Genomic DNA, 113,735 nt, shown 5'->3' with positions numbered 1-113,735 from the left:
GCCGCCGACCCGCACGAGATGCTCATCCGCGCCATGATCGGCCAGCAGATCTCGGTGGCAGCGGCGCGCACACACCTGACCCGGCTCGTCGATGCGCTGGGCGAGCGCACGGAGCTCGGCGGCCAGACGCGGGTGCTCTTTCCCACGATGGCGACGCTTGCCGAGCGCGGCCACGAGGTCTTGCGCGGCCCAGCCGCCCGGATCCGAGCCATCACGGGCGCGGCGGCCGCCCTCGCCTCCGGCGCGGTGCGGCTGACCCCCGCCGACGACGGCGCGGAACAGCGGGCCGCGCTGCTCGCGCTGCCGGGCATCGGCCCCTGGACGGCCGACTATGTGCGCATGCGGGTCACCGGCGATCCCGACGTGCTGCTGCCCGGCGACGTCGCGCTGCGCGCCGGCGCCGCGGTCGCGGGGGTGCCCGCCGATCCGCTCGGGCTCGTGGCGTGGGGCGCTCGCACGGCGCCCTGGCGCTCGTACCTCTCCATGCACCTCTGGCGGCTTGCGGCCGCCGCAAGCCCGACCGCCGCGGCGCGTGCCACGCCCGATCCGACCCTCCCGAAGGAGACCGCTCATGTCTGACGCCCTGATCGAGACGATCGACACCCCCGACGGCACGTTCACGGTCCTCGCCGACACGGACGGCGCCGTGCTGGCCTCGGGTTGGACCGCGGACGACGCTGCCGTACTCGGCCGCATCCACCCGTCGTTGCGGCCCGAAACGGTTCGCCGGTCCACCACGGCGGCGGTCGACGCCGTGCGCGCCTACTATGCGGGCGAGCTCACCGCCGTCGTCGATGTGCCGGTACGGCAACTCGGCACCGAGCTGCAGGGTCGCGGCTGGGAGGCGCTGCGACGCATCCGGCCGGGCGCGCCGCTCAGCTACACCGCCTTCGCGGCCGCGCTGGGGGCCCCGAGCGCCGTACGCGCGGCCGCCTCCATCTGTGCCCGCAATGCGCCGGCACTGTTCGTGCCGTGCCACCGCGTGCTGCGCGGCGACGGGTCGCTGGGCGGATTCGCGTGGGGTGTGGACGTGAAGCGCCGCCTGCTCGCGCGCGAAGCCGCGGTGTGATGCCCGGGCGTCAGCGGCCCACCGCGTAGCCGTAACCGCCGCGCGGGTTGGCCGCGGCGCCCAGCCGTGCGGTGTTCGGGTCCCGCGTGACCGCGGAGAGGCGCCCCTGGGTCCACGGGCCGGAGACGGTCACGCGGTGCCCGCGCGCCTCGAGAGCCGCGATCGCGTCGTCGCCCAGGCGATCCTCGACAACGGCACCCGCGGGTTCCCAGGTGCGCGGCCAGAACGATCCGTGGAACGACGTCGAGTGGATCGCCGGGGCGTCGATCGCCTGCTGCGGCGTGTACCGGCCCACGATCGTGCGCAGGAGGTAGAGCAGTTGCCACTGGTCCTGCTGATCGCCGCCCGGCGAGCCGAGAGCGGTGACCGCCGCTCCGTCGCGCAGCACGAGCGTGGGCGTGAGGGTGGTGCGCGGTCGGGCGCCCGGCCGGAGCGTGGACGGCAGGCCCTCCTCGAGCCACGTCATCTGCAGGCGTGTGCCCAGGCAGAACCCGAGTTCCGGGATCACGGGCGAGGACTGCAGCCATCCCCCGGAGGGCGTGGCGGAGACGATGTTGCCCCAGCGGTCCACGACGTCGATGTGGCACGTGTCGCCGCGCGTCTCGCCCGTGGGCGACACGTGCGGCTCACCGGCGCGCTCCTGCGCCATCGTCGGTTCCCCGAACGCCCCCTCGGCGCGGCCGGTCGGGGGCGTGTAGCTCTCGCGCAGCGGCGGGAGGACGGGGGCCTCGCCCAGACCGGGACGCACCTCGGCCGAGGCGGTCTCGCCGATGAGCGCGCGGCGCTGCGCGGCGTACTCCTTCGACAGCAGCGTGGTCAGGCGCTCCTCGTCGATGCCGTCGCCGAAGTGGGCGTCGCGGTCGGCGAAGGCGAGCTTGATCGCCTCGAGGATCGTGTGCGCACCGTCGGGGTGCGACGGGTCGAGCAGTTCGTCGTCGAGGGGCTCGAGGATGTTGAGGATCTGCAGCAGTGCCGGGCCCTGGGTCCACGGTCCCGCCTTGGCGATGGTGTGCCCGCGGAACGTGCCGGTCACCGCCTCCTCGTACGACGCGGAGAAGGCCGCCATGTCGGCCGCGGTGAGGACGCCGGCGTGGTCGGTGCCGGGGGAGTGGCGGTGCGGCGTGCGGACGAACTCGTCGATCGCCTGCGCGACGAAGCCCTCCTTCCACTCACGCCGCGCGGCGTCGATGCGCGCCTCGCGCGTCGACGCGCTCTCGCCCGCGGTGACGAGGCGCTCCAGCACCCGTGCCCACGCCTCGTTGCGCACGATCGCGCCCGGTGTGGGCGCGGTCCCGCCCGGCAGCCACAGCTCGCCCGACGTGGGCCAGTGGTCGCGGAACAGCTCAGCGACGGTGCCGATCGCCGCCGCGGCGCCCTTCGCGATGGCGTGGCCGCCGCGCGCGTATCCGATCGCGAAGGCGAGCACGTCGGCCGGCTCCCAGGTGCCGTGGTCGCGCAGCAGGAGCAGCCAGGCGTCCACGGCGCCGGGCACGGCCGCCGCGAGGGCCCCCGCGCCGGGCACCAGTTCGAGGCCCTCCGCGAGGAAGTGCTCGCGCGTGGCGCCGGCGGGAGCGGGGCCCTGCCCCATGAGCACGACGGGGCGGTGTGGCTCCGCGGCCGTCGCGAACATCGCCACCAGGTCGCCACCGGGGCCGTTCAGGTGCGGCTCGACCACGTGCAGCACGAATGCGCCGGCCACGGCGGCGTCGAAGGCGTTGCCACCGCGCTCGAGCACGGCCATCGCCGCCGAGCTGGCGAGGTAGTGCGTCGATCCCACCATGCCGAAGCCGCCCTCCAGGTCGGGGCGGGTGGTGAACGGCGACGGCGCGGTGTAGGTCACTTCGACTCCCTCCGGTCGCCCGATGCGACCCCTGGATCCACCCTACGGGCGTGCCGGGCCGCCCCTTTCCGCCCCCATCGATCGACCGGCGATGCGGGATCGGTCTTGCAGCGGCCGATCGCGCCGTCATAGTCTGAAGGGCTGTCGCATTCGCGACCCGGGCGCCGCCGCATCGCGGCGGCCCGTCTCGCGCCCCGGCGCCCTCTCACCTCGAGGATCATGTCTTCCGCCACGCCTTCCCCCGAGCGCTTGCCCACGCCGCGCGCCCTGGCGCGCCTGCTCACCTTCGCGCGGCCGGTGCTGCCGCGCCTCGGCCTCGGCGCGCTGAGCGCCCTCGGGGCCGCACTCGCGGCCCTCATGATCCCGATCGTGTTGGAGTGGGTCGTCGCCGGGCCGATCGCGTCACGCGAGACGAGCGCGGTCGTGTTCGGCGCGGCGCTCGTGCTGGGGCTCGGGCTCACGGAGGCCGCGCTCGTCTACCTGCGGCGCTGGCTCGTCGTCGGCCCCGCCACCACCGTGGAGTACTCCATCCGTCGCGCCTTCTACGACCGGCTGCAGCGCCTCCCGGTGGAGTTCCACGACCGCTGGCAGGGCGGGCAGCTGCTCAGCCGCATGATGCAGGACCTCGGCCTCATCCGCCGGTGGACCGCGTTCGGCCTCATCATGCTCGTCGTCAACCTGCTGACGATCGTCATCGGCTATGTGCTGCTGTTCCAGTGGCACTGGATGCTCGGAGCGGTCTTCGTCGTCTCGGCCATCCCGATGTGGATCCAGGGCTTCCTGTTCGAGCGCACCTACGGTTCGCTCTCCCGCCAGAGCCAGGACCAGCAGGGCGACCTCGCCACGAGCGTCGAGGAGAGCGTGCACGGCATCCGGGTGCTGAAGGCGTTCGGGCGCGGCGCGCACGCGCTGCGCCGCTTCACGCGCCAGGCCGAGAGCCTGCGCGAGACGGAGATGCGCAAGGCGCGCTCGATCGGCGTGATCGACTTCTGGCTCGTGCTCATGCCCGAGCTGTCGTTCGCGGCCAGCCTGCTGATCGGCATCTGGCTCGCCGCCGACGGACAGGTGGGCGTCCCCGAGCTGGTGGCGTTCTTCGCGATGGCCGCGACGCTGCGCTGGCCGCTGGAGTCGATCGGATTCCTGTTCTCGTTCCTGCTTGACGCGCGCACCGCCACCGATCGCATCTTCGAGGTCTTCGACGCCCGCAACACGATCACCGATCCCGAGCGCCCGGCGACGGTCGAGGCCCCGCGCGGGGCACTGGCCTTCGAGGACGTGCACTTCCGGTACCAGGACGCCGGCGAGGCGGAGCCGGATCTGCTCAACGGCATCGACCTGGCCCTCGAGCCGGGCGAGACCATGGCGCTGGTCGGTCTGACGGGGTCGGGCAAGACGACGCTCACGACGCTGCCCACGCGGCTGTACGACGTCACGGGCGGTCGGGTGACGCTCGACGGTGTGGACGTGCGCGACCTGCGCCTGGAGGAGCTGCGCCGGCTCATCGCCACGGCGTTCGAGGACGCCACGCTCTTCTCCGCGACGGTGCGCGAGAACGTGCTGCTCGGGCGTGACGACCTCGACCCGTCGTCGCCGGAGGCCGAGGCGGTGCTGCGCGAGGCGCTGCGGGTGGCGCAGGCGGGCTTCGTCGACGACCTGCCGGAGGGCGTCGAGACGCAGATCGGTGAGGAGGGGATGAGTCTCTCGGGCGGCCAGCGGCAGCGGCTCGCGCTCGCGCGCGCCGTCGCGGCGCGCCCCGCGGTGCTCGTGATGGACGACCCGCTGTCGGCGCTCGACGTCGAGACGGAGGAGCGGGTGCAGTCCGAGCTGCGCACCGTGCTGAGCACGACCACCGCGCTCATCGTGGCGCACCGGCCGTCCACGGTCGCGCTCGCCGATCGTGTGGCCCTGCTGGAGGGCGGGCGCATCGCCGCGGTCGGCACGCACTCCGAGCTCATGGTGCGCAGCGCGCACTACCGCGCGGTGATCTCGAGCTTCGAGCGCGAGGAGCAGCAGGAGCGGGAGCTCATGATGTCGCCGAACCCGACCGCCGAGCTCGACCTCATGGCGGTGCAGGAGGCGCTGGCCGAGCGAGAAGCGGGCGCGCCGGAGAAGGGAGCTCAGCGATGAGCAGCACGGTGCACGGGGTCAGCGGCGAGGACCGCACCGACTACACGCGCGAGGAGTCGCGGGCGATCCGTCAGCGCTCCCTGCGGCTGCTGGCGTCGCTGCTCGCGCCGCTGAAGTGGCGCGTCGTGGGCGTGGCGGTCGTCGTGATCGCGCAGACCGGCCTGCGCGTGCTCGGGCCGGCGCTGCTGGGCCTCGGCCTCAACACCGCACTGCCCGCCGTCACGGGCGAGGGGGAGTGGGCGGCGGCCTGGACGATCGTCGGGCTCTATGTCGTCACGGCCGTGGCCGGCGCGGCGCTGCTGATGTGGTACGACATCCTCACCGCCCGCGTCACGCAGAGCGTGCTGCTCGATCTGCGCACCCGCATGTTCCGGCACACGCAGCGGCTCAGCCTCGAGTTCCACGAGACCTACACGTCGGGCCGGATCATCTCGCGCCAGACGAGCGACCTCGACACGATCCGGGAGCTGCTGGGGGGTGGCCTCACCGACCTCATCAACGGCGTGCTCTACGGCCTGTTCACGTTCATCGCGCTGAGCATCTTCGACTGGCAGTCGGGCGTCATCCTGCTGGTGGCGTGCGTCCCGCTGGCCTTCCTGATGCGCTGGTTCTACCTGCGCTCGCAGGAGGCGTACCGCTCCTCGCGCGTGGCGAGCGCCAAGCTCATCGTGAAGTTCGTCGAGACGATGACGGGCATCCGTGCCGGCAAGGCGTTCCGCGCCGAGGATCGCAACGAGGTCGAGTTCGGCCGGCTGGCCGGCGACTACCGCGATGTGAACATGCGCTCCATCCGCCTCTTCGGGATCTTCGAGCCCGGCCTCATGGCGATCTCGGCGTTCGCCATCGGCCTCGTCGTGCTGTGGGGCGGCGTGCGGATCACGTGGGAGCAGTTCACGGTCGGCGCGCTGCTGACGGTGGTTCTCTACACCCGGAACTTCTTCCTGCCGCTGCAGGGCGTGGCCATCTTCCTGAACTCGTTCCAGTCGGCGGCGGCCGCGCTCGAGAAGGTGTCGGGCGTGCTCGAGGTGGAGCCCACCGTGCCCGACCCGGAGAGCCCGCGCCCGCTCGAGAGCGCGCGCGGACACCTGCGGCTCGACGGGGTGACCTTCGGGTACTCCAGCGGTCGCACCATCCTGCCGGAGTTCACCCTCGACATCCCCGCGGGTCAGACGGTCGCCCTCGTGGGCACGACGGGCGCGGGCAAGTCGACGCTGGCCAAGCTCGTCTCGCGCTTCTACGACCCCCGCGAGGGCCGCGTCACGCTCGACGGCATCGACCTGCGCGAGCTGGACCAGCGCGACCTGCGCCGCGCCGTCGTGATGGTCACGCAGGAGGCCTACCTCTTCAGCGGCACGGTCGCCGACAACATCGCCCTCGGCCGGCCCGAGGCGTCGCTCGACGAGATCGTCGCCGCGGCGAAGGCCGTCGGCGCCGACGACTTCATCCGTTCGCTGCCGGACGGCTATCACACCGACGTCAACAAGCGGGGCGGTCGCGTGTCGGCCGGGCAGCGTCAGCTGATCTCGTTCGCGCGCGCGTTCCTCGCCGATCCGGCGGTGCTGATCCTGGACGAGGCGACCGCCTCGCTCGACATCCCGTCGGAGCGGATGATCCAGGATGCGCTGCAGACGCTGCTGGCGGACCGCACGGCGATCATCATCGCGCACCGCCTGTCGACGGTCGCGATCGCCGACCGCGTGCTCGTGATGGAGCACGGCCGGATCATCGAGGACGACACCCCGGACGCCCTCATCGCCGGCACGGGGAAGTTCGCGCAGCTGCACGCGGCCTGGAAGCAGTCGCTCGTCTAGCCGCGCGGCGGGCAGGCGTTGTCGTCCGGCGCCCGCCCGCGGGCGACCCCGCGCCGGCTTCTGCGCAGGCGGCGACCGGCGAGGTGCTCAGGGAAGAAAGCGGCGACGGAGTCTCGTTGGGGGAGGGGGATACGAGACCCCGCCGCCTGCTCGTGCCAGGGCACGCGCCGATGCGTGGCCTGAAGCGGGGGAAGAGGTGTCGGCGCGATCAGATGCGGATCTCAGCGACCACTTCACCGTACTCCGTCTCCCCGACAGGTGAGAACCCGACACGGAGGAAGAAGGCCTCGGGGCCGCCCTCGCCGGGCTCATAGATGACGTTGATGTGGTCGAGTCCGCGGGCGCGCGCCTCCCCGACGAGCGCCTCGACGGCGAAACGCCCGATGCCGCGCCCCTGATCATCGGCGTCGACGTTGATGCGCCACAGCACCGAGTCGAAGTGGTCGACCGGGGACTCGGCGTCGAAGCTGGCGCTGATGAAGCCCACCACCTCGTCGCCGTCGAGCACCACGCGCTGCCACGTGGTGCGGGGATCGAGCACCGTCCCGGCGATGCCGTACGAGACCGGCGCGAGGAACTGTTCCTGCCCCGGACGCAGCGACAGGTTGTTGACCGCCACGATCGTCGCGGCGGAGAGCTCCTCAAGACGCAGGTCCGACATAACCACAGGGTAGGGCACGGGGCAGCCGTGCGGGCGATGAGTTCCTGGGAGCCCGACGCCGCGCGCCGCGCGCGCTCAGTTCTGCACGGTGACCGGCGTGCCGACCTGGGCGAAGCGGTACATGTGCTCGGCCGCGCCGACCGTCATGTTCACGCAGCCGTGGCTCATGCGCGCACCCGGGCCGAAGTTGCTGTGCCAGTAGGTGCCGTGGAAGCCCTGGTCGCCGTTGAAGTACGTCACCCAGGGCACGTTGCCGGTGCAGTAGTCGAAGCGGCCGCCGGGCACGAAGTTGCCCTGCGCGTCGCACGAACCCATGTGCTGGATCGTCAGCTGTCCGTAGACGGTGAAGGTGCCGTTCTGGGTCTCGTACGGACCACCCGTGCCCAGCGCGATGGGGTACGAGGCCACGAGCTGCTCGTTCTCGTACATGTACGTCATGCCGTCGCTCTTGTCGACGACGACGCGGCGGAACAGCTCCTGGGTCTCGAAGGGGACGACCTCGCCCTGCAGCTCGAAGCTCAGGTCGCCCTGCGCGAGCGACTCCGCGATCTGCGCGGGCAGACCGTCCGTGCTCGTGATGCCGAAGCCGTCCTGACCCTTCTGGATCTCGTGCAGGTGCTCGCCGGCCGCGTTGGTGACGACCTTCGCGTCGACGACGTCGCGGTTCACGCGGGCCGGCAGGTCCGCGATGGCCGCCTCGATCGCGGCGGTGTCGGCGGTGAGCGTGAAGCTTCCCGTCTCCGGGTCGGCCTGCGGGGTGACCCAGCCGGCGATGGTCGCCAGCGGCAGCTCCTCCGCGCGGGTGTCCTCGAGGTAGAAGCCGGCGGTGGCCGCCTGCTCGTTCAGGGACGCGGCGAACTCCTCCGCAGCCTCCGTGGTCACCGGGGCGGACACCTCCGTCGTCGCGACCGAGACGGCGATCTCCCGCTCGCCGGCCGCGAGGGCCGCGGAAAGGTCCTCCGCGAGCGCGTCGAGATCGGGCCCCGACCCGGGCTCGGCGGGCACGGCGACGAAGGTCTCGCCGTCGAAGGTCACGTCCGCGTTCACCGGGTCGGCGAAGAGGCCGGGCGCGACACCGCGGAGCGCGTCCGCCGCGCGCTCGGCGTCGATGACGACCGGGGCGTCGATCGGCTCGGGGCTCCACGCCCCGACGTTCCACAGCGGGTGCGCCGCGGACGCCTCCTCGGCGGCGGCCTTCGCGTCGACCGACGCGCCGACTTCGGCGCCGGTGAGGGTGACGCCGTCGACGGTGATCTCCGCCTCCGCGACGCGCTGGGCGATGGCGTCGGACGCCGTCCCCACGGTGTGGAAGCCGACGGGGGTGCCGGCGACGACCACGCCCGGTGCGATGAGGATCGCGCAGGCGAAGGCCGCCGCGGCCACCACGGCGCCGGCGGGGATGCCGATGCCCAGCCACAGGCCCTTCCTGCTGCGACGACGTTCCGGATCCGCGTCGAGCCCGCTGCCCGCGACACCCTCGATCGGGTGCTCGCCCTCGAGCGGCTGCTCGCCGTCGATCGGCTTGGTCGCCAGGTCGGTCATGTGTCCCCCTCGTGGTCCGCCGCCGCGCGTGGCGCGCGAAAGTGCACCGGTCGGTCAATCGTAGGGTGGCGCGCCGGGGCCGCGGCAGGGGGAAGCGATCACGAAATCGCCTCGATTCGGGTCGATCCCGCAGGGGTGCCCCGATCTGCCCGGGGCGGCATGGTCAGATCCGCTGCCACTCCGGCTTGTTCGCGTAGGTATAGCGGTAGTAGTCGGCGTAGCGCAGCCGCGCCGCCGCGGCCTCGTCGACCACGACGGTTGCGCGGGGGTGGAGCTGAATGGCCGACCCGGGCAGCGACGCGGTGAGCGGGCCCTCGACCGCGCCGGCCACCGCCTCGGCCTTGCCCTCGCCGAACGCCAGCAGCACGAGCTGACGCGCCTCGAGGATCGTCCCGAGCCCCTGCGTGATGCAGTGCATCGGCACGTCGTCGATCGAGTCGAAGAACCGGGCGTTGTCCTCACGCGTCTGCCGGGTGAGCGTCTTCACCCGGGTGCGCGACGCGAAGGAGGACCCGGGCTCGTTGAAGCCGATGTGCCCGTCGGTGCCGATGCCGAGCACCTGCAGCTCGATGCCGCCCGCCGCGGCGATCGCCGCCTCGTACCGCTCGCCCGCGGTCTCGATGCCCTCCAGCGCACCGCTCGGCACGTGCACGCGGTCGGGGTCAAGGCCGAGCGGCTCGACCACCTCGCGGGCGATGACCGAGCGGTAGCTCTCGGGGTGGGCGGGGTCGAGCCCGACGTACTCGTCCAGGGCGAACCCGCGCACGCGCGACACGTCGGCCCCCGCGAGCGACTCGCGCAGCGATTCGTAGACCGGCAGGGGCGTGGACCCCGTGGCCAGGCCGAGTACGGTGTCCGGCCGGGCGTGCACCCGCCGCGCGATCGCCTCGGCCACGATCCGGCCCGCCTCCTCCTTGTCGGAGACGATCACGACCTCTGCCATCGCACCCCTTCCGTCGAGGCGGCCTCCGCCGCCCGGTCGATCCTCTCACGGAGCGGAGCCGCGCTCAGCGCCACGCGATCCCCGCGGCGCGGTGGAAGCCGATGCCCGCCTCTGCCCACAGCGGCGCCATGCGCGCCACCCGCTCGCGGAACGCCTCCCAGGAGCGCTGCGGGGTGCTGCCCAGCCGCGGGGACCACCCCGCCTCCGCCGCGGAACACACCCGCGGGAACATCAGCAGGTCGATGTCGGCGAGGTCGCGCACGGTCTCGGTCCACATCGGGGCCTCGATTCCGAGGATCGCGGACTCGGGCACCTCCGCCACCACGTCGGCGGGATCCCAGCGGTACGAGCGTTCCACGCTCGTCGGCCCGTCGGCCCACGTCAGGCCGACCGGGGTCTCGTCGTCGTATTTCATGTCGAGATAGATCGCGTTCGCGGGGGAGAGGATGATCCGCCCGCCGCGCGAGACGAAGGCGCGGGCGCTGTCGTCGTGCCCCTCGGTGGGCGTCACGTAGCCCCAGTACTGACCGACCGTGCCGGGCGGCAGGTCGGCCTCGCCCGCCTCGTGCCAGGCGATGGGGGTCTTGCCGGTCTCCGTGACGATCCGCGCGGCCAGCGAGACCATCGCGTGGTACTCCCCCGGCGGCGTTCCCAATGCCTCGTCCCCGCCGAAATGCAGGTAAGGGCCGGGGGTCATCGCGGCGATCTCGCCGAGGACGTCGCGCAGGAAGGGCTCGAGCCCCGGTGCATCGGCACGCAGCGACGAGAAGCCGACCGCCATCCCGACATACGGTGCTCCCCGCCGCGGGAGCTCGCCCTGCCCGGGAAAGAGGTCGTGCACCTCGCGCATGAGGTCGGTGACGACGGGGTCCGCGACGAGCTCGGGATGGCTCAGGCCGAGGGCGTGCGTGTGACCCGGCAGGTCGACCTCCGGCACGACGATCATGTGGCGCTCGGCGGCGTAGTCGACGATCCGCCGGTAGTCGGCCGGCGAGTAGCGGCCGCCCGCGTCGCCCAGGCTCGACAGCGCCGAGCCCTCCGCGGCGAGCTCGGGGTGCGAGGCCAGCTCGAGCCGCCACCCCTGATCGTCGGTCAGGTGCAGGTGCAGTGCGTTGAGCTTGAGTGCGCTGGCTCGATCGATGACGGCCTCGACGGTCTCCACGCCGTGGAAGTGGCGGGCCACGTCGAGCATCACGCCCCGGTAGGGGAAGCGCGGCGCGTCGGAGATCTCCACCGCGGGCAGGAGCGGCCCCTCCGCGTCGGCGTCGATGAGCTGCGCGAGGGTCTGCTCGGCATAGAAGAAGCCGGCGTCGTCGCCGGCCGCGATCGCGACACCGTCCGCATCCACACGCAGGCGATAGCCCTCCGCGCCGATCGTGGGGTCGTCCGCGCGGTGCGCCGCGGCGGCGAGGAGCCCGGCGAGCGAGCGGCGATCGCCCGGGTCGGCCGGCGGCGCGGGGCGCAGCGGCGGGCCGCCGAGCTCGCGAACGGCGGCGGGCCAAGGGATAAGGGCCAGGGGCATGGCTGGGAACGTAGCACGCGCGACGTGCGGCCGACCGCCGCCGTTCACCCGTTGGTTACGGATTTGTAAACTTTCCGTCCAAACCGGGTCGCGGGGGTTGTGCGCGCGCGGTTCGTAAGGTCTGGTAACAAACATGAACGAACCAGGCGTGGCGGCGATCGCCGCACGGCCGACACCCGCCGGGCGGGCCGGCCGCAGCAAGGTGCTCCCGGAGCACGCCCGCGCCCACAATCGCTCTCTCGTGCTGTCGACGATCTTCCACGGTGGGGCGATGAGCCGCGCCGACGTCGCCCGATCGACGGGGCTCACGCGCGTCACCGTGTCGGAGCTCGTGGCCGATCTGCTCGAGGCCGGGCTGGTGCGCGAGCACGGCACGCGGCCCGGCGGGCGCCCCGGCAAGCCCGCGATCCTCGTCGACGTCGACCGCGAGGGGTTGCAGTGCATCGCCCTCGACCTGTCGGAGGCCGACGAGTACCGCGGCGCGGTGATCGACCTCGCGGGCACCGTAATCGCCCGCCGCGCCGTGCCCCGTCCCGCCGACCGCGACGGGGAGGCGGCGCGTGCCGCGGTGACGGCCCTCGCCTCCGAGCTGCGTCACGCCGCGACGGGGAGGGTGCTCGGGGCCGGCGTCGGCACGCCCGGCATCGTCTCGCCCGACGGCGTCGTGCTGACGGCGCCGAACCTCGGGTGGACGCGCATGCCCCTCGAGCGGCTGCTGCGAGAGGACCTCGGCGTGCCGGTGCACATCGCGAACGACGCCGACGCGGCCACGCTCGCGGAGCACACGCTCGGCGGCGCGGGCGACGACTTCATGCTCGTCACGGTGGGCCGTGGTGTGGGTGCCGGCGTGTTCATCCGCGGATCGCTCGCACGCGGCAGCCGCTTCTCGCCCGGCGAGATCGGACACGTCACGGTCGGTACCGACGGCGGTCCCGAGTGCGGCTGCGGCCGCCGCGGCTGCCTCGAGTCCTGGCTGTCGATCACCTCGCTCGACGCGAGGATCGCGGCCGGCGCCCCGCGCGACGAGGTGCTGCGCGACGCGGGGGAGCGGCTCGGCATCGCCCTCGCCCCCGTGGTCGGCGCGCTCGACCTCTCCGAGATCGTGTTGGCCGGGCCCGCAGATCATCTCGAGGGCGTGCTGCGCGAGACCGCCGTGGCCACGCTCCGCGCCCGCGCCTTCCTGCACGACGACGTGCAGGTCCGGATGTCCGCGCAGGGGGACGACATCGTGCTTCGGGGCGCGGTCGTCCTCGTCCTGCGCGGCGAGCTGGGGGTCTCTTAGAGACCTCACGGGGCGAAGACGCCCCGATGCAACAGACGCATCACCCCATCCACCAACGAGTAAGGAACGTCACATGAACAAGAAGGCACTGGCGGGCATCGGCCTGCTGGGCGCTGGTTCCGTCGTGCTCGCCGGCTGTGCCGGAGGAGGCGGCGGCGGCGGTGAGCCGGCCGCCAGCGGCGAGATCACGGTCTGGATCGTGGGCACCGACACGCCCCAGACCGCCCGCGACTACCTCATCGAGACCTTCGAATCGGAGAACGAGGGCTGGACCCTCAACCTCGAGGAGAAGCAGTGGGCCGACGTGGGCGAGACCTATGTGGCCGCCCTGCAGTCCAACGACACCCCCGACGTCGTGGAGGTCGGCAACACGCAGGCGATCGGATTCATCGACCAGGGCCTGTTCGCCGACCTCAGCGACATCGAGGGCGACCTGGGTGAGCTCAATCAGGGCCTCGTCGAGGCGGGCACCTACGAGGACACGTTCTACGCGGCCCCGTACTACGCGGGCGGCCGCGTGGTGATGTACTCGCCGATGGTCGTCGACGGCGCGAACCTGCCCACCACGCTCGAGGAGTACGTGGAGCAGGGCATCTCGTACCGCACGGACACGGTCTCGGGCATCTACGCGCCCGGACGCGACTGGTACAACATGCTCCCGTACATCTGGTCGCACGGCGGCGAGATCGCCGTGCAGGACGGCGACACCTGGGACGCGCAGTTCTCGAGCCCGGAGTCGCAGGAGGGCCTGAAGCTGCTGCAGCGGGTCTACCTCGAGGCCAACAACGCGCCGGCCGACGCGCTCGAGACCGACGCGAACGTGCCGTTCTGCGCCGGCGAGACCGCGTTCCTGTCGGCTCCCGCGTGGATGCAGTGGTCGATCCTCGCGGAGGCCGATGCCGAGGTGCCGGGCTGCCCCGACACGTACGGAAAGGACCTCGGGGCGTTCGCTCTGCCCGGCCTGGAGGAGGGGACGACGGCGCCGATCTTCGCCGGCGGTTCGAACCTCGGCGTGGCGGCCCTCTCGGAGAACCAGGAGATGGCGAAGGAGGCCGTGAAGATCATGCTCTCCGAGGGGTACCAGGACCTCCTGGCCGAGGGCGGTCTCACCCCGGCGCTGCTGTCGTCCAGCGACAAGCTGCCCGACACACCCGTCGCGCAGGCGCAGGCACAGGCGCTGGAGAACTCGCGCGGCGTGCCGACCTCGCCCAACTGGGCCGAGGTCGAGTCGAGCCTCGTCATCCAGGACGCCCTCACGCGGATCGCGCAGGGCGAGGACACCGCCGCCGTCGCCGACGAGCTCGACGCGCAGATCGAGAACATCCTCAACGGCTGACGACCCGGGCCCGGCGATGCGCATCGGCCGGGCCCCGGCCGGGCGGGCGACCCGAACGCCCGCCCGGCCGCCCTCCCTTCCCCGCCCGACCGCCACCGCATCCGCTCGACGACTCGAGGGCCCTTCATGACCACGATCTCCGCCGCGCGCCCCTCCTGGGAGGAGCGCGAGAGGCGCCGCCGTCGCCGCGACGCGATCTCGTCGTGGACGCTGCTGACGCCGTCCATCCTGCTCATCGGCCTGATGTCGGGCTATCCGCTCGTGACGATGATCTGGCAGTCGTTCACCGACTATCAGGTGCGTCACAAGATCCAGGGCACGCTGCCCGACTTCGTCTGGTTCGAGAACTACCTCGACGTCATCACCGACGATCAGTTCGTCGCCGTGCTGCTGCGCACGCTCGGCCTGATGGTCGTCACCACCGCCGGGATCATGATCGGCGGGGTCCTCGTGGCCCTGCTCATGACCAAGCTGCGCACGGGCATGCGCCTGCTCGTGTCGGTCGGTCTGCTGCTGGCCTGGGCCATCCCGCCCCTGACCGCGAGCATCATCTGGGGCTTCATCTTCGACACCCAGTACGGCGTCGTGAACTGGGCCCTCAACGAGATCACCCAGAGCAACGCCTTCCACAACCACCCGTGGCTGCTCAGCCCGCTGTCGTTCCTCATGATCATCACGCTCATCGTCGTGTGGGGCGGCATCCCGTTCGTCGCCTTCACGAGCTACGCCGCCCTCGGGCAGATCCCGCGCGAGACGATCGAGGCCGCGGAGATCGACGGCGCCGGCGGGTGGCGCCGCTGGTGGGGCGTGATCTTCCCCGCCGTTCGCCCCGTGCTCGGCGGCCTGCTCATCCTGCAGATCATCTGGAACATGAAGCTGTTCACGCAGGTGTATGCGCTGCAGAGCCGCGGCGGCATCGCCAGCGAGACGAACGTGCTGCCCGTCTACCTCTTCCGGCAGGGCATCGGCGAGTTCGGCGCGACCAGCGCCATCGGCATGCTCTTCGTCCTCATCATGCTCGCCATCAGCTGGTACAACATCCGGATGCTCCTGAAGGAGGACGAGTCGTGAGCACCCTCCTCGTTCCCAAGGCTCCCGCCGCGGTCACCGACCCCGAGACCGCCGTCGCGATCCGTGTGCCCCGCGCCGCGCGCCGTCGCCAGGCGCCGGTCGGCACGGCGCGCACGCCCCTGGCGCGCGTCTGGTTCAACCTCATCGCGCTCGTCGTGTTCGCGTGCTCGACGTTCCCCGTGTACTGGATGATCAACCTGTCGTTCACCCCGGGTGACCAGATCGTCGCGCGCGACCAGTCGCTCGTGCCCCGTGAGCCGACGCTCCTGAACTACATCACCGCGTGGACGCGCCCCGCCAACCAGGGCCAGACCGATTTCCCCCACGCGCTGCGCGTGAGCCTGACGGTCGTCGTCATCGTCGTGGCGGCCGCGCTGCTCGTGGCGTTCCTGGCGTCGATTGCGCTGGCGCGCTTCCGGTTCCGCGGGCGCAAGACGTTCATCGTCGCGATCCTCGTCGTGCAGATGATCCCCGGCGAGGGGATGATGTTCACCGTCTACAACCTCATCGACGACATGCACCTGATGAACAGCCTCATGGGGCTGAGCCTGGTGCACACCGCCGCGGTCATCCCGTTCACGATCTGGACCCTGCGCGGCTTCGTCGCCGGCGTGCCCGCCGAGCTGGAGGAGGCGGCGCAGATCGACGGCTGCTCCAAGCCCGGTGCGTTCTGGCGCGTCACCTTCCCGCTGCTCGCGCCTGGACTGGTCTCCACCGGCATCTTCGCGTTCATGCAGTCGTGGAACGAGTTCCTCATGGCCCTGCTGCTCATGAAGGGCCACAACCTGACCTTGCCGGCGTGGCTGAACTCGTTCCAGTCGGCGACCGAGGCCACGAACTACGGCGCCGTGATGGCGGCCTCGACCCTGATCTGCATCCCCGTGGTCATCTTCTTCCTCATCGTGCAGGGGCGGATGACGGGCGGTCTCGTGGCGGGCGCGGTGAAGGGATGACCGCGCGGGTCGGCGTGGACGTGGGCGGCACGAAGGTCGAGGCCGTCGCCGTCGGGGGAGACGGGGCGGTGCTCGCCCGCGTGCGGCGCGACACCATCCGCGGCGAGGAGGGTGTGCTGGCGTCGGTGCTGGCGGCGATCGGATCGCTCGCCGAGGGGCGCTCCGTCACCGGCATCGGGATCGGCACGCCGGGGCAAGTGCAGGGCGGCATCGTCCGCAACGCCGTGAACCTCGGAGTGACATCCCTCGACCTCGCCGCCGCCGTGTCGGCGCGATCCGGGGCGCCGGTGCGGGTGGAGAACGACGTGAACGCGGCAGCGTTGGGCGTGCACGCCATGCGCGGCGGCGAGGCGCCCCTCGCCTACCTCAACCTCGGCACGGGGATCGCGGCCGGCATCGTCATCGGAGGCACGCCGCTGCGCGGGGCGGACGGCACGGCGGGGGAGATCGGTCACGTGCCGGTCGACCCGCGGGGGCGGGAGTGTCCCTGCGGGCAGCGGGGCTGCATCGAGACGCTCGCGGCCGGCTGGGCGATCGCCGCCCGCTGGGGACGCCACACGGACCACCCGGTGCGCGAGGTGTTCGCCGCCGCGGCCGCGGGCGACGCGCGGGCCGTCGAGATCCGCGACGACCTCGTGCGCGGCGCGGCCGCGGCCGTCCGCGTGCTGGCGCTCGCCGTGGATCCGGCGGTCGTCGTCCTGGGCGGCGGGGTCTCGCGCGTGGGCGAACCGCTGCTCTCCGCGGTTCGTGCGGAGTTGCGGGGGAGCGCGGCGGCCTCGCCCTTCCTGTCGTCGCTGCGCCTCGAGGACCGCGTCGAGCTGCTGCCGCCCGACGCCAACCCCGGGGCGCTGGGGGCCGCGCTGCTCGCCGGCTGATGCCGGCGAGGCACGATCAGCGGGGCCCGAAGACCTTGCCGGGGTTGAGAATGCCCTGCGGGTCGAACACGCGGGCGATCCGCCGCTGCAGTTCCCACTGGTCCTCGCCGAGCTCGTCGGCCAGCCAGCGGGACTTCAGCACGCCGATGCCGTGCTCTCCCGTGAGGGTGCCGCCGAGGCGCAGCGCGGCGCGGAAGAGCTCGTCGGCTGCCCGCCAGATGAGGTCGGGCACCTCGCTGCCGGAGAAGACGAAGTTGGGGTGCAGGTTGCCGTCCCCGGCGTGCGCCACCGTGGGGATCGTGATGCCGTAAGCGTGCTCGATCCGTGCGATCTCGTCGAACATCTCCGGCAGCCGGCTGCGCGGCACCGAGACGTCCTCGATGAGGGTGGTGCCCATCGCGGCCAGTGACGGGTGGAAGGCCCGGCGGATCGCCAGGAGCCGCTCGCCCTCGGCGCGGTCGTGCGTGATGGCGACGGTGCCGCCGACCCGGCGCAGCACGTCGGCGATGGCGTCGGCCTCGGGCCGCGCGGCGGGGCCGTCGGTCTGCACCGTGAGCTGCGACGCGCCGGGCGTCGGCCGCGGCAGCCTCAGGTGCGCGTGAATGGCCTCCAGCGACGCGGCGTCGAGCAGCTCCATGATCGCGGGCTGGATGCCTGCCGCCGTCACGGCGGCGGATCCCGCGGCGGCCGAGCGCACGTCGGGGAAGGTCGCCGCGACGGTGCAGACATCGCCGGGCACGAGGCGGCGCAGCTTGAGCGTGGCGCGCACGATCACACCGAGGGTGCCCTCCGAGCCGATCATGAGCGACGTGAGGTCGAGCCCCGTCACGCCCTTCACGCTGCGGTGCCCCATCGACACGAGCCGCCCGTCGGCGAGGACCACGTCGAGGCCGAGCACGGCATCTCGGACCACGCCGTACTTCGCGCACAGCAGCCCGCCCGCACCCGTGGCGATGTTGCCCCCCACCGTCGCGATGTCGCGACTGGCGGGGTCCGGCGCCCACCACAGCCCCTGCTCCGCCAGGGTGGCGTTCAGTTCCGCGTTGAGGATCCCCGGCTCGACGACGGCGAGGAGATCGTCGGGCCGCACCTCGAGCACCCGCGTCATCCGCCGCACCGACAGCGCGATCTCGCCGGCGCCGGCGTTGGCGGCCCCCGCAAGGCCGGTGCGCGCCCCCTGCGTGACGACGGGGGTGCCGGTCGCCGAGGCGATGCGCAGCGTGGTCTGCACGTGCTCCGGCGCCTCCGCGTGGACGACGGCGAGGGGCCGAGCCGGAGCCGCATGCCCGGAGCGGTCGGCGCGCGCCGCGTCTCGCGCCGCGTCGGTCGTGTCGACGAGGTCGCCGAGCTCCGCCCGCAGCAGCGCGACGACATCGCTCATGCCAGGGAGCGGCGGCCGTGCAGCAGCCCGATCGTGACGGCGACGACGCCGAAGCCGAGTCCGACCCAGCCGAGGCCCAGGTCCCATAGCGCCATCGTGGCCGAGACGAACACGAGCAGCTCCACGAGCGCGCGCACGAACGGGTGGACCGCGAAGACCGCGCGCGGCGAGACGAACAGGGCCCAGGAGAGCACGGCGAGGGCCGGCGCGAGCAGCCCGAAGAGGATGTTCCAGGGGAACGGCCATGCCAGGAAGCCCCACACGAGCAGGATCGCGAACGCGGCGATCTCGGTGAGCAGGCGCAGCACGTCGAGCGCGGTGATGCGCGGAGCGGTGGCGCCGCTGCCGGGGGACGGAGCGGGGGCGGACATGCCTTCCAGTCTACGGCGCGGTCCCGGGCGGGGTCGGGGAGGGGAGGCCGCACAGCCTCGTGACCGTTGTCGCTTCGCCGCCGATGGGCCTGCGGCTCGCGCCGCCGTGCGAGACGACCTCGACCCGCGGCGCCGTCGCCTACCCTGGAAGTGTGACGCGCTCTCCCGAACCGGCGGACTCCACCCGCAAGAAGGACGGGCGGGCGACGCGCTACGCCTCCCTCGACGAGGCCTTCCAGAGGCACGGGACGCCGTCGGCAAACCGGGACTTCATCCGCCGCATCGTCGAGGGCATCGACGCGGCCGGATTCGTCGGCTACGCCACGCACTTCCGCGTCGAGCGGCGCGGCGGTTCGCCCGCGCTCGAGGTGCACCCGGGCTACACGAACGGGTTTCGCACCGAGCAGGAGATCGTGCGGCGCCTCGGCGAGGTCGAGCGCTGGCCGAGCCGCCGGTTCCATGGCGCATGGGGCGTGACGCACCCGGTCGCCGCGCCGGCGGCACCCGAACGCCCGGCCCGCGCGCCGCGGACATCATCATCCCGCGCCGCGTCCGCGCCGGAGGAACCGCCGAAGGTCTGCCCGACCTGCTTCATGGTGCTGCCCATGAGCGGCGTCTGCCAGAACTGCGACGCCTGACGCCGATCAGATCTGCTCGACTCCGGGGTCGGTGACATCCACCTCGTCGGAGCTGACGCGGGAGACCAGGTCGTCCAACGCGGAGTCATCCACCTCGAGACCGGCGTCGCTGAGACGGCGCTCGAGCGTGCTGCGCACGTCGCCGTGGTGAAGGGTGTCGACGAGCATGTCGGCGCGGGTCTGCGCGACGATGCCGGCGATCCGCTCGTCGTCGTTCGTGTTGTGGGTGTCTTCGAGGGGGGCGTCCTGCGTGCCGGGCGTGGTCACCCGGGCGGTCTCGTCTCGCGTCTCGTCACCAGCCATCGGCGTGCTCATCCTCCTCGAACTCGTCCAGCATCGCCCGAAGCAGGGGGTCGTCCAGTGGGGCGACGGGCGGGATCGTTCCGTTCGACATGCGGCCACTCCTCTCGTCCCCTCGGCGGGCACCGCCCGCGCCGAGGTGCCGCCAGCTTCGGCGGACTTTTCCATCGTCTCCGCCGCGCGCGTTCGGCACACGGGGGTTGACTTTTCGCCACCGAAAGGCCTTCCGCCCCCGCGCCGCGCGAGTATCCCGGGGCGCCGAAACTGTCAAGCCCTTTGAGAGGTGGGGGCCCTGCGGCGATCGTGAAGTGGGAGGTCGACATGAATACGGTTCATCAGCTGGATCTCGTCCCGCTGGGCGAAGATGCCTGGCGGCTCTGCGACCGCAGTGTGGAGTCGTGCGACGCGACGAGCGTCGTGGCGTACGTGGAGCGACGGGGTGACGGCTACGAGGTGGTGTGGGTCTCGACGCATCGCGGCGTCGAGCGGTTCACGACGATGGGGGACGTGCTCGAGCGCGCCAACGAGGTGCTCTCGTCCGTGACACCGCCGGGCGCCACGCGCCCGATCCCCATTCCTCACTTCGCACCGCGGCCGCAGGCGCTCGCGGGGTGATGCACGGGGGCGGCGGCCCGGGAAGCTCGAAGGGGAGCCTCCCGGGCCGCCGGTCTGTGTCGCGGCGGACGCGCACGGCTTGACATCTGGCCGAACAAATGTTCGACTATCGGCATGCGGTGGAGCGCGCAGCAGGTGAACGCATCTGCGGACCCGGCCCTCGTCGGCTTGCAGGGACTCGTCCGCTCGGTGCAGACCCCCGACTTCGCCGGCATCACCTTCCATGAGGTGGCGGCGAAGTCGGCTCTCAACCGCGTGCCCTCCCAGAGCCCCATGCCGTTCTCCTGGACGGTGAATCCCTACCGCGGATGCTCGCACGCGTGCGTGTACTGCTTCGCCCGGCGCACGCACTCCTACCTCGAGCTGGATTCCGGCGCGGACTTCGACAGCCAGGTCGTCGTGAAGGTGAACGTGGCCGAGGTGCTCTCCGCCGAGGTCTCGCGCCGATCCTGGAAGCGGGAGCTCGTGGCGCTCGGCACGAACACCGACCCCTATCAGCGCGCCGAGGGGCGCTATGCGCTGATGCCGGGGATCATCGCCGCGCTCGCCGAGAGCGGCACACCCCTGTCGATCCTCACGAAGGGCACGCTGCTTCGGCGCGACCTGCCCTTGCTCGCCCGCGCGGCCGAGCAGGTGCCCGTAGACCTGGCGATGTCGGTCGCGATCTTCGACGATGAGCTGCAGAAGACCATCGAGCCGGGCACGCCGTCGGCGGCGGCGCGACTGGCGACGGTGCGCGCGGCAGCCGAGCTGGGCTTCCGCGTCACGGTTTTCGCGATGCCGATCCTGCCCTGGCTCACCGACTCGGTCGAGCATCTCGACGGCGCGCTCGCGCAGATCGCCGCCTCCGGCGCGCATCGCGTCGTGTACGGCGCGCTGCACCTCCGGCCCGGGGCGAGGGAGTGGTTCTTCGCCTGGCTCGCGCGCGAGCACCCGAAGCTCGTCCCCGTGTACCGGCGGCTCTACGGCGGTTCGTCGTACGCGTCGAAGGATTACCGCGCGTGGCTCGCGCGGCGCGTCCGCCCGCTCATCCGGCGGCATGGTCTCGACGCGCGTGAGGACGATGACGCTCCCGACGCCTGGCGCGGCGCGAAGGTGGCTGCCGTCCCGGCCGCGACGCTGGACCTGCCGACGACCGCCGCGCCGACGCTGTTCTGACGCGCGGCAGGAGAGCCGGCGGGCCGTGTGCATCGGGCGAGGCAGGAGGGGTGGCGGAGGATAGGGGATTCGAACCCCTGAGGGCTTGCACCCAACACGCTTTCCAAGCGTGCGCCATAGGCCACTAGGCGAATCCTCCGTGGGCCCCCGAGAGGGCCTCGGAACATCCTACCCGGCCCGACCGGCGCGGCCGAACCGCATCACCTCGGCCACAGCGCGCGGGCTCAGGAACGACCGCGGCGCCGCGGTCGCGACCGCCCGTGCCAGGGGGAAGGGAAGGAGCGCGCCCCGGACGGCGCGCAGCGAGTCGGCGAGGTCGGGCGCATGGCGCCGCCGGGCCGGCCCATAGCTCGCCGCCTCGATGCCGGCGACGAGGGGCTCGAGCAGCTCCGGAGACAGGCCGGGGCGACGCGCCACGCGGGCGGCGAGCGCGCGGGGTGTCTCGTGGGCGTGCACCTGCTCGCCCGCGTCCACCAGGATGTCGGTCAGCTCGCGCCACGCGGCGGGTGCGTCGCCGCGCACGGCCGCTCGCAAGCGGCGCCGCCGGATCGTGATGCGAGCGACGGCGGGCAGCGACAGCAGCGCCAGGAGGCCGACTCCCCAGCCGAGGGGGACGAGCCAGGCGGCGCCCTCGTCGGCCCGGTCGTCCTCCGCTCCGCTCGGCAGCTCCTCCGGTGGCAGCGTGCGCTCCGCGCTCGCCGTCGGCGTCGGCACGGGGGGCGCCGCCGGCGTGGGCTGCGCGCCCGAACCGCCGCCGGCGATCGCCTCCGGCAGCAGGGAGGTGGCGGTGCCCAGGCCGGGGGTGGGTTCGAACGGCATCCAGCCGATGCCGCGGAAGTACACCTCGGGCCAGGCGTGCAACTGCGAGGCCCGCACGGTGTACACGGCGTCCTGCCCCAGCCACTCGCCGGTCCGCACACCGGGGAGGTAGCCGACGACGACGCGCGAGGGCATGCCGAGCGTGCGCGCCATGACCGCGAAGGTCGAGGCGAAGTGCACGCAGTACCCCTCCCGCTCTTCGAGGAACGCCGCCATGGCCTCGAGGTCGGTGCCGTCGAAGCCGTCGTCCACGGGCGCGTCGAGCGAGTACTCGAACTCCCCGGCCCGGAACCAGCTCTGCAGGGCCACGAGACGGTCGTAGTCGTTCGTCTCGCCCGCCACGACGCGGTTGGCGGCCTCGGCCACCGGATCGACGAGCGGCGCGGCAGGCAGGGCGGTCGTCTCCCGAGACAGGCCCTCCGCGGACGGCGACGGGATCGCTGCGGTGGCCGCCTGGGCCCTCTCGCGGGTCGGCTGGGGCACGAGCGCGGTCGCCGTGTAGCTCTCGCCTCCGGCCTCGCCGCCCGTCAGCGTTCCGTTCTCGTCCGTCAATCGCCACTCGCGAGAGACGCCATCCAGCGCCGCGAGCGGGTAGGGCACGGGCAGGAGCGAACCCTCGAGGTTGAGGATCTCCACGTCGACCGACACCAGCTCGCTGCCCTCGGGGGCGTCCGCCTCGAGGGCCGACGGAACGACGTCCTCCACGGGTTGCGACGGGCCGTCGTCCGGCTCCCACTCGGCGCCCGTGAACGACGACAGTGTCGCCACCCGCAGGTAGGGCGGGGCCTCCCCCGCGTTGACGACGTAGCGCAGCACGTCAGTGTCGCCGACGCGTCGCAGGTCGTCGCCGAGGTCGAGCGAGGCGTCGATCCGCGTCGGCGCGCCGGGGCCGCGCAGCGAACCCGTCGGTTCCGGCAACAGGGGCGCCACGACGAGCGAGGCCGCCAGAGCGGCGGCGGCGAGAGCGGCGGCGGTCACCGGTCGCGCGTCCGTGGGTGTCCGCCGGCGCCGATCGAGATACAGCAGGACGAGGGTGGCGGCGAGGAACAGCAGCAGCGGGGGCAGCCCGGTCGGGATGCCGGTGATCGCGGGCGGCAGGATCCACACCGCCACGGCGGCCACGATGGCGGCCACGGGAAGGCGCAGCGTCACCGCGAACACATCGAGCACGAGGACGAGCAGGCCCGCGGCCGCGATCAGCACGAAGGTCAAGGGTGCGTCGGGGTCGACGGGAGCCGCGCTCTCGGTGATCTGCGTCGTCGCCGACGACAGCAGTGGCGGCATCCCCGCAAGCAGTCGCGGCGTGGGGACGACGCCCAGCAGCGACGAGGGACCGGGCAGCAGCCCGGCGAGGGAGAGCAGGCTGTGGGCGCCGGTCGTCGCGGCGACCCAGGCGGCGGCCTGGGCGAGCGGCGCAAAGAGCGCGAGCGGTACCACCGCGCGCACGATCGCCCCGGTGGCCCACACGGCGAGCATGCACAGCACGGCGCCGGCCAACCATGCCGGCACGATGACGTCCGCGAGCGGCAGAATCGCGGCCAGCGCCAGCAGCAGCGTGGCCACCGAGGTCGCCAGGCCCCGGTCTCGGCGGCGACGCGCCGGCCGCGCAGGAAGCGGCGGCGCGGGCGAGGTCGCGATCAGCTCATCGATCGCCATGAGCGCCTCCCGGCCCCGCCCCGACCCGATCGAACGCCGTCAGCCACGCCGCCGCGACGTCCTCGCCGAGGCGCGCCACGGCCCAGCCGCCGTCACTCAGGCGCTCAAGGGAGCTGCGAAGGGGCGACGGCGTGAGCAGGACCGGAAGCCAGGAGTGACGTGCCAGCGGGTCGAGGGCTGGGGCGAGACGGTCGTCGACCGTGCCGCAGACGACGACGAGTGGTCCCGTCGAGGCGGGCAGTGTGAACCCGGCGCCCTCACCGCTGCGCCCCAGATCGGACCGATCCGGGACGACCGTCGCGAACGCGCGCTCGAGCGACTCGAGCGCGGATCCGTCGGGCGCGGCGACATCGGCCAGCGCCCGCCCGGCGTGATCGGTCACGGTCACCGCGAAGCCGTCGGATGCCAGCCGCCACGCGGCCGAGACGCACGCCGTCACCGCCGCCTCGAACCCGGCGTCCTCGCCCGCGCGCGCCTCCGCCGGCCACCGGGGCGACGCGAGGTCGAGCACGACGGTCGCCGCGGGAACGGTCTGCTCCTCCTCGTCGCGGACCATGAACGATCCGCGGTGCGCGGAGGCTCGCCAGTGGATGCGTCGCATCGAGTCGCCCGGGGCGTACGGGCGAGGGATGAGGTTGTCGCTGCCACGCCCGCGGCGCTCCTCGGACTCGCCGCCGTCCCCCACATCGCCGTGGGCGCGGGGCAGCGGCGCGAGCCAGCGCGCGCGGGGCACGACGAGGACGGGCGTCGGCTCTCCGAGCAGGGCCGTGCGCCGCCAGAGGCCGAAGGGATCGGTCGCCGCCAGCTCGAGCGGTCCCACCGGATGGCGTCCGCGCCGCATCCCCGTCACGGTGTACGAGACGCGCACCTCCGACCCGTCGCCGCGCGGCACGGTGCCCGAGGCGTCGCCCGACAGGCCGGGCGGCAGCGCGTCGCGCCACTGCCCTCGCGGCGGCCGCCGCGGCGGCTCCGCCGACAGCCGCAGCTCGATCGTCGTCTCCGACCCGACCTCCACCGACTCCTCCGAGAGGCGGCGCGCGACCTCCACGCCCGGTCGTGCGTGGCGGGCGGCGAACCAGCACACCGCCAGCAGCGACAGCAGGGCCACCCCCACGTACTGCGCCGCGGCGGCCCCGGTCGCCGCGGCGAGGGGGAGGCAGGCGACGCCGAGCGCCAGGACGGCCCATCCGCGCGCGGTCAGCGGCGGTCCCTGCCGGCTCCCGCGACGACTCGACATGGCTCAGCCCGCCACGGGCACCGGCACGCTCGAGGCGATCCGTTCCAGGATCGCCGGCACCGCGTCCGCCGCTCGGCGTGACTGCGTCGCCGAGCGTGAGGGGATCAGGCGGTGCGACATCACGGGGCCGAGCAGCGCGACGACATCGTCCGGCAGCACGTAGCCCCGGCCCTCGAGGGCCGCGTTGACCTTCGCGGCGCGCACCAGCTGCAGGGTGGCGCGGGGGCTCGCGCCGAGGCGCAGCTCCGGGTGGGAGCGCGTCGCCTGGGCGAGCGCCACGGCGTAGTCCTCGACCGCCGGCGCCACGTGCACGGATCGCGCCCACGCGATGAGCGCGCGCACCTGATCGGTCGTCACGACGGGCCGAAGCTCATCGAGCGGGTTCGCGGCGTCCCGCTGGCGCAGCATGAGCGCCTCCGCGCGCGCGTCCGGGTACCCCATCGAGATGCGCATCATGAAGCGGTCCCGCTGCGCCTCGGGCAGCGCATAGGTGCCCTCCATCTCGAGCGGGTTCTGCGTCGCGACGACGAGGAACGGATCGGGGAGCCCGTGCGTCGCGCCGTCGACCGTCACCTGGCGCTCCTCCATCGCCTCCAGGAGGGCGGACTGCGTCTTGGGGGAGGACCGGTTGATCTCGTCCGCGATGACGATGTTGGCGAACACGGCGCCCGCCTTGAACTCGAACTCCCGCACGACCGGGTCGAACACCGATACGCCCGTCACGTCGCTGGGCAGCAGGTCGGGGGTGAACTGCACGCGGCGCACGTCGGCGGCGATCGACGCGGCCAGCGCCCGCGCGAGCATCGTCTTGCCCACGCCCGGCACGTCCTCGATGAGCAGGTGACCCTCCGCCAGCAGGACGATCAGCGCCGCGCGCACCGCCTCGGGCTTGCCATCGATGACCCGCTCGATCGACGCGGCGATCCGGTCGGTCGCGTCGCGGAAGGCCGCAGCGCCATCATCGGCGCCGTCCCTGGCCGCGGGGCGGACGGTCGTGGACTCGGACATGCGTCCTCCCTCACGGGTTCGGGGAGCCACTCTGTGGGGCACAGCCTAATGTCCTCCTGGGCGGACGGCGGCGGTTCCCCGGGCACCTCACGGCCCGGCCGCGGATCGCGCCTCGCGCACGTCGGGTAGACTGGGTGACAGCTCTCCGCGTGACGGCATCCAGGCCAACTCCCCCAGGACGGAAACGTAGCAAGGGTAACCGGGCTCTGCCGGGTACGCGGAGAGTCTTTTTTGTGCCCGAGCCGCTCGTCAGCCCGGCAGGGACTCCAGGAACGCCCGCGGATCCGGCACGTCGGCCGGCGCCTGGATCGCGATCGCGTCGGCGCCGGCGTCGGCCAGCTCGCCGATCCGGTCGGCGATGCGCTGATCCAGACCACCGCCACGCGGGTCGATCTCGGTGAACACGCGCACGCTCGCCCGACCCGGGCGGCCCGCCGCGGCCCAGCCCTCGTCGATCACGGCACGCGCGGCACGCACCGCAGCCGCGTCGTTGAAGGCGTCGAGCAGCACGCTGTCGCCGATCTCGCCCGCGAGGCGAAGCGTCCTCGGCCGGGCCGCGCCGACGGTGATCTCGGGAGCGGTGGCGGGCGGCCAACCGAGCGCGACGTCCGAGAGGGACACATAGCGGCCGGAGACATCGAGCGTCTCGCCGCCCAGCAGCGCGCGCACGGCCGTCACGTATTCGCGCAGCAGCGTGAGCGGTGAGGCCACGCGCGCGCCCACCTGACCCATCCACTCGAGCACGCCGTGCCCGAAGCCCGCCACGACGCGCCCCGGCGCGAGCCGCTCGAGCGTGGCCACCTCCATCGCCGCCAGCGCGGGGTTGCGCAGGGGCACGGGCAACAGGCCGATGCCCACGCGCAGTCGCTCCGTGGAGACGAGCGCCGCGGTCGCCGTCGTCAACCCGCCCTCGAGGAAGCAGTCCTCCCATACCCACAGCTCGGCGGTGCCCGCCTCGTCGGCCGCGCGCGCGATGGCGCGCAGCTGCTCGGGCGGGGACTGGGGTCGGAACACGATGCCCACGGTGGGCGGCGCTGCCTCTGTCATATCCGTCATCGTGCCAGCATCCGCCGACATCGAGCGGCGCCGGCCCGTGCCGCGCCCCGGCGCGATCGGTACGATCCCCCCATGGTCTACAACGCCGAGCTCGCCGACCGAGTGCGCGCCATCATCGAGGCCGCGGGCGACGTGGACGAGAAGCGGATGATGGGCTCGCTCGCCTTTATGGTGAACGGGCGGATGGCGGTCGGCGTCTCGGGGGACGAGGTGTTCTTCCCCGTCGGCGGCGGCGAGGCGCTCGAGGTCGCACTGCAGCAGGGCGCGCACCGGCTCAATCTGCGCGGCGGGCGCGAGGTGCCCTTCGCCGCCCTGACCGACCCCGACGACGACACGCTCGCCGACTGGATCGCCGAGGCGGTCGAGCGCGCCATGAGGGACTGACGGCGCGGGCCGCGTGAGCGTCAGCGGCCGCCCGCACGTGGCGCGAGGCGCGCGATGAGCGCGTCGGTGACCCAGCCGAGGAGCAGGGCGACGGCGATCGAGACGAGGACGGCGGTCACGGTGCCGCCGGGCAGCAGCGTCGCGATGGTCGCGCCGACGAGCGCCTGGTAGGCGGCCCACAGCGTGGCCGAGATCGCCGCGACGGGCAGGTAGCGCGTGGCCCGGATGCCCGTGGCGCCGGCGGTGACGTTGACGACCAGCCGTGCGAACGGGATGAACCTCACCGTGAAGACCGCAACGGCCACATGGCTTCGCAACCGCGTCTTCGCCCACTCGTGGACGCGCTGGAAACGAGGGTGGTCAGCGAAGAACCGCCAGCGCTCCGGGTGCAGCAGCCGGCCGAGGAGGTAGCAGCAGGCGTCACCGCAGAAGGCGGCGGTCGCCGCGACCGCGATCACCGCCCACAGCGGGGGCACCCCGCTGCCGGCCGCGATCGACCCGAGCACGGTCACCGCGATCTCGCCGGGGATCACGACGAGGAACGAGTCGGCGAAGACCAGCCCGAACAGCGCCGCCAGCGCCCAGGGATCGGCGCCGATCGCGGCCAGCCAGTCATCGGTCACGCGCCCACTCTGTCGGCGTCAGGTGAACGGCAGGGATACGACGGGTTCCGCATGCCGCCGCCGGGTCTCGCTCAGCACCGGCGCCGAGGGTGAGGCGGCCGGCGTGCGCCGTATCCCGTCCTTTCCACGCCCGCGAGCGGGCGCACAGCCGTATCCCGGCCGCCCCGACGCGCATAGGGTGGATGACGTGGCGAGGAGCATCTACATCACCTCGGCGGAGGGGCACGCGGGCAAGTCGACGATCGCGCTCGGGACGCTGGACGCGCTCAGCCGCGTCGCGCCGAAGGTCGGCGTCTTCCGCACCATCGCCCGCTCCACGCGCGAGCGCGACTACGTGCTCGAGATGCTGCTCGACCACGACGGGGTGGATCTCGAATACGACGAGTGCGTGGGAGTCACGTACGAGGACGTGCGCAGCGACCCGGACCGCGCGCTCGCCACGATCGTGGAGCGTTTCCGCGCGGTGGAGGACAAGTGCGACGCGGTGGTCGTGCTGGGCAGCGACTACACCGACGTGGGAACGCCGGCGGAGCTGGGCTACAACGCGCGCATCGCCGCCAACCTCGGCACCCCGGTGCTGCTGGTGCTCAGCGGCCGCGACGCGCACGGCACGCCCGAGAGCCTGGGCTTCACCGAGGCGCGCGCGCCCGAGCGGATCGGCGACGACGCCGCGGTGGCTCTCGGGGAGCTGGCCAACGGCAAGGCCGAGCTGGCCGCGACGATCGTGAACCGGGCCGACGGCGAGCGCGCGGCTCAGATCGTGGCCGCCGTGCGGCGGCACACGCCCGGCGCCCCCGTGTGGGCCATCCCGGAGGACCGCCTGCTCGTCGCACCGACGATGGGCGACGTGCTGCGCGCCGTCGACGGCGAACTCGTGAAGGGTGACGAGGCGCTGCTGGCCCGCGAGGCGCTGGGCGTGGTCGTCGCGGCGATGTCGATGACGAACATGCTGCCGCGGCTCACCGAGGGCGCCGTCGTGATCATCCCTGCCGACCGCACCGACGCGCTGCTGGCGGCGCTCACCGCCAACAACTCCGCGAACTTCCCGTCGCTCGCGGGGATCGTGCTGAACGGCCCGTTCGAGATCCCCGACGCCATGCAGCACCTCGTCGAGGGATTGGGCTCGTCGATCCCGATCATCCGCTGCCAGGGCGACACCTACTCGACGGCGGTGCGGATCATGCACACGCGCGGCAGGCTGGCCGCCTCGTCGGCGCAGCGCTACAACCGCGCGCTGTCGCTGTTCGAGCGCAATGTCGACACCGCCGAGCTGACGCACGTGCTGGGCGTGGCGCGCACCGACGTGGTCACCCCGCTGATGTTCGAGTACGACCTCCTCGAGCGCGCGCGCCGGGACATCAAGCACATCGTGCTGCCCGAGGGCGACGACGACCGCATCCTGCGCGCTGCGGCCGTGCTGCTGGAGCGCGGGGTGGCGAAGCTGACGATCCTCGGCGAGCCCTTCGAGGTGCGGGCGCGGGCGATCGAGCTCGGCCTCGACATCTCCGCGGCCGAGGTGTTGAGCCCCTTCGACCCCGTCTATGTCGACAAGTTCGCGGCCGAGTACGCGCGTCTGCGGTCCCACAAGGGCATGACGTACGAGCGCGCGGCCGACACGGTCACGGACGTGTCGTACTTCGGCACCATGATGGTGCACATGGGCTACGCCGACGGCATGGTCTCGGGTGCCGCGCACACCACCGCCCACACCATCCGGCCGTCGTTCGAGATCATCAAGACGAAGCCGGGCGTCTCCGTCGTCTCGAGCGTCTTCCTCATGGCGCTCGCCGACCGCGTGCTCGTGTACGGCGACTGCGCCGTCATCCCCGATCCGACGAGCGAGCAGCTCGCCGACATCGCCGTCTCGTCGGCCGCGACGGCGCACCAGTTCGGCATCGAGCCGCGCGTGGCCATGCTGTCCTACTCGACCGGGGAGTCCGGATCGGGGGCCGACGTCGACAAGGTGCGCGAGGCCACGAGGCTGGCGCGGGAGCGGGCACCCGAGCTTCCGATCGAGGGGCCCATCCAGTACGACGCAGCCAGCGACGCGGCCGTCGCGAAGGCGAAGCTTCCGGAGTCGACGGTCGCGGGCCGCGCGACGGTGTTCATCTTCCCCGACCTCAACACGGGCAACAACACGTACAAGGCGGTGCAGCGCTCGGCCGGGGCGGTCGCGATCGGGCCCGTGCTGCAGGGCCTCAACAAGCCCGTCAACGACCTGTCGCGCGGCGCCCTCGTGGGCGACATCGTCAATACCGTCGCCCTCACCGCGGTCCAGGCGCAGGCGGCCGCCGAGGCCGCGGGCGACGGGAGCTGACGTGACGGTCGTCCTCGTCGTCAACAGCGGCTCGTCGTCGTTCAAGTACCAGCTGCTGGACGTGCGGCCGGACGGTGCGGGCCGTCGGCTCGCGGCGGGGCTGGTGGAGCGGATCGGCGAGGGGGCCGGGCGCGCGACGCACCGGGTCTTCTTCCCGGTCGAGCCGGGAGTGCCCTCCGTCGCCGCCCACGACATCGAGTCCGAGCGCGAGCTCGAGATCCCCGACCACACCGCGGGCTTCCGCGTGATGCTCGACGCCTTCGAGGAGCACGGCCCGTCCCTCACCGCGCACGCGCCCGTCGCCGTGGGGCACCGCGTGGTGCACGGCGGCGCGCGCTTCTTCGAGGCGACGATCGTGACCGACCTCGTCGAGATCAACATCGACGACCTCTCGGTGCTCGCCCCGCTGCACAACCCCGGGGCGCTGCAGGGCATCCGCGCCGCGCGCCGCGCCTTCCGCGACATCCCGCACGTCGCGGTCTTCGACACCGCGTTCCATCAGACGCTGCCGCCCGCGGCGTACACCTACGCGATCGACCGCGAACTGGCAGCGCGCCACCGCATCCGCCGCTACGGGTTCCACGGCACCAGCCACCAGTACGTCAGCGCCAAGGTCGCCGAACACCTCGGCCGCGACATCGGCGAGCTGCGGCAGATCGTGTTCCACCTCGGCAACGGAGCCTCGGTGACGGCGATCGACGGCGGCCGATCGGTGGAGACGTCGATGGGCTTCACCCCGCTCGAGGGCCTCGTGATGGGCACGCGATCGGGAGACCTCGATCCCGCCGTGCTGCTGCAGCTGCAGCGGCGCGCGGGCATGGACGTCGACGCCCTCGACGACCTTCTCAACAAGCGCAGCGGCGTGCGCGGCCTCGCGGGCGTCTCGGACATGCGGGATCTGGCGCAGCGCCGAGCGGCGGGCGACGAGGACGCGCGGCTCGCGTTCGACGTGTACGTGCACCGGTTGCGCGCCTATGCGGGCTCGTACCTCGCCCAGCTGGGGGGCGCCGACGCCATCTCGTTCACCGCCGGGGTCGGCGAGAACAACGCCGAGGTGCGCGAGGCCGCGCTCGCGACGCTCGGCTTCGCCGGGGTGCGGGTGGATCCCGCGCGCAACCGCGCCGTGCGCCGCGGGCAGGTGTCACGCATCTCGTCCGACGATTCCGCCGTGACCGTGCTCGTGGTGCCCACGGACGAGGAGCTCGAGATCGCGCGACAGACGCTCGCCGTGTGCGGTCCGGATTCAGCCGACCCGACTACGCTGTCGGCGTGAGCGCGATGCCCGACCTGACGGCGTACGACGCCGTGCTCTTCGACCTCGACGGAGTGATCACCCCGACCGCCGAGGTGCACATGCACGCCTGGCGGGCGATGTTCGAGGAGCTGTTCGCCCAGTGGGGCGTCGAACCGCCCTATACCGACGCCGACTACTTCGACCACCTCGACGGCAAGAAGCGGTACGACGGCGTCGCGTCCGTGCTGCGCAGTCGCGACGTCGAGCTGCCGTGGGGCGATCCCTCCGACCCCGCGGAGGCCGACACGGTGTGCGGCGTGGGCAACCGCAAGAACGCCGTCTTCGCCCGCGTGCTGGCCGAGGAGGGCATCCGTCCCTATCCCGGCTCCGTCGCGTTGCTCGACCTGCTCGCCGCCGCGGGCACGCCCGTCGCGATCGTCTCGAGCTCCAAGAACGCGCGCGACGTGCTCGAGGCCGCCGGCGTGATCGATCGCTTCCCCGTGATCATGGACGGCATGATCGCCGAGCGAGAGCACCTGCCGTCGAAGCCGGCGCCCGACGTCTTCCTCGAGGGGGCGCGGATGCTCGGCGTCGAGCCGGCGCGCGCCGCCGCGGTCGAGGACGCCATCTCGGGCGTCGAGTCGGCCACCGCCGGCGGATTCGGGCTCGTCGTCGGCGTGGACCGCGGGGCCGGCGCCGACGCGCTTCGCGCCGCCGGAGCCCACCTGGTCGTCGCCGACCTCGCCGAGCTGGCGACGCCGTCGCGCTGAAACCGCGTCCCTTCAGACCTCCCGCACCTCGACACCCTATTCGGAGCAGGATCACACACATGATCGACCGCGACCGCTTCCCCGTCGACCCCTGGCGCCTCGTGGAGACCCGTTTCTCCGGCGAGGACACGGGCCTGACCGAGACCGTCTTCGCGGTCGGGAACGGCTACATCGGCCTGCGCGGCAACCACCCCGAGGGTCGCCACGGTGCCGAGCACGGCACCTTCATCAACGGCTTCCACGAGACGTGGCCGATCCGTCACGCCGAGCAGGCGTACGGCTTCGCGGAGGTCGGGCAGACCATCGTCAACGTGCCCGACGCCAAGGTGATGCGGGTGTACGTGGACGACGAGCCGCTGGCCCTCGACATCGCCGACGTGCGCGAGTACGAGCGTTCCCTCGACTTCCGCGACGGCGCCTGCCGCCGACACATCACGTGGGTCACGCCCTCCGGCAAACAGGTCGTGATCGACAGTGAGCGGATCGTGTCGTTCGACGAGCGGCATCTCGTCGCGCAGCGCCTCACCGTGACGGTTCTCAACGCGGACGCGCCCGTGACGATCAGCTGCCAGCTCATCAACCGGCAGGACGGGGAGGACGTCTACGGCGGCACCGCTCCCGTCGCGACGACGGGGGGCAGGGGCTTCGACCCGCGCAAGGCCGAGCAGATCAACGACCGCGTGCTGCTGCCGCAGGAGTACTGGCAGGACGGCGAGCGCTCGGCGCTGTCCTACCGCGTCGCCAACTCGGGCATGACGCTGGGGCTCGTGGCCGACCACACCATCGAGACCGAGAACGCCTACACGCGCCGCGGCCAGGTCGAGCCGGACATCGCCAAGACGGTGTACCGCGTCGACGCCAAGGCGGGCGTGCCGATCACCGTGACGAAGCTCGCCGCATATCACACCTCGCGGGGCGTGCCCCCGCGCGAGCTCATCGACCGCTGCCGGCGCACCCTGGACCGGGTGGGGCACCAGGGCTACGCCGAGGTGCAGCGCAAGCAGCGCGCGTTCATGGACGCGTTCTGGGAGCGCTCGGACGTGCGCGTGGCCGGCCACGACCACCTGCAGCAGGCCATCCGGTGGTGCCTGTTCCAGGTGGCGCAGGCCGCGGCCCGCGCCGACGGGTGGGGCGTGCCGGCCAAGGGGCTCACGGGGTCCGGATACAGCGGCCACTACTTCTGGGACACCGAGATCTACGTGCTCCCCTTCCTCACGTACACGACGCCGCTGTGGGCGCGCAACGCGCTGCGGATGCGCACGATGATGCTGCCGGCCGCGCGGAAGCGCGCGGCGCAGCTGAACGAGGCGGGAGCGCTGTTCCCCTGGCGCACGATCAACGGCGAGGAGGCGTCGGCCTACTATGCCGCCGGCACCGCGCAGTACCACATCAACGCCGACGTCAGTTACGCGTTCGCCAAGTACGTGCGCGCGACGGAGGACCTGGAGTTCATGGCCAGGGAGGGCGTGGACGTGCTGGTCGAGACCGCGCGCCTGTGGGCGACCCTCGGATTCTGGCGCGTCTCCGAGGGCGACGAGACCTTCCACATCCACGGCGTCACGGGACCGGACGAGTACACCACCGTCGTCAACGACAACCTCTACACGAACGTCATGGCGCGGTTCAATCTGCGCGCCGCCGCCCGGGTGGTGCGCGATCTGGCCGCCATGGCGCCCGACGCGTACCGCGGCCTCGTGGATCGGGTGAACCTGGATCCGGGGGAGCCGGAGGCCTGGGAGCGCGCCGCCGACGCGATGGTGATCCCCTTCAACGAGGCGTTCGGCATCCACCCGCAGGACTCGCTGTTCCTGCAGCGTGAGGTGTGGGACCTCGAGCACACGCCCGCGTCGCAGCGGCCGCTGCTGCTGCACTTCCACCCGCTGGTGATCTACCGCTTCCAGGTGCTGAAGCAGGCCGATGTGGTGCTGGCGCTGTTCCTGCAGGGCAACCACTTCTCGCCCGAGCAGAAGCTCGCGGACTTCGAGTACTACGACCCGCTGACGACCGGCGACTCGACGCTGTCCGCGGTCGTGCAGTCGATCCTCGCCGCCGAGGTCGGGTACCGAGATCTCGCCTACGAGTACTTTGAGCACGCGCTCTTCGTCGATCTCGCCGACCTGCACCACAACGCCTCGGACGGCGTGCACGTGGCGTCGGCAGGCGGTGTCTGGACGGCGCTCGTGAGCGGGTTCGGCGGCATGCGCGACCACTACGGCGAGCTGAGTTTCGACCCCCGGCTGCCCGCGGATTGGCCGGAGCTGTCGTTCCCCCTGACCTGGAAGGGATCGCGGTTGCGGGTGGCGGTGCGTCAGGACAGTCTGCGCGCCGAGGTGGAGACCGGCGAGCCCGTCACCTTCAGCGTGCGGGGCAGTCGGTACACGGTCGCGGTGGGCGAGAGCGTCGATGTGCCGCTCGACGACCAGGGGCCCGTGCGGCCCGGCCGGCCCACGCTCAAGAAGTTCTCGGAGCTGCGTCGCGAGGACGGCACGACGCTCGACCCGGTGCTGCCGGCGGGCCACGACGAGACCGTCCCCGTGGTGACCAGCGCGATCCCGATCATCCACGATCCGTCCAACGGCCAGCCGGCCTGACCACGCGCCGACGCAGGCGCCCCTCCCGCCGCCGAGCAGCGCGCCGCGCGTGCTCGGCGGCGGTGCCGGACGCCGTCGACATCCCTCGCGGTGGGGCCGGGCCGATGTCGGCGGCACACCGTAGGCTGGACGGGTGACCACCGCCCTGTACCGCCGCTATCGGCCCGAGACCTTCGCGGAGATGATCGGGCAGTCGCAGGTCACCGAGCCGCTCATGACGGCGCTGCGCGGCGACCGCGTCGGCCACGCCTACCTGTTCTCCGGGCCGCGCGGCTGCGGCAAGACGACCTCGGCGCGCATCCTGGCGCGGTGCCTGAACTGCGCCGAGGGACCCACCGACACCCCCTGCGGCACGTGCGAGAGCTGCGTCGAGCTGTCGCGAGCGGGCGGCGGCTCGCTCGACGTGATCGAGATCGACGCCGCCAGCCACAACGGCGTCGACGACGCGCGCGACCTGCGCGAGCGCGCCATCTTTGCGCCGTCGCGCGACCGCTTCAAGATCTTCATCCTCGATGAGGCCCACATGGTCACGCCGCAGGGCTTCAACGCCCTGCTGAAGCTCGTGGAGGAGCCGCCGGAGCACGTGAAGTTCATCTTCGCGACGACCGAGCCCGACAAGGTGATCGGCACGATCCGCTCGCGCACGCACCACTACCCGTTCCGCCTCGTGCCGCCCGGCCCCATGCTGGAGTACGTCGAGAAGCTGTGCGCCCAGGAGGGCGTGCAGGTGGAGCCGGGAGTGCTGCCGCTCGTCGTCCGTGCCGGCGGCGGCTCGCCGCGCGACACCCTGTCGATCCTCGACCAGCTGATCGCCGGCTCGGAGGAGGGCCGCGTCGGGTACGAGCGCGCGGTGGCGCTGCTCGGCTACACGCACGGCGAGCTGCTGGACGGCGTCATCGACGCCTTCGCGGCCGGCGACGCCGCCGGTGCCTTCGCCGCCGTGGACCGCGTGGTGCAGACGGGACAGGACCCGCGCCGTTTCGTCGACGACCTGCTGGAGCGGTTGCGCGACCTCATCGTGATCGCCGCCACCGGCCCTGCCGCGTCGGCCGTGCTGCGCGGCGTACCCGCCGACGAGCTCGAGCGCATGGCGAAGCAGGCCGAGGTCTTCGGAGCCGATCGGCTCTCGCGGACGGCCGACATCGTGAGCGCCGCCCTCGACGACATGACGGGCGCCACATCGCCGCGCCTGCATCTGGAGCTGCTCGTCGCTCGCGTGTTGACCGCCGCCCGCGGGGGAGCGGCGCATCAGACCGCGCCCGCCGCCGCGCCCGCGACGCGAGAGGCGGCGCCCGGCGGCGGCGCGGGCGGGAGCGCTGCCGACGCCGCATCGCCCGCCGCGGCCGCAGCGGGCCCGGCGACGCCGACCGCCTCGCCCGCCGCACCGCCCGTGACGCCGCCGGCCGTCGCGCCGCCCGCCGTGCCCGCCGTCGCGGCTCCGGTGGCGGAGCGGCCCGCCGTCGCGCCCCCGGTCGCCATGCCCCGCCCCCAGCCCGAGCGGGAGGCGCGCCCGGCAGGGCCGGACCGCCCCGCCGGGCCCGCCGCCGATCCCGCGCTGGACGAGGTCCCGGGCGCCGGCTGGGCGACCGTCGCGCCGGGCTCCGCCGCGCCTTCGGCGCCCGCCTCGCCCGCCCCGAAGGCGTCCGCGCCCGTCCTCGCCGGGTCCGCCCCGTCGGAGCCCGACCCGGAGCCCGCCGACCCGTCGCCGGGGCCGCGGGCCCGGCCCCCCGCCGCGCCGGCGCCCGCGACGCCGGAGCCGACCCCGCCCGCCGTCGACCCGGCGGCCCCCGCGACGGACTCACCCGAGCCCGCTCCGCTCACGCTCGACATGATCCGCGGGGCCTGGCCGCGCATCCTGGAGCGCCTGCGCGAGGTCGCGCCCGAAAGCGCCCGACTCGTCGCCGTCTCGAGGGTCGCCGAGGTGCAGCCGGGCGACGTGCTCATGATGTCGTTCCCGAGCCCGGCCGCCATGAACGGCTTCCGCGGTGCGGCGAGCGACGACCTGCGCTCCGCGATCCTCGGCATCCTGGGTGTGCGGGTGAAGTACCGCGCCCGCGTGGACGCCCCGCCGTCCGACGACGTGCCGCCGCCGCCGGACGACGACCCCGATCCGGGCCCGGAGCACGAGCCGGGCCACCCCGGACCGCCGCGGCAGTCGGCCTACTCGGCTCCGACGGTCGCGGAATGGGCGGTCGCTCCGATCCCCGGATCGGTCGCCCCCATGGCCCCGCCGTCGCTGGCGGTCGACGACGATCCGGAAGAGGCCGCGGCGTCGGCGGTCACCCGTGTCGCGACGCTCGAACGGGAAGGCGTCACGCTGCCGGACGAGGACGGTCCGAGCGAGGCCGCGCCCGCCCCCCTGCCCGAGCGCCCCACGGTGCAGCGGCGCCAGGTGCTCGTGCCCGACGGCGTCGAGCGTCGCGGCGAGGCCGTGGTGCGCCAGATCCTGGGTGCCCGTTTCCTGCACGAAGAGCCCTACGAGCCGCCGACGCGGTTCGCCTGACCCGGACGGACCCCCTGCATGTACGACGGCATCGTCCAGGAGCTGATCGACGAACTCGGCCGGCTTCCCGGCATCGGCCCGAAGTCGGCCCAGCGCATCGCATTCCACATCCTGCAGACCCCCACGTTCGACGTGTCGCGCCTGTCGGAGCTGCTGCGCGAGGTGCGCGAGCGGGTGCGGTTCTGCGAGATCTGCGGCAACGTCTCCGAGCAGGAGCGCTGCGCCATCTGTCGCGACCCGCGCCGCAACCCGCAGCTCATCTGCGTGGTCGAGGACGCCAAGGACGTCTCGGCCATCGAGCGCACCCGCGAGTTCCGCGGCCTGTACCACGTGCTCGGGGGCGCCATCAGCCCCATCGCGGGCATCGGCCCCGACGACCTGCGCATTCCGCAGCTGATGCAGCGGCTCGCCGACGGCACGGTGCAGGAGGTCATCATCGCGACCAACCCCAACCTCGAGGGCGAGGCGACCGCCGCCTACCTCAGCCGCCTGCTCACGTCGATGCAGATCACCGTGTCGCGCCTGGCGTCCGGGCTGCCGGTGGGCGGCGACCTCGAGTACGCCGATGAGGTGACGCTGGGCCGCGCCTTCGAGGGGCGTCGCCGCCTCTGACGTCGCGCACCAGCTTGGCGGCGATCCGTGGTGCGATGACCGAAACCCGCCGTCGCGTGTCGGCGGTCCGTGACACGATCGGGGACGTGTCATCCTCCGGTCCCATCACCGCAAAGGGCTGGGCGCTGTACGCGGTGCTCTCCCTGCTGTGGGGCATCCCGTACCTGTTCATCGCCGAGGCGGTCCAGTCGCTGTCGCCGCCTGCGGTCGTCGCGATCCGCACGCTCGGCGCCGCCGTGCTGCTGCTGCCGTTCGCGCTGCGCCAGAAGGCCTTGCGCCCCGCGCTGAAGAAGTGGCCGTGGGTGCTCGCCTTCGCGGCCGTGGAGATGGGCGGCCCCTTCGTGCTGCTGGCACACGCGGAGCGCACCCTTGCGTCCGGCCTGACGGGCCTGCTCGTGGCGACCGTGCCGCTGTTCGCGACGATCATCGCCGTCGCACGCGGCGACCGCGGCGCGCTCGCCCCGTCGCGCGCCGTGGGCCTCGCGCTCGGGTTCGGCGGCGTCGCGATCGTCGCGATCGGCAGTGGCGGGCTGAACGGCGACATCAGCCCGGTCGCGATCGGCGAGGTCCTCCTGGTCGCGGTGCTCTACGCGATCGCGCCGTTCATCGTGGCGCGGCACCTGGGTGATGTGCCGGCGCTCGGCGTGAGCACGCTCGCCCTCGGGGTCGTCGGCGTCGCGTACACGCCCGTGGCGCTGGCCACGCCCGCCGCCCCGCCGACAACCCGCAGCCTGGTCGCGGTGGCGCTGCTGACGGTGCTGTGCACGGCGCTCGCCTTCATCGCCTTCTTCGCGCTGGTCGCCGAGGTGGGCCCCGTGCGCGCGCCGCTCATGACCTACGTGCACCCCGTCGTCGCCGTCGCGCTCGGGGTGATCGTGCGCGGAGAACCGGTCACGCCGGGGCTGGTCATCGGGTTCCCCGTCGTGCTCGTGGGGTGCCTGCTCGCGGCCGGTGTGTTCGCGCGAACGGCCCGGCCGACCGAGACGCTGCCCGTGCACCCCTAGGATGGACGATCAGGCGCACCCGTCCGCGCCGGATCACCGGGAGTTACACGTGGCCCTGATCGTGCAGAAGTTCGGCGGCTCGTCCGTCGCCGACGCCGAGAGCATCAAGCGCGTCGCCAAGCGCATCGTCGACACGCGCCGCGCCGGTCACGACGTCGTCGTCGCCGTGAGCGCGATGGGCGACACGACCGACGAGCTGCTGGACCTGGCCAACCAGGTGGCGCCGGTGCCGGCGCCCCGCGAGCTCGACATGCTGCTGTCCAGCGGCGAACGCATCTCGATGGCGCTCCTGGCGATGGCGATCCACTCCATGGGCTACGAGGCGCGCTCGTTCACGGGCAGCCAGGCCGGCATGATCACGACCGCAGATCACGGCGCGGCCCGGATCGTCGACGTGACGCCCGTGCGCCTGCGCGCCGCGCTCGACGACGGAGCGATCGTCATCGTCGCCGGCTTCCAGGGCTTCAACCGCGACACGAGGGACATCACGACGCTCGGCCGCGGCGGATCCGACACCACGGCCGTCGCCCTCGCCGCCGCGCTCGGCGCGGACGTCTGCGAGATCTACAGCGACGTGGACGGCATCTTCACCGCCGACCCGCGCGTGGTCCCGTTGGCGCGCAAGCTCGACCGCGTCTCGGCGGAGGAGATGCTGGAGCTTGCGGCGAACGGTGCCAAGGTGCTCTACATCCGCGCCGTCGAGTACGCGCGCCGCCACGGCGTGCTCATCCACGCCCGGTCCACCTTCACCTCGAACGACGGCACGTACGTGCTGGGCGAGGGGATGACCGATCCTCGCCTCACCGAAGGAGCAGACATGTCCGACGCCATCGGAATGGAAGAGCCCGTCGTCACGGGCATCGCCACCGACCGCAGCCAGGCGAAGGTCGCCGTCGTGGGCGTTCCCGACGTGCCGGGCTCCGCGGCCGCGATCTTCACGCTCGTGGCCAAGACCGGCGCCAACATCGACATGATCGTGCAGAACGCGCAGTCGGCGCAGGCCGGGCGCACCGACATCTCGTTCACGCTGCCCAAGCAGCAGGCGGTGGACGTCGTCAAGGCCCTCGCCGCCGAGCGCGAGGCGATCGGCTACGAGAGCATCGTGCACGACGATCAGGTCGGCAAGCTCTCGGTCGTCGGCGCCGGCATGCGGGCGCACTCGGGGGTGTCGGTGACGCTGTTCGAGGCGCTCAGCAAGCACGGGATCAACATCGACATGATCTCGACGAGCGAGATCCGTATCTCGGTGGTCGTCGGCGAGAACGACCTGGATGAGGCCGCACGCGCCGTGCACGCCGCGTACGGGCTCGACGGCGACATCGAGGCCACGGTCTACGCCGGCACCGGTCGCTGATCCCTCCCGCCCCGCCTCCCGCGGGGCTGGGCGGGCGGTGCAGGCGGTAGAATCGATCAACTCACCCGCCGTTTCACCGCTAGGGACCGCCATGACCCGCATCTCCGACTCTGGACTCTCCGTCGCCGTTGTCGGCGCCACCGGACAGGTGGGCGGCGTCATGCGTGAGATCCTGACCGAGCGCGCGTTCCCGATCCGCGAGCTGCGCTTCTTCGCGTCGCCGCGTTCGGCGGGCACCCCGCTGGAGTGGGGCGGCCACACCATCACGGTCGAGGACATCCACACCGACGACCTCGCCGGCATCGACATCGCGCTGTTCTCCGCCGGGGGAGCGGCCTCGAAGGAGCACGCGCCCCGGTTCGCGGCGGCGGGCGCCATCGTCATCGACAACTCGAGCGCGTGGCGCATGGACCCGGAGGTGCCGCTCGTCGTCGCCGAGGTGAACCCGCACGCCGCCGCCGACGCGCCGAAGGGCATCATCGCCAACCCGAACTGCACGACGATGGCCGCCATGCCCGTGCTGAAGCCCCTCGACGCCGAGGCGGGCCTGGAGCGGCTCATCGTGTCGACCTACCAGGCCGTGTCGGGGTCCGGGCTCGCCGGCGCCCAGGAGCTGCTGGGCCAGGTGGAGGGCGTGCTCGCGCAGGGCGACACGCTGCGCCTCGTCCGCGACGGGTCGGCCCTCGATTTCCCCGCGCCGCAGAAGTACGTCGCGCCCATCGCGTTCGACGTGCTTCCCCTGGCCGGCAACGTCGTCGACGACGGGCTGAACGAGACCGACGAGGAGAAGAAGCTCCGCAACGAGAGCCGCAAGATCCTCGAGCTTCCCGACCTGCGCGTGGCGGGAACGTGCGTGCGCGTGCCCGTGTTCACGGGTCACTCGCTGAGCATCAACGCCGAGTTCGCCCGCGAGATCACCCCCGAGCGGGCGCGCGAGATCCTCGCCGACGCCCCGGGCGTCGCGCTCGAGGAGGTTCCCACGCCGCTGCAGGCCGCGGGCAAGGACCCGAGCTTCGTCGGGCGCATCCGCGCCGACCAGTCGGCTCCCGAGGGCCGAGGACTGGTGCTGTTCGTGTCCAACGACAATCTGCGCAAGGGCGCCGCGCTCAACGCGGTGCAGATCGCGGAGCTCGTCGCGGCACGGCTCGGCGTCGCGGCGGCCTGACCCCGCCCGATCCCCCTTTCCTCGCGAAGAAAGCGACTTCTTTCGCCCCCGGTGTGGTCGGGGCGCTCTTGGGGCCGCCGTAGGATTGTCGGGTGAGTGAAACTGTCGATGTCGTGCTCATCGGCGGCGGCGTCATGTCCGCCACTCTGGGCACTCTCCTGAAGGAACTGCAGCCGGACTGGAAGATCGTGGCGTTCGAGCGCCTCGGCGAGGTCGCTCAGGAGAGCTCCAACCCCTGGAACAACGCCGGCACGGGGCACGCCGCCCTGTGCGAGCTGAACTACATGCCCAACGCGGACGATCCCGCGAAGGCGATCGGCATCAATGAGCAGTTCCAGCTCAGCCGGCAGCTGTGGGCCTCGCTCGTGGAGCGCGGCATCCTCGACGCGCCGTCGACCTTCATCAACGCCACGCCGCACATGACGTTCGTGCAGGGCGAGAAGGACGTCGCATACCTGAAGCGGCGCTACGAGACGCTCAAGGACCAGCCGCTTTTCGCCGGCATCGAGTACAGCGAGGACTCGCGCGTCATCCACAAGTGGGCGCCGCTGCTGATGGAGAAGCGCCGCAAGGGCGTGCCGTTCGCCGCCACGCGCGTGCCGTCGGGAACCGACGTGGACTTCGGTGCGGTCACCCGGCAGCTGTTCGACCACCTCGTGGAGCGCGGGCTGGACCTGCGTCTCGACAGCGAGGTGAGGAAGCTCCGTCGGCAGAAGGACGGCACGTGGGAGGTGCGCTACCGGCACCGCGTCGGCCACACCCCGGGCTCCGTCAAGGCGCGCTTCGTGTTCGTCGGCGCCGGCGGCTGGGCTATCAAGGTGCTGCAGTCCGCGCGCATCCCCGAGATCAAGGGGTACGGGGTCTTCCCCATCGGCGGGCAGTTCCTCAAGACGACCAATCCCGAGCTCGTCGCCAAGCATCGCGCGAAGGTGTACTCGCAGGCCGCCGTCGGCGCCCCGCCCATGTCGGTGCCGCACCTCGACGCGCGCATGGTGGACGGCGAGGGCTCGCTGCTGTTCGGCCCGTTCGCCACGTTCAGCCCGAAGTTCCTCAAGACCGGCAGTGTGCTCGACATCGTGCAGCAGGTGCGCCTGGGCAACATCGGCTCCATGCTCAAGGTCGCCGTCACCAACCTGGACCTCGTGAAGTACCTCGTCACGGAGCTGCTGAAGACCCGCTCGCGCAAGATCGACAGCCTGCGCGAGTTCGTTCCGGACGCCGACGGTGACGACTGGGAGCTGATTCAGGCCGGGCAGCGCGCCCAGGTCATGAAGGGCGGCAAGCTGCAGTTCGGCACCGAGGTCGTCGCCTCCGCCGACGGCTCGATCGCCGGACTGCTCGGCGCCTCGCCGGGTGCGTCGACGGCCGCGCCGATCATGCTCGACGTGCTGCAGCGCTGCTTCCCCGACAGCTTCGAGGCGTGGAAGCCGCGCCTGCAGGAGCTCATCCCCACCTTCGGCACCGCCCTCAACGGCGACGCCCAGGCCGCGACGGCGTCGATGTCGGCGACGGCGGAGAAGCTCGGTCTTCCCGCCTGAGCCCGTTCGACGACGGCCGCCGCCCCGGAGGGACGGCGGCCGTCGTCGTCTCACGCCGCGCGCCGTGCGGCCTGCGCGCGCGGATCGGGAACGGGGGCGGCGGCGAGCAGGCGCCGCGTGTACTCCTGCTCAGGGGCCGAGAGCACGGCGCGCCTCTCACCGCGCTCCACGACACGGCCGCGGTGCATCACCGCGATCTCGTCGGCCAGCGCGTCGACCACCGCCAGGTCGTGACTGATGAAGAGGCAGGCGAACGACAGCTCTCGCTGGAGTTCGCGCAGCAGTTCGAGCACGGTCGCCTGCACCGAGACGTCCAGTGCGCTCGTCGGCTCGTCGGCGATCAGCAGACGGGGATCCAGGGCGATGGCGCGCGCGATCGACACGCGCTGCCGCTGACCGCCCGACAGCTCATGGGGGAAGCGCCCCCGCCAGTCGCCCGGCAGGCGTACGGCGTCGAGCAGCTCCCGCACCCGCCCATCGAGCGCGGGACCGCGCAGACCGCCGTGCACGCGCAGCGGCTCGGCGATCGTGTCGCCGACGCTCCAGCGCGGGTTCAGTGCGCCGCCAGGATTCTGGAACACGAAACCCACGCGGCGGCGCACCACTCGGAGCTCGCGGCGAGAAGCGGTGGTCGTGTCGACGCCGTCGACGACGATGCGTCCCGCGGCGGGTGTGACGAGCCCCACCGCGGCGCGGCCGATCGTCGACTTGCCCGATCCCGATTCGCCGACCAGCGCCAGCATCCGCCCCGCCGAGACGTCCAGGTCCACGCCGTCGACCGCGCGGATGACGTGCCCGCGTCGGCGGTAGACGATGTCGAGACCGCGGATCTCCAGCACGGTCTCGGTCGCGGGCGGCTCCGGCCGCGCCTGGGCGGTGAGGCGCGGCACCGCCGCGAGGAGCTGGCGCGTGTACGCCGCCTCCGGACGGTCGAAGAGGTCGTTCACCGCCTGATCCTCTTGCACCGCGCCGTCGCGCATGACGACCACGCGGTCGGCGATGTCGGCGACGACGCCCATGTCGTGCGTGATGAACAGCACGCCCATGCCCGTGCGATCGCGCAGCGACCGCAGGACGCCCAGGATGTCGCGCTGCACCGTGACGTCGAGCGCGGTGGTCGGCTCGTCGGCGATCAGCAGCTTGGGGTCGCAGGCCAGGGCCATCGCGATGACGACCCGCTGAGCCTGGCCGCCGGAGAGCTGGTGGGGGTACGCGCCCACGCGACGCTCGGGCTCGGGCAGGTCGACGAGTCGCAGCAGCTCGATGGCGCGTTCGCGGCGCTCGGCCTCCGACATCGCGGGGCGGTGCCGGCGCAGCACCTCGCGGATCTGGTAGCCCACGGTGAAGACGGGGTCGAGGGCCCCGAAGGGGTCCTGGAACACCATCGCGGCCTTCTCGCCGCGCACCGCGACGAGGTCGCGCTCATCGGCTCCGCGCACCTCGCGGCCGTCGAGCAGGATGGACCCGGTCGCGACGGCGTTCGGCGGCAGCAGGCCGAGCACGCTCATCGCGGTGACGGACTTGCCGGAGCCCGATTCGCCCACCACCGCGACGATCTCGCCCGGGTGCACCGCCAGGGAGACGCCCTTCACCGCCGGGATCACCCGCCGATCAGACGTGTGGAAGTCGACGTGCAGGTCCTCGATCTGCAGCACGGGGCTCATGTGTCCTCCTCGTCGTCGACCGTGTCGCGATAGGCGCGCCAGTCGTCGAGCATCTTGCGGTGGTACTTCTCCAGCCAGCGCATGTAGCGGTCGGCATTGCGCAGCCGGGTACGGGGCCCCGGACGCCGACCCGCGTCCAGCGCGAGGCCGTCGCGCAGGATCTGCATCGTGCGATGCAGATAGGAGCGCTCCCCGGCGAGGAACGACCCCCAGACGTCGTCGTCGGCGCGGAAGTAGTGTCGGCGATCGCCCGTGACCGTGTGCTTCTGCAGGAAGCCGGCGCCCGTCAGCGACCGCGTGGCCGTCGACACCGCTCCCGAGCTGGCGTTGAGCAGCCGCGCGATGTCGGCCGCCGAGAGGTACGGTGCGTCGCAGATCAGCAGCAATCCGAGCACGCGCCCCTCGACGCGCGACGCCGCGGTCTGCTCCCAGACCGTCGCGAAGCTCTCGACCCACTCGCGTGCGTCCGGGTCCAGCTCCGGGGCCTGGCGGCCGGCGTCGTTGCTCATGGTGTCATTCTGCCGGGACGGCGAGGAACGGCACGTGGGGCCGGCTGACGTCGAAGCGCTCGAACGGCCACGCCGTCATCGCCCCCATGCGGACGCGCTCGATGGAGCCGTCGGCATCCCGGGTGACGACGACCGGCTCGCCGGCCTCCGCGAAGCTCGGCTCCTCGGCGATGACCAGGCGACCATCGCGCGGGACGAGGCGTGTGGCACCCGAGAACGCGTCGGGTGCGCGCAGGCTCAGCGCATGCAGCGAGCCGCCGAGATCCACCACCTCGTAGGCTCCCCACGCTCCGGCGAACCGCCCCGTGAACCGCAGCTCGTCCGGCGTCGCCTCGCCGGCGTCGGCGGCACGGGTGGCGAGCGTGATGAGCTGCAGGATGCCGGTCGCGAGGGGCCCCGCGGGGCCGTCGAGGTCGTTCGTGAGCACCGAGACGACGAGGCCGTCCACGGGGTCGATCCAGGTGCGCGTGATGTGACCCGGATAGCCGCCGGAGTGACCGACGACCTCGCGATCGGCGATCGTGGCGAGATCGAGGCCGAGGCCGTACCGTGCCTCGGGCTGATCGCGCACGGTGAAGCGTGACTCCTCGCGCTGCATCAGCCGCTTCGATGCGTCGCTCAGCAGCGTCTCGTCGCCGAGCACGTGGGCGGACCCGTACCGCACGAGGTCGCGGGCGGTGGCGTACCAGCCCGTCGCCGACGCGAGGGCCCGCGTGTCGACGTGGGGAATGACGGCGCGCGGCTGCCCGGCGACGAGGCGGGCCGTGTGCCCGGCGGCGTAGTCGCCGGCGCGGGCGGGGTCGTACTCGCTGCCGGTGTCGGCGAGCCCCAGCGGCTCGACGATGAGGCGGCGGGTGGTCGCGTCGTAGCTCTCGCCCGTGACGGCCTCGATGATCAGGCCGAGCAGCCCGTACCCGATGTTCGAGTACTTGAAGTGCGTGTTCGGGGCGAAGACGCGCCCCTCCTCGCGGAGGACGCGCAGCAGGCCGGCGCGGTCGGGGAAGGGGAAGGCATGCTGCCAAAAGTCGCCGTCGGAGGAATCACGGATCGTCCCGGCCTGGTGACCGAGCAGCTCCCGCACGGTCGCGGCCCCGATCGGGACGTCGGCGAGCTCCGTGACGTGCGCGGAGGCGCGGTCGTCGAGGCGCAGCTCGCCCTGTTCGACGAGCTGCATGATCGCCACGGCCGTGAAGGTCTTCGAGTGCGACGCGATGCGGAAGAGGTGGTCGATGCGGAGCTCCTCGCCCGTCTCACTGTCGGCGAGGCCCCACGCGTGTTCGAAGAGCAGCTCGCCCCGGTAGCCGACCGCGAGCTGCACGCCGGTCGCGCCCCGGCTCAGCGCCTGCCCCTCGACCCATTGGACGATCGGGTCACGCAGCGTCGCGAGCAGGTCACGGCGAGAGGTCGGGGCGGAGGTCATGAGCGTCCCTTCGGGTCGAGCGCGTCGCGCAGGATGTCGCCCAGGGTGATGAGCGACACCACGGTGATGGTGAGGAAAAGCGCGGGGAAGAACAGCATGTGCGGCGCCGTCTGGAAGAAGTTCTGCGCGCTCGCCAGCTGCAGTCCCCACGAGATCGAGGGTTGCACGAGACCGACGCCGAGGTAGGTCAGCGTGGACTCCGCCACGATCACCGATCCCACCATGGTCGTCGCGATGGCGAGCACGGGGCCCAGCGCGTTGGGAAGCACGTGCGTGAGCACGATGCGACCGTGCGTCAGGCCCATGGCGGTGGCCGCCTGCACGAACTCGCTGTCGCGGACCGCCCGGACCGAGCCGCGGACGATCCGCGCCATGGTGGGCCACGAGAAGGCGGCCAGCACGAGCGACAGCACGAGCGGCGAACGATCGGGCACGCTGTTGAGCACGACGATGGCCGCAAGCAGGAACGGAAAGCCGAGGAACACATCCGTCAGTCGTGCGATGAGCGCGTCGGCCCAGCCGCCGAAGTAGCCGGCGATCGTGCCCAGCACGAGGGCGATCGAGAGACATGCCACGGTCGTCATCAGCCCGATGAACAGCGATGTGCCCGTGCCGAACAGCACGCCGGCCAGCACGTCACAGCCCTGTACGTCGGTGCCGAACGGGTGCCCCGCGCCGGGGGCCTGGCGCCCCGCGGCGAGATCGCACGCGCGCGGGTCGGGGTTGCCGAACAGCGCCGCGAGCGGACCGGGGGCGAGGGAGACGAGCGCGAGCAGTCCGAGCATGACGACCGACGACCAGAACAGGGGCCGCCGCCGCAGCGTCGCCCACACGCCCCGGCGCGTGGCGCGCTCGACGGGGAGCTCCATGCCCTGGGCGGCAACGAACTGAGTCATGGGAGGCGCCTCACTCTCGACGGATGCGCGGGTCGAGGAGCGAGGCGATCAGGTCGACGACCACGCTCGTGACGAGGAAGATCAGGATCAGCATCGTCGAGATGCCGACGATGGTCGGCCCCTCGTGCGTGCGGATGGCGTTGAAGAGGAGCTGTCCGATCCCCGGCAGGTTGAAGATCCCCTCGATGACGACCGTGCCGCCGAGGAGGTACCCGAGGTCGATCGCGAGGAACGTCAGCACCGGCCCCGCGGCGTTGCGCATGACGTGCACGCCGACGATGTCGCGGCGGCGCATGCCCTTCGCCACGAGGGTGCGCACGAAGTCGCTGCGCATCGTGTCGATCACGTTGCCCCGCATCAAGCGCGACACGCTCGCGAGACCGAACAGGGCGATGATCAGCGACGGCAGCAGGTAGGCCAGGGGCCAGCCCGCCCCGGTGCCCGCAATGGGAAGCACGCCCCACCACAGACCGAAGATGAGCTGCAGCGAGACGCCCAGGACGAAGACCGGGATGCTCGTGGCGAGAATCGTGCCGGCGAGCACGGCACGGTCGAACAGTCGGCCCTGCCGCAGACCGGCGAACAGACCCAGCGCGACGCCGATGACCACCTCGATCGCCCAGGCGGTGAGCGCGAGGGTGATGGTCACGGGCCACCGCGCGCCCATTCGCTCCGCCACCGCCCGGCCGTCGAACGTGGTGCCGAGGTCGCCGGTCAGCACCCCGCCGATGTAGTGCAGGTACTGCACGATCAGGGGTTCGTCGAGCATGTACTGCTCGCGGAGCTGGGCGACGACGTTGTCGGGAAGCGGGCGGTTGGAGCCGCCGAGCGACGCGATCGGATCGCCGGGCAACGCGAACACGCACGCGTAGATGATGAAGGTGACGCCGAAGAACACGAGGACGAGCTCGGCGCCGCGACGGAGGAGGTACCGGGTCACGCGACGGACTCCCGGCGGCGCGCGACGGCGCTGTGCGCGGCAGCGAGCATCGTTCCCAGCTGCACGCCGACGAGCCTCTCGATCGGGATGACGCGCAGATCGCGCTGTTCCGCGTGCGCGGCGGCGTACCACGCATCCAAATGCGGCTCCAGCTCGGCGAGCGCCGCCCTCACGGCGGGGCGGGCGGTGCCCGCGGCGATCTCGGCGCGGAGCGTGCGGGCCAGCATCGAGCCGAAGCGGAGCTGGAACATGCGCACGTGGTCCTCGTTGGAGAAGACCTCGGCCACGGTCGCCTCGCGCTGGCTGGCGGGAAGGCCCGCCCGGTGGCGCGGCTCATCGCCCGCGCCGGCCAGGAAGCGGGCGAACTGGACGGCGGCGCGGCGCAGCTGCGAGTCGATGACGAGATGAGGCTCGGCCGTCTCGACGGCGGCGAGGAGCACCGCTCCCACCTCGTCGAGCGCATCGGCCTTGCGCCGCAGCGCGTCGGCGTACGAGATGCCGGCGGGGGTGGTGTCGTCGGCGGCCGGGTGCGACCAGTACGGCAGCTCGGCGACGAAGGCGCTCGCTCCCAGATCCCGCGCGTGGTCGGCCGTGCCTGCGGCCGTCACGTGCGGAGCCGGGTCGATGCCCTCGGACAGGAGCACGTCGATCATGTCCCGCGCCGTGAGCGCGGGAAAGACGGCGTCGGCGAGCGGGTCGATCCCCGCGAACTCGGGCTCACCCAGATCGAGGGGAAGGCCGAGGTGCGCCGGAATCGCGTGCAAGGCGGGGAAGGCCTCGGCGAGGTCGGGGGAGGCGTAGTAATACACCCCACCGAGCTCGGCGTTGTGCAGGCCGACGACGAGGGCCGGCCGCGTCGCATCCATGAGCGACATGAGCGCGGCGGTCTCGGGGATGGGGCTGTCCCACACGATTCCGCGGTGGTCGAGCGGGAACGACCACTCCACCTGCTCGAGCGGTGCGGGGCGGTAGAAGTCGCGCCCGTACGAGACTCGATCGCCGGGCGCGGTGAACCACCCCTCGTTCAGGCGGGTGCCATCCGGGTCGATGCAGGGCACGACGTGCCAGCGGGCGTCGATCCGGGCTGCGGGGCCCCGCCCTTCGGCGAGGTCCCGCAGCAGCTCGAGCGCGGTGTGGAATCCGATCGGCTCGTTCGGATGCACCCCGCCGATCACGAGGATCGCCGGGCCCTCGCCGACGGCGTAGTCCACGATCTCCTCACCGAGTCGGCTCGTGCCGATGACGGTGCGGGTGATCCTGTCCGCGTGACCGGCCGCGAGGCGATCGGCCGTGCCGCGGATCTCGTCGACCCCCGGAAAGGCGTGCAGCGGCTCCAGGGCGTCGATGCGGGCCAGGATCTGCTCGAGCAGGGCGTCGGTCACTCGGAGATCACGACCTCGTGCAGGATCGGGCTGCCGGCGGCGGCGGGCAGCTCGGCCACGCGCTCGGAGGTGACGTACGGGTAGGCCTCGCTGAACAGCGGCGGCACCGGGAAGTTCTCCTGGATGATCTGCTGCACCTCGGCGTACGCACTGCCGTCGGTCGACGGGTCGGCATCGGCCGCCTGGAGCCCGGCGGCCACCTCGTCGGAGTACCATGCGACGCAGTTGTCGCAGCCGCCGGTCTCGAGGTAGAGCTCGCGCATGGTCGCCTGCTGGCTGGGGTACAGGGCGCCCCAGCGCGAGAAGAACGCGCCCGAGATGTCGCCGGCGGTGCGGCGCTCCGCGAACTCCGCCCAGTCGGCCGTGGGGGAGGCGACCGCGTCGATGCCGAGGTTCTGGCGCAGGTTGTTCGCGATGGCGTTGTACAGCTCGTCGAGCCCGCTGCCGCCGGGGTAGACGATCTCCAGCGCTCCCTCGAAACCGCCGGCCTCCTCGAGCAGCGCGGCGGCCGCCTCGGGGTCGTACTCGCAGAATTCGCCGCAGATGCCCTCGGGCGTGCCGGCCTCGACGATCGGCGTCCACGCCGTCGCCGGCGTGTAGATGCCCGCGTAGAGCTGCTCGTTGATGGTCTCGCGGTCGATCGCCATCGACAGCGCCTGACGCACCCGCACGTCGGCGAACCGGTCCTCCCACAGCGACAGGCCGAGGAAGGAAATGCCGGGAGCGTCGAAGGCCAGGAAGCGGTCGCCGAAGTCGGCTTCGGCCTGGGCCAGGCGGCTCGCCGGAACGAAGACGATGTCGAGGTTGCCGGCCTGCACGTCGGTGTACGCCGTGGTGGTGTCGACGTACGGCACGAAGTCGATCGCGTCGACCGTGGGCTCCTCACCGGCGAAGTCGTCGTAGGCGGTGACGGTCACGGTCTCGCCCTCGACGTAGTCGGCGGACATCTCGAACGCTCCGTTGCCGATCGGGTGAGCGTTGTACGCGTCCATGTCGTCGAAGGCGCTCTGCGGCATCGGGAAGGTCGCGGTCTGGCCCTGGCTCAGCTGCACGGGGAACTGCGAGTCGGGCACCTTGAGCGTGACCTCGAAGGTCAGCTCGTCGATCACCCGCAGGCCCGACATCGTCTCGGCGGTCGGCTCGGGCGCGTTCACCTCGTCGAAGCCCTGGATGCCGACGAGCTGACCGGAGTTCTCGGCCGCGTTGGGCCCGTAGGCCACCCAGTTCCAGGAGTCGACGTAGTCCTGAGCGGTGACCGGCGTGCCGTCGTGGAACGTCCACCCGTCGCGCAGGGTGATGGTCCACGTCTGCTGGTCGTCGCTCTCGACGGATTCGGCCTGCACGTAGTCCAGGCTGCCGTCGTCGTGGATGAACGTGAGCGGGGACCACACCACACCCGCGAACTCGAACGCGATCGTCTGGCGGCCCGGGATGAGGATGCCCGGATCGGTGACGGCGATGCTCACGCTGGCGTCACCGGCCGAGGCCGCGCCGCCGGAGGACGCGTCGCCTCCGCCGGAGCATCCGGCCAGGACGGTGATGCCGAGGGCGGCGAGTGCGGTGCCGGACAGGACGCGGCGGCGCAGGCGGGACATGGTCATGTGATCTCCTTGGGACGGGGGAGGAGCGTTGCTCGACATAACCGCATGGCGACCGGAACAGACAAGACCCAAAGCTCAGAAATTTCACGGATTAATGAAAGTTTGATCTTCCTGAAACATTTGGGGCGGCCCGGCGCGGCGCCGCTCCGCTAGCGTCAGCACATGCGAGACAACCCCCGCTACGCGTTGACCGACGCGCACGAGATCGCCGAGCTCGTGCGCGCCAACCCGTGGTGCCGCGTCGTGAGCCACGTGCCGGGGGCGGGGCTCGTCGCCTCGCACTACCCGATGCTGGTGGACGAGGACGACGACGGCCTCACGCTGCTCAGCCATGTCGGACGCCCGGACGAGCGCCTTCACCGGCTCGGCACGAGCGAGCTCCTCGTGATCGTCGAGGGCCCCCACGGCTACATCTCGCCCAGCTGGTACGGCACCTCTCCCGTGGTGCCCACCTGGAACTTCACCGCCGCCCACCTCACGGGCACGCCGGAGATCCTCGGCGACGATGAGAACCTGCGTGTGCTCGCGCGCCTCGTCGAGCACTTCGAGCGGCCGCTGCCCGAGCCGCAGCTCCTCGAGGGACTCAACGCCGAGTATGCGGAACGCATCGTCTCGGGCACGGTCGGGTTCCGCATGAGGGTGGAGCGGATCGTCGCGAAGCGCAAGCTGAGCCAGGACAAGCCGCGCGAGGTGCGCGAGCGGATCATCCGTGCCCTGCGGGAGCCCGGTCCGTATCGGCAGCCGCAGCTGGCCTCCGATATGGAGGCGCACGCCCTGCGAGACGGGGCGGACGCATGAGTGACATCCTGCTCGCGAACGCCCGGCTGAGCGACCACGACGGACTCGTCGACATCGCGGTCGCCGACGGCACGATCTCGGCCGTCCATCCGGCGGGAGTCGGCCCTCGCGCGGGGCAGCGGCTCGACCTGGACGGCCGGTGGGTGCTCCCGGGGCTCTGGGACGCGCACATCCACGCGACGCAGTGGGTGACCGCCGGCCGCCGGCTCGACCTGGCGGCGGCGAAGAGCGCCTCAGAGGCCCTCCACATCGCCGCGGGCAGGCTCGCCGGTCGCGACCCGGCACGGGCGCTCATCGGCTACGGCTTCCGCGACGCGCTGTGGCCGGACGCGCCGACCCTGGAGGCCATCGATCGCGTCGCCGGCGAGCGGGTCGTCGTGCTCGTCAGCGGTGACCTGCACTGCGGCTGGGTCAGCAGCGCCGCGGCGCGCGTGCTCGGGGTCGACGTCGATCCGAGCGGCGTCGTGCGCGAGGCCGCGTGGTTCGCCGTGCACGCGCGCCTGGACGACCTCGACCCGCTGACGTCCGACGACTTCCGGCGCGCGACCGCGGCGGCGGCGCGCCGGGGTGTGGTCGGGGTGGTGGACTTCGAGAACGATGACAACATCGCGGCCTGGCCCGCGCGCGTCGCAGCCGGTGTGACGTCGCTGCGCGTCGTCGCGGGAGTCTGGCCCGACCGGGTGGAGGCGGCGATCGCCGCCGGTCTGCGCACGGGCGATCCGCTCGACCCCGCCGGCCTGGTCCGGGTGGGGCCGCTGAAGGTAGTGGTGGACGGGTCCCTCAACACGCGCACGGCATGGTGCTGGGACCCCTACCCGGGCTACGCCGCCGGCGCACACGGTGCATGCGGCGAGGTGACCGTTCCCCCGGAGCAGCTCGTCGCGCTGCTGGGCAGGGCCAAGAGCGCCGGGATCGGCGCCGCCGTCCACGCGATCGGCGACCGGGCGAACACCGCGGTCCTCGATGCGTTCGAGGAGGTCGGGATGACGGGCACGGTGGAGCACGCGCAGCTGGTGCGCGAGGAGGAGTTCGCCCGGTTCGCCGCGCTGGGCCTGGTCGCCAGCGTCCAGCCCGAGCACGCCATGGACGATCGGGATGTCGCGGACCGCCATTGGGCCGGACGCACCGGCCGCGCATTCGCGTTCGGTTCGCTGCTGCGTGCGGGCGCCGAGCTGCGCCTCGGGTCCGACGCCCCGGTGGCGCCGCTCGATCCCTGGCAGGCCATCGCGTCGGCGGTCGGGCGGGCGCGCGACGGCCGCGAGCCCTGGCACCCTGAACAGCGCATCCCGATCGATGCCGCGCTGCGCGCGAGCGTCCGGTCCGAGATCGCGGTCGGCCAGCCCGCCGACATCGCCGTCGTGGAGGCCGACCCCCTCGGGGCGCGACCCGAAGTGCTGCGCACCATGCCGGTCGCCGCGACCCTGCTGGCGGGCCGCCCGACCCACCTCGCCCTCTGAGGCGTGCGGGCGCCTCCTCCGCGGGCCCGGGGGCGGGTCTCAGGCCTCCCGCGGCGGCTCGTCGCGCAGCCGGGGGAGCGGCTGGGTCTCGATCGCCGCGTGCTCGGCGGCCTCGCGGCGTTCGGCGAGCGGGAACGCGACCTTGAACGTCGCGCCGCCGCCCGGCGTGTCCTCCACGGCGACGGAGCCGTGGTGCGCCTCCACGATCGACGCGACGATGGCCAGCCCCAGCCCGCTCCCCCCGGTTTCGCGGGCCCGCGAGGTGTCGGCACGCCAGAAGCGCTCGAAGATCTGCTCTCGGATCGCCTCCGGCACGCCCTCGCCGTGGTCCACCACCGCGATCCACCCCATGTCGGCGTCGGGGTCGACCCCCACCTCGAGCTCGATCGGGGTGCCCTCCGGGCTGTAGCGCCGCGCGTTGCCGAGGAGATTCGTCACCACCTGGCGCACCTTGTTCTCCTCGCCGAGCACGAGGGGCGGGATCGCCACGGCCCGCGCCCGCGGCTCGGAGAAGTCGATGGGCGCCACGTCGTCCCCCGTCTCCGCCGCGGCCCTGCGGCGACGGAGCCGGTCGAGGGTGGCGGCCGTGACGCGCTCGATCGCCGACGTGGCCGGGTGGCGCCGCCGCTCGGGGCCCGGCGCCGGATCCCCGTCCTCCGACGTCTCGCGCGCGGTGGGGATCGGGCCGGTCAGGGCCACGAGGGTGCGGTCGATGACGGTGACCGGCCGAGAGGGATCGGCCGCGCGCGTGTCGAGCGCGAGGTCCCGTGCCACGCGGCGCAGGTCGATGGGGGCGATGTCGAGCTCGCGGCGCTCGTCCAGGCGCGCGAGGGCCAGCAGGTCCTCGACGAGCACGCCCATGCGCGTGGCCTCCTTCTCGATGCGCTCCATCGCGCGCGCGGTGTCCTCGGGGGTCTGTATCGCGCCCATCCGGTACAACTCGGCGTAGCCGCGCACGCTCACGAGGGGGGTGCGCAGCTCGTGGCTGGCATCGCCGATGAATCGGCGCATCTGGCGCACGGTGGCGTCGCGCTGCGAGATGGACGCATCCACGCGGTCGAGCATCGTGTTGATGGCCGATTTCAGGCGGCCGATCTCCGTCGTCGGCTCGATGTCGGTCATGCGCTGGTGGAAGTCTCCGCCGGCGATCGCCATGGCGGTGGACTCGACCTGGCGGAAGCGGCGGAAGGTGAGCGTGACGAGCCAGCGTGTGCCGAAAGCGCCGGCGACGATCGTCATGAGCGCCACGAACGTGAACACCGCGAAGTAGGTGCGCACGACGCTGATCACCTCGGCGTGTGGCAGGGCGATGATCTGACTGTAGAAGGCGTTCTTGCCGGCAGGCTCAACGATGCCCACCGATGCGCGGAACTCGGAACCGTCCGCGCCCTTCAGACCGAACACCTCGGAGGTCAGCGGCTGTGCCTCGTCCAGGGTGAGGGTCGACGGGAAGCGTGGTGGCACCGCCTCGTCGCTCAGGCCGCCCGCCGACGCGATGAAGCGCCCGTCCGGGCCGTAGAGGGCGACGAAGTACTCGGTGCGCAGATCGCCGAGGTCCTCGGAGCTCTCCGCGGCGTCGAGCACGCGCTCCGCCATCGTGTCGCTCTGCACCAGCTGCACCGCCGACTCGTCGACGCTCGACAGTAGCGCGCTGTAGAGCACGAACGACGTGCCGACGCCCGCGACGAACAGGCCGATCGCGAGCACGGCCACCGTCACGCCGGTGACCTTCGCGCGCAGGCTGATCCGCCGCCACCAGCGGGTGAGGGCGTCGGGTTCCTTGGCCAGGATCGTGCCTTACGAGGCCTTGTCGACCTTGAGCATGTAGCCGAAGCCGCGCTTGGTCTGGATGAGCGGCTCTGCCGCGTGCGGGTCGATCTTGCGGCGGAGGTAGGAGATGTAGCTCTCGACGATGCCGGCATCGCCGTTGAAGTCGTACTCCCAGACGTGGTCGAGGATCTGCGCCTTCGACAGCACCCGATTGGGGTTGAGCATGAGGTATCGCAGCAGCTTGAACTCGGTGGGGCTCAGCTCGATCTGCGTGTCGCCCACGTACACGTCGTGGGTGTCCTGATCCATCGTCAGTTCGCCGGCGTGGATGACCTGCTCCTCCTCCTCGCTCTGCATGGTGCGGCGGAGGATCGCCTGGATGCGCGCGACGATCTCGTCGAGGCTGAACGGCTTCGTCACGTAGTCGTCGCCGCCCGCATTGAGGCCCTTGATCTTGTCCTCGGTCTCGTCCTTCGCGGTGAGGAACAGGATCGGCGCGGTGTAGCCGGCGTCGCGCAGGCGCTTGGTGACGCTGAACCCGTTCATGTCGGGGAGCATCACGTCGAGCACGATCAGGTCCGGCTCCTCCTCGAGGACGGCGGAGATGGTCTGCGCGCCGTTGATCACGGTCTTCACCTGGAATCCCGCGAATCGCAGGCTCTGCGACAGGAGATCCCGGATGTTCGGCTCGTCATCGACAACGAGGATGCGCGGTGCGGTCATGGCCCCATTATGTCGGCCGGAGCGATGATCGGGCTGGAAATCGCGACGGATCGGCGGAAAGCGAACATGCCGAGGCCTTCGTCCCGTCCGACGCGGGAGGGCGCGCGGTCCCAGATCAGGGCGCGAACCCCGAGATCCAGCCGGACCTCTCGGCGCCGCTTGCGTCGATGAGGGTCCAGGCCCAGTGCTCCCCGGTGCGTCGAGCGTCGGCCCGGGACATCAGCCAGTGCACGACCTCGGTCACCGGGGGCGACCCCGGTTCGGCGTCGACGAAGACACGGAACGCGTTCTCCTGGGGCAGGTAGGCGGCGTCGGCGACGCCCGGGCGGGTGGCGAGCTCCACGAGGAGGCCGAGCTTCTCGTCCCCGTGCAAGGCGGGGGTTCCGAAGCGAGCCCCGGGTGCCGTGAGCTCCGCCCGCCGTCCCGCCGCCACGGCGGCGCGGTGCAGTGCCGGGAACACGGCCGTGTCGTCGGCCGCCACCGTGACCGTGCAGCGGATGCCGTCGCACCCCTCCCCGTCGACGGTGAGCGACACGTCGGCCGTGCCGGCCCTCGCGATCTCGAGCGCGTCGGCGACCGCCTCGGCGACGACGACCGGGGCGGCATCCGCCGCGGCGCCCACCTCGACGCGCGGCGGCGCACCGTCGTCCCCAGCGCGGAACGCGATGCGGAGGGTCGCGCCCTCACGCGCTTCGAGCACGCCCGGCGCCGTGAGCGAGCGGAAGGCGTCGAGCGCGAGCGCGTGCGCCCGCTCCGAGGAGAGCCCCGGATCGACGGTCACCTCGGCATCGAGCACCACCGGCTCCACCACGCGCTCGCCGAAGTTCGGCAGCGGGGGCTCGGCGATCGATTCGGCGGCACGCAATGACACGCCGGTGACGCCCGGTGTCGCGCGGACGACCGCAGCCGCGCGCTCGAGTTCGGCGGGAACCGTCGGTGCCGAGGCGCAACCGATCGTGGTGGCGAGCGCGGCGAGGACGAGACCGGCGACGCTCGCGCGAAGCGGGTGACGCATGCCCGTGAGAGTACGTGCCGATCCTGAGATCCGCCGACAGGCGCCTAGGCGGCGACGAGATCGCCGACGTCGAGGATGGTGTAGCTGTAGCCCTGCTCGGCGAGGAACCGCTGGCGATTCTGGGCGAAGTCCTGGTCGACCGTGTCGCGGGCGATGAGCGTGTAGAAGCTCGCCGTCTGACCGTCGCTCTTGGGCCGCAGCAGGCGGCCGAGGCGCTGAGCCTCCTCCTGGCGCGATCCGAACGATCCGGACACCTGGATCGCCACCGACGCATCCGGCAGATCCACCGAGAAGTTCGCCACCTTCGACACCACGAGCACCGGCACCGTACCGTCTCGGAAGGCCTGGAACAGTTGCTCGCGCTCGTCGACGGGGGTGGAACCGGTGATCTTGGGAGCGTCGAGCGCCTGTGAGAGCTCGTCGAGCTGGTCGAGGTACTGCCCGATGACGAGCACCTGCTCGCCCGGGTGGCGCGCGATGATGTCGCGAACCACGTCGATCTTCGCGGGCGCCGTCGCCGCGAGGCGGTAGCGCTCCTCGTCGGCGCTCGCCGCGTACTCGAGCCGCTCATCCGCCGGCAGGTCGACGCGGACCTCGTAGCAGGCCGCGGGCGCGATGAACCCCTGCGCCTCGATCTCCTTCCAGGGCGCGTCGAACCGCTTGGGCCCGATGAGGCTGAACACGTCGCCCTCGCGCCCGTCCTCGCGCACAAGAGTGGCGGTCAGTCCCAGGCGGCGTCGTGCCTGCAGGTCGGCGGTGAGCTTGAACACGGGCGCCGGCAGCAGGTGGACCTCGTCGTACACGATGAGGCCCCAGTCGAGCGCGTCGAGCACGTCGAGGTGTGCGTACTGGCCCTTCCGCTTCGACGTGAGGATCTGATACGTCGCGATCGTGACCGGCTTGATCTCCTTGACCTGCCCCGAGTACTCGCCGATCTCCTCCGGAGTGAGGGTGGTGCGCTTGAGCAGCTCGTCGCGCCACTGACGCGCCGAGACGGTGTTGGTCACGAGGATGAGGGTGGTCGTCTTCGTCGCGGCCATGGCGCCGGCGCCCACGAGCGTCTTGCCCGCGCCGCAGGGGAGGACCACGACGCCCGACCCGTCGGCGCTGAAGGTCTCGACCGCCTGCTGCTGGTAGGGCCGCAGGTTCCACCCGTCCTCGTCGAGGGCGATCGCGTGGGGGGTGCCGGGCGTGTAGCCGGCCAGGTCCTCGGCGGGCCAGCCGATCTTCAGCAGCTCCTGCTTGATGTGACCCCGCGCCCACGCGTCGACGACATACGTGTCGGGCGCGGGCTGGCCGATGAGCAGCGGCTGGATGCGCTTGTTGCGCGAGACTTCGGCGAGCACGGCCCGGTCGGTGGACTTGAGCAGCAGCTCGCCCTCGTCGCCGCGCTCGATCGTGAGACGGCCGTAGCGGTTCACCGTCTCGCGGATGTCGGTGGAAACCGACGGCGGCACGGGGAAGCGGCTCCACCGATCCAGCGTCTGCAGCATGTCGTCGGCGGTGTGGCCCGCGGCGCGCGCGTTCCACAGCCCGAGGCGCGTGATCCGGTACGTGTGGATGTGCTCGGGGGCGCGCTCGAGCTCCGCGAAGACGGCGAGATCGTGCCGCGCCGACTCGGCATCGGGGTGCGCGGCCTCGAGCAGGACCGTGCGGTCGCTCTGGACGATCAGGGGGCCATCAGACATAGCGAATCAGTCTACCGCCGCGGGGTGAACGTGGCACCGGTCGTTACGCCCGGCGTAGCGAGGCGATCGACCGGATCGGCAGGGTGCGCTCGACGTCGGCGCCCCGGTCCAGGCCGCGCAGGCGACCCCCGCCGAGGCCGGTCGCCTCGAGGGTGAACTCCCGCTGGGAGCCGTCCGGCAGCGCCACCGTGACGACGAGGGTCGCCTTCTCGCGCACGGCGGCGTCGAGCTCGCGCTCGCGCCAGGCCGCGTCGGCATCGCCGGATTCCGACTCGCGCAGGCGGGCGAGGAGCGCGGCGTAGCGGTCGGCGTCGGGCGTTTCGGCGGCCGCCAGACGGTGCCGCCGCAGCGCGACCGCCTCGCCCTCCTCATCGATCACCACGACGGGATACCGCGCATCGGCGAGCGCCCAGTACACCGCCGCCCGGTCGGCGCGCGTGCGCAGCAGTCGGCCGTCCGGCACGAGCCCGAGGGGTCGCAGCGCCTGATCGACCGCGATCGTGTCGAGCAGCTGGTGATCGCGGCTCGAGACCACCGTGTGTCCGGTTTCGGGATCCAGCGAGATGCGCACGAGCCCGTGGCGCTCCGCCGTCCGCTCGATCAGGTACGCCAGCGGCTGCGGCAGGCCGGTCAACGACAGCTCCGACAGGAAGGTGCGCAGGCCGTCGGCGGTCTCGCCCGCCGACAGCGCCTGACCGATCGACGCCTCCGTGAAGCGGTACGTCGATGCCTGTGCGTGCGACTCCCGCACCGCCATGCCGCGCAGCCGCACGTCGAGCTCGGGCGCGAGCGGGCCCGGTGAGATCGCGGTCAGGTCATTCTGCAGGAAGACACGGTCGACCTCCTGCGGCAGCAGCGCCAGCAGCGGCGCCGGCTCGGGGGACTCGCCGCGACGGGGGAGCGCGGCCCATTCCGGCTCGCCGCCGTCCTCCGCGACGAGGCCGACGAGGCGCCACAGCTCCGCCCAGCGCGCCGCATGCTCGGGCCACTCGGGGTCGAGCGGGTACGCCTGCGGCCACAGGGCCGGATCGATCCAGCCGCCGCCGTCACGCAGTCCGGCCGGCAGCGCGCTACGCAGCGCCGAGACCAGGGCAGACCAGCGCTCGCCGGTGGAGCGGCGGATCCACTCCGCGCCCGCGGACGTCACCAGCCAGCGGCGATCCTGGCCGCGCAGCAGCCCGGCCAGCTCGGCGGCCCGGACGAGAGCGTCGGCCTCGTCACCGTCGCGCGCCAGCTCCTCCTGAACCAGGCGCTTGCGCTCTGTGGCCGCCAGGCCCGTCGCCACGCGCCCCAGCGGCACCCGCAGGGCGTCGATCAGAAGGTCCGCCAGTGCGGTCGTGGCCGTGAAGGCGCGCTCGGCGGCATGGGCGGCCGCGTCGGACGACGCCGGCCGGGGAGCCCGCGCCGGGGTCGGCGTGATCTCGTGCGGCAGTGCCTCGGCCACCGGGGCGAACGGGCGGCCCTGGGCATCGGTGAGCCCCAGCTGCTCCGGCCCCGAGCCCGTCCGCAGCGCGTGCAGGTCGTCGCGGGGAAGCGCGCGCAGTGCCGCCGCGATCGAGGCCGGGTCGAGCAGCGCCTCGGCCGCGTCGAACCAGCTGCGCCACGGCACGTGCGCCGAGATCCTCCGCGCGCTCAGCAGCCGGGCGATCTCGCCGTCCTCTCTGGCGGCGAGACGCTCCGCGAGCGTGCGCGCTTCGGCTACCACGCGATCCGGGGCCTCAGGACGGGCGGTCCGACGCCCGTCCCCTTCGGATCATCGACATGATCAGCAGCGCGAAGATGAGCACGAACCCCACCGGCAAGCCGAACATCGGGATGGTCGCGATGATCGGCCATGCGCCCCGGCCGAAGTCCTCCGCTTGCAAGCCCGCCGCGTCGGCGATCAGGAGCGCGAAGAAGCAGCCGACCGACAGCACGATCACGCCGAGCGACATGAACGTGAGGATCCGATCGATGCGGCGGACCGGGGTCTCGTCGGCGGGCTGCTTGCTGCTCATCCCGACCAGGATACGCGTCGCCGCCGGATGGGTAGGCTGGAAACGAGGCGCGGCGACGCGCCCCATCCGCATCCGTCCGCACGATCGCTCAGCAAGAGGTGTCCCATGCCCACCGGCAAGGTCAGGTTCTACGACGAGGAGAAGGGCTTCGGCTTCATCGCCTCGGACGACGGCCAGGACGTCTTCCTGCACGCCACGGCGTTGCCCGCGGGCACGACGCCGAAACAGGGCGCGCGCGTGGAGTTCGGCATCGCCGACGGCCGCAAGGGGCCGCAGGCGCTCTCGGTGCGCGTGCTGGAGGCGCCGCCGACGCGCGTGAGGCCGAACCGCAAGAAGGCGGAGGACATGGCGATCATCATCGAGGACCTCGTGAAGATGCTCGACGGTGTCGGCGAGGACCTGCGCCGCGGTCACTACCCCTCGAACAGCCACGCGCGCAAGGCCGCCGCCGTGCTGCGAAGGGTCGCCGATGAGCTCGATGTCTGACACCCCCGACGAGGCGCCGGAGCCGCAGGGCGACGCGCCGCAGGATGCGGCCGCCACCGCTGCGTCCGCCGACGAGGCGGTCGGGGCGCCGGTGACGACCGAGCCGGAGGTCGTCGCGGGGGAGGCCGCGGAAGAACCGGTGCACGGGGCGCCGGCCGAGGCCCCCATGCCTGGGCCGGAACTCGCCGCGCCGGAGGCGTCCGACCCCGAGGTCGGGACCGCCGCCGCGCCGGTCGTGCCCGACGCGCGGCTGCTCGAGGCGCACGATCTCGCCCTCGAGGCCCTGCGCGAATTCACACCGGACCCGTCCATCGGCGCGCCGGCGGGGCACCGCGTCGAGGCGGATGGCGTGGTCTCGCTGCTGTTCGAGAACACGCTGCCCGGCTACCCCGGCTGGTACTGGACGGTCTCGCTCGCCGTGGTCGAGGGCGCCGAGCCGACGGTGCTCGAGGCCGAGCTGCTGCCGGGGGAGGGTGCGCTGTTGGCGCCCGAATGGGTGCCCTGGTCCGTGCGCCTCAAGGAGTACCAGGCGGCACAGGCCGCGGCCGAGGCGGCCGCGGAGGATGACGCCGCCGAGCGCGACCAGGGCGACGACGACGCGGACGACGAAGAGGACGACGCGGCGTCGGACCTGGACGACGACTTCGACGAGGACGACCTCGACGAGGACGACCTCGAGGAGGACGACGAGCTCGATGCCGACGCGTCGCCGATCCTGCACGCCGGCGACGTCGACGGCGTCGACATCGACGAGCTCGACGAGGACGACGACGAGGACGACGAGCTGTCGGACGACGAAGACCTTTCGGACGACGAAGACCTGTCGGACGACGACGCGGACGACGAAGAGGACTGACGGCAGCGCGAGGCGCGGCGTCGCGCGTGCCTCTCTCGGCGCCCGATCGGGCCGGCGGACGGGGTCCGCGCCGGGTCAGCGGTTCGCGAGTACGTAGTCGAGCGAGCGGATCAGCTGGCGCACGTCGTCCGGCTCGACCGAGACGAAGGTCGCGATGCGCAGCTGGTTGCGCCCCAGCTTGCGGTACGGCTCGGTGTCGACGATGCCGTTGGCGCGCAGCGTCTGGGCGACGGCGGCGGCGTCGACCGACTCGTCGAAGTCGATCGTGACGACGACGGGCGAGCGGTGCGCCGGGTCGGCGACGAACGGCGTGGCGATCGACGAGGCCTCGGCCCAGTCGTAGAGCGCCTGCGACGACGCGCGGGTGCGGGCATCCGCCCATTCCAGCCCGCCGTTGTCGAGGATCCAGCCCAGCTGGGAGTCGAGCAGGTGCAGCGTCGCGAGGGCGGGGGTGTTGTACGTCTGGTTCTTCCGCGAGTTGTCCAGCGCGGTCGCCAGGCTCAGGGACTCCGGGATGTACCGGCCGCTTGTGGCGACGCGCCCGATGCGCTCGATCGCGGCCGGCGAGACGGCCGCGAGCCACAGGCCCCCGTCCGATCCGAGGTTCTTCTGGGGGGCGAAGTAGTAGACGTCCGCCTGTGCGGCGTCGAAGTCGATGCCGCCGGCGGCGCTGGTCGCGTCGATCACCGTGAGCGCGCCGTCGTCGCCGGTCACGCGCGAGACGGGGGCCGTCGCGCCGGTGGACGTCTCGTTGTGCGGCCACGCATACACGTCAACGCCGGCCACCGGCTGCGGCAGCGCGATCGATCCGGGCTCGGCGCGGCGCACGTCGGGCGCCTCCAGCCAGGGGGCGCCGGCGGCCGACGCGAACTTGCCGCCGAACTCACCGAAGGTCAGGTTCTGGCTGCGCTTCTCGATCAGCCCGAAGGCGGCGGCGTCCCAGAACGCCGTGGACCCGCCGTTGCCGAGGATCACCTCGTACCCGTCGGGCAGACGGAACAGGGCGGACAGGCGCTCGCGCACGCTGCCGACGAGGTTCTTCACGGGCGCCTGGCGGTGCGAGGTGCCGAGCAGCGATCGCCCGACGGCGGCCAGGGCCGTCACCTGCTCGTCCCGCACCTTCGAGGGGCCGCAGCCGAATCGTCCGTCGGCGGGCAGGAGATCGGCGGGGATCGTGAGCGTCATGCGTCCATGGTAGGACCGGTGCCGGCGTGCTCCTCGCCGGCCGCCGCCGATCCCGGAGAACGCTCACTCGGCGCCGAATAGGATTGCCGGAGGAACCCGACGGAGGCCCCGATGACCGACCTGATCGACACGACGGAGATGTACCTTCGCACCATCCTCGAGCTCGAGGAGGAGAACATCGTGCCGCTGCGCGCGCGCATCTCCGAGCGGCTCGGGCACTCGGGTCCGACGGTCTCGCAGACGGTCGGCCGCATGGAGCGCGACGGACTCGTGCACGTGGGCGAGGACCGTCGCCTTGAGCTGTCTGAGGTCGGCCGGCAGAAGGCCGTGGACGTGATGCGCAAGCACCGCCTGGCCGAGCGGCTGCTCTCGGACGTCATCGGCCTCGACTGGGCCTATGTCCACGAGGAGGCGTGCCGCTGGGAGCACGTGATGAGCGAGCAGGTGGAGCGCCGCCTCATCGAGCTGCTGGGCAGCCCCACGGAGTCGCCCTACGGCAACCCGATCCCCGGGCTCGACCTCATCGGCGGCGAGCCCAGCCGCGACTTCGACGAGGGCGTCATCGGGCTGGTGAAGGCGCTCGACGCGCAGGGCGGCCCGATCCAGGGCACGGTGCGGCGCCTGGCCGAGCCGGCGCAGGTCGACCCCGAACTGCTGCAGCAGCTGCGCGTGGCCGGCGTCGTGCCGGGCGCCTCGGGCGACTTCCGCTACAGCGAGGGCTACGTGCTCGTGCACATGGACGGCAGCGACGAGGCGCTCGAACTGCCGGTCGAGATCGCGTCGCACGTCTTCCTCGTCGCGGCCCGCTGAGTCCTTCTGCGAGCGCGGTGACGCTCTCAGGAACGGGGCGTGACATTTTCGTTATCTTCCCGTAGGGTGGGGAAATCCCGAGGCCGCAAGGTCCACGAACCCGTTCTGCAAGCAATCGCCTCTCCGGCTCGTCCTTCTTGCAGGATTCACTGTCCGACGACAAGTGCTGACGAGCCGGCGCTACCCGAGCGCGAGGCGACGGAGGAACACGTCTTGACTCAGAACCCGATGTCCGCAGGCTCGCCCGAGGCCACGGACCCCACCCGGACCGGCGCCCCCGCGCCGGCGAAGATCAGCCGCCGCGACATCCGCATCGCCGAGCGCGCCCTGCGCGCCGAGAGCGCGCCGAAGATCCGGCCGCTGCGCGCGGCGGGCACGATGACCGCGGTTCTCGCGCTCATCGCCGGCGTCGCCATCCCCGCCTACGCCGCCACGCAGGGCGGCGGCGAGGCGACCGCGGAGCAGGTGACCGCCCACGACATCGCCGAGGCCGACGCGCAGTCGCTCACCGTCGGTGGCGGCGCCACCGCCTCGCAGCTCAGCGCCTCGAGCTACTCGGGGACCACGGCGAGCGAGATCGAGAAGGAGAAGGCCGCCGCCGCGGCGGCCAAGCGCGCCAAGGAGATGGCGGCCGAGGCCGCGGCGGCGGCAGCGTCGTCCTCCGCGGCGTCGGTCTACAGCGGAAACGCGACCCCCTCCGCGCCGAGCGAGGGTGTCGTCTTCCCGCTCCCCGCCGGCGCCTGGACCTCGGGTCGTGGGCTCGGCGACTCCGGCTACCACAAGGGCTGGGACCTGCTCGCCTCGACCGGCACCCCGATCTTCGCCGCCGCGGATGGCGTGGTCTCGCAGTCCGGCTGGTTCGGCGGCTACGGCAACGCCGTGACGATCGAGAGCAACGTGGGCGGCAGCGCCACGACCACCCGGTACGCGCACATGTCCTCCATCGCGGCCGCCGCGGGGCAGACGGTCACGGCCGGGCAGGTCATCGGCTACGTCGGTTCGACGGGCAGCTCCACCGCGCCGCACCTGCACTTCGAGGTGTACGTCAACGGCGGCCTCGTGAGCCCCCAGGCCTGGCTGCCCTACTGATTCACGCTTTCGAGGGCCCCGTCGGCAGCCGCCGCGGGGCCCTCGTCGCGTCTGCGCCGCCGACGGACGGGTCCGCGGGGCGCCCGCGGCGACACGCCCGGGAATTCTCCTCCGCGGGATGGCCCCGCATCGCCGCCGCAGGGCTACTCTGATCCCGTCGCCGCGTGAAGCGGAGGGAGAAGCCGATGTCGCGAATACCTCGCATCCGCACCATGGATGCGCTCGGGCGTTACGTGCTTCGGCATCGTGTGCACACGGTGCGCGGGTCGTCCGCGTGCGAAAGGCGCTGTCTGTGAGACAGCGCCTTTTTTCGTGCCTGCGCACCCCCGCACCGCGCTCCACCGCAGAGCGTGGCGTCACGGGATCGAGAGCCCGGAAGCCGTCCGGGACCCATCGAAAGGACAGGGCATGCGCACTCTGGTGTTGAACGCGGGCTATGAGCCCCTCGCGGTCGTCTCGTTCAAGCGCGCGCTCGTGCTCGTGATGAACGAGAAGGCGAGCATCGTCGAGCGGATCGAGGACGAACCGGTCTGGGGCACCCACGGGTCGTACGAGCGTCCCGCCGTCATCGTGCTCACCCGCTACGTGCGCGTGCCCGGCGGCCGCCGCGTGCCGGTGACGCGCCGCGGGGTGCTGCGCCGCGACAACCACCGCTGCGGTTACTGCGGCAAGCCGGCCTCGACGATCGACCACATCCTGCCGCGCTCGCGCGGCGGTGCAGACAGCTGGGAGAACCTCGTGGCCGCGTGCCTGCGGTGCAACAACATCAAGAGCGACCGCACCCCCCAGGAGATGGGGTGGGAGCTGCGCATCACGCCCCGCCCCCCGCGCGGCGGGGCGTGGACCGTGCGCGGCGTGGAGCGCGGCGACCCGCGCTGGGAGCCGTACCTCGCACTCGCCGCCTGACCCGCGCGGGGAGCGGCGGACGAGGGCCTCGCCGGGCCCTGCGGGAGTGAGCGCGCGCTCCGAGTCTCAGCGGGCGCGCAGTGCGCGCCACGCCTGCGCCAGCCGCGACACACCCTCCCGAAGCTCGTGGACCTCCGGCTCCGAGAACGACAGTCGCGCGTGCCCGCGGAACGGTCGTTCGCCCGTCGCCGAGAACCACTCCCCGCGCTGATACGTGACGCCGGCATCCTGCGCCGCCTCGAACAGCTGCGCGAAGTCGAGGTCGCCGCGCAGGCGCGCCCAGGCGAAGAAGCCGCCCTGCGGTGCGTCCACGTCGACATCGTCGCCGAACTCGGTGCGCAGTGCCTCGACGAGCGCGCCCGCCTTCTCGGCGTAGCCCTCACCCGCCGTGCGCAGGGCGGGACCGAACCGGGCGTCGGAGAGGATGCGGGTGACGATCTCCTGCAGCACGGCGCTGCTCTGGCCGTCGAGCCGATTGCGGAGCCGCACGTAGTGCTCCGCGAGAGCGGGGGGCACGACGAGCCACCCCAACCGCAGCCCGGGTCCGAGCGTCTTTGAGAACGTGCCCACCGAGACGACCTGGGGCGACTCCCGCAGCCGTGCACGCCGCGGTACGACGGTGCCGGGGAAGGCGATCTCGCGATACGGGTCGTCTGCGATGATCGTGAACCCGTACTTCTCGGCCAGGTCGACGAGCGCGTCCGCCTTCTGTGCGGACAGCGTGCCTCCGGACGGGTTATGGAAGGTCGGGACGGTGAAGAGCGCCTTCGGGCGCAGACCGGCGCGCAGGCGTGCGGCGAGGGCGTCGACATCGAGGCCGTCGGCGCCGACGGGCACCCCGACCACCGAGGCGCCGACGAGGTCGAGCACGCGGAGGAAGAGGGGATAAACCGGATCGTCGACGACGATGACGTCGCCGCGATCCAGCGTGCCGAGCGCGACGAGCGCCAAACCGTGTGCACCGCCGTTGGTCACCAGCACGCGCTCCGCCTCGACGCCTTCGCGCTCCGCGATCGCCGCGCGCAGCGCCGGCAGGCCGGGGGCCGGCGAGTAGCGCAGCGCGCGCGGGAAGTCGTCACCGGAGAAGAAAGCGGCCGACGCGTCGCGGTACAGCTCGGTGGGGAGCAGCCCCGTCGCGGGGTTGCCGCCGCCGAGGTCGATCGCGCCGGGCGCCAGGCGGATCAGGGTCGCGTCGCCGAATCCCTGTCGAGGGGGAAGGCTCGCCAGCAGCGAGCTGGCGCCGAGCGCGGTGAACATGTCGGAGTCCTTCGTCGTCATGGGCGGTATGCCTCCAGTCTGGGGTCGATGTCGCCGACGAGGTCGCGCGCGGCGAGATCCGCCAGCAGGAGCGCGAGCGTGACGCCGCTGTGGCTGAGCACCACGTACACCCCCGGCGCCACCCAGCCCAGCACCGGATAGCCGTCGGCGGACCGGGGCCGATCGGCGACGTGCACCGACACCGGTTCCGCGTCGCGCACCTCCCCGCCGACGCGGGTGGCCAGCTCGCGGCGCATCTCGGTCCAGATGGTCGCGGCGTCGTCGGCCGACGATGGGCGGGAGCGCAGTCGCTGCTCGACCGCCAGGCTCTGGGCGACCACGAGATCCGGTCTCTCGGGGTGGTCGGGCCGCAGCAGCAGGCCGCGGTCGACGACGACCCGGCCCACCGCTGCGGAGGGGGCGCGCAGGCGCACCGCGAAGCCGCGCGGGCCCCTGGCCGATCCGATGCGGCTGTTCGGCGAGGTCAGTGAGCCGACCAGGGCCGCGGTGCCCGTGCCCGCGGCGATGACCACGGTGTCGGCCACCACCCCCGTGCCCTCGAGGGAGATGCCGGTGCGTGCGCGGCCGAGCCCGAGCACCCGGCCCGTGACCACCGCGCCGGTCGCGCCGACGCGGGCGCGGTGAACGGCGAGGAACCGGTCCACGTCGACGTAGCCGTCCCGCTCGTCCGGTACGCCGTCGACGATGGACCCGGTGGGCACGAACCACGACGCGCCGTGCCGGGCGTGCCACGCGCGGCCCTCGGCGTTGAGCGCTCGGTACGGCTCGGGCATCTTGCCGTGCGCGTTGACCCAGGCGAAGCTCGCGCGCGACGCCGCCGACAGCCCCTCCGACTCGCTGACCTGCGTCACCCGCGCCCCTCGATCCACGAGTGCCGCGGCGATCGCCGATCCGATGACCCCGGCCCCGACGACCGCGACGCGTCCCAGCCGCTCGTGATCCGTCATCCGTCGATGATCCGTCGTGCGAGGCGGTTGCCGACCAGCTGCACGAGCTGCACCAGGGCGATCAGGACGGCGATGACCACGACGATCACGCCGTAGTCGAAGCGCTGGTAGCCGTAGGTGAGAGCGAGATTGCCCAGACCGCCGCCGCCGACGGCGCCCGCCACCGCCGTCGCGTCGATGATCGCGACGAAGATGAATGTCAGCGAGAGCACGAGGGGGCCGAGTGCCTCCCGCGCGACGAAGCCGAACAGGATGTGGAGGGGGCGCGCCCCGACCGCCTTGGCGGCCTCGACGACGCCCGGGTCGACCGCCACGAGGTTCGACTCCGCGACGCGCGCGATGCCGACCGACGCGGCCACCGTGAGGGGCGGGATCGCGGCGGCCGGGCCGATGCTCGTGCCGATCAGCTCGCGCGTGAGCGGAGTCAACGCGATCAGCAGGATGATGAAGGGGATCGGTCGCAGCGTGTTGACGATGAGGTTCAGCGCCGTGTGGGCGACCCTGCTGTGCAGCAGCTGGCCGGGACGCGTGGCGTACAGGAAGATGCCGAGGATCAGTCCGATGATCGCGGCGAGGAAGAACGACGCCGCCACCATGAACAGGGTCTCGAACAGGGCCCGGGCGACCTTCGGCCCGACGACATCGAGATCGATCCACGCGGTCACCATGCGATTACCTCCGTGTGCTCCCCCAGCTGAGCGATGAACCGGTCGACGGCGGCGTCGTCGCCGTGCAGGGCGAGACTCAGCTGCCCGTAGGGCAGCGATCGCACGCGCGCGACCCCGCCCTGAATGATCGCGAAGTCGACCCCGTTCTCGCGGGCGAGCCTCGACAGCAGGGGGCTCTCCGCGGTCGCGGCATCGACGGTCACCGAGATCCGGCGCCCGGTGAACCGCTCCCGCAGCGCATCCTTCTCGCGCTCGGTCAGCGTGGTGCCCGTGTATGAGCCGACGAGCCCCGCCGTGACCGGGTGGCGGGGGCGGGCCAGGATCTGGTGGATGTCGCCCGACTCGACGACGCGCCCCTCGCTGAGGATCGACACACGGTCGGCGAGCGCGCTGACCACATCCATCTCGTGCGTGACGACGACGATCGTGATGCCGAACTCGCGGTTGACCGACCTCAGCAGATCGACGATGCCCGTCGTCGTCTGCGGATCGAGGGCGCTCGTCGCCTCGTCGGAGAGCAGGATGGACGGTCGGGCGGCGATCGCCCGTGCGATGCCGACGCGCTGCTTCTGCCCGCCCGACAGCTGCCGCGGACGAGCGAACGCCTTGCCCTGCAGGCCCACGAAGTCGATGAGCTCGCCGACGCGCCGCGCGATCGCGTCGTCCTTCCACCCGGCGATCTTGAGCGGGGTGGCGATGTTGCCGAACACCGTGCGCGAGTTCCACAGGCTGAACTGCTGGAACACCATCCCGATGCCGTGCCGCAGCGCCCGCAACTCGGAGGGCGCGAGGGCGTGGACGTCGACACCGTCGACGAGGACACGGCCGGCGGTCGGCTTCTCGAGCCCGTTGATCATCCGCAACAGCGTCGACTTGCCCGCGCCCGAGCGCCCGATCAGACCGTAGATCTCCCCGGCCTCGATCGACAGGTCGACGCCGTCGATCGCCGGCGGAGCCGTGGACCTGCCCTTCGAGGGGTACTGCTTGGTGACCGCGGCGAGCCGGATGCGTTCGCTCATGCCTCCGCCTCGCCGACGTGGTCGCGGGTCGCGGGCATCACTGCGCGGTGAGCTCGGAGAGCGCCGCGCGAAGGTCGTCGACCGGAAGCTCCACGATCGTCGCTTCGCCGCGCTTCTCCTCCTCCAAGGCCGCCACGACGCGGTCGTCGCGGTACGTCTTCTCCAGGAGCTCCCACGCGGGGTCGTCGGCGCGGTCGGAGGTGGTGGCGACGACGATGACGTACGGGCTCGACGTGGGGGCCGAGGCGTCCTCGAGCTGAATCGCATCGTCGCTGGTGATGCCGAGAGCCGGGTCGAAGTCGTCCGTCGCGATGACGACCGCATCGATCGTGGGATCGGAGTAGGCGGTCTGCACCGACTCGTGGGCGATGCGGACGAGCTCGATGGAGCGCTCGTTGGCGACGATGTCCTCCTCGACGGGGAACACGCCGGCCTCGGGATCGACCTCGATGAGCCCCGCCGTCTGCAAGATGAACAACGCCCGCGAGAAGTTCGCCGGGTCGTCGGGCACCGCGATGCGCGCGCCCTCAGGGATGTCGGACGCGGACGCGTGGGTTGCGGAGAACAGCCCCCAGGCGCTGATCACCGTGGAGAACACGGGGGTGATGTCGGTGCCGTTCTGCTTGTTGAACTGGCTCAGCCACGCCACGTGTTGGAAGGAGTTGCCGTCGACCTCGCCCTCGACCAGCGCCGTGTTGGGCAGGTAGGGGTCGTCGAAGTTGACGAACGTGAGGTCGAGGCCGTTCTCGCGGCCCACCTCGACGATCGCGTCCTGGAAGTCGCTCTGCGCGGTGTCGGCGATCGTCAGCTCGATGAGCTCGGCGTCGCCCTCTCCCTCGGCGGCCGGCGCCGCGGTCTGCAGCAGCAGCGGGACGGCGATGGCTGCCGCGATCGCGACGACGGCCACGGCGCCGATGACGAGAGAGACGGTGCGGCGCCGCTTGCGCTGCGCAAGTCGCTGTTCGATCTCGCTCTGGCTGGACTGCGAGGGGATGTCGTCGTGGGCCATGGCGTCTCCTGAGGTGCGCGTGCGGTGGGGGCGTCGGGCGGCGTGCCGGCACCGGCCGATGTCCCTGAACGCTAGGCGCGGCGGCCCGGTCCCGCACCTCGTTCGTAAGAGAGCGCAACAGTCGGCCCCGGTGTCCGCTTTGATCGGAAGACGCGGGAGCGGGTGCGATGGCCCTGGCGATACCCGGCGCGGATTCGCGCGGGTGATGGAACGGTGCCCCTGACTGGACTCGAACCAGCGACGCACGGTTTAGGAAACCGACGCTCTATCCACTGAGCTACAGGGGCGTGGATGACCAGCCTAACGCGGAGGAACGGGGGCTTCCCCGAGCGGACGCGGCGAGGGGCGAGCGGAATGGATCCGCTCGCCCCTCACACGCCGTTGTGCCGGTTCAGTTGGCGGCCTCGTACGCCTCCAGCACCGAGGCCGGCACGCGCCCCCGCTCGGAGACGGTGTAGCCGTTGGCCTTCGCCCACTCGCGAACCGGGCCGTAGTCCTTCTGGCCGCCGCGGCGGCGCTGCTGCCGCGGGCTGGCGGATGCGCCGCCCCCGGCGCGGCGACCGGCGGAAATGTAGGGCGCGAGCGCGTCGCGCAGCTTGGCGGCATTCGCCTCGGTCAGGTCGATTTCGTAGCTCTTCCCGTCGACGGCGAAAAGCACGGTCTCGCCTTCCCCGGGTTCGAGAACGGTTCCGTCGATATCGTCGACGAGTTGGTGCACGATTTTACGAGCCATGGGGTCGAGGATAACACTCGGCGCGTCTATTCTGCACAATTCGGAATTGCCCCGACGTGCCGAAATGCAATTCCCCGAGCGGAAATGCGCGGCCCGCGGCGCGGGAATTCCCGGGGCGAGTGCGAATCGACGGCGGTGCCGTCAGGGCAGCAGTCCCGCCCGACGTGCTCGGGCGACGGCGGCATGGCGGGTGGACGCGTCCAGCTTGGACATCGCCGAACCGAGGTAGGCCTTCACGGTGCCCTCGCGCAGGCCGAGCCGCTCCGCGATCTCGGCGTTGGTCGCTCCGAGCGCAACGCACGCCAGCACGTCCGTCTCCCGTCGCGACAGCCGCACCCCCGGCGGCGCGGCGGTGCGGGCGGCGGGCGGAGTCTCGCCCGAAAGCCCGGCCAGGCGGCGCTCGACGTCCTCCAATCGCGCGCGCAGGTCGGGATCGGGCACGGCCGCCGCGATGCGACGCAGTTCGGCGTAGCTCTCGCGTAGCTCCTCGCGCTGCGCGGAGCTGAGCGCGGACGTCGGAGCGGGCGAGGGGGTCTGGGCGATCCTGCGATCGACCTCGTCGCGGATGCGCAGCTCGGTGGCGAGCTCTTCCGCCACGCGCACGGCGGGGGCGGTGGCGACGCCCCCGATGCTCCACCGCCCCCAGGCGCCGCCGTACAGCACGCCGCGGGCGCGACCGCTCACGATCACCGGTACGGCCAGCAGCGTGCCGATCCCCTCGCCGAGGATCCATCGGTCGTAATCGTGGGTGATCTGCGTCGCCGTTCCGTAGTCGCCCGTCATGCGCGGCCGCAGCTCACGCATCGCCCGGCCGCCCAGGCCGCGCTCGATGCGCACGGCGAGCCCGTCGAGGGCCTTCGTCTGGGCGCCGACGACGGTGTCGACGGCGGCGGTGTCGTGCTCGAGGAGACCGCCGAAGGCGATCGGGAAGCGGGTGCGGCGCGCGAGGTCGCGCACCGCCTTGTCCAGCAGGGGGTCGCGCGGGGATGGTGCCTCGGTTCTCACGATGACCTCCGCTTCGGCGGCTTCGTCGCCGCGTCGTCTTCCGGTACGCGGCTCCTACCGACTTTCGGGGGTGACGGCCGGTGCCGCCGCGTTCGTAGCGTCGAAGCTACCATCGGCGACGCCTGCGGCGCGCCGGTCGGCGGCGCACCGACGCGCCGCCGTCACCCGACCATGTGGCAAGGAGGCCTCATGACCGAACCATCGACCGGTGCGAGGAGCACCATCGATTACATCGCGGAGGAGAACTCCCCGCGGTTCCGCGAGCTGAGGCGCGCCCACCGCGGCTTCGTCTTCCCGCTCGCGGCGTTCTTTCTGGTCTGGTACTTCGTGTACGTCCTGCTCGCCGGCTGGGCGCCCGACTTCATGGCGATCAAGGTGTTCGGCCAGGTGAACGTGGGTCTGCTGATCGGCCTGGGGCAGTTCGTCACGACCTTCGCGATCACCATGGCCTACGTCTCGTTCGCGAACCGTCGGCTCGATCCGCAGTCGGCCGCCATCCGTGAGGACCTCGAGAAGCAGGAGGGGCGCGCATGAACGCCGTCCATGCGGCCGTCGAGACGACGCAGGCCGAGAACAACCCGATTCTGAACATCACGATCTTCGGCCTGTTCGTCGCCGTGACGTTGGTGATCGTCATCCGCGCGTCACGGAACAACAAGACGGCGGCCGATTTCTACGCCGGCGGGCGCGCATTCTCCGGCCCGCAGAACGGTTTCGCGATCGCGGGAGATTACCTCTCCGCGGCCTCGTTCCTCGGAATCGTGGGCGCCATCGCCGTGAACGGATACGACGGATTCCTCTATTCGATCGGATTCCTCGTGGCGTGGCTGGTCGCGCTGCTGCTCGTGGCCGAGCTGATGCGCAACACGGGCAAGTTCACGATGGCCGATGTGCTCTCGTTCCGGCTCAAGCAGCGCCCCGTGCGCATGGCCGCCGCGATCTCGACGCTGACCGTGTGCTTCTTCTACCTGCTCGCGCAGATGGCGGGCGCCGGGGGCCTCGTGTCGCTGCTGCTCGGGATCGACGACGAGATCGGTACGGCCGTCGTCGTGACGGTGGTGGGCGTGCTCATGGTCGGCTACGTGCTGATCGGCGGCATGAAGGGAACCACCTGGGTGCAGATCGTCAAGGCGTTCCTGCTCATCGGCGGGGCCATCCTCATGGCGATCTGGGTGCTCGTGATCCATGGGTTCAACTTCAACGACCTGCTCGCGGCGGCGGTGGCGGCCTCGCCCGACGGTGAGGCGACGTTGAACCCGGGCCTGCAGTACACCAACCCGGTCGACTTCCTCTCGCTCGGGCTGGCGCTGGTGCTCGGAACGGCGGGCCTGCCGCACGTGCTGATGCGGTTCTACACGGTGCCGACCGCGAAGGAGGCGCGTCGCTCGGTCGTGTGGGCCATCTGGCTGATCGGCCTGTTCTACCTGCTCACGCTCGTGCTCGGCTACGGCGCGGGCGCGCTCGTGGGCGAGGAGACGATCCTGGGAGCGCCCGGCGGCGTCAACTCCGCCGCGCCGCTGCTGGCGCAGGCGCTCGGCGGTGCCGTGCTGATGGGCATCATCTCGGCCGTCGCCTTCGCCACGATCCTGGCGGTGGTGGCCGGACTCACCATCACGGCGGCGGCGTCGTTCTCGCACGACATCTACAACGGCGTCGTGAAGCGCGGCACGGCAACGGAGGGGCAGGAGCGCAAGGTCGCGAACATCACGATCCTCGTCATCGGCGTGCTCGCCATCCTCGGCGGCATCGCGGTGCTCGGGCAGAACGTGGCGTTCCTGGTGGCGCTGGCCTTCGCGATCGCCGCCTCGGCGAACCTGCCGACCATCCTGTACTCGCTGTTCTGGCGCGGCTTCACCACCCGTGGCGCCGTGTGGAGCATGTACGGCGGACTGGGCACGGCGATCGTCCTCATCGTGCTGTCGCCGGTGTTCTGGGGCACGCCCACGAGCGTGTTCGGGGAGACCGGCGTCGCGATCTGGCCGCTGAGCAACCCGGGCATCGTGTCGATCCCCGTCGGGTTCCTGCTCGGCTGGATCGGCTCGCTCACGTCGAAGGGATCGGAGGATCCGCGCGTGGCGGCCGAGATGGAGGTCCGCTCGCTTACCGGGCACGGCGCCGAGAAGGCGGTGCAGCACTAGGCGGCGCCCGACCGACGCCACGAGGGACCCCGCAGGCCGAGGCGGCCTGCGGGGTCCGCTCGTATGCGGGCGCGTGGAACGGGCGGCCGGAGCCGGGGCATCACGGCGACGCGGTCACCACACGCCGCTCGTACCGCGTCGGTGGCTGCCGAGCAGGTGGGTGTCGACGATCCCGACCGCCTCCATCAGCGCGAACATCGTCGTGGGGCCCACGAAGCGGAATCCGCGGCGCTTCAGCTCGCGCGAGAGCGCCACGGACTCCGGCGACGACGAGGGGATGTCGGCGTAGCTGGCGGGCGCCGGCGTCTCGGCCGGCCGGTAGCTCCAGATCAGCTCGGCCAGCCCGCCGTCGTCCCGCAGCGCGACCGTGGCCCGCGCGTTGCCGACGGTCGCGAGGATCTTCGCACGATTGCGGATGATGCGGGCATCGGCCAGCAGCCGCTCCACGTCGTCCTCCCCGAACGCCGCCACGGCGTCGGGGTCGAACTGTCGGAACACCTCGCGAAAGGCCTCGCGCTTGCGCAGGATGGTCGCCCACGACAGGCCGGACTGGAACGCCTCGAGGCTGAGCCGCTCGAACAGCCCGCGTTCGTCGCGCACCGGCATGCCCCACTCTGTGTCGTAGTAGGCGCGCAGCAGCGGGTCGCGAGACGCCCACACGGGGCGAGCCAGCCCGTCGTCGCCGATCACCAGATCCGTCACGGTCGTGCCCCCTCCGCTTCGCGCCGCGAGGCGTCGCGCTCCAGCTCGACAAGGAATCGCTTGTGCTCGGGGAAGCCCCCGTACTCGCCGAGCCGGCCGTCCGCCCGGACGACGCGGTGCACCGGCACCACGAGCGCGAACGGCGTGTCGCGGCACGCGGTGCCGACGGCGCGGTGGGCCCGGGGCCTTCCCGCCATGGCCGCGACCTCGCCGTACGAGGCGGTCTCGCCGTACGGGATCTCGCGCACGGCCGTCAGCGCTTCGCGCGCGAAACCCGACACGAGCCGCCAATCCAGCGGCACGTCGAACGTGCGCAGCCGGCCGTCGAAGTATGCGGCCAGCTGCGGGGCCAGATCCGCGACGACACCCTCATCCGGCTCGGGCGAGATGCGGTGCTGGTGCGCCAGCGCGCCCAACGCGTGCCCGGGGTCGTCGGCGACACGCACCGCGATGAGACCCTCGGCGGACGCGACCGCGACAACGACGCCCAGCGGGCAGTCGACGGTGCCGAAACGGAACTCCATGCGTCCATCCTGGCGGCCCCCGCCGACACCGCCCAGCCGTGGGCGAGGAGGGGGAGGAGGAATCGGCGCGCCCGGCCTGTGAGCGGGTGCGGCGGCGGTGCGACCGCCGACCAGGGCGCCGCGGCACGCCGCATGAACACGCGTGGAGCGCCAATACCGCGAAACTCCGCGGATCGCAACGTCGATCCGGTGTCCGGTGCGTAGCCTGACTGCGTGTTCCGAGCCAGAACGAGCGCCGCGGCGACCCGCGCCACCGCGGACGTCACCCCAGCGGATCTCGGCGTCGCCGAGCCCGGGGTGCAGGTCGTGCACGCGGCCGACGCCGAGCGCGAGCGGCTGCGCCTGGCCGCCGCCGACCTGGGCGGCCCCTCGCCGCTGCTGCGATACCGCGAGGCCGCCGATTCGGGGATCGACATCACGAAGGCCCACCCCGGCAGCCTGCCGCAGTTCATCACCGGCAAGTCCACGCTGCTGTCGAACCTCTTTCGTGACGAGGTCGCGCTGCGCACCGCACGGCTCGCCGCCGAGCGCATCACGGCGAAGAACATCGAACTGCGCACCGTGCGGGCCATCGACGCGGTGCGCCTGGCCGTGGGGCTGGCGTCGTGGCGCTTGGGCGCCGAGACGTTCACGGCGCCGGTGCTGCTGCGCCCGCTGGCGATCCGCCGCCACCACGCGGACTTCGAGCTGAAGCTGCACGGTTCGTTCACCGTCAACCCGGAGCTCGTGCGCGCGCTGCGCTCGCAGTTCGGCATCGAGCTGGACGGTGCCGCACTCGCGGCGCTGGCGCACTCCGAGGGCGTGTTCAAGCCGCAGCCGGTGATCGACCGGCTGCGGTCGGCCACCTCGCACATCGAGACCTTCACGGTGCGCCCGCGTCTGGTCGTGTCGACCTTCGCCGACGTGGGCGGCGCGATGGCGCGCGACCTCACCACACTGGCGCACCCCGTGCTCGACGCGCTCTCGGGCCATTCCGACGCGCTCGCGGCGTTCCGCGAACAGCGCGACGTGCCGCACGTGCCGAACCCGGACGAGCGCGCCCCGGCCTCCGACACCCTCCTGCTGGACGCCGACGCCGAGCAGGAGCGCGTGCTCGCGCGCATTGCGGCGGGTCAGTCGATCGTCGTCCACACGCTGCCGGGAACCGGCGGCACGCAGACCGTCATCAACGCCGTCGGCGCTCTCGTCCGCGCCGGCCGGCGCGTGCTCGTCGTGAGCCCGCGCCGCTCCACGCTCGACGGCGTGCGTCACCGCCTGGCCGGGGTGGGGCTCGACGGGCTCGCGGTCTCGCCGTCATCGCTTCGGCGCGACCTCATCCGCGCCATCGGCCGCAACGAGAAGGCCGAACAGCCCACCGTCGCCGACATCGACGACGCGCTCGTGCGCCTGCGCACGGTGCTGCGCGACTACCGGCGCGCCCTCGTGCGGCCGCACCCGACGCTCGGCGTGTCGGCCCTCGACGCCACGCGCACCCTGACGAAGCTCGCGTCGCTGCCGCACCCGCCCTCGACAAGCGCGCGCCTCGGTCTGCGCGCCCTCGAGCGGCTCTCGGGCGACCGCTCGGACGCGGCGCGCACCCTCGCGCTCGCCGCGCGACTCGGCGAGTTCCGCGTCGGACCCGACGACTCGCCGTGGTACGGGGTGACGTTCGCCTCGACGCAGGAGGCGAAGGACGCGCACGCGCTCGCCGGACGGCTGCAGAGCGTCGACGTGCCGCAGCTGCTCGAGCGCGGCTACGAGCTCATCTCGCAGACGCGCATGCGTCCGTTCACGACGATCGACGAGCTGGGGGAGTACCTGCGGCTGCTGCACGGCATCCGTGACTCCCTCGACCGGTTCAGCCCCACGGTGTTCGAGCGCCCGCTCGGCGAGCTCATCAAGGCGCACGGGCCGCGGCGCGACTCGGCGACGATGGCCGCCGCCACCCGCCGTCGCCTCAAGAAGCTCGCGCGCGAGTACGTGCGCCCGGGCGGTCACGTGGTCGACATGCACGCGGCGCTCGTGCGCATCCAGCACCAGCGCACGCAGTGGCAGCACCTCGTCGACGTGGGCACCGTGCCCGAGATCCCCATCGGCCTTTCCGACGTGCACGAGGCGTGGAAGCGCGTCGTGGCGGATCTGGAGGAACTCGACCGCGCGCTCGGGCGGGGAACGCGGCTCGCGGCGATGCCCGTGCAGCGACTCGTGCGCACCCTCGGTGGGCTCGCCGCGGAGTCGCAGGTGTTCGACAACATCGTGGAGCGCGCCGAACTGCGCACGCGGCTCGCGGCTCTGGGGCTGGAGCCCCTGCTGACCGAGCTGTCGGTGCGGCACGTCGATGAGGCGCGCGTGGGCGAGGAGCTCGAGTTCGCCTGGTGGCAGTCCGCGCTCGAACACATGCTGCAGGGTGATCGGGCCCTGCTCGGCGCGAACACCTCGGTCGTGGACCGCCTGGAGCGCGACTTCCGGCTCGTGGACGAGGCGCACGCGGCGGCGTCGGGACCCCTGCTCGCCTGGCAGCTCGCCGCCCAGTGGCGGATCGGGATCGTCGACGAGCCGGAGGAGTCCGCAGCGCTGCGCCGCGCCCTGATGCGCGGCGAGGTCGACGCGCCGAGCGTGCTGCGCCAGGCGCCGACACTCATGCGCGTGCTGGCGCCCGTCTGGCTCGCCTCGCCGTACGAGGTGCCCCTCATCCCCGACACCGAGGCCTTCGACGCCGTGATCGTCGCCGACGCCGCGGCCGTCAGCGTGACGGAGGCCGCTCCCGCCATCCGCAGGGCACGCCAGGTGGTGGCGTTCGGCGACCCGGTGACCCAGCGGCCGACGCCCTTCGTCGTGCAGACCGGTGCCGAGCCGGAGGACGGCTCGGTGTTCGACGGCACCAGCCTCTTCGAGAGCCTCGCCGAGATCGTGCCCCTCGAGACCCTGACGCGCAGCTACCGCGCGGGCGGCGAAGACCTGGCGGCGCTGGTGAACGACGCGTTCTACGGCGGCGAGATCGTCTCGCTGCCGTGGGCCGGCTCCTACCTCGGCCGCGGCAGCCTGACCGTCGACTACGTGGAGGGCGGCAACGGCACGCCCGACCCCGTCACGGGCACGGTGGAGAGCCCCGACCCCGAGGTCAACCGCGTCGTCTCGCTCGTCGTAGAGCACGCCGTGAACCGCCCGAACGAGTCGCTCATGGTGGTGAGCGTCAGTCGCCGCCACGCCGACCGTGTGCGCGCGGCGATCAACGAGGCCTTCGCGGGCCGCAGCGACGTGGCCGACTTCGTCTCGCGCGACACGGCGGAGCCGCTCGCCGTGCTCACGCTCGAGGAGGCCGCCGCCGAGAGCCGCGACCGCGTCATCCTCACGCTCGGGTACGGCCTCACCAAGCACGGGCGCGTGCTCAGCGACTTCGGAGACCTGTCGACGCCCGACGGAGAGCGCCTGCTGACGATCGGCATGACGCGCGCCCGCCGCTCGATGGTGATCGTGTCGTCGATCCGGCCCTCGTCGTTCGACGACGGGCGACTGCAGCACGGCGCCGCGACCTTCATGGGCATTCTGAGCGGGATCGCGACGCGGGGTCGCGAGGCGCGGCTCGAGGACCTGGCCGACCCGCTCACCCTGGCGCTGGCGCGCGAGCTGCGCCGCCTCGGCGTCGCGGTCGACGTGGATTACCGCGGGCTGCTGCCGCTCGTCGCGCAGCACGGCGGCAAGGCCGTGGTCGTCGAGTCCGATCCCGAGTCGCGCGGCGAGTCGCTGCGGGAGTCCCTGCGCCTGCGACCGCACGTGCTGCGGCGCCTCGGTTGGCATTACGTGCGGGTGCACGCGTTCGACCTCTACAGCGATCCGGCCGCCGTCGCGGCGCGTATTGCCACCGTGCTCGGGGTGTCGCAGGACACCCCGAGGGCCGAGGCCGACACCCAGCCGCTGACCCTATCCTGACCCGGTGAGCGGATCGGACGCCGCCGATCGGCGGCAGCGCGTGGAGCGCGTGCGCGGCGCGCGGCGTGCGCGGCTGACCCGCGTCGAGGGCACCCTGTCGGATTCCGACGCCGAGTCGACGCTGCGCGGTGGGGAGCAGGGCCCGCTGTCGGCGGGGGAGCGCGGCCCGAACGACGACCGCCTGCGCCGCGACCGGCCGCCCCACTGGTGAGTCGCCGGGCGAGAGGGTCCCGTCGCGCCGCCGCCCCGGCCCTGCCGGCCCGCGCTCAGGCCTGCTGCTTCGCCAGCAGATCCCGGATCTGGATGAGCAGCTCCTCCTGCGTGGGGGCGGGCGCCTCCTCCACGACGCCGGCGCGAGCGGCCCGACGCTCGGCGAGCTTGTTCATCGGCATGACGAGCACGAGGTACACCACGAGCGCGATCGCCAGGAAGTTGATCACGGCGGAGATGATGCCGCCGATGCCGAAGTTCACCTCGTCGAACAGCCCGGGGAACGTGATGACCCAGCTCTCCAGGTTGCCGCTCGGCACGAAGGCGCCGATGAGCGGATTGATGAGGTGATCGACGAGCGCGGTCACGATGGCGCCGAACGCGCCGCCGATCACCACGGCGACCGCCAGCTCGACCACGTTGCCGCGCATGATGAAGTTCTTGAACCCCTGCAGCATGTCTTGCCTCCCCTCCCGGCGCTCTCGTCCGGGTCGGTGAGCGCCGGTCAGGATGCTGCCGGCGCCGGAGCGGACGCTCCGGAAGACGATGATGCCGGGGACGAGCCGCTCGCGCCAGACGCCGCGCGCGAGTCGGTGCGGTAGAAGCCGGATCCGTTGAACGTGACACCGATCGATCCGTACTGCTTGCGCAGCGGACCGCCGCACTCGGGGCACTCGGTCAGCGAAGGATCACTGAACGACTGGACGGCGTCGAAGGCGTGCCCGCAGGACTTGCAGGCGTAGGCGTACGTGGGCATGCGTCCTCGCAGAGATGACCGGATCAGCGACGCTCGCGCGGGAATGCGAGCGTCCGGGTGGGGGTCACGACGCCGGAGACCGGCTGGTCGTGCACTTCGCGGGGGACCCGCTCCACCAACTCAGAATCATAGATCACCGCGTAGACGGGCGGCCGGTTCTCCATCGAGCCGAGCGTCTTGTCGTAGTAGCCGCGCCCCCACCCCAGGCGCCACCGCCCACGTCGATCGCGGCGGCGGGGATGATCATCAGGTCGACGTCGTTCACGGCGATGGACCCCAGCACCTCGCCGACGGGTTCGGGCACGCCGAGGGCGCCCACCACCTCGCCGCCGTCCGGCGAGGCGACGGCCCAGTCCAGCAGGCCGTCCTCGCGTGTGACGGGAAGGAGCACCCTCAGTCCGTGCTCAAGCGCGGCGGCGAGGAAGCCTCGCGTGCCGGGCTCGGTGGGGGAGGAGAGGTAGCACGCGATCGACGTGGCGCCCTGCTCGGCGACGAGCGCGTCCAGCTGCTGCGCGATCCCGGCCGCCGCCGCATCGCGCTGCGCCTCGGACAGCAGCTGCCGCCGCTCGCGGAACTCGGCGCGTAGCGCGCGCTTCTCGTGCTCGACGGGGTCCGTCATGCCGCGAGTCTACGACGCGGCGTCGGCCGCGATTCCCCGGCATGCCGCCGAGCCGGTGAGCCCGCCCTCTTCTCTCGGGGACGATCCCCTAGGGTTATGGCATGGAACCCGCGAAGATCAAGGCGGTGATGCCTGTCGCAGGACTGGGCACCCGCTTCCTCCCGGCGACGAAGGCCACGCCCAAGGAGATGCTGCCCGTCGTCGACAAGCCCGCGATCCAGTACGTCGTCGAGGAGGCCGTCGCCGCCGGCATCCGCGACGTCCTGATGATCATCGGGCGGAACAAGAACGCCATCGCCAACCACTTCGACTCGGTGCCGGAGCTCGAGGAGAAGCTCGAAGAGAAGGGCGACGAGGCCAAGCTGGGCCGCGTTCGCGCCTCGAGCGACCTCGCCGACGTCCACATGCTGCGCCAGGGCGAGCCCAAGGGCCTCGGCCACGCCGTTCACCGCGCGCAGGCGCACGTGGGCGACTCGGCCTTCGCCGTGATGCTCGGTGACGACCTCATCGACGAGCGCGACCCGCTGCTGCCCAAGATGATCGAGGTGCACGAGCAGCGTCAGGCGATGGTCGTCGCCCTCATGGAGGTCGACCCCGAGCACATCCACATGTACGGCTGCGCCTCCGTCGAGGCCACCGACGATCCCGACGTGGTGAAGGTGCTCGACCTGGTCGAGAAGCCCGCGAAGGAGGACGCCCCGTCCAACCTCGCGATCATCGGCCGCTACCTGCTCACGCCCGCCATCTTCCCGGTGCTCGAGCACACCCAGCCGGGCAAGGGCGGGGAGATCCAGCTGACCGACGCGCTCAAGGAGGTCGCGGCGGACCCGGAGAAGGTGGACGTGTACGGCGTCGTGTTCCGCGGCCGTCGCTACGACACCGGCGATAAGCTCGACTACATCAAGGCGATCATGCGCCTCGCCGCTGACCGCGACGACCTCGGTCCCGAGCTTCGTCCGTGGATCAAGGAGTTCGCGGCGACGCTGTAGACGCGCCAGAACGGGGGAGCCGGATGGACGCTCAGCACGCGCGACAGCACGGGCCGATCGCCATCCGGCTCATCCGTCCCCGCGACGCCCGCACCCTGCAGCACGAGCTGCTCACGAACCGCTCCTGGCTGCGGCCGTGGGAGGCGACGAACCCCCACGGGGCGGTCTCGCTCGACATGCGGTTCGCCATCCGGCGGCTGCTGCAGCAGTACAAGGACGGTGCGGGCGTGCCGCTCGTCATGGAACACGAGGGGCAGGTCGCGGGCCAGCTCAACGTGTGGGGGATCGCGCGCGGGTCGCTCGAGTCCGCGACGATCGGCTACTGGGTGAGCGAGCGCTTCGCCGGGCTCGGGATCACGCCCACATGCGTGGCCATGGCCACCGACATGTGCTTCGAGGAGCTCGGGCTGCACCGGATGGAGATCTGCATCCGCCCCGAGAACGACGCGAGCCTGCGCGTCGTGCAGAAGCTGGGGTTCCGCTACGAGGGCCTGCGTCGCCGCTACATCCACATCGACGGCGACTGGCGCGACCACTACGCCTTCGCCCTCGTGCGCGAGGATGTGCCGGAAGGCGTGCTGAACCGCTGGGTGGCGGGGCGCGCGCCGGTCGACGCCGCGGTGATCCCGCCCGCGGATCGCCTGAGCAGCTGACCGCTCGCGGGCTCCGCGCCCGTTCCCGGACGCGACGATCGCGCGACTTTGCCTCCTCGCCGTGTCTCTCTGCAAGACACACGCTCGCGCTTCACGGCCGATCCGCGTGCCGTCGCCTACCGTTGCGAGCATGGATGGGGGCCAGGTACTGGGCGGCGGCGTGATCGTCTTCGTCGCCGTCGCGCTCTGGCTCGTCTATCTCCTGCCGACGCTCATCCATCGCGCGCGTTACGACGCGGCCGAGCGCAACGCGGTGCGCCTCTCGCGCGCCCTGCGGGTGCTGGCCGAGACCGCGGAGGCGCCCGAGGAGGTGCGTGTCGAGCTCACGGCGCGGCAGGCGCACCTGCAGCAGAAGATCGCTCGCCGGGCGCAAGCCGAGGCGGAGCGCCTGCAGCGGGAGCGCGAACGGATCGCGGCCGAGGAGCAGCGCCTCGAGCGAGAGCGTGAACGACAGGAGCTGGAGCGGCGCCGCCGCTCGCTGGCCGAGGCGCAGCGGGCGCTGCACGCCGGGCGCCGCAGGGCCAAGGCTCGCCGCGTCGTGCGTCTGGCAGCCCTCACGAGCGTGCTGGCGGGCCTGGCGCTGACCGGGTGGGGTCTGGCGGCGTTCGCCCAGGGTCCGTGGCTGCTGCTCGGCGGTCTTGCCCTGGCGACCATCGGTGTCGCCGCGCTCAACCGCATGGCGCGTGTCGCGCGGCGCTCCCGTCCGGTGCCCGTGCCGGCCCCGGCGCCCGTGCGCCGTTCCGAGGCCGCACCGCAGCTGATCGACGCCAAGGACCGCGGCTGGACGCCGAGGCCGCTCCCCGTCCCGCTCGTCGCCACGGCGGGGTCTCGCGCCGCAACGGCCGTGGCCGCGCAGGGCGCGCGGGAGGCGCTGCTGCAGGCCGCCCGCGAGGAGGCCATGCGCGCGCGGGTCGAGGAGCCACTGCCCGCACCCGTGCCGATCGCCGACGCGCGCCCCGCGGCCGCGACTGGGCCCGCACGCGCAGCGGCCGAGTCGCCGTACGCGCGGATGGGGATCGTGGACGACGCGGAGATCGAGGACCACGTCCGCCGCCTGCTGCAACGCCGTGCGGTCGGCTGAATCGGCGCTCACGCGACGCGCGCGGCGCGCCACGTGGACGGAGTGACCCTCCGGATCTGGTAACGTATCTGAGGTTCACGGGCCCATGGCGCAGTTGGTAGCGCGTCTCGTTCGCAATGAGAAGGTCGGGGGTTCGAATCCCCCTGGGTCCACCAGAAAAGAACGGGCACGTCCGCGAGGGCGTGCCCGTTCTTCGTGTAGTGGGCGGCGCGACGGGGTCCCGGTGGGTGCACCGGGAGCAAGCCCGATCAGGATGGTCCTGACCGGGCTCTCTTGAGCCCGGCCCGGGCGTGGGGCACGCTGTACGGGACGCGCGGCGGCGTGGGTCCGTCGCATCGAGCTCGGCGGCGCGGATCGGAGACTCATGGCAGAGACGGGCGCGGCGCCGCGGGGTGGCGCGCGGAGGCCGCCGGTTGAAGCGCCCGGGCGACCTGCTCAACGGGTCGGCTGGTCGGCGTACGCATCGGCGCGCGACGAGGCGATCCGGCGGCTGCGCGGGCGTGTGCTGGAGATCGGCGCCGGGTACGGCGCGAACTTCGCGCATCTCTCCACCGGTGTGGAGTGGATCGGCCTGGAGCCGTCCGCGCGCCGCAGCGTGGCGCTCGCCGACAATGCCCGGCGCCACGGCCACGGCGCGGCACCCCTCGTGGCCGGGGCCGAGGCGATCCCGCTGCCGGATGCCAGCGTCGACGTCGTCCTCGCCACGACCGTCCTGTGCAGCGTGCGCGATCAGGGTCGGGTGCTCGAGGAGGCCGGTCGGGTGCTCGTGCCCGGCGGCCGCCTGCTGCTCGCGGAGCACGTGGCGGCCCCGCGCGGGACCGGCACGCGACGGCTGCAGCGGTTGGCGCGTCCGATCACGCGGCTTCTCGATCACGGCTGCGACCCCGCACGCGACACCGAGGGCGCGGTGCGTGGCAGCCTCTTCGAGGTGGAGAGGGTGCACAGATTCGCCGTTCCGGTGCTCGGCCGGCTCGCGATGCCGTTCATCGTCGTCGAGGCCGTCCGGCCGGGCTGAGCGGACGCCGGTGGTTTGGGGGTCAGCGGCGTGCGGCGTACTGCTCCCGGATGACCGGGCGCGTATCGGGGGCGGGCGAGGCCGAGAGCGTGACGGGCCACGAGGGGCGCTCGCCGGCGAGCGCCCAGGCCGCCTGCGCCGCCGCGCCGCCCGCCACGTACTCACCGGGTTCCGGCACGACGACCGGCGCATCGAACACCTGCGCCGCGATCGCCGCGACCGCGGGGTTCTGCGCCGCGCCGCCGACGAGAAGGATGCGCTCGGCTGCCACCCCGTGGGAGCGCACCGCGTCCAGGCCGTCCGCCAGCCCCGACAGCATGCCCTCGATCGCCGCGCGGGCCAGGTTCTCGCGCGTGGTGGAGGGCAGGGTCATGCCGAACAGCGTGGCGGTGGCGTCGGGCAGGTTCGGCGTGCGCTCGCCCTCGAAGTACGGCTGCAGGACGAGGCCGCCCGCCCCGGGATCGGCGGCGAGCGCCAGGCGCCCGAGCTCACCGTGGTCGACGCCGAGGAGCGCGGCGATCCGATCGAGCACCCGCGCCGCGTTCAGCGTCGCGATGAGGGGCAGGTAGCCGCCCGCCGCGTCGGCGAAGCCCGCCACGGTGCCGCTCGCATCGCGGACCGGGGCGTCGGTCACGGCGAACACGGTGCCGCTCGTGCCGATCGACACCACCACGTCGCCGCCCGAGGCGCCGAGGCCGAGGGCGGCGCCGGCGTTGTCGCCGCAGCCCGGACCGACGACGATGCCGTCGGCAAGCGATCCCGCGCCTCCCCGCACCGACTCGGACGGCCCGAGCACGCGTGGCAGCACCACGTCGAACGCGTCGCGGCGCAGGGCCAGGCTCAGCAGCTCGCGATCGTACGCCCCGGCCGACGGATCGAAGTACGCCGTGCCGCTCGCATCGGATCGATCCGTCACGAGCTCCTCGAGCACGGGCCCCAGGGGGCACTCGCCCGCCGGCCCGTAGCCTCGAAGGCGCCAGGTGAGCCAGTCGTGCGGCAGCGCGACGGCCGCCACGCGCGCCGCATTGTCCGGCTCGGCGTCGGCGAGCCAGCGCAGCTTGGTGGCCGTGAACGACGCGACGGGGACGAGCCCCGTGCGCCGGGCGAACTCCTCGGCGCCCACCTCCGCCGTGAGGTCGGTCGCCGCGGCGGCCGAGCGGGTGTCGTTCCACAGCAGGGCGGGGCGGATCACGCGCCCCTCCGCGTCGAGCGCGACCATGCCGTGCTGCTGACCGCCGACCGAGATGGCCGCGACATCGCCCAGGCCCCCCGCCTCCGCGAGCGCCGACTGCAGCGCGTCCCACCACGCCGCGGGGTCGACCTCACTGCCGTCGGGGTGAGGGGCTCGTCCCGTGCGCACGACGGCGCCGGTGGCGAGATCCCGCACGACGACCTTGCAGTTCTGCGTCGACGAGTCGACGCCCGCGACCAGCGGCATGTCAGCGCGCGCCGAGCAGGTGCTCGGTCGCCAGCTGCTGCAGGCGCACGAAGCCGAAGCCGTGGCCACCGAGGTACGCGCCGGCGTCGAAGTCCTCGAAGGCCGAGCGGTCGGCCAGGAGGTCGTCGTACGACTCGCCCTCGTTCAGGGTGGGCGTGCGCAGCTCGTCGACCTTCGCGGCCTGCAGAGCCTCCTGCACCTCGGGGTCGGCGCGGAACGCGTCGGCCCTCTCCTTGAGCAGCAGGTAGGTGCGCATGTTGGCGGAGACGGAGTCCCAGATGCCCTGCTCGTCCTCGGTGCGGCTGGGCTTGTAGTCGAAGTGGCGCGGTCCGTCGTAGGCGGGGCCGCCGGCCGGGGCGCCGTGCTCGAGGAGGTCGACGAGGGCGAAGGCGTTGTGCAGGTCGCCGTGACCGAACACGAGGTCCTGGTCGTACTTGATGCCGCGCTGACCGTTGAGGTCGATGTGGAAGAGCTTGCCGTGATACAGCGCCTGCGCGATGCCCGCCGCGAAGTTCAGGCCGGCCATCTGCTCGTGACCCACCTCCGGGTTCAGTCCCACCATCTCGGGGCGCTCGAGCGAGTTGATGAAGGCGAGCGCGTGACCCAGCGTGGGCAGCAGGATGTCGCCACGCGGCTCGTTCGGCTTCGGCTCGATGGCGAAGCGAAGGTCGTAGCCCTTGTCGACGACGTACTGGCTGAGCAGGTCGACGGCCTCCTTGTAGCGGGCGAGCGCCGCCTGGATGTCCTTGGCGGAGTCGTACTCGGCGCCCTCGCGGCCGCCCCACATGACGAAGGTCTTCGCGCCGAGCTCGGCGGCGAGATCGATGTTGCGCAGCACCTTGCGCAGCGCGAACCGGCGCACCCGGCGATCGTTCGAGGTGAAGCCGCCGTCCTTGAACACCGGCGCGCTGAAGAGGTTGGTCGTGACCATCGGCACGATCAGTCCGGTGTCGGCGAGCGCCTGCTTCAGGCGGTCGATCTGCTGCTGTCGCTCGGCATCGGTGGACCCGAAGGCGAACAGGTCGTCGTCGTGGAAGGTCAGCCCGTACGCGCCGAGCTCGGCGAGCTTCTCGACGGCGTGGACCACGTCGAGAGCGGGCCGCGTGGGGCCGCCGAACGGGTCGGTGCCGGTGTAGCCGATGGTCCAGAGTCCGAAGGAGAACCGGTCGTCCTTGGTGGGGGTGGGGGACATGGGGCGCCCGCTTTCAGCATCGTCGGTGAAATGTTGTGCAGCAGAACATATCAGGGGTCCGCCGGGGCCGCAACGGGTGCGGCGCGGCTCAGAGGCGGATCGTCGTGGGCGGGTCCGCGGCGGCGCCCAGCTCGAACTCCGCGCTCGCCGACCCGGCCGTGACGCGATACCGGCCCCGCCACCCCTCAATGCGCAGGCGCCCCGCGGCGTCGGTGCGCTGCGGGGTGGGCGAGAGCCACCACTCGCCGCGGATGAGCGCGCGCAGCCGATCGTATGCCGGCTTGCGGGTGCCGTCTGCGCGCAGCAGTCCGATCGGGGCTCCGAGCCACGCGCCGTCGTCGGTGATCCCCCAGTAGGTGATCGACGATACGGCCGGGTGCGCCGCGAGCGCGCGGTACATCCGCTCGAGCTCGTCGGCCTGTCGCTCCTCGCCCTGCGGCGTCGTCGGCCACGAGTCGACGACATAGTCGTTGAGGTCGTCGATGTGCGGCGGCATCAGCGCGCCCGAGACGAGGCTCACCTCCGTGATGTGCAGTGGCAGCCCGAAGCGGGCGAACCGGTCCGCCTTCTCACGCAGCCAGTCCTCCCCGCGGTAGCCCTGATGCATGTGCGCCTGCAGGCCGATCGCGTCGATCGCCACGCCGGCCGCGAGCGCCTCCTCGATCACCCGCTCGTAGCGGGCCGAGAGATCGAAGTCGTTGATCAGCAGCGTCGCCGACGGGTTGGCGGCGCGCGCCGTCTCGAACGCGAGCTGCACGATGCCCGTGGGTCCGAGCTCGCGCGCCAGGCGCGAGACGGCGTTGGGAACGCCGTCGGGCTCGTTGTCGAACACGGGCATGATCGCGACCTCGTTGATGGCGTCCCAGGTGTCGATGAGCCCGGCGAAGTCCGAGACCTCGCGCGCGATGCGCGCGCGAAGCAGGAGCTCCACCTCGTCGGAGGGCAGCGGATCGACCCAGGCGGCCTTCACGGTGTGCCATACGAGCGGATGGCCCTTCAGGCGCACGCCCCGCTCGACGAACCAGCGGGCCGCGGTCAGCAGGCGGGCGGTGTCGGGGCGCCCACGCTCGGGCTCGAAGCGGCCCCAGTAGAACGGCAGCGTCGCCGTGTCGAACAGTCCCAGCCAGTCCTCGGCGAGGGCCGAGAGATCGGCCTCGCCGCACGCGTGGGGAATGAGGTCGAAGCCGATATTGCCGAAACCGAACGCGTGCCGGGTCTGTTCGACGACCACGTCGTGGTGACTCAGCGGCGTGCCGTCCTCGCGGGTGACGACGAGCTCCGCGGCGCCGATGCGGGGGGAGACGGCGGTCACGTCAACGTCCCGGGGCTCCGGCCGCACCGGCCGTGGAACCGCGCACCACGAGCTCGGCGGGCAGGCGGATGTGCTCGGCCGGCCGTCCGTCGAAGATCCCGAGGAGCATGTGCACCGCCGCCGCCCCCATCTCGTGCAGCGACTGGCGCACGGTGGTCAGGGCGGGCGTGCACGAGACGGCTTCGGGGATGTCGTCGAACCCGACGACGGAGAGGTCGTCCGGGATGCGCATGCCGCGCTCGGAGGCGACCCTCATGGCCTCGATGGCGGAGAGATCGTTCGCGGCGAAGATCGCGGTGGGCGGCACGGCAAGGTCGAGCAGGGCGGCCGCCGCCGCGGTGGAGTCGGCCGTGCGATAGCCGCCGTCGGCCACGAGCACCGGATCGTACGGCAGCCCCGCGCTCTCGAGCGCCTCGCGATAGCCGCGCTCGCGCAGCTGCGCGGATTCCAGGTCGGCACGCCCGCGCAGATGCCCGATGCGGCGGTGACCCAGCGCGATGAGATGCTCGGTGGCGGCGCGCGCCCCACCGAGGTTGTCGGTGTCGACGGTGGCCGGCCCGACGGGCCCGGTGTGCGGGTCGATCGCGACGACGGGCACGCCCGACTCGGGCAGGGTCACCGTCGGCGTGACGATGATCGCGCCGTCGATCAGGGTGCCGCCGAGACGCGACAGCGACCGGCGCTCCCATCCGATGTGCTCGCCCGCCGACACGCTGCCGGCGTAGGCGAGGATGTCGTACTCCGTGCCCTGGAGCGCCGTCGAGACGCCCCGCAGCAGCTGAACCGCGAACGGCTCGAACTCGGCCACGAGCACGCCGACGACCTGCGTGCGTCGCCGCCGCATCGACGTGGCGACCAGGGAGCTTTCGTAGCCGAGCTCGCGGACGATGCCGAGCACGCGCTTGCTCGTCGCGTCGGCGATGCCGTCGCGACCGTTGATGACCTTCGACACCGTGGCGACCGATACCCCCGCCGCCCGAGCGACGTCGGTGATCGTGATCCGCCGGCCCGGTCGGGGGTCGAGTGCGTTCGCCGTCATGATCCCTCACGGTAGACCCATTCGGCGGTCACGCGGCGCCGCTCGGCACGGCGGAAACGGCGCGTCGCGCGACGCTGGACAGTGCGACGAAAACGTTATCGACAACGATTGACACCTCGATCGCGCCGGTGCCACAGTGGACGCGACACGCCTGCAGGACTCGACAACAGCGTCGAGCGGGTGCGTCGATCACTCAACGAAGAGGAGACCTGCGCATGAACGTTCGGAAGGCATGGACCGCTGCGGCGGCGGTCGTGGCCGTGGGCGCTCTCGGCCTGTCGGGCTGTGCCGGCGGCGGCACCGGCGGCGGTGACGAGGGCGGCGGCGAGATGACGATGTGGCACAACTCGACCACGGGACCCGGCAAGGAGTTCTGGGAGGAGGCGGCCGCCGCATTCACCGAGGAGAACCCGGACGTCACGATCAACGTGACGTCGGTGCAGAACGAGGACCTGGACGGCAAGCTGCAGACCGCGGTCAACTCGGGCGACATGCCCGACATCTTCCTCCAGCGCGGCGGCGGCAAGCTCGCCGACATCGTCGCGGCGGGACAGGTCAAGGACCTCACGGGCGCGATCGACGACGACGTGAGGGAGGCCCTCGGCGAGGGGTCCTTCAACGCCTTCACGCTCGACGGCAAGGTCTACGCGGTGCCGACCGCGGTGCTGCCGGGCGGCATCTTCTACAGCAAGGACCTGTTCGCGCAGGCCGGGATCACCGAGACGCCGACCACGATCGACGAACTCGGCGAGGCGGTCGACAAGCTCAAGGCCGCCGGCATTCAGCCGATCGCGCTGGGCGCCAAGGCCGCATGGCCCGCCGCGCACTGGTACTACTTCTTCGCCCTGCGCGCCTGCGGTGAGGAGACGATCTCGAACCTCACGACCAACCCGGACTTCACCGACGAGTGCTGGCTCGAGGCGGCGCAGAACCTCGAGGAGTTCGCGGCGACCGAGCCCTTCCACGAGGGCTTCCTCACGACCGACCCGCAGGAGGGCGCGAACTCCTCGGCGGGCCTCATCGCCAACCACCAGGCGGCCATGGAGCTCATGGGCGCCTGGAACGTGGGCGTGATCGCGAGCCTGACCCCCGACGAGCAGCCGCTGCCCGATCTCGGCTGGTTCCCCTTCCCGGCCGTCGACGGCGGCGCGGGCGATCCGACCGCGATGATGGGCGGCGTCGACGGCTACTCGTGCTCGGTCAACTCGCCGCCGGCCTGCGAGGAGTTCCTCAACTTCATCTCGAGCAAGGAGTGGCAGGAGAAGTACGCCGAGGCATACCAGACGATCCCCGCATCGTCCGAGGCGCTCGGAGCCGTCACCGACCCGTCGTTGCAGCCGCTCATGGAGGCGTACAGCGACGCGGCCTACGTCACGCTGTGGCTCGACACGGCGCTCGGCCAGAATGTCGGCAACGCGCTCAACACGGGCGTCGTCGACATGCTGGCCGGCCAGGGCGACGCTCAGAAGCTCGTCGACGGCGTCGTCTCGGCGGCCGAGCGAGGCTGATCTCCCGTCATGACCGACACCCAGGCACCGCGCATCGCGACCGTGCCTGAGAGGATCGCCGACACCGGGGCGGGCTCCACCCCCGCCCCGGTGTCGGGCTCGCGCAGGCCGCGGCGGGCCGACTGGCGCAAGCGCGGCGAGATCGCGCTCCTCTCCGGGCCGGCGCTCATCGTCTTCCTCGGCTTCGTCATCTTCCCGGTGGTGATGGCCGCCTTCTACGGCTTCTTCAAGTGGAACGGCTTCGGCTGGCCCACCGAGTTCGTCGGCCTGCGCAACTACGTCCTCATCTGGGAGGACGAGACCTTCCGTGCCGCGGTCGGGCACAACTTCGCGATCGTGATCCTGTCGCTGCTGCTGCAGGGGCCGCTCGCGATCCTGTTCGCCCTGCTGCTGAACCAGAGGATGAAGGGCCGCTCGCTCATCCGCGTGCTCATCTTCGTGCCGTACGTGATCTCCGAGGTCGTGGTCGGCACCGGCTGGAGCCTCATGATGCAGGACACCGGGGCCGTCAACTCGCTCCTGGCGAAGATGGGCCTCGAGGGGCTCCGGCAGTCGTGGATCGCGGACCCCGACGTGGCGATCTGGACCCTGATGCTGATCATCTCGTGGAAGTACATCGGCTTCGCCGTGATCCTCATGCTCGCCGGCATGCAATCGATCCCCGAGGAGCTGTACGAGGCGGCCGCCATCGACGGCGCCGGGTTCTGGAAGACGCAGTGGAGCATCACGCTGCCGCTGCTGGGCCCGACCATCCGGATCTGGGCCTTCCTGTCGATCATCGGGTCGCTGCAGCTGTTCGACCTCGTCAACATCATCTGGGGCCAGTACGTGGCGGCGACCGCGGGCACGTCGACGATGGCCACGTACATGTACCAGAACGGCCACCTCGCCGGGAACTACGGGTTCGGAAACGCCGTCGCGGTGATGCTGTTCCTCATCTCGCTCGTGGTCGCGCTCGTGTACCAGCGTTTCGTGCTGCGGCGCGACACGGCGGGCGCGCTCACCGACGGCGGAAAGGCGGAGCGATGACCGCGACGTCCGTGGCGATCCAGGCGATCGGCCGCAACAGGCGCCCCCGGGCGCCGCGCGAGAAGTGGGGAAACCCCTGGGTGTACCTGCTGGCGGTGATCCTGATCACCATCTGCATCACGCCGGTGCTGTACATCATCGTCGGCGGCTTCCGCACCAACTCCCAGATCACGCAGGACCCGTCCGGCTGGCCCGCCCCGTGGCAGCTCGCGAACTACGGCGAGGTGCTCTCCGGACCCGAGTTCTGGACGGCGGCGTGGAACTCCACCCTCGTCGGCCTCGGCACCACGGTGGGCGCCGTCGCTCTCGGCGTGATGGCGAGCTACGTGATCGCCCGGTACGACTTCGCGGGCAAGGGCGTCATGTACGCCGTCTTCGCGGCGGGCCTGATGTTCCCCGTGACCGTGGCGATCACTCCGCTGTACCTGCTCGTGCGCAATCTGGGCCTCGTCAACAGCCTGGGCGGGGTCATCCTGCCGCAGATCGCGTTCGCGCTGCCGACGACCATCATCATCCTCGTGCCGTTCCTGCGGGCGATCCCGAAGGAGCTCGAGGAGGCCGCGTCGATCGACGGGACCGGCCGCCTCGGGTTCTTCTGGCGGATGGTCGTGCCGCTGAGCCTGCCCGGTGTGGTGACCGTCGGCATCCTGGCGTTCGTGGGCTCGTGGAACGGGTACATGCTGCCGCTGTTCATCCTCACCGACAGCTCACTGTTCACGCTGCCGCTGGGGGTGCAGAACTTCGCGTCGCAGTACTCCGTCGACACGGCTCGCGTGCTCGCCTACACCTCGCTGTCGATGCTGCCCGCGCTCGTCTTCTTCAGCCTGTTCGAGCGCCGCATCGTCGGCGGCCTCACCGGGGCGGTGAAGGGATGACGTCGGCCACGCCCGCGCAGACCACCGAGGCGGCCGCACCCGCGGCGCAGACGAAGGAGAACGACGTGACCGACGCGACGACGATCGCCGCCATCCCCGCTCTGCCGCGCGCCTCGAAGCGCGTGCGCGACCTGCTCTCGCGCATGACCCTGGAGGAGAAGGCGGCGCAGCTGGTGGGCTACTGGATCGATCAGGGCGGCGAGGTGGTCGCGCCGATGGCCGATGAGATGAGCACCGCGAAGGACGGCCGCGCGCTGGCCGACATCACGCACGACGGCATCGGCCACTACACGCGCGTCTACGGCACCCGCCCGGTCGAGCCGGAGGAGCGCGCTGCGTGGTTGTGGCGGGAGCAGCGGCGGCTGAAGCACGAGACGCGGCTCGGGATACCGGCGATCGTGCACGAGGAGTGCCTCACGGGGCTCGCGGCGTGGAAGGCCGCGACGTTCCCCACGCCGCTCGCGTGGGGTGCCTCGTTCGACCCGGAGCTCGTCGCCGAGATGGGCGAGGCCGTGGGCGCATCGATGCGCGAGCTGGGCATCCATCAGGGCCTGGCCCCCGTGCTCGACGTCGTGCGCGACCCGCGCTGGGGACGCGTCGATGAGTGCATCGCCGAGGATCCCTACGTCGTCGGCACGATCGGCACCGCCTACGTCCGCGGGCTGCAGTCCGCGGGGGTGCACGCCACCCTGAAACACTTCCTCGGATACTCGGGATCGCGCGGGGGGCGCAACCACGCGCCCGTGCACGCCGGGCCGCGAGAGGTTGCCGACATCTTCCTCCCGCCGTTCGAGATGGCCATCCGCGACGGCGGGGCGCGATCGGTCATGAACAGCTACGCGGAGATCGACGGGGTGCCCGTCGCCTCCGATCCCGCCCTGCTCACCTCGCTGCTGAGGGGGAAGCTCGGCTTCGACGGCGTGGTGGTTGCTGACTACTTCTCCGTCGGTTTCCTCGAGGTGATGCACGGCGTGGCCGCCGACCGCGGCGAGGCCGGGGAGCTCGCGCTCCGCGCCGGCATCGACGTGGAGCTCCCCACGGGCGACGCGTACCTGGCACCGCTCGTGGAGCGCGTCCGCGCCGGGCTGCTCGACGAGGCGTACCTCGACCGGGCGGTGCTGCGCGTGCTGTCGCAGAAGGAGGAGCTGGGGCTGCTCGAGCCCGGCGCGTTCGAGGACGCCCCGCCCGACGTCGTGGACCTCGACGGCCCCCGGCATCGCGACATCGCGCGCCGGCTGGCCGCCGAGTCGATCGTGCTGCTGTCCAACGACGGCGTGCTGCCCCTGGCATCGTCGGCCCAGCGGATCGCGCTGCTGGGGCCGAATGCCGACCGCGCGGACGCGTTGCAGGGCTGCTACTCCTTCGCGAACCACGTGCTCGCGCACCACCCGGGCCACGACATCGGCATCGAGATCCCCACCGTGCGCGCGGCGCTGGAAGAGGCGCTGCCCGGTGCCGAGATCACGTACGCGCGCGGGTGCGATGTGGAGGGCGAGGATCGGTCGGGCCTCGCGGAGGCCGTCGCCGCCGCTGCGGCGGCCGACGTGGCCGTCGTGGTGGTAGGTGACCAGGCCGGGCTGTTCGGGCGGGGCACCGTCGGCGAAGGCAACGACGTCGAGTCGCTCGATCTGCCCGGCGTGCAGCGCGAGCTCGTCGAGCGCGTCGCGGCAACGGGCACCCGGGTGGCGGTCGTCGTCCTCACGGGGCGCCCCTACGACCTGTCGTGGGCCCTCGACGCGCCGGGCGCCGAGGGGCCGGGCGCGGTGCTCCAGGCGTTCTTCCCCGGGGAGGAGGGCGGCCGCGCGATCGCCTCGATCCTCGTGGGCGAGACCGCGCCGTCGGGCCGGCTGCCGGTGAGCCTGCCCCGCTCGGCCGGGGCCCAGCCCTACGGCTATCTGCGGCCGGTGCTGGGCGGCCCGTCCGACGTCACCTCGACCGACTCGACCCCCGTACGACCGTTCGGGTTCGGCCTGTCCTACACGACGTTCGCGTACGACGACCTCGAGGTCGACGGGTCCGCCCCGACCGGCGGGCGCTTCACGGCCCGCGTCACCGTGACGAACACCGGCGATCGGCCGGGGGTCGACGTGGTGCAGCTGTACGGGCGCGACGTGGCCGCCTCCGTCACGCGTCCCGTCGCGCAACTGCTGGGATACGCCCGCGTGGCCCTGGAGCCGGGTCAGTCGCGCCGCGTCGCGTTCGAGGTGCCGGTGCCGCGCTTCGCCTTCACGGGGCGCGACCTGCGGCGCGTGGTCGAGCCGGGCGCCGTCGAGGTGTGGGTCGGCTCGCACGCCGAGGCGTCGCCGCGCGCGACCCGGGCGCAGGAGTCCACGGGAGGCGTCATCGCGAACAGCCGGGCGCAGCCGGCCCGGGACGTCCCGGGCGAGGCGACCCCGCGCGCGACCGTCACGCTCACGGGACCGGTGCACGCGGTGGGCCCGGAGGAGCCGCGCATGGTCGCGGTGACGGTGCACTGATCCGCCCGTCGGGGCGCGCCGCCGCGACACCTCCCTCCCGCCCACGGCGCCGCGGGCGCCCGCGTGTGCCGATATCGTGACGGAGACAACAAACCGGGAGGGACGAGGGGGCGCATGGGCGAGCGGACAACGAGCCTGGAGGGGGTGCGCCGCGCCAACCTGGGCGAGGTGCTGCGGCTCGTGCACCACGAGGGCCCCCGCTCGCGCGCCATGCTCACCGCGGAGACGGGCCTGAACCGTTCGACGGTGTCGGACCTTGTCACGGCCCTCACCGGCGCGGGTCTCGTCGAGGAGCGCGATCCCGACCCGACGCGCCGGGTGGGGCGGCCGTCGCCCATCGTCGCCCCCCGCGAGGACGTCGTCGCGATCGCCGTCAACCCCGAGGTGGACGCGCTCGAAGTCGGGGCCGTCGCGCTCGGCGGGCGCGTGGGGGAGCGCGTGCGCGAGGAGGCGAGGGGTGTCGTGGACGTCGACGACGTGGTGGCGGCCGTCGCGCGGATCGTCCGTTCGTGGCGCGCGGGCGCGCTCCGGGGCGCGCGGATCGTCGGCATCGGCGTGGCCGTGCCGGGCCTCGTTCGCGCGGCCGACGGGATGGTGCGTCTCGCGCCCCACCTCGAGTGGCGCGAGACCGACATCTCCGGGCGCCTGGGCGCCGCCACGGGTCTGCCCGTCGCGGTCGGCAACGACGCCTCGCTCGCCGCGCGCGCCGAGCGGCTGTTCGGGGCCGCGCGCGACCACGGCGACATCGTCTACCTCAACGGCGGCGCCTCGGGCATCGGCGGCGGCGTGATCATGCGGGGCATGACGATGGGCGGCGCCGACGGCTACGCGGGGGAGTGGGGTCAGAGCCGGCCGAGCGTCCCCCATGCCGCGGACCGGCGCGTGCCCCACGGCGTGCTCGAGGACGAGGTGAACCGCGCCCGGCTGCTCGCGGTCGCGGGCCTCGACGCCGTCGACGACGAGACCCTCGCCCGGGCGCTGGCCACGTCCGACGACCCCGCAGTCGAGGCCGAGATCGAGCGACAGCGCCGCGTGCTCGCCGCGACGCTGGCCAACGCCATCAACGTGCTCAATCCTTCGGTGATCGTCCTCGGCGGGTTTCTCGCCACCCTGCACGAGCGCGACCCGTCCGGCCTGCTCGGTGCCGTGCGGGCTCAGGCGCTCGCGGCCCCCGCCGAGCGCGTGGAGATCCGCGCGGCCGCGCTCGGCGCCGACCGACTGCTCATCGGCGCCGCCGAGGCGGCGTTCGAGCCGCTGCTGGCCGACCCGCTCGCCTGAACGCGCGTCAGCGCGGGAGGGCCGTGAGCGACCAGGCCGCCGAGGCTGCCGCGCCCGGCTCGAGGGTGAAGACGCCGTTGCCGCCGACGCCGCGGTCGAACAGGTTGAAGCCGTCGTTCGCGTTCGTCGCCGGTTCCAGCGCGAAGTAGTCCTTTTCCGGGGGCGCGAAGAGGATGCGCTGCGTGTACAGCGGGTCTGCCTCGTGCACGATGTCCAGACGCTCGTAGCGGATCAACGAGGCCCCGTCCGTCAGGCCGGTGAGGTCGTCGTCGATGTGCTCGCCGCCGAGCGTGCGCAGCTCGCGGAAGTCCACGCGCGGCTCGACCGACACCGGGGCGTCGTGCGGGATACACTCGTCCAGCTCGAACATCTCGGCGGCGGGAATGCGCACGCGCACCTCCTCCGCATCGCCGTCCATGCGGCGCACGAAGTACGGGTGGTGGCCGAAGCCGGCCGGCACCTCCTCCTCCGCCTCGTTGCGCAGCAGGGTGTCGACGACCAGGCGGTCGTCGCGCAGCTCGTAGGTCAGCTCCGCCGAGAAGCGCCACGGCCAGGTGTGCGGCGGCACACCCTGCGAATCGAAGCTCAGACGCAGGCGATGCGGCGAGCGCTCGAGCACCGTCCAGGCGTGGTTCATCGCGACACCGTGCAGCGCGTTGCGGTCGTCCTCGTTGCGGTCCAGCTCCCAGGTCACGCCCGCGAACGTGAACCGGCCTCCCGCGATGCGGTTCGACCAGGGGATCAGCGGGTAGCAGGCCGTCGCCGACGCGCCCGCATTCTCCGGATCGGCGGTGGGACGCAGCACGTCGCGCCACCGCCCGTCGTGGCGGACCTGCCCGAAGGCCACCGATGCGCCCGTGTGCGGCAGGACACCCACGCGCCAGTGCTCGTTCTCCAGCACGACGATCGAATCCTCGGTCACGTCGCTCCCTTCCGGCACCGGCTGCCCTGCGCGGTCCTCGTGGTCCATCCTCGCGCACGCCGCGGCGCCGTGGCTACGCTGAGGCGCATGCCCCGCAGCCGGCCGCCCTCGATGAACGATGTCGCGGCGGTCGCCGGCGTGTCGCACCAGACCGTGTCGCGGGTGCTGAACGGCCACGCGTACGTGCGCGGCGAGACGCGCGAGCGCGTGCTGGCCGCGATCGAGACGCTCGGATACCGCCGCAACCAGGCCGCCCGGGCTCTCGTGACCGCGCGCACCGGCGTGCTCGGGGTGATGACGGCGGGCACCACGCAGTTCGGCATCGCCAGCGCGGTGCTCGCGATCGAGCGCGCCGCGCGCGCCGCCGGCTACTTCGTCTCCCTGGCCTCGCTCGCCTCGCCCGGTGCGGGCGCCGCGGCGGACGTGCTGGACCGGCTGATGGACCAGGGCGTGGACGGCGTCGTCGTGATCGCGCCGACCCGCGAGGTGGCGCGCCTCATCGACGGAATCGACCTGCCCGTTCCCGTCGTCGTCGTCGCCGCGCGGGACGACGTGACCGATCGCGGGGCGGCGCGGTACGTGTCGATCGACCAGCGTGCCGGTGCGGCTGCGGCCACGCGGCACCTGCTCGCGCTCGGGCACGAGCGCGTCGCGCACGTGCAGGGCGAGGACGACTGGTTCGACGCGATCGAGCGCGCGCGGGGGTATGCCGACATGATGCGCGCGTCGGGGGGAGGGCCGCTCATCGTGCGCGCCGGCGGATGGAGCGCCCGGCAGGGGCACGCCGCGGGCGCGCGGCTCGTGGAGGAGGTCCGCCGGGGGGTCACCGCCGTCTTCTGCGCGAACGACTACCTCGCCATCGGGGCGGTGCACGCGCTCGCCGAGTCGGGGTTGCGGGTGCCCGATGACGTCTCCGTCGTGGGTTTCGACGACATCGACGGATCCGCGCACCTCCTGCCGCCCCTCACCACCGTGCGGCAGCCGTTCGCACGCCTGGGCGACGAGGTGCTCCGCGCGATCGAGGGCGCCGAGGCGCCCCTCGTGACGGTCGCCCCGGAGCTGGTGGTCCGCGCCAGCACCGCGCAGCCGCGGCGGAACACGCCCCCGGGTTCCCCCGACGCTGTGTGAGCGCTAACATATGCCGGGCGGGCATCGATGACGGATGCACACGAGACGGAAGCGACGCGATGACGCAGCACACCATCACCACGGCGCACGAGGCCATCCGCGAGGGCCGCGCGTCACTGGGCATCGAACTGGGGTCCACGCGCATCAAGGCGTGCCTCGTGGACGACGAGGGCCGTACCCTCGCGTCCGGGCATCACTCGTGGGACAACGAGCTGGCCGACGGCTTGTGGACCTACCGCCTCGAGGACGCGCGGGCGGGGCTGCGCGCCGCCTACGCGGCCCTCGCCGCCGACGTCGAGCGGGCCTACGGCGAGCGCATCGAGCGGCTGGCCGCGGTGGGCGTGTCGGCCATGATGCACGGGTATCTCGCCTTCGACGCCGAAGGCGAGCTCCTCGTGCCCTTCCGCACGTGGCGCAACGTCAACACCACGCGCGCCGCCGGCATCCTCTCCGATGCCCTCGGTGTCAACATCCCGCTGCGCTGGTCGATCGCCCACCTCCACCAGGCCGTGCTGGACGGCGAGGAGCACGTCGGGCGCATCGCGCACATCACGACCCTCGCCGGGTACGTGCACGAGCTGCTCACCGGCGAGCGCGTGCTGGGCGTCGGCGACGCCTCCGGCATGTTCCCCCTCGATCCCGAGACGGGCGACTACGACGTCGCGATGCTCCATACCGCCGATGAGCTGCTGGCCCAGGCCGGTGCGTCGCACCTGCGGCTGACCGACGTGCTGCCGCCCATCCGACGCGCCGGCGAAGCGGCAGGCACCCTCACCGACGAGGGCGCGGCGCTGCTCGATGCCACCGGCGCGTTGCGGGGTGGCGCGGTCGCGGCGCCGCCCGAGGGCGACGCCGGCACCGGCATGGTCGCCACGAACGCCGTCGCGCCCCGCACCGGCAACGTCAGCGTCGGCACGAGCATCTTCGCGATGGTCGTGCTCGAGCGGCGGCTCGCGAGCCGCCATGCCGATATCGACATCGTGGCCACGCCGTCGGGCGTGCCCGTCGCGATGGTGCACTGCAACAACGGCGTGAGCGAACTGGGCGAGTGGGCCGGCGTCTTCCACGAGTTCGCCGGCCGCATCGGATCCGCCGCGACGCGCGACGAGGTGTTCGAGGCACTGCTTTCCGGCGCTCTGGAGACCGGAACCGACGAGGGGATCCTCGCCTACAACCACCTCTCGGGGGAGCCCATCGCCGGGCTCGACGAGGGCCGCCCGATGATCGTGCGCACCCCCGGTTCGCGGCTCTCGCTGCCCGGCGTGATGCGCGCGCAGGTCCGCGGGGCCTTCGCAACGCTCAGCCTCGGCATGCGGACGCTGGCCGACGAGGGTGTGCGCATCGACGAGATCGCCGCGCACGGCGGCATGTTCCGTACCAAGGGGGTCGCGCAGCGCCTGCTCGCGGCGGCCCTGGGAGCGCCGGTGGTCGTCTCGGATTCGGCGGGAGAGGGCGGCGCGTGGGGCATGGCCCTGCTCGCGGCCTACGCCGCCGAGGCTCACGCCCGCGGCGAGGCGACCCCGCTGCCCGAGTGGCTGGCCGCCCGCATCTTCCGCGAGAACGCCGCTTCGAGGGTGGAGCCGGCGTCCGAGGACGTGGCCGACCACGAGGCGTTCCTGGCCCGCTGGGAGGCGGGCCTCGCCGCCGAGCGCGCCGCTGCCGCGGCCATCCGCTGAAAGGGAGAACGAGATGCCCGCCGTGAACGAGGTGCCCGCAGGCATGCGTGCCGCCGTCGACGCCGCCAAGGAGAAGGTCGCCCGGCTGCACGCCGAGCTGATCCGCTGGGAGCTGGTCGTGTGGACGGCCGGCAACGTCTCCGAGCGGGTGAAGGGCGTGGACGGTGCCCCCGACCTGCTCGTGATCAAGCCGTCCGGTGTGTCGTACGACGAGCTCGATGCCGACGCGATGGTCGTCACCGACCTCGCCGGTGAGCTCGTCGAGGGCACGCGCAACCCGTCGTCCGACACGGCCGCGCACGCGTACGTCTACGCGCACATGCCGGAGGTGGGCGGCGTGGTGCACACGCACTCGACGTATGCGACGGCGTGGGCCGCGCGCGGCGAGGAGATCCCGTGCGTGCTCACCATGATGGGCGACGAGTTCGGTGGGCCGATCCCCGTGGGCCCGCTGGCGATCATCGGCGACGACTCCATCGGCCGCGGCATCGTCGAGACGCTCTCGGGCCACCGCTCGCGGGCCGTGCTCATGCGCAACCACGGCCCCTTCACGATCGGCGGGGACGCGAAGGACGCGGTCAAGGCGGCCGTCCTCCTCGAGGAGGTCGCCCGCACCGTGCACATCTCGCGGCAGCTCGGCGAGCCCGTCGCGATCCCCCCGCAGATCGTCGACTCGCTCTTCGACCGCTACCAGAACGTCTACGGCCAGCGCTGAGGCGCGGGCACACGAAGGAGAATCGCATGACCAAGCCCTACGCCGACCGCGAGGTCTGGTTCCTCACCGGAAGCCAGGGCCTCTACGGGGAGGAGACGCTGCGGCAGGTGGCCGAGCAGTCGCGCGAGGTTGCGGCGACGCTCGACGGGCACGAGGTGATCCCGGCGCGTATCGTCTGGAAGCCCGTGCTCACCGACTCGAACGCCATCCGGCGGGCCATGCTGGAGGCGAACGCCGACGACACGGTCCTCGGCGTCGTCACGTGGATGCACACGTTCAGCCCGGCCAAGATGTGGATCGCGGGCCTCGAGGAGCTGCGTAAGCCGCTGCTGCATCTGCACACGCAGGCGAACGTCGCGCTGCCGTGGGACACCATCGACTTCGACTTCATGAACCTGAACCAGGCCGCGCACGGCGACCGCGAGTTCGGGTACATCCAGAGCCGCCTCGGCGTGCCCCGCAAGACGGTCGTGGGTCACGCGAGCGATGCGCGGGTCGCGGCCGAGGTGGCCACCTGGATCCGCGCCGCCGCAGGGCTCGACGCCGCGCGCGGCATGAAGGTCGCGCGGTTCGGCGACAACATGCGCTTCGTCGCCGTCACGGAGGGTGACAAGACCGAGGCCGAGATCCGCCTCGGTGTGCAGGTGAACACGTGGGGCGTGAACGAGCTGGTCGCGCGCGTGGAGGCGGTCTCCGACGATGATGTCGACGCGCTCGTCGCCGAGTACGAGCGGCTGTACGACGTCGCGGACGAGCTGAGGCAGGGCGGAGCACGGCACCAGTCGCTGCGTGACGCGGCGGCCATCGAGGCGGGACTGAGGGCGTTCCTCACCGAGGGCGGCTTCCACGCCTTCACCGACAGCTTCGAGGACCTGGGCGCGCTGAAGCAGCTGCCCGGCATCGCCGTGCAGCGCCTCATGGCCGAGGGCTACGGCTTCGGCGCGGAAGGCGACTGGAAGACCGCCGTGCTCGTGCGCGTCGCGGCCGTGATGGGTGCCGGGCTGCCCGGCGGGGCCAGCCTCATGGAGGACTACACCTACGACCTCACTCCGGGCCAGGAGCTCATCCTCGGAGCACACATGCTCGAGGTGTCGCCGTCGCTCACGACGGAGCGCGCGCGGGCGGAGATCCACCCGCTCGGCATCGGTGGCAAGGAGGACCCCGTGCGCCTCGTGTTCACGGCCGACCCCGGCCCCGCCGTCGTCGTAGCGCTCAGCGACATGCGCACGCGCTTCCGCCTCACGGCGAACGTCGTCGAGAACGTCGCGGCTCCCGACCTGCCCCGCCTGCCGGTCGGGCGCGCGGTGTGGCGCCCGCAGCCCGATCTGCCCACGAGCGCCGCGTGCTGGATGGCGGCCGGCGCCGCCCACCACACGGTCATGACCACGGCGGTCGGGATCGAGGCCTTCCGCGACTTCGCGCAGATGGCCGGCATCGAACTGCTCGTCATCGACGAGAACACCACCACCGCGGGGTTCCACAACGAGCTGAAGTGGAACCAGGTCTACCACCACCTCGCCGACGGCATGTGACATGTCCGCGGCCGAGGCCAACTGGGCGGGGAACATCGCGTACCGGGCGCAGCGCGTGCTGCGCCCGGTGTCGCTGGACGAGCTGAGGGACGCGCTCGCCGGCAGCCCACGCGCGCGCGTCCTCGGCACGCGTCACTCGTTCAACGACATCGCCGACACCGACGGGGTGCAGATCTCGCTCGCGCACATGCCGCGCGAGATCGAGACGCTTCCCGACGCCGTGCGGGTGTCGGCGGCCCTGCGCTACGGCGACCTCGCGCCGGCGATCCATGCGAGGGGCCTCGCGCTGGCGAACCTGGCGTCGCTGCCGCACATCTCGGTCGCGGGATCGGTGGCCACCGGCACGCACGGCTCCGGTGACGCCCTGCGGAGCCTTTCGGCATCCGTGCGGGCGCTGACGCTCATGACCGCCGACGGCGAGATCGTGTCGGTGCGGCGAGGGGACGCCGATTTCGCGGGCGCGGTGGTCTCGCTCGGCGCGCTCGGGGTCGTCACGAGCCTCGAGCTGGATGCCGAACCGTCGTACCGCGTCGCGCAGGAGGTGTTCGAGGGGCCGCGCTGGGATGACGTCCTGGCGCGATTCGACGAGGTCACTGCGCTCGGCGACAGCGTGAGCCTGTTCACGACGTGGTCCGATGCCGATGTCGCGCGGCAGCTGTGGGTGAAGCGGCGTGTGCCCGCGACCGGCCTCGCGCCCGTGGATCCGGACCTCATCGCGGCGGTCGGCGCGGTGCCGGCCGCCGGCCCGCGCCACCCCGTGCCAGGGGTCGATGCGGCCGCGTGCAGCGTGCAGGGCGGCGAGCCCGGCCCCTGGTTCGAGCGGTTGCCGCACTTCCGGCTGGAGTTCACACCCTCCGCGGGCGACGAGCTGCAGAGCGAGTTCCTCGTGGCGCGCGCCGACGGGGCGGCCGCGATCGAGGCGCTCCGAGCGATCGCGCGCGATCTGGCCCCGGCCCTGCACGTGAGCGAGGTGCGCACGGTGGCCGCGGACGATCTGTGGTTGAGCCCGTCGGGCGGACGGGACTCGGTGGCGCTGCACTTCACGTGGAAGCGCGACGTCGCCGCGGCCCGCGAGGCCGTCGCGACGGTCGAGCGGGTGCTCGCCCCGTTCGGCGCGCGCCCCCACTGGGGCAAGATCTTCGGCATGGCACCGGAGCGCATCGCCGCGCTCTACCCGCGCTGGGCGGATTTCCGGGCCCTCAGGGAGCGGATGGACCCGCGGGGCGTCTTCCGCAACGCGTTCGTGGCGCGGCTCGGCCTCTGAGCCCCGGGCCCGCCGACGCAAGACGGTGGCGCGCGCACGGGGCCGCGACCACCGGCGGGCGGTAACGGCTCACCGCAGCGGCGCGCGCTGGGTGATGCGGGTGACGATCTCGCTCGTGGAATGGGCGGGGATGAAGTCGAGGATCCGAACCGCACCTCCGTAGGCGCGCACGACGGCGGTCTCCTCGAGCATCTCGGGCACGTAGTCGCCGCCCTTGGCGTAGATATCGGGGCGCAGATCCGCGAGCAGGGCGGAGGGGGAGTCCTCGCGGAAGACCGTGACGTAGTCCACGCTCTCGAGGGCCTCCAGCACCCGCGCCCGGTCCTCCACCGGGTTGACCGGGCGGCCGGGGCCCTTCAGCCGTCGCACCGAGGCGTCGTCGTTGAGCGCGACGACGAGCACGTCGCCGAGCTGCTTCGCCTGCCGCAGGTGCGCGGTGTGGCCGAGGTGCAGCAGGTCGAAGCAGCCGTTGGTGAAGACGATCGTGTGGCCGCGCTCACGCTCGCGGCGCAGGGCGGCCCGCAACGCATCGTGGTTCAGGGTTCCCGGCACGGCGGTCGAGGCCGCCGGCTGCAGGTCGCCGAGCGCGCACACGGCCGTGCCCGGGCGCGACACGACGACGTCGGCGGCCCGCTGCGCGAAGTCCACGGCCTCCGCGGGGGCCGCACCCACCGCCAGAGCCACCGTCGCGGCGGCCACGAATGTGTCGCCCGCGCCGGTGGCCTGGTGCTCGGGCGCGGGACGAGCGCGCGTGCGATGCGTGGCCTCGCCGGTGCCATCGGGTCGCCGCTCGAGCAGGACCGTCCCGTCGCGGTCCAGCGTCACGACGGCCCGGTCGGCGCCCGCCGCCTCGAGCAGTTCCGTCGCCGCCCCCGCGACCGCATCGGCGCGAGCCGGGCCCTCGGGCAGCGCCCGCCCCAGCAGGGTCGCCGCCTCGCCCGCGTTGGGCGTGACGAGGTCGGGTCGCAGCGGCGCCCACCGCGCCACATCGTGTGCATCGACGACGATGCGGGTGTCGGGACGGCGCGCCGCGAGCTGCCTCGCGAACTCCTCGTCGAGCAGACCGCCGTCGTAGTCGCAGATGACGAGCGTCTCGCCGGGTTCCGGTGCGATCGCCGCGAGGAGCCGGTCGCCGCCGGCAGGGCCAGGCCGGGCGCGGTCCACCCGCACGAGGATCTGGTCATCGCCGACCACGCGCGTCTTGGACGCGGTCGGACGCGCGCCATCGACGAGCAGATCCCCCGTCTCCACGCCGGCCGCCGCCAGGCGATCGCGCAGCGCTGCGCCCTCCGCGTCCTCGCCGATCGCGGCGACGAGGCGCACGCGCGCGCCGAGAGCCGCCAGGTTGGCCGCCGTGTTCCCCGCCCCGCCGGGACAGTCCACCTGCTCGGCCTCCTGCACCACCGGCACCGGGGCCTCCCGGCTCAGCCGCCGCACACCGCCGCGCAGCCATCGGTCGAGGATGACATCGCCCACCACGAGCACGCGCGGCGCCGCGTCGCCGACGCGCCGGGCGATCCCGCTCACGTCCGTCATGCCGTGCCCGTACCCGATCCGACCGCGCGTCACACCTCTGCGCGCGATCTCGCCTCGGAACGTTTGCGAGCCCGCGCGGCGGGGAACAGGTCCGGGGACACGAGAGACGGACCGCGACAGGGGGCGCGACGTGAGGACGACGCGGATGCGGGAGGGAGCGCCGCCGAACGCGGGCCGATTCGACGAGGTGCTGAAGATCGCCGTGCTGCGCGGTGGCGGACTGGGCGACCTGCTGTTCACCATGCCCGCGCTGGACGCGCTGGCCGACGCGTATCCGGAGGCCGAGATCGTGCTGCTCGGCACGCCCCTGCATGCGGAGCTGCTGCGCGACCGCCCGGGGCCGGTCTCCCGCGTGGAGCTGCTGCCGCGCGCCCGCGGCGTGTACGGGGGCGAGCACGAGGACGATCCGCGCGGCACCGGGGCGTTCATGCGCCGGATGCGCGCCGAGGCGTTCGACCTGGCGTGCCAGATGCACGGCGGCGGTCGCTACTCAAACCCCTTCCTGCTCGCGCTCGGGGCCCGCCACACCGTGGGCACGGCGACCGCCGACGCGGCGCCCCTCGAGCGCACCCTGCCGTACGTCTACTACCAGCACGAGGTGGTCCGCTGGGTCGAGACGGCCGCGCTCGCCGGCGCTCCCTCGGTCGGCCCGGAGCCCACCGTCGCGGTGACGCCGGGGGAGCGGCGGCGGGGCCGGGCGCTCACGGGTGCCGGGCCGGAACCGCTCGTCGTCATCCATCCCGGTGCGACGGATCCGCGCCGGCGGTGGCCGGCCGAACGCTTCACGGACCTCGCGCTGCGATGCGCCGCCGACGGCATGCGCGTCGTCCTCGTCGGCGAGGGCGACGACGCCGCCCTCGCCGACGCGATCGCGCGGCACGCGTCGCGCGCGGCGGGGGACGCGGTGGTGTCGCTTGCCGGCCGCCTCACGCTGGGCGACCTGGCGGGCGTGCTCGCGGTCGCCGACATCTGCGTGGGCAACGACAGCGGCCCCCGTCACCTGGCGCAGGCGGTGGGCACACCGACCGCGAGCATCTACTGGGTCGGGAACCTCATCAACGCGGGCCCGCTCACGCGTGCCTCGCATCGCGTGCAGCTGTCGTGGACGACGCACTGCCCGGTGTGCGGGCGGGACGCGACCCAGGTCGGCTGGACCGCGCCCCGCTGCGAGCACGACGAGTCGTTCGTCGCCGATGTGTCCGTCGACGCCGTCTACGACGATGTGCGGGCGCTCCTCGAGGGAGCGCCCGCGGCGCCCGTCACGGCCACGACGGCTCCTCTTCGGGGCACATGACGAGCTCGCGGATCTCGACGCCCGCGGGCTGACGCAGCGCGAACACGATCGCATCTGCCACGTGAGCGGGATCGATCAGCGCGGCGTCGGGGCCCGGCTTGTACTGCTCGTCGCGGCCGTCGAAGAACCGCGTGCGCATGCCGGCGGGAAACACCGTCGTCACGCCCAGCTGCCCCTTCGTCTCGGCCGCGAGGGAACGCGAGAACCCGAGCACGCCGAACTTCGACGCCGTGTAGGCCGTGGCGTCGCCGAAGGCGCGCAGCGCGAGCGACGACGCGATCGTCACCACGCGGCCATGCGAGGCCTTGAGGGCGGGCAGCGCGGCGCGCACGACGGCCGCCGTGCCGAGCAGGTTGACGGCCACGATGCGCTCCCACGCGTCGCCGGGCAGCCCGTCGAGCGGGGCCGGCCGATCCACGCCGGCGGCGGTGACGACGGCGTTCAGGCCCCCGAATCGCTCGGCGAGCTCGGTGACGAGCGCCTCCGTGGCGCGCGTGTCGGAGACGTCGGCCGCGAAGGCATCGGGCACCTCGGCACCCGACACGTCGAGGTCGAGGACGAGCGGCCGTCCGCCGGCGTCGCGCACGGCGCGCGCGACGGCGGCGCCGAGTCCCGACGCCCCTCCGGTGACGATGACGTTTCCAAGGCTGCGGTCAGCGGTCATGATTCTCCTTCGCTGTCGGGAGGTCGATGAGGGGATGAGAGGGTGCGATCAACCCACGCGGGCGAGAGCGCCGGCGAGTCGCGTCGTCGACCGACCCGGGTGGTAGGGGACGGTCACCGTTCGGCCGCCCCACTCCGCGATGACGCGGGTCTCGGGCAGGTCGTCGGCCGCATAATCGCCGCCCTTGACCCAGATGTCCGGCCGGATGCGCCGCAGTGCCTCGACGGGCGTGCTCTCCTCGAACACGACGACGGCGTCCACGCACTCCAGCGCGAGCAGCAGATCGCGGCGGTCCGCCTCGGTCATGATCGGGCGCTCGGGCCCCTTCAGCCGGCGCACGGAATCGTCGCTGTTGAGACAGACGATGAGGCAGTCACCGAGCGCGCGGGCGGCGGCCAGCGTGCGAGCGTGCCCGGCGTGCAGGAGATCGAAGCAGCCGCCGGTGGCGACCACCGTGCCGCCGCGTGCCCGCACCGCCGCCGCCGCGGCGAGCGCGTCGGACGCACCACCGAGCGGCACGGTCTCCGCCGGCGCGTCCAACCCCGCGACGCCGCCCGCTGCCAGGAACCGGCCCGCCGCCGTCACCGCCTGCGCGGCCGCCTCCGCGGGGTCGCTGCCCGCGGCCAGCGCCCTCGCGAGGGCGCCGCTGAGGCGGTCTCCCGCGCCGCAGGTGTCGGCGGCCGTCACGGGCGTCGCCGGCACGACATGGGGGGCCCTCGGCCCCGCCGCCGAGAGCAGTGCGCCGCGCTCGCCGAGGGTGACGAGCACCGAGGCCACGCCCCAGCGCTCGGCCAGGCGGGCGGCCGCGGCGGCGGCGCCGGCGATTCCCGCGCCCGGTTCTCCGGCCGCGGCCCTCGCCTCTGCGAGGTTCGGGGTGACGACCGCCGCGGAAGGCACCGGATCGGTGCCGCGCGGGTGCGGATCCCAAACGAGCGGCACCCGTCGGGCGGCGCTCTCGAGCGCCGCCCGCAGGCGCGGATCGGCCGTCACGCCGCGTCCGTAGTCGGCCACGACGACGGCGTCGACGGCGTCGAGCGCGGCGAGCATTGCATCGGTGACCAGGGGCGCCGGCGGCGCGTCGCAGTCGTCGTCGAGGCGCACGATCGCATGCCCGGCGGCGCGCACCCGCGTCTTCACGGGCGTCGGCGCCCCCGACGGGCCGGCGACGACGTCGATGCGGCCCCCGCGGCCGCGCGGGCGGGCAAGCAGCTGCCGCACCTCGCCCGCCCGCGCGTCGTCGCCCAGTGCCGTGACGAGGCACACGTCGACGCCGTCGCGCGCGAGCAGCGCCGCGACGAGGCCCGCGCCACCGGGCCGCGCCGCCGTCTCGTGCACCGCGACGACGGGCACCGGCGCGTCCGGGCTCAACCGCTCCGCGCTGCCGGACAGGTCCACATCGAGCAGGACGTCGCCCACCACCGCGATCCTCATGCGTCGGCTCCCTTCGTCGTCGCGCGGGCCGCGGGCCGCGAGGCCGCCGCGTCGTGCGCGCGCACGTGATGGTCGAACACGCGGCACAGCAGGTGCAGCGCCACCAATTGCGCCTCCTGCACCCCCGGCGCCGCGGCGTCGAGCGCGATGTGCGTCTCGCTTGCCTCGCACAGCGGGTTGGGGCCGGCGCCGGTGAGGGCCCACGCCTCGGCGCCCACCTCCCTCGCCGCGTGCGCGGCGCGCACGAGGTTCGGGCTGCGACCGCTCGTCGACATCAGCACGAGCACGTCCCCGGGCCGGGCGTGCGCGTGCACCTGCCGTGCGAACACCTCGTCGTACCCGTAATCGTTACCGATCGCCGTGACGCTCGAGGTGTCGGCGTGCAGAGCGATCGCGGAGAACGGCCGGCGCTCGCCGTCGAAGCGCCCCACGATCTCCGCGGTGAGGTGCTGGGCCTCGGCCGCGGAGCCGCCGTTGCCCGCGGCGAGCAGGCGCTGACCGCGCAGCAGGCGCGAGGCCAGCTCCGTGCCCCACTCCACGATGGCCGGCAGGTGCGCATGCAGCGACGTCATCGCGGCCGCGTGATCGTCGAGGTGGCCCCTCAGCGTGGCCGAGAGGATGTCGTCGGCCCGCCGCAGCGGGGCCGGTCGCAGGTTCGTCATGCGCGGGCACCTCCCATCGCGCGTCGCGGCTCCGCGCGCTCCGGCGCGAGGGCGCGCGAGGCGGCGAGGCCGCGGTACACGCGCTCCGTGTCGGCCGCCACCTTGGACCACGTGTACCGACTGTGGGCGCGGGCGACGCCGGCTCGGCCGAGTTCGCCGCGCAGCTCGGGGTCGTCCAGCAGGGTCTCGATCGCGTCGGCGATCGCGTCCGGGTCGCGCGGAGGCACGTGCATCCCGGTGCGTCCGTGCACGACGGTGTCGATCAGGCCGCCGACCGCCGCGGCGATGACCGGAACCCCGGCGGCCATGGCCTCCAGCGGCACGATGCCGAACGGCTCGTACCACGGCGCGCACACGACCACATCGGCGGAGCGCAGCGCCGCCGGCAGCTCGGCGTGCGGCACCTGCCCGCGGAACGTCACGAGATGCTCGATGCCCTCGGCGCGGGCGCGTTCGCGCAGACGCTGCACGTCGGGATCCCGCATCACCTCCTCCGGCCCGCGCGAGCCGCCCACGATCACGAGCTCGATGTCGTCGCGGCCCGCGGCCGCGAGCCGGGCGAGCGCCGTGATCGTCGACCCGACGCCCTTGCGCGGCACCAGGCGGCCGACGGTCATGATGCGGAAGCGCCGTCCGCGCGGCTCGGCGGGTCCGTCGGGCGTGAACAGGTCGGTGTCGACACCGCACGGCACCACCGCGATCCGGCTGGAGGGCACGCCGAGCGGGATGAGCTCGAACGCCTCGTCGGAGCAGGTGGCGATGACGGTGTCGGCGCGGTGACCGACGCCCGGCTCGAGCGTCTCGCGCTCCGGGGGGCTCGTGTCTTCGGCTCCCTGGTGCCGGCGCTTGACGTTGCCGAGTGCGTGGAACGTGTGGGCGACCGGTGGGCGCGCCCCGCCCAGCCGATCGGCCGCCTCGAGGGCGGCCACACCCGACATCCAGAAGTGGCTGTGCACCACGTCGGGCACATCACGGCGCCAGTGCTCGGCAAGCACGCGGCCGAACTCGGGCATGAAGGGCAGCAACTCGTCCTTGGGCACGGGCGCGGCGGGCCCGGCGTCGACGTGCACGACCTCGACGCCCGGGCACAGCGGCACACGTTCGGGGAGGGCGGGGTCGTCACGCCGCGTGTACACCGTCACCTCGTGTCCGCGCTCGGCGAGCGCGGACGACAGCGCCGCGACGTGCACATTCTGGCCGCCCGCGTCGACGCCTCCCAGCGTCGCGAGTGGGCTGGCGTGCTCGGAGACCATCGAGATCCTCATCGCATGCTCCTTCCGGCATGGGGGAGGGCCGTCGCGCCGGTGCGGCGCGAGTGGTTCTCGACGACGTCGGTGAGGACGTCGTCCCACCGGCGCAGGAACGCCGGGAGGCCGTGGTGCGCGAGGGCGTGGCGTCGCGCACGGCGCCCGTGCTCGGCGGCGAGCTCGGGATCCGCGATGTACTCGGCGATCGCGCGCGCGAGGCGATCGAGGTCGTTGGTGACGACGCCGACCTCGGGCGGCACGGCGGCGGGCGCCTCGGTCGCGGCCAGGGCCACCACGGGCATGCCGAGGTGCATCGCCTCCAGCAGCGCGAGGCCCAGCGACGTCCAGCGGAACGGGTGCACGTACACGCGACGCCGCGCGAGTGCGCTGTGCAGCCGGTCGGTCGGGAGGTCGCCGGCGGGCACCACCGCGGATGCCGCGCGGGGCCCGGCGGTCGCGCTGAGAGCCTCGGGGAGGCTGTCCCCGCCCATCCCGAACACGTCCAGCGGAGCCGCTTGGGCCAGGTGAGGCAACAGATCGGTGCCCGTGATGCGCCAGCGCCGCACGGGCTCGTTGATCACGGCAGCCGCCCGCGCCAGCTCGCCGGTGTACCGAGGCCCGGGGTCCGGCACACCGTGCTCGACGACGAATGTGCGGGCGCGTCCGGTGTCCCAGAAGACGCGGTTGAAGTGCGTCACGTGCACGATCGGAATGCCCGCGTCGGCGAGGGGGTGCAGGGTGCCCGTCGCGTCGGGCTTCGGGGTGTTGTGCTCGAGGAAGAGTGCCGCCACGTCGTGTCCCGGCTCGCGGCCGGTCAGCTCGCGCACGGCGTCCCATTCCTCGGTACGCTGCATCACGACGACGTCGAAGTCCTCGTCGCGCAGCCGTGCGGCGGCCACCTCGCGTGCCTGCGGCCAGTCGCGCCCCGCGATCCCGTGCCACCCGCGCGCATCGTCTCGGGGGATGAGGTATTCGTGAGGTCCACGCACGAACGCGTCGGCGTAACCCCCGTGCACGTGCCAGAGCAGCACCCTCATGCCGTTACCTCCATCTCGTGACGTGCCCCCCGCGGTGCGACTCCGGCGGCGAGGCGCTCGCACGCCGCGACGACGGAGGCGGCATCCACCGACGTCAGGCACGGGTGACCCGGGACAGGGCACTCGCGGGCTCGTGTGTCGCGGCACGCTGCCCGCTGATCGCCCAGCAGCGCGTGCGGCACGCCGTACGGCGCCCAACGGGCGGCGGGCACGACGGGGGAGAACAGGCTCACCACGGGCGTGCCCACGGCGGCCGCGATGTGTGCGGGACCGGTGTTGCCGGTCACCACGACCCGGGCGTGCGCGAGGACGCCGGCGAGCTCGGCGAGCGGTGTCGCGCCGCCGAGGTCGAGGCCGTCATCGCCGGCGACGAAGGCCGTCAGCTCGCGCTCGTCGGGGCTGCCCGTCACGGCCACGTCCCACCCGCGCTCGTGCAGCAGTCGCACGGTCTCGCGGTGCCGCTCGGCGGGCCAGCGCCGGGCGGAAGCCGATGCGCCGGGATGCACGACGACGAGGCGCGGCAGCGCGCCGACCTCTGGCGGCGGTGCGCCGACGCCGGCGATGTCGAGGCGCCCGTCGTCCCCCTCGGGCAGGGCGAAGCCACCCGCTGCCGCGATGGCGAGGGCGCGCTCCGGCTCCGGCAGGTCCTCGGGGAGGTCCTCACC

At 72.5% G+C, this 113,735-nt stretch carries 99 protein-coding genes, 3 tRNA genes, 1 other RNA gene and 1 pseudogene (2 of these 104 cut by a window edge); 51 read left to right on the top strand and 53 right to left on the bottom strand.

Annotated elements, in window-relative coordinates; genetic code table 11:
* On the top strand, window positions 1-579 hold the final stretch of the coding sequence (locus tag N8N77_RS05415; protein ID WP_261165235.1) for an AlkA N-terminal domain-containing protein. 927 nt of this gene lie to the left of the window's left edge; the window shows 579 of its 1,506 coding nt (coding positions 928-1,506); the start codon falls outside the window, past its left edge; the stop codon is at window positions 577-579.
* Window positions 572-1,069, top strand: a complete 498-nt coding sequence (locus N8N77_RS05410; RefSeq protein ID WP_261165234.1) for a methylated-DNA--[protein]-cysteine S-methyltransferase — start codon at window positions 572-574, stop codon at window positions 1,067-1,069. The genes N8N77_RS05415 and N8N77_RS05410 overlap by 8 nt, the downstream gene beginning before the upstream one ends.
* Window positions 1,070-1,079: 10 nt before the next feature.
* On the opposite strand, the gene N8N77_RS05405 is transcribed toward N8N77_RS05410, so the two are convergent.
* Complete coding sequence (locus tag N8N77_RS05405) at window positions 1,080-2,849, bottom strand: gamma-glutamyltransferase family protein (protein WP_396652800.1); 1,770 nt, start codon at window positions 2,847-2,849, stop codon at window positions 1,080-1,082.
* A gap of 279 nt (window positions 2,850-3,128) precedes the next feature.
* Between N8N77_RS05405 and N8N77_RS05400 the strand changes: the two genes are divergently transcribed.
* Window positions 3,129-5,036: an ABC transporter ATP-binding protein gene (locus tag N8N77_RS05400; RefSeq protein WP_261165231.1), complete on the top strand. Its 1,908-nt coding sequence runs from the start codon at window positions 3,129-3,131 to the stop codon at window positions 5,034-5,036.
* A complete protein-coding gene (locus N8N77_RS05395; RefSeq protein ID WP_261165229.1) occupies window positions 5,033-6,847 on the top strand; it encodes an ABC transporter ATP-binding protein in 1,815 nt (604 codons plus the stop codon). Before N8N77_RS05400 ends, N8N77_RS05395 begins: the two co-directional genes overlap by 4 nt.
* 208 nt (window positions 6,848-7,055) lie before the next feature.
* Here N8N77_RS05395 and N8N77_RS05390 read toward each other — a convergent pair whose 3' ends face one another.
* The 4 genes from N8N77_RS05390 to N8N77_RS05375 all read right to left on the bottom strand — a co-directional run bounded on the left by N8N77_RS05390 (window position 7,056) and on the right by N8N77_RS05375 (window position 11,515).
* A complete protein-coding gene (locus N8N77_RS05390; RefSeq protein ID WP_261165228.1) occupies window positions 7,056-7,508 on the bottom strand; it encodes a GNAT family N-acetyltransferase in 453 nt (150 codons plus the stop codon).
* A 75-nt stretch (window positions 7,509-7,583) separates the two neighbouring features.
* Window positions 7,584-9,050 carry a L,D-transpeptidase/peptidoglycan binding protein gene (locus N8N77_RS05385; RefSeq protein ID WP_261165226.1) on the bottom strand — a complete coding sequence of 489 codons (1,467 nt, stop codon included), beginning with the start codon at window positions 9,048-9,050 and terminating at the stop codon, window positions 7,584-7,586.
* A 163-nt stretch (window positions 9,051-9,213) separates the two neighbouring features.
* Window positions 9,214-9,993 (bottom strand): glucosamine-6-phosphate deaminase, encoded by a 780-nt coding sequence (gene nagB, locus N8N77_RS05380; RefSeq protein WP_261165225.1) that lies wholly within the window; start codon window positions 9,991-9,993, stop codon window positions 9,214-9,216.
* A gap of 64 nt (window positions 9,994-10,057) precedes the next feature.
* Entirely contained in the window at window positions 10,058-11,515 is a 1,458-nt protein-coding gene (locus N8N77_RS05375; protein WP_261165224.1) for a beta-N-acetylhexosaminidase, read from the bottom strand.
* Between the two features lie 133 nt (window positions 11,516-11,648).
* Between N8N77_RS05375 and N8N77_RS05370 the strand changes: the two genes are divergently transcribed.
* From N8N77_RS05370 to N8N77_RS05350, 5 genes are all read left to right on the top strand, one after another.
* On the top strand, window positions 11,649-12,797 hold the full coding sequence (locus N8N77_RS05370; protein ID WP_261165222.1) for an ROK family protein: 1,149 nt from the start codon (window positions 11,649-11,651) through the stop codon (window positions 12,795-12,797).
* A gap of 73 nt (window positions 12,798-12,870) precedes the next feature.
* Window positions 12,871-14,133 carry an extracellular solute-binding protein gene (locus tag N8N77_RS05365; RefSeq protein WP_261165221.1) on the top strand — a complete coding sequence of 421 codons (1,263 nt, stop codon included), beginning with the start codon at window positions 12,871-12,873 and terminating at the stop codon, window positions 14,131-14,133.
* A gap of 126 nt (window positions 14,134-14,259) precedes the next feature.
* Entirely contained in the window at window positions 14,260-15,204 is a 945-nt protein-coding gene (locus N8N77_RS05360; protein WP_261165220.1) for a carbohydrate ABC transporter permease, read from the top strand.
* Window positions 15,201-16,157, top strand: coding sequence for a carbohydrate ABC transporter permease (locus N8N77_RS05355; protein ID WP_261165219.1), 957 nt, complete (start codon window positions 15,201-15,203; stop codon window positions 16,155-16,157). Before N8N77_RS05360 ends, N8N77_RS05355 begins: the two co-directional genes overlap by 4 nt.
* On the top strand, window positions 16,154-17,032 hold the full coding sequence (locus N8N77_RS05350; protein ID WP_261165218.1) for an ROK family protein: 879 nt from the start codon (window positions 16,154-16,156) through the stop codon (window positions 17,030-17,032). The genes N8N77_RS05355 and N8N77_RS05350 overlap by 4 nt, the downstream gene beginning before the upstream one ends.
* A 16-nt stretch (window positions 17,033-17,048) precedes the next feature.
* Here N8N77_RS05350 and N8N77_RS05345 read toward each other — a convergent pair whose 3' ends face one another.
* Window positions 17,049-18,413, bottom strand: a complete 1,365-nt coding sequence (locus N8N77_RS05345) for an FAD-binding oxidoreductase (RefSeq protein ID WP_261165217.1) — start codon at window positions 18,411-18,413, stop codon at window positions 17,049-17,051.
* Entirely contained in the window at window positions 18,410-18,784 is a 375-nt protein-coding gene (locus N8N77_RS05340; protein ID WP_261165215.1) for a YrdB family protein, read from the bottom strand. Before N8N77_RS05340 ends, N8N77_RS05345 begins: the two co-directional genes overlap by 4 nt.
* Before the next feature lie 152 nt (window positions 18,785-18,936).
* On the opposite strand from N8N77_RS05340, the gene N8N77_RS05335 reads away from it, so the two are divergent.
* Window positions 18,937-19,422, top strand: a complete 486-nt coding sequence (locus N8N77_RS05335) for a hypothetical protein (protein WP_261165213.1) — start codon at window positions 18,937-18,939, stop codon at window positions 19,420-19,422.
* Window positions 19,423-19,428: 6 nt separating this feature from the next.
* Here N8N77_RS05335 and N8N77_RS05330 read toward each other — a convergent pair whose 3' ends face one another.
* Entirely contained in the window at window positions 19,429-19,725 is a 297-nt protein-coding gene (locus tag N8N77_RS05330) for a hypothetical protein (RefSeq protein ID WP_261165211.1), read from the bottom strand.
* A 318-nt stretch (window positions 19,726-20,043) separates the two neighbouring features.
* On the opposite strand from N8N77_RS05330, the gene N8N77_RS05325 reads away from it, so the two are divergent.
* Entirely contained in the window at window positions 20,044-20,337 is a 294-nt protein-coding gene (locus tag N8N77_RS05325) for a hypothetical protein (protein ID WP_261165209.1), read from the top strand.
* A gap of 114 nt (window positions 20,338-20,451) precedes the next feature.
* Complete coding sequence (locus N8N77_RS05320) at window positions 20,452-21,495, top strand: Rv2578c family radical SAM protein (protein WP_261165207.1); 1,044 nt, start codon at window positions 20,452-20,454, stop codon at window positions 21,493-21,495.
* A gap of 51 nt (window positions 21,496-21,546) precedes the next feature.
* Here N8N77_RS05320 and N8N77_RS05315 read toward each other — a convergent pair.
* The 4 genes from N8N77_RS05315 to N8N77_RS05300 all read right to left on the bottom strand — a co-directional run bounded on the left by N8N77_RS05315 (window position 21,547) and on the right by N8N77_RS05300 (window position 26,215).
* Window positions 21,547-21,634 (bottom strand) — tRNA-Ser (locus N8N77_RS05315).
* A 29-nt stretch (window positions 21,635-21,663) separates the two neighbouring features.
* Window positions 21,664-23,970, bottom strand: coding sequence for a DUF3488 and transglutaminase-like domain-containing protein (locus tag N8N77_RS05310; protein ID WP_261165206.1), 2,307 nt, complete (start codon window positions 23,968-23,970; stop codon window positions 21,664-21,666).
* Window positions 23,957-25,207 carry a DUF58 domain-containing protein gene (locus tag N8N77_RS05305; RefSeq protein ID WP_261165204.1) on the bottom strand — a complete coding sequence of 417 codons (1,251 nt, stop codon included), beginning with the start codon at window positions 25,205-25,207 and terminating at the stop codon, window positions 23,957-23,959. Before N8N77_RS05305 ends, N8N77_RS05310 begins: the two co-directional genes overlap by 14 nt.
* A gap of 3 nt (window positions 25,208-25,210) precedes the next feature.
* Window positions 25,211-26,215 carry a MoxR family ATPase gene (locus tag N8N77_RS05300; protein WP_261165203.1) on the bottom strand — a complete coding sequence of 335 codons (1,005 nt, stop codon included), beginning with the start codon at window positions 26,213-26,215 and terminating at the stop codon, window positions 25,211-25,213.
* Between the two features lie 136 nt (window positions 26,216-26,351).
* Here N8N77_RS05300 and ffs point away from each other — a divergent pair.
* Window positions 26,352-26,448, top strand: an RNA gene (gene ffs, locus N8N77_RS05295) — signal recognition particle sRNA small type.
* A gap of 16 nt (window positions 26,449-26,464) precedes the next feature.
* Here the strand turns inward: ffs and N8N77_RS05290 are convergent.
* Window positions 26,465-27,271 carry an LLM class flavin-dependent oxidoreductase gene (locus N8N77_RS05290; protein ID WP_261165202.1) on the bottom strand — a complete coding sequence of 269 codons (807 nt, stop codon included), beginning with the start codon at window positions 27,269-27,271 and terminating at the stop codon, window positions 26,465-26,467.
* A 72-nt stretch (window positions 27,272-27,343) separates the two neighbouring features.
* Here N8N77_RS05290 and N8N77_RS05285 point away from each other — a divergent pair, with 72 nt between their 5' ends.
* Window positions 27,344-27,655, top strand: coding sequence for a TfoX/Sxy family protein (locus N8N77_RS05285; RefSeq protein WP_261165200.1), 312 nt, complete (start codon window positions 27,344-27,346; stop codon window positions 27,653-27,655).
* 20 nt (window positions 27,656-27,675) lie between these two features.
* On the opposite strand, the gene N8N77_RS05280 is transcribed toward N8N77_RS05285, so the two are convergent.
* The gene (locus tag N8N77_RS05280) at window positions 27,676-28,278 is read right to left on the bottom strand and encodes a DedA family protein (RefSeq protein WP_261165198.1); all 603 of its coding nucleotides are present in this window, start codon (window positions 28,276-28,278) and stop codon (window positions 27,676-27,678) included.
* 187 nt (window positions 28,279-28,465) lie between these two features.
* Between N8N77_RS05280 and pta the strand changes: the two genes are divergently transcribed.
* The 10 genes from pta (at window position 28,466) to mqo (ending at window position 43,366) form a co-directional block, all read left to right on the top strand.
* Window positions 28,466-30,595 carry a phosphate acetyltransferase gene (pta, locus tag N8N77_RS05275; RefSeq protein WP_261165196.1) on the top strand — a complete coding sequence of 710 codons (2,130 nt, stop codon included), beginning with the start codon at window positions 28,466-28,468 and terminating at the stop codon, window positions 30,593-30,595.
* A gap of 1 nt (window position 30,596) precedes the next feature.
* Window positions 30,597-31,868: an acetate/propionate family kinase gene (locus N8N77_RS05270; RefSeq protein ID WP_261165195.1), complete on the top strand. Its 1,272-nt coding sequence runs from the start codon at window positions 30,597-30,599 to the stop codon at window positions 31,866-31,868.
* Window positions 31,869-31,873: 5 nt separating this feature from the next.
* A complete protein-coding gene (locus N8N77_RS05265; protein WP_261165620.1) occupies window positions 31,874-32,599 on the top strand; it encodes an HAD family phosphatase in 726 nt (241 codons plus the stop codon).
* 59 nt (window positions 32,600-32,658) lie between these two features.
* On the top strand, window positions 32,659-35,190 hold the full coding sequence (locus N8N77_RS05260) for a glycoside hydrolase family 65 protein (RefSeq protein ID WP_261165193.1): 2,532 nt from the start codon (window positions 32,659-32,661) through the stop codon (window positions 35,188-35,190).
* Window positions 35,191-35,323: 133 nt separating this feature from the next.
* Window positions 35,324-37,693: a DNA polymerase III subunit gamma and tau gene (locus N8N77_RS05255; protein WP_261165192.1), complete on the top strand. Its 2,370-nt coding sequence runs from the start codon at window positions 35,324-35,326 to the stop codon at window positions 37,691-37,693.
* Window positions 37,694-37,711: 18 nt separating this feature from the next.
* Window positions 37,712-38,305, top strand: a complete 594-nt coding sequence (gene recR / locus N8N77_RS05250; RefSeq protein WP_261165190.1) for a recombination mediator RecR — start codon at window positions 37,712-37,714, stop codon at window positions 38,303-38,305.
* An 86-nt stretch (window positions 38,306-38,391) separates the two neighbouring features.
* On the top strand, window positions 38,392-39,309 hold the full coding sequence (locus N8N77_RS05245) for a DMT family transporter (protein WP_261165188.1): 918 nt from the start codon (window positions 38,392-38,394) through the stop codon (window positions 39,307-39,309).
* A 49-nt stretch (window positions 39,310-39,358) separates the two neighbouring features.
* Complete coding sequence (locus N8N77_RS05240; RefSeq protein WP_261165187.1) at window positions 39,359-40,663, top strand: aspartate kinase; 1,305 nt, start codon at window positions 39,359-39,361, stop codon at window positions 40,661-40,663.
* A 91-nt stretch (window positions 40,664-40,754) separates the two neighbouring features.
* Window positions 40,755-41,828: an aspartate-semialdehyde dehydrogenase gene (locus N8N77_RS05235; protein ID WP_261165185.1), complete on the top strand. Its 1,074-nt coding sequence runs from the start codon at window positions 40,755-40,757 to the stop codon at window positions 41,826-41,828.
* 92 nt (window positions 41,829-41,920) lie between these two features.
* On the top strand, window positions 41,921-43,366 hold the full coding sequence (gene mqo, locus N8N77_RS05230; RefSeq protein WP_261165182.1) for a malate dehydrogenase (quinone): 1,446 nt from the start codon (window positions 41,921-41,923) through the stop codon (window positions 43,364-43,366).
* A gap of 50 nt (window positions 43,367-43,416) precedes the next feature.
* On the opposite strand, the gene N8N77_RS05225 is transcribed toward mqo, so the two are convergent.
* The 7 genes from N8N77_RS05225 to N8N77_RS05195 are packed head-to-tail and all read right to left on the bottom strand — an operon-like array spanning window position 43,417 to window position 51,778.
* Window positions 43,417-45,030, bottom strand: coding sequence for an ABC transporter ATP-binding protein (locus N8N77_RS05225; protein ID WP_261165181.1), 1,614 nt, complete (start codon window positions 45,028-45,030; stop codon window positions 43,417-43,419).
* Window positions 45,027-45,539, bottom strand: coding sequence for a GbsR/MarR family transcriptional regulator (locus N8N77_RS05220; RefSeq protein WP_261165180.1), 513 nt, complete (start codon window positions 45,537-45,539; stop codon window positions 45,027-45,029). Before N8N77_RS05220 ends, N8N77_RS05225 begins: the two co-directional genes overlap by 4 nt.
* A 4-nt stretch (window positions 45,540-45,543) precedes the next feature.
* The gene (locus N8N77_RS05215) at window positions 45,544-46,959 is read right to left on the bottom strand and encodes a serine hydrolase (RefSeq protein WP_261165178.1); all 1,416 of its coding nucleotides are present in this window, start codon (window positions 46,957-46,959) and stop codon (window positions 45,544-45,546) included.
* Complete coding sequence (locus tag N8N77_RS05210; protein WP_261165177.1) at window positions 46,956-47,855, bottom strand: ABC transporter permease; 900 nt, start codon at window positions 47,853-47,855, stop codon at window positions 46,956-46,958. Before N8N77_RS05210 ends, N8N77_RS05215 begins: the two co-directional genes overlap by 4 nt.
* Before the next feature lie 10 nt (window positions 47,856-47,865).
* Window positions 47,866-48,795 (bottom strand): ABC transporter permease, encoded by a 930-nt coding sequence (locus N8N77_RS05205; protein ID WP_261165175.1) that lies wholly within the window; start codon window positions 48,793-48,795, stop codon window positions 47,866-47,868.
* On the bottom strand, window positions 48,792-50,177 hold the full coding sequence (locus N8N77_RS05200; RefSeq protein ID WP_261165173.1) for a M14 family zinc carboxypeptidase: 1,386 nt from the start codon (window positions 50,175-50,177) through the stop codon (window positions 48,792-48,794). The genes N8N77_RS05205 and N8N77_RS05200 overlap by 4 nt, the downstream gene beginning before the upstream one ends.
* On the bottom strand, window positions 50,174-51,778 hold the full coding sequence (locus N8N77_RS05195) for an ABC transporter substrate-binding protein (RefSeq protein WP_261165171.1): 1,605 nt from the start codon (window positions 51,776-51,778) through the stop codon (window positions 50,174-50,176). The genes N8N77_RS05200 and N8N77_RS05195 overlap by 4 nt, the downstream gene beginning before the upstream one ends.
* A gap of 162 nt (window positions 51,779-51,940) precedes the next feature.
* Between N8N77_RS05195 and N8N77_RS05190 the strand changes: the two genes are divergently transcribed.
* Both N8N77_RS05190 and N8N77_RS05185 read left to right on the top strand, forming a co-directional pair.
* Window positions 51,941-52,576: an FMN-binding negative transcriptional regulator gene (locus tag N8N77_RS05190; RefSeq protein WP_261165169.1), complete on the top strand. Its 636-nt coding sequence runs from the start codon at window positions 51,941-51,943 to the stop codon at window positions 52,574-52,576.
* Complete coding sequence (locus N8N77_RS05185; RefSeq protein ID WP_261165167.1) at window positions 52,573-54,033, top strand: amidohydrolase; 1,461 nt, start codon at window positions 52,573-52,575, stop codon at window positions 54,031-54,033. The genes N8N77_RS05190 and N8N77_RS05185 overlap by 4 nt, the downstream gene beginning before the upstream one ends.
* A 39-nt stretch (window positions 54,034-54,072) precedes the next feature.
* Here N8N77_RS05185 and N8N77_RS05180 read toward each other — a convergent pair whose 3' ends face one another.
* From N8N77_RS05180 to N8N77_RS05155, 6 genes are all read right to left on the bottom strand, one after another.
* Entirely contained in the window at window positions 54,073-55,752 is a 1,680-nt protein-coding gene (locus N8N77_RS05180; RefSeq protein WP_261165165.1) for a cell wall metabolism sensor histidine kinase WalK, read from the bottom strand.
* 78 nt (window positions 55,753-55,830) lie between these two features.
* Window positions 55,831-56,526 carry a response regulator transcription factor gene (locus tag N8N77_RS05175; protein ID WP_261165162.1) on the bottom strand — a complete coding sequence of 232 codons (696 nt, stop codon included), beginning with the start codon at window positions 56,524-56,526 and terminating at the stop codon, window positions 55,831-55,833.
* A 115-nt stretch (window positions 56,527-56,641) separates the two neighbouring features.
* Window positions 56,642-57,541, bottom strand: a complete 900-nt coding sequence (locus N8N77_RS05170; RefSeq protein WP_261165160.1) for a hypothetical protein — start codon at window positions 57,539-57,541, stop codon at window positions 56,642-56,644.
* 44 nt (window positions 57,542-57,585) lie between these two features.
* A complete protein-coding gene (locus tag N8N77_RS05165) occupies window positions 57,586-59,229 on the bottom strand; it encodes a DNA repair helicase XPB (RefSeq protein ID WP_261165158.1) in 1,644 nt (547 codons plus the stop codon).
* 43 nt (window positions 59,230-59,272) lie between these two features.
* Window positions 59,273-60,934 carry a helicase-associated domain-containing protein gene (locus N8N77_RS05160; RefSeq protein WP_261165156.1) on the bottom strand — a complete coding sequence of 554 codons (1,662 nt, stop codon included), beginning with the start codon at window positions 60,932-60,934 and terminating at the stop codon, window positions 59,273-59,275.
* 13 nt (window positions 60,935-60,947) lie between these two features.
* Window positions 60,948-61,226 carry a multidrug ABC transporter ATPase gene (locus tag N8N77_RS05155; RefSeq protein WP_261165155.1) on the bottom strand — a complete coding sequence of 93 codons (279 nt, stop codon included), beginning with the start codon at window positions 61,224-61,226 and terminating at the stop codon, window positions 60,948-60,950.
* 105 nt (window positions 61,227-61,331) lie between these two features.
* Between N8N77_RS05155 and N8N77_RS05150 the strand changes: the two genes are divergently transcribed.
* Together N8N77_RS05150 and N8N77_RS05145 are read left to right on the top strand one after the other, a co-directional pair.
* On the top strand, window positions 61,332-61,712 hold the full coding sequence (locus tag N8N77_RS05150; RefSeq protein WP_261165153.1) for a cold-shock protein: 381 nt from the start codon (window positions 61,332-61,334) through the stop codon (window positions 61,710-61,712).
* Window positions 61,696-62,568, top strand: coding sequence for a DUF3027 domain-containing protein (locus N8N77_RS05145; RefSeq protein WP_314732512.1), 873 nt, complete (start codon window positions 61,696-61,698; stop codon window positions 62,566-62,568). The genes N8N77_RS05150 and N8N77_RS05145 overlap by 17 nt, the downstream gene beginning before the upstream one ends.
* Before the next feature lie 75 nt (window positions 62,569-62,643).
* Here N8N77_RS05145 and serC read toward each other — a convergent pair whose 3' ends face one another.
* The gene (serC, locus tag N8N77_RS05140) at window positions 62,644-63,753 is read right to left on the bottom strand and encodes a phosphoserine transaminase (protein ID WP_261165152.1); all 1,110 of its coding nucleotides are present in this window, start codon (window positions 63,751-63,753) and stop codon (window positions 62,644-62,646) included.
* 111 nt (window positions 63,754-63,864) lie between these two features.
* Here serC and N8N77_RS05135 point away from each other — a divergent pair, with 111 nt between their 5' ends.
* The 3 genes from N8N77_RS05135 to N8N77_RS05125 all read left to right on the top strand — a co-directional run bounded on the left by N8N77_RS05135 (window position 63,865) and on the right by N8N77_RS05125 (window position 66,558).
* Complete coding sequence (locus N8N77_RS05135) at window positions 63,865-64,563, top strand: metal-dependent transcriptional regulator (protein WP_261165150.1); 699 nt, start codon at window positions 63,865-63,867, stop codon at window positions 64,561-64,563.
* A 228-nt stretch (window positions 64,564-64,791) separates the two neighbouring features.
* Window positions 64,792-65,652: a M23 family metallopeptidase gene (locus tag N8N77_RS05130; RefSeq protein ID WP_261165149.1), complete on the top strand. Its 861-nt coding sequence runs from the start codon at window positions 64,792-64,794 to the stop codon at window positions 65,650-65,652.
* A gap of 408 nt (window positions 65,653-66,060) precedes the next feature.
* The gene (locus N8N77_RS05125) at window positions 66,061-66,558 is read left to right on the top strand and encodes an HNH endonuclease (protein ID WP_261165148.1); all 498 of its coding nucleotides are present in this window, start codon (window positions 66,061-66,063) and stop codon (window positions 66,556-66,558) included.
* A 66-nt stretch (window positions 66,559-66,624) separates the two neighbouring features.
* Here N8N77_RS05125 and N8N77_RS05120 read toward each other — a convergent pair whose 3' ends face one another.
* From N8N77_RS05120 to N8N77_RS05085, 8 genes are all read right to left on the bottom strand, one after another.
* Window positions 66,625-67,836, bottom strand: coding sequence for a PLP-dependent aminotransferase family protein (locus N8N77_RS05120; RefSeq protein ID WP_261165146.1), 1,212 nt, complete (start codon window positions 67,834-67,836; stop codon window positions 66,625-66,627).
* Entirely contained in the window at window positions 67,833-68,783 is a 951-nt protein-coding gene (locus N8N77_RS05115) for an FAD-dependent oxidoreductase (protein ID WP_261165144.1), read from the bottom strand. Before N8N77_RS05115 ends, N8N77_RS05120 begins: the two co-directional genes overlap by 4 nt.
* Window positions 68,780-69,451 carry a methionine ABC transporter permease gene (locus N8N77_RS05110; RefSeq protein ID WP_261165142.1) on the bottom strand — a complete coding sequence of 224 codons (672 nt, stop codon included), beginning with the start codon at window positions 69,449-69,451 and terminating at the stop codon, window positions 68,780-68,782. Before N8N77_RS05110 ends, N8N77_RS05115 begins: the two co-directional genes overlap by 4 nt.
* Window positions 69,445-70,470 carry a methionine ABC transporter ATP-binding protein gene (locus tag N8N77_RS05105; RefSeq protein ID WP_261165141.1) on the bottom strand — a complete coding sequence of 342 codons (1,026 nt, stop codon included), beginning with the start codon at window positions 70,468-70,470 and terminating at the stop codon, window positions 69,445-69,447. The genes N8N77_RS05110 and N8N77_RS05105 overlap by 7 nt, the downstream gene beginning before the upstream one ends.
* Window positions 70,471-70,507: 37 nt before the next feature.
* Window positions 70,508-71,479, bottom strand: a complete 972-nt coding sequence (locus tag N8N77_RS05100) for a MetQ/NlpA family ABC transporter substrate-binding protein (protein WP_261165140.1) — start codon at window positions 71,477-71,479, stop codon at window positions 70,508-70,510.
* Window positions 71,480-71,693: 214 nt separating this feature from the next.
* Window positions 71,694-71,766 (bottom strand) — tRNA-Arg (locus tag N8N77_RS05095).
* Between the two features lie 104 nt (window positions 71,767-71,870).
* The gene (locus N8N77_RS05090) at window positions 71,871-72,212 is read right to left on the bottom strand and encodes an Lsr2 family protein (RefSeq protein ID WP_261165139.1); all 342 of its coding nucleotides are present in this window, start codon (window positions 72,210-72,212) and stop codon (window positions 71,871-71,873) included.
* Window positions 72,213-72,353: 141 nt separating this feature from the next.
* Window positions 72,354-73,217, bottom strand: a complete 864-nt coding sequence (locus N8N77_RS05085) for a LuxR C-terminal-related transcriptional regulator (RefSeq protein ID WP_261165138.1) — start codon at window positions 73,215-73,217, stop codon at window positions 72,354-72,356.
* Between the two features lie 189 nt (window positions 73,218-73,406).
* On the opposite strand from N8N77_RS05085, the gene N8N77_RS05080 reads away from it, so the two are divergent.
* On the top strand, window positions 73,407-73,751 hold the full coding sequence (locus tag N8N77_RS05080) for a DUF485 domain-containing protein (protein ID WP_261165136.1): 345 nt from the start codon (window positions 73,407-73,409) through the stop codon (window positions 73,749-73,751).
* The gene (locus tag N8N77_RS05075; protein WP_261165135.1) at window positions 73,748-75,355 is read left to right on the top strand and encodes a cation acetate symporter; all 1,608 of its coding nucleotides are present in this window, start codon (window positions 73,748-73,750) and stop codon (window positions 75,353-75,355) included. The genes N8N77_RS05080 and N8N77_RS05075 overlap by 4 nt, the downstream gene beginning before the upstream one ends.
* 114 nt (window positions 75,356-75,469) lie before the next feature.
* Here the strand turns inward: N8N77_RS05075 and N8N77_RS05070 are convergent, their stop codons facing one another.
* A complete protein-coding gene (locus N8N77_RS05070) occupies window positions 75,470-76,057 on the bottom strand; it encodes a DNA-3-methyladenine glycosylase I (protein WP_314732511.1) in 588 nt (195 codons plus the stop codon).
* Window positions 76,054-76,581: a methylated-DNA--[protein]-cysteine S-methyltransferase gene (locus N8N77_RS05065; protein ID WP_261165133.1), complete on the bottom strand. Its 528-nt coding sequence runs from the start codon at window positions 76,579-76,581 to the stop codon at window positions 76,054-76,056. The genes N8N77_RS05070 and N8N77_RS05065 overlap by 4 nt, the downstream gene beginning before the upstream one ends.
* Before the next feature lie 213 nt (window positions 76,582-76,794).
* Here N8N77_RS05065 and N8N77_RS05060 point away from each other — a divergent pair, with 213 nt between their 5' ends.
* Both N8N77_RS05060 and N8N77_RS05055 read left to right on the top strand, forming a co-directional pair.
* Window positions 76,795-80,490 (top strand): AAA family ATPase, encoded by a 3,696-nt coding sequence (locus N8N77_RS05060; protein WP_261165132.1) that lies wholly within the window; start codon window positions 76,795-76,797, stop codon window positions 80,488-80,490.
* 4 nt (window positions 80,491-80,494) lie between these two features.
* Window positions 80,495-80,701, top strand: coding sequence for a hypothetical protein (locus N8N77_RS05055; RefSeq protein WP_261165131.1), 207 nt, complete (start codon window positions 80,495-80,497; stop codon window positions 80,699-80,701).
* Window positions 80,702-80,756: 55 nt separating this feature from the next.
* On the opposite strand, the gene mscL is transcribed toward N8N77_RS05055, so the two are convergent.
* From mscL to N8N77_RS05040, 3 genes and pseudogenes are all read right to left on the bottom strand, one after another.
* Window positions 80,757-81,158, bottom strand: coding sequence for a large conductance mechanosensitive channel protein MscL (mscL, locus tag N8N77_RS05050; protein WP_261165129.1), 402 nt, complete (start codon window positions 81,156-81,158; stop codon window positions 80,757-80,759).
* Window positions 81,159-81,205: 47 nt separating this feature from the next.
* Window positions 81,206-81,457: an FmdB family zinc ribbon protein gene (locus tag N8N77_RS05045; RefSeq protein ID WP_261165127.1), complete on the bottom strand. Its 252-nt coding sequence runs from the start codon at window positions 81,455-81,457 to the stop codon at window positions 81,206-81,208.
* A 23-nt stretch (window positions 81,458-81,480) separates the two neighbouring features.
* Window positions 81,481-82,076 (bottom strand): annotated as a pseudogene (locus N8N77_RS05040) (5-formyltetrahydrofolate cyclo-ligase).
* Between the two features lie 101 nt (window positions 82,077-82,177).
* Here N8N77_RS05040 and galU point away from each other — a divergent pair.
* From galU to N8N77_RS05015, 5 genes are all read left to right on the top strand, one after another.
* Window positions 82,178-83,065, top strand: coding sequence for a UTP--glucose-1-phosphate uridylyltransferase GalU (gene galU, locus N8N77_RS05035; protein WP_261165126.1), 888 nt, complete (start codon window positions 82,178-82,180; stop codon window positions 83,063-83,065).
* A gap of 23 nt (window positions 83,066-83,088) precedes the next feature.
* Entirely contained in the window at window positions 83,089-83,718 is a 630-nt protein-coding gene (locus N8N77_RS05030) for a GNAT family N-acetyltransferase (RefSeq protein ID WP_261165124.1), read from the top strand.
* A gap of 130 nt (window positions 83,719-83,848) precedes the next feature.
* The gene (locus N8N77_RS05025) at window positions 83,849-84,799 is read left to right on the top strand and encodes a large exoprotein (protein ID WP_261165122.1); all 951 of its coding nucleotides are present in this window, start codon (window positions 83,849-83,851) and stop codon (window positions 84,797-84,799) included.
* A 79-nt stretch (window positions 84,800-84,878) separates the two neighbouring features.
* Window positions 84,879-84,954: transfer RNA gene (locus tag N8N77_RS05020), tRNA-Ala, on the top strand.
* A gap of 209 nt (window positions 84,955-85,163) precedes the next feature.
* On the top strand, window positions 85,164-85,814 hold the full coding sequence (locus N8N77_RS05015) for a class I SAM-dependent methyltransferase (protein ID WP_261165120.1): 651 nt from the start codon (window positions 85,164-85,166) through the stop codon (window positions 85,812-85,814).
* Between the two features lie 22 nt (window positions 85,815-85,836).
* Here N8N77_RS05015 and xylB read toward each other — a convergent pair whose 3' ends face one another.
* From xylB to N8N77_RS04995, 4 genes are all read right to left on the bottom strand, one after another.
* Entirely contained in the window at window positions 85,837-87,252 is a 1,416-nt protein-coding gene (gene xylB, locus N8N77_RS05010) for a xylulokinase (RefSeq protein ID WP_261165118.1), read from the bottom strand.
* A gap of 1 nt (window position 87,253) precedes the next feature.
* Window positions 87,254-88,444 (bottom strand): xylose isomerase, encoded by a 1,191-nt coding sequence (gene xylA / locus N8N77_RS05005; RefSeq protein WP_261165117.1) that lies wholly within the window; start codon window positions 88,442-88,444, stop codon window positions 87,254-87,256.
* 88 nt (window positions 88,445-88,532) lie between these two features.
* A complete protein-coding gene (locus N8N77_RS05000; protein WP_261165116.1) occupies window positions 88,533-89,756 on the bottom strand; it encodes an endo-1,4-beta-xylanase in 1,224 nt (407 codons plus the stop codon).
* A gap of 1 nt (window position 89,757) precedes the next feature.
* On the bottom strand, window positions 89,758-90,795 hold the full coding sequence (locus N8N77_RS04995) for a LacI family DNA-binding transcriptional regulator (RefSeq protein ID WP_261165115.1): 1,038 nt from the start codon (window positions 90,793-90,795) through the stop codon (window positions 89,758-89,760).
* 215 nt (window positions 90,796-91,010) lie between these two features.
* Here N8N77_RS04995 and N8N77_RS04990 point away from each other — a divergent pair, with 215 nt between their 5' ends.
* From N8N77_RS04990 to N8N77_RS04970, 5 genes are all read left to right on the top strand, one after another.
* Window positions 91,011-92,303: an extracellular solute-binding protein gene (locus N8N77_RS04990; protein ID WP_261165113.1), complete on the top strand. Its 1,293-nt coding sequence runs from the start codon at window positions 91,011-91,013 to the stop codon at window positions 92,301-92,303.
* 9 nt (window positions 92,304-92,312) lie between these two features.
* Complete coding sequence (locus N8N77_RS04985) at window positions 92,313-93,332, top strand: carbohydrate ABC transporter permease (protein ID WP_261165111.1); 1,020 nt, start codon at window positions 92,313-92,315, stop codon at window positions 93,330-93,332.
* On the top strand, window positions 93,329-94,207 hold the full coding sequence (locus tag N8N77_RS04980; protein WP_261165109.1) for a carbohydrate ABC transporter permease: 879 nt from the start codon (window positions 93,329-93,331) through the stop codon (window positions 94,205-94,207). The genes N8N77_RS04985 and N8N77_RS04980 overlap by 4 nt, the downstream gene beginning before the upstream one ends.
* The gene (locus tag N8N77_RS04975) at window positions 94,204-96,684 is read left to right on the top strand and encodes a glycoside hydrolase family 3 N-terminal domain-containing protein (protein WP_396652782.1); all 2,481 of its coding nucleotides are present in this window, start codon (window positions 94,204-94,206) and stop codon (window positions 96,682-96,684) included. The genes N8N77_RS04980 and N8N77_RS04975 overlap by 4 nt, the downstream gene beginning before the upstream one ends.
* 114 nt (window positions 96,685-96,798) lie before the next feature.
* Window positions 96,799-97,962: an ROK family transcriptional regulator gene (locus N8N77_RS04970; RefSeq protein WP_261165108.1), complete on the top strand. Its 1,164-nt coding sequence runs from the start codon at window positions 96,799-96,801 to the stop codon at window positions 97,960-97,962.
* A gap of 7 nt (window positions 97,963-97,969) precedes the next feature.
* Here the strand turns inward: N8N77_RS04970 and N8N77_RS04965 are convergent, their stop codons facing one another.
* A complete protein-coding gene (locus tag N8N77_RS04965; protein WP_261165107.1) occupies window positions 97,970-98,884 on the bottom strand; it encodes an aldose epimerase in 915 nt (304 codons plus the stop codon).
* An 87-nt stretch (window positions 98,885-98,971) separates the two neighbouring features.
* Between N8N77_RS04965 and N8N77_RS04960 the strand changes: the two genes are divergently transcribed.
* From N8N77_RS04960 to N8N77_RS04940, 5 genes are read left to right on the top strand one after another with little or no spacing between them, the layout of a single operon-like run.
* Window positions 98,972-100,012: a LacI family DNA-binding transcriptional regulator gene (locus N8N77_RS04960; RefSeq protein WP_261165106.1), complete on the top strand. Its 1,041-nt coding sequence runs from the start codon at window positions 98,972-98,974 to the stop codon at window positions 100,010-100,012.
* 59 nt (window positions 100,013-100,071) lie between these two features.
* Window positions 100,072-101,688, top strand: coding sequence for an FGGY-family carbohydrate kinase (locus tag N8N77_RS04955; RefSeq protein ID WP_261165105.1), 1,617 nt, complete (start codon window positions 100,072-100,074; stop codon window positions 101,686-101,688).
* A 13-nt stretch (window positions 101,689-101,701) separates the two neighbouring features.
* Entirely contained in the window at window positions 101,702-102,403 is a 702-nt protein-coding gene (locus N8N77_RS04950; RefSeq protein ID WP_261165104.1) for an L-ribulose-5-phosphate 4-epimerase, read from the top strand.
* Between the two features lie 26 nt (window positions 102,404-102,429).
* The gene (gene araA / locus N8N77_RS04945; RefSeq protein WP_261165102.1) at window positions 102,430-103,935 is read left to right on the top strand and encodes an L-arabinose isomerase; all 1,506 of its coding nucleotides are present in this window, start codon (window positions 102,430-102,432) and stop codon (window positions 103,933-103,935) included.
* 1 nt (window position 103,936) lies between these two features.
* Complete coding sequence (locus N8N77_RS04940; RefSeq protein WP_261165100.1) at window positions 103,937-105,199, top strand: D-arabinono-1,4-lactone oxidase; 1,263 nt, start codon at window positions 103,937-103,939, stop codon at window positions 105,197-105,199.
* 69 nt (window positions 105,200-105,268) lie between these two features.
* Here N8N77_RS04940 and rfaE2 read toward each other — a convergent pair whose 3' ends face one another.
* Complete coding sequence (gene rfaE2, locus N8N77_RS04935) at window positions 105,269-106,735, bottom strand: D-glycero-beta-D-manno-heptose 1-phosphate adenylyltransferase (protein WP_261165098.1); 1,467 nt, start codon at window positions 106,733-106,735, stop codon at window positions 105,269-105,271.
* Window positions 106,736-106,865: 130 nt separating this feature from the next.
* Between rfaE2 and N8N77_RS04930 the strand changes: the two genes are divergently transcribed.
* A complete protein-coding gene (locus N8N77_RS04930; RefSeq protein WP_314732510.1) occupies window positions 106,866-108,029 on the top strand; it encodes a glycosyltransferase family 9 protein in 1,164 nt (387 codons plus the stop codon).
* On the opposite strand, the gene N8N77_RS04925 is transcribed toward N8N77_RS04930, so the two are convergent.
* The 6 genes in view from N8N77_RS04925 to N8N77_RS04900 are tightly spaced (at most 48 nt apart) and all read right to left on the bottom strand, a layout consistent with a single transcriptional unit that may run on beyond the window.
* Window positions 107,995-108,693 (bottom strand): SDR family oxidoreductase, encoded by a 699-nt coding sequence (locus N8N77_RS04925; RefSeq protein ID WP_261165097.1) that lies wholly within the window; start codon window positions 108,691-108,693, stop codon window positions 107,995-107,997. The two genes, N8N77_RS04930 and N8N77_RS04925, sit on opposite strands and share 35 nt — an antisense overlap.
* A 48-nt stretch (window positions 108,694-108,741) precedes the next feature.
* Complete coding sequence (locus N8N77_RS04920; RefSeq protein WP_261165095.1) at window positions 108,742-110,124, bottom strand: PfkB family carbohydrate kinase; 1,383 nt, start codon at window positions 110,122-110,124, stop codon at window positions 108,742-108,744.
* Entirely contained in the window at window positions 110,121-110,786 is a 666-nt protein-coding gene (locus N8N77_RS04915) for an SIS domain-containing protein (protein WP_261165094.1), read from the bottom strand. The genes N8N77_RS04920 and N8N77_RS04915 overlap by 4 nt, the downstream gene beginning before the upstream one ends.
* Window positions 110,783-112,051: a glycosyltransferase gene (locus tag N8N77_RS04910; RefSeq protein WP_261165093.1), complete on the bottom strand. Its 1,269-nt coding sequence runs from the start codon at window positions 112,049-112,051 to the stop codon at window positions 110,783-110,785. Before N8N77_RS04910 ends, N8N77_RS04915 begins: the two co-directional genes overlap by 4 nt.
* Window positions 112,048-113,070 (bottom strand): glycosyltransferase, encoded by a 1,023-nt coding sequence (locus N8N77_RS04905; RefSeq protein WP_261165092.1) that lies wholly within the window; start codon window positions 113,068-113,070, stop codon window positions 112,048-112,050. Before N8N77_RS04905 ends, N8N77_RS04910 begins: the two co-directional genes overlap by 4 nt.
* Window positions 113,067-113,735 carry the 3' portion of a glycosyltransferase family 9 protein gene (locus N8N77_RS04900; protein WP_261165091.1) on the bottom strand. The gene runs 399 nt beyond the window's last position, so the window shows 669 of its 1,068 coding nt (coding positions 400-1,068); the start codon falls outside the window, past its right edge; the stop codon is at window positions 113,067-113,069. Before N8N77_RS04900 ends, N8N77_RS04905 begins: the two co-directional genes overlap by 4 nt.

It is taken from the genome of Microbacterium sp. Marseille-Q6965, from assembly GCF_946151065.1.
Classification (GTDB): Bacteria; Actinomycetota; Actinomycetes; order Actinomycetales; family Microbacteriaceae; genus Microbacterium.
This window is presented reverse-complemented; position numbering and strand designations above follow the sequence as displayed.

Coding starts and splice junctions, on each gene's coding strand:
- N8N77_RS05410 (WP_261165234.1), top strand. CDS start 572: ATGTCTGACGCCCTGATCGAGACGATCGACACCCCCGACGGCACGTTC.
- N8N77_RS05405 (WP_396652800.1), bottom strand. CDS start 2,849: ATGGTGGGATCGACGCACTACCTCGCCAGCTCGGCGGCGATGGCCGTG.
- N8N77_RS05400 (WP_261165231.1), top strand. CDS start 3,129: ATGTCTTCCGCCACGCCTTCCCCCGAGCGCTTGCCCACGCCGCGCGCC.
- N8N77_RS05395 (WP_261165229.1), top strand. CDS start 5,033: ATGAGCAGCACGGTGCACGGGGTCAGCGGCGAGGACCGCACCGACTAC.
- N8N77_RS05390 (WP_261165228.1), bottom strand. CDS start 7,508: ATGTCGGACCTGCGTCTTGAGGAGCTCTCCGCCGCGACGATCGTGGCG.
- N8N77_RS05385 (WP_261165226.1), bottom strand. CDS start 9,050: ATGACCGACCTGGCGACCAAGCCGATCGACGGCGAGCAGCCGCTCGAG.
- nagB (WP_261165225.1), bottom strand. CDS start 9,993: ATGGCAGAGGTCGTGATCGTCTCCGACAAGGAGGAGGCGGGCCGGATC.
- N8N77_RS05375 (WP_261165224.1), bottom strand. CDS start 11,515: ATGCCCCTGGCCCTTATCCCTTGGCCCGCCGCCGTTCGCGAGCTCGGC.
- N8N77_RS05370 (WP_261165222.1), top strand. CDS start 11,649: ATGAACGAACCAGGCGTGGCGGCGATCGCCGCACGGCCGACACCCGCC.
- N8N77_RS05365 (WP_261165221.1), top strand. CDS start 12,871: ATGAACAAGAAGGCACTGGCGGGCATCGGCCTGCTGGGCGCTGGTTCC.
- N8N77_RS05360 (WP_261165220.1), top strand. CDS start 14,260: ATGACCACGATCTCCGCCGCGCGCCCCTCCTGGGAGGAGCGCGAGAGG.
- N8N77_RS05350 (WP_261165218.1), top strand. CDS start 16,154: ATGACCGCGCGGGTCGGCGTGGACGTGGGCGGCACGAAGGTCGAGGCC.
- N8N77_RS05345 (WP_261165217.1), bottom strand. CDS start 18,413: ATGAGCGATGTCGTCGCGCTGCTGCGGGCGGAGCTCGGCGACCTCGTC.
- N8N77_RS05340 (WP_261165215.1), bottom strand. CDS start 18,784: ATGTCCGCCCCCGCTCCGTCCCCCGGCAGCGGCGCCACCGCTCCGCGC.
- N8N77_RS05330 (WP_261165211.1), bottom strand. CDS start 19,725: ATGGCTGGTGACGAGACGCGAGACGAGACCGCCCGGGTGACCACGCCC.
- N8N77_RS05325 (WP_261165209.1), top strand. CDS start 20,044: ATGAATACGGTTCATCAGCTGGATCTCGTCCCGCTGGGCGAAGATGCC.
- N8N77_RS05320 (WP_261165207.1), top strand. CDS start 20,452: ATGCGGTGGAGCGCGCAGCAGGTGAACGCATCTGCGGACCCGGCCCTC.
- N8N77_RS05310 (WP_261165206.1), bottom strand. CDS start 23,970: ATGGCGATCGATGAGCTGATCGCGACCTCGCCCGCGCCGCCGCTTCCT.
- N8N77_RS05305 (WP_261165204.1), bottom strand. CDS start 25,207: ATGTCGAGTCGTCGCGGGAGCCGGCAGGGACCGCCGCTGACCGCGCGC.
- N8N77_RS05300 (WP_261165203.1), bottom strand. CDS start 26,215: ATGTCCGAGTCCACGACCGTCCGCCCCGCGGCCAGGGACGGCGCCGAT.
- N8N77_RS05290 (WP_261165202.1), bottom strand. CDS start 27,271: ATGACGGATATGACAGAGGCAGCGCCGCCCACCGTGGGCATCGTGTTC.
- N8N77_RS05285 (WP_261165200.1), top strand. CDS start 27,344: ATGGTCTACAACGCCGAGCTCGCCGACCGAGTGCGCGCCATCATCGAG.
- N8N77_RS05265 (WP_261165620.1), top strand. CDS start 31,874: ATGCCCGACCTGACGGCGTACGACGCCGTGCTCTTCGACCTCGACGGA.
- N8N77_RS05260 (WP_261165193.1), top strand. CDS start 32,659: ATGATCGACCGCGACCGCTTCCCCGTCGACCCCTGGCGCCTCGTGGAG.
- recR (WP_261165190.1), top strand. CDS start 37,712: ATGTACGACGGCATCGTCCAGGAGCTGATCGACGAACTCGGCCGGCTT.
- N8N77_RS05235 (WP_261165185.1), top strand. CDS start 40,755: ATGACCCGCATCTCCGACTCTGGACTCTCCGTCGCCGTTGTCGGCGCC.
- N8N77_RS05225 (WP_261165181.1), bottom strand. CDS start 45,030: ATGAGCCCCGTGCTGCAGATCGAGGACCTGCACGTCGACTTCCACACG.
- N8N77_RS05220 (WP_261165180.1), bottom strand. CDS start 45,539: ATGAGCAACGACGCCGGCCGCCAGGCCCCGGAGCTGGACCCGGACGCA.
- N8N77_RS05215 (WP_261165178.1), bottom strand. CDS start 46,959: ATGACCTCCGCCCCGACCTCTCGCCGTGACCTGCTCGCGACGCTGCGT.
- N8N77_RS05210 (WP_261165177.1), bottom strand. CDS start 47,855: ATGACTCAGTTCGTTGCCGCCCAGGGCATGGAGCTCCCCGTCGAGCGC.
- N8N77_RS05195 (WP_261165171.1), bottom strand. CDS start 51,778: ATGACCATGTCCCGCCTGCGCCGCCGCGTCCTGTCCGGCACCGCACTC.
- N8N77_RS05190 (WP_261165169.1), top strand. CDS start 51,941: ATGCGAGACAACCCCCGCTACGCGTTGACCGACGCGCACGAGATCGCC.
- N8N77_RS05185 (WP_261165167.1), top strand. CDS start 52,573: ATGAGTGACATCCTGCTCGCGAACGCCCGGCTGAGCGACCACGACGGA.
- N8N77_RS05175 (WP_261165162.1), bottom strand. CDS start 56,526: ATGACCGCACCGCGCATCCTCGTTGTCGATGACGAGCCGAACATCCGG.
- N8N77_RS05170 (WP_261165160.1), bottom strand. CDS start 57,541: ATGCGTCACCCGCTTCGCGCGAGCGTCGCCGGTCTCGTCCTCGCCGCG.
- N8N77_RS05165 (WP_261165158.1), bottom strand. CDS start 59,229: ATGTCTGATGGCCCCCTGATCGTCCAGAGCGACCGCACGGTCCTGCTC.
- N8N77_RS05155 (WP_261165155.1), bottom strand. CDS start 61,226: ATGAGCAGCAAGCAGCCCGCCGACGAGACCCCGGTCCGCCGCATCGAT.
- N8N77_RS05150 (WP_261165153.1), top strand. CDS start 61,332: ATGCCCACCGGCAAGGTCAGGTTCTACGACGAGGAGAAGGGCTTCGGC.
- N8N77_RS05145 (WP_314732512.1), top strand. CDS start 61,696: ATGAGCTCGATGTCTGACACCCCCGACGAGGCGCCGGAGCCGCAGGGC.
- serC (WP_261165152.1), bottom strand. CDS start 63,753: ATGACGCTCACGATCCCCGCCGATCTCCTGCCCGCCGACGGACGATTC.
- N8N77_RS05135 (WP_261165150.1), top strand. CDS start 63,865: ATGACCGACCTGATCGACACGACGGAGATGTACCTTCGCACCATCCTC.
- N8N77_RS05130 (WP_261165149.1), top strand. CDS start 64,792: ATGTCCGCAGGCTCGCCCGAGGCCACGGACCCCACCCGGACCGGCGCC.
- N8N77_RS05125 (WP_261165148.1), top strand. CDS start 66,061: ATGCGCACTCTGGTGTTGAACGCGGGCTATGAGCCCCTCGCGGTCGTC.
- N8N77_RS05120 (WP_261165146.1), bottom strand. CDS start 67,836: ATGACGACGAAGGACTCCGACATGTTCACCGCGCTCGGCGCCAGCTCG.
- N8N77_RS05115 (WP_261165144.1), bottom strand. CDS start 68,783: ATGACGGATCACGAGCGGCTGGGACGCGTCGCGGTCGTCGGGGCCGGG.
- N8N77_RS05110 (WP_261165142.1), bottom strand. CDS start 69,451: ATGGTGACCGCGTGGATCGATCTCGATGTCGTCGGGCCGAAGGTCGCC.
- N8N77_RS05105 (WP_261165141.1), bottom strand. CDS start 70,470: ATGAGCGAACGCATCCGGCTCGCCGCGGTCACCAAGCAGTACCCCTCG.
- N8N77_RS05100 (WP_261165140.1), bottom strand. CDS start 71,479: ATGGCCCACGACGACATCCCCTCGCAGTCCAGCCAGAGCGAGATCGAA.
- N8N77_RS05090 (WP_261165139.1), bottom strand. CDS start 72,212: ATGGCTCGTAAAATCGTGCACCAACTCGTCGACGATATCGACGGAACC.
- N8N77_RS05080 (WP_261165136.1), top strand. CDS start 73,407: ATGACCGAACCATCGACCGGTGCGAGGAGCACCATCGATTACATCGCG.
- N8N77_RS05075 (WP_261165135.1), top strand. CDS start 73,748: ATGAACGCCGTCCATGCGGCCGTCGAGACGACGCAGGCCGAGAACAAC.
- N8N77_RS05065 (WP_261165133.1), bottom strand. CDS start 76,581: ATGGAGTTCCGTTTCGGCACCGTCGACTGCCCGCTGGGCGTCGTTGTC.
- mscL (WP_261165129.1), bottom strand. CDS start 81,158: ATGCTGCAGGGGTTCAAGAACTTCATCATGCGCGGCAACGTGGTCGAG.
- N8N77_RS05045 (WP_261165127.1), bottom strand. CDS start 81,457: ATGCCCACGTACGCCTACGCCTGCAAGTCCTGCGGGCACGCCTTCGAC.
- galU (WP_261165126.1), top strand. CDS start 82,178: ATGGAACCCGCGAAGATCAAGGCGGTGATGCCTGTCGCAGGACTGGGC.
- N8N77_RS05030 (WP_261165124.1), top strand. CDS start 83,089: ATGGACGCTCAGCACGCGCGACAGCACGGGCCGATCGCCATCCGGCTC.
- N8N77_RS05025 (WP_261165122.1), top strand. CDS start 83,849: ATGGATGGGGGCCAGGTACTGGGCGGCGGCGTGATCGTCTTCGTCGCC.
- N8N77_RS05015 (WP_261165120.1), top strand. CDS start 85,164: ATGGCAGAGACGGGCGCGGCGCCGCGGGGTGGCGCGCGGAGGCCGCCG.
- xylB (WP_261165118.1), bottom strand. CDS start 87,252: ATGCCGCTGGTCGCGGGCGTCGACTCGTCGACGCAGAACTGCAAGGTC.
- xylA (WP_261165117.1), bottom strand. CDS start 88,444: ATGTCCCCCACCCCCACCAAGGACGACCGGTTCTCCTTCGGACTCTGG.
- N8N77_RS04995 (WP_261165115.1), bottom strand. CDS start 90,795: ATGACGGCGAACGCACTCGACCCCCGACCGGGCCGGCGGATCACGATC.
- N8N77_RS04990 (WP_261165113.1), top strand. CDS start 91,011: ATGAACGTTCGGAAGGCATGGACCGCTGCGGCGGCGGTCGTGGCCGTG.
- N8N77_RS04985 (WP_261165111.1), top strand. CDS start 92,313: ATGACCGACACCCAGGCACCGCGCATCGCGACCGTGCCTGAGAGGATC.
- N8N77_RS04980 (WP_261165109.1), top strand. CDS start 93,329: ATGACCGCGACGTCCGTGGCGATCCAGGCGATCGGCCGCAACAGGCGC.
- N8N77_RS04975 (WP_396652782.1), top strand. CDS start 94,204: ATGACGTCGGCCACGCCCGCGCAGACCACCGAGGCGGCCGCACCCGCG.
- N8N77_RS04970 (WP_261165108.1), top strand. CDS start 96,799: ATGGGCGAGCGGACAACGAGCCTGGAGGGGGTGCGCCGCGCCAACCTG.
- N8N77_RS04960 (WP_261165106.1), top strand. CDS start 98,972: ATGCCCCGCAGCCGGCCGCCCTCGATGAACGATGTCGCGGCGGTCGCC.
- N8N77_RS04955 (WP_261165105.1), top strand. CDS start 100,072: ATGACGCAGCACACCATCACCACGGCGCACGAGGCCATCCGCGAGGGC.
- N8N77_RS04950 (WP_261165104.1), top strand. CDS start 101,702: ATGCCCGCCGTGAACGAGGTGCCCGCAGGCATGCGTGCCGCCGTCGAC.
- araA (WP_261165102.1), top strand. CDS start 102,430: ATGACCAAGCCCTACGCCGACCGCGAGGTCTGGTTCCTCACCGGAAGC.
- N8N77_RS04940 (WP_261165100.1), top strand. CDS start 103,937: ATGTCCGCGGCCGAGGCCAACTGGGCGGGGAACATCGCGTACCGGGCG.
- rfaE2 (WP_261165098.1), bottom strand. CDS start 106,735: ATGACGGACGTGAGCGGGATCGCCCGGCGCGTCGGCGACGCGGCGCCG.
- N8N77_RS04925 (WP_261165097.1), bottom strand. CDS start 108,693: ATGACCGCTGACCGCAGCCTTGGAAACGTCATCGTCACCGGAGGGGCG.
- N8N77_RS04920 (WP_261165095.1), bottom strand. CDS start 110,124: ATGAGGATCGCGGTGGTGGGCGACGTCCTGCTCGATGTGGACCTGTCC.
- N8N77_RS04915 (WP_261165094.1), bottom strand. CDS start 110,786: ATGACGAACCTGCGACCGGCCCCGCTGCGGCGGGCCGACGACATCCTC.
- N8N77_RS04910 (WP_261165093.1), bottom strand. CDS start 112,051: ATGAGGATCTCGATGGTCTCCGAGCACGCCAGCCCACTCGCGACGCTG.
- N8N77_RS04905 (WP_261165092.1), bottom strand. CDS start 113,070: ATGAGGGTGCTGCTCTGGCACGTGCACGGGGGTTACGCCGACGCGTTC.